This window comes from Stenotrophomonas sp. NPDC047960, assembly GCF_043204395.1.
Taxonomy (GTDB): domain Bacteria; phylum Pseudomonadota; class Gammaproteobacteria; order Xanthomonadales; family Xanthomonadaceae; genus Stenotrophomonas.
Genome location: NZ_JBIDBX010000003.1, coordinates 168,673 through 282,743, shown reverse-complemented (window position 1 = coordinate 282,743; position 114,071 = coordinate 168,673). Strand labels below are relative to the sequence as shown.

The 114,071-nt window shown below is 66.2% G+C and carries 94 protein-coding genes, 1 pseudogene and 1 riboswitch (1 of these 96 running past the window's edge); of the genes and pseudogenes, 53 read left to right on the top strand and 42 right to left on the bottom strand.

Features of this window, described 5'->3' with window-relative positions:
• Positions 1 to 280: 280 nt before the first annotated feature.
• Positions 281 to 919, bottom strand: coding sequence for an NAD(P)-dependent oxidoreductase (locus tag ACGFZ3_RS09230; RefSeq protein WP_392919546.1), 639 nt, complete (start codon positions 917 to 919; stop codon positions 281 to 283).
• A gap of 97 nt (positions 920 to 1,016) precedes the next feature.
• Between ACGFZ3_RS09230 and ACGFZ3_RS09225 the strand changes: the two genes are divergently transcribed.
• Positions 1,017 to 1,919 (top strand): LysR family transcriptional regulator, encoded by a 903-nt coding sequence (locus ACGFZ3_RS09225; protein ID WP_392919543.1) that lies wholly within the window; start codon positions 1,017 to 1,019, stop codon positions 1,917 to 1,919.
• Between the two features lie 87 nt (positions 1,920 to 2,006).
• The gene (gph, locus tag ACGFZ3_RS09220; protein WP_392919541.1) at positions 2,007 to 2,657 is read left to right on the top strand and encodes a phosphoglycolate phosphatase; all 651 of its coding nucleotides are present in this window, start codon (positions 2,007 to 2,009) and stop codon (positions 2,655 to 2,657) included.
• Between the two features lie 93 nt (positions 2,658 to 2,750).
• Here the strand turns inward: gph and btuB are convergent, their stop codons facing one another.
• A complete protein-coding gene (gene btuB / locus ACGFZ3_RS09215) occupies positions 2,751 to 4,592 on the bottom strand; it encodes a TonB-dependent vitamin B12 receptor (RefSeq protein ID WP_392919538.1) in 1,842 nt (613 codons plus the stop codon).
• 120 nt (positions 4,593 to 4,712) lie between these two features.
• A riboswitch (cobalamin riboswitch) is annotated at positions 4,713 to 4,937 on the bottom strand.
• Between the two features lie 79 nt (positions 4,938 to 5,016).
• Between btuB and ACGFZ3_RS09210 the strand changes: the two genes are divergently transcribed.
• Positions 5,017 to 5,628 carry a histidine phosphatase family protein gene (locus ACGFZ3_RS09210; protein WP_392919535.1) on the top strand — a complete coding sequence of 204 codons (612 nt, stop codon included), beginning with the start codon at positions 5,017 to 5,019 and terminating at the stop codon, positions 5,626 to 5,628.
• A 119-nt stretch (positions 5,629 to 5,747) separates the two neighbouring features.
• Here the strand turns inward: ACGFZ3_RS09210 and ACGFZ3_RS09205 are convergent, their stop codons facing one another.
• Positions 5,748 to 6,113 carry a TfoX/Sxy family protein gene (locus tag ACGFZ3_RS09205; protein WP_282248177.1) on the bottom strand — a complete coding sequence of 122 codons (366 nt, stop codon included), beginning with the start codon at positions 6,111 to 6,113 and terminating at the stop codon, positions 5,748 to 5,750.
• Positions 6,110 to 6,592: a GAF domain-containing protein gene (locus tag ACGFZ3_RS09200; RefSeq protein ID WP_392919531.1), complete on the bottom strand. Its 483-nt coding sequence runs from the start codon at positions 6,590 to 6,592 to the stop codon at positions 6,110 to 6,112. The genes ACGFZ3_RS09205 and ACGFZ3_RS09200 overlap by 4 nt, the downstream gene beginning before the upstream one ends.
• 86 nt (positions 6,593 to 6,678) lie before the next feature.
• Between ACGFZ3_RS09200 and bioD the strand changes: the two genes are divergently transcribed.
• Positions 6,679 to 7,362 (top strand): dethiobiotin synthase, encoded by a 684-nt coding sequence (gene bioD / locus ACGFZ3_RS09195; RefSeq protein ID WP_392919528.1) that lies wholly within the window; start codon positions 6,679 to 6,681, stop codon positions 7,360 to 7,362.
• A gap of 3 nt (positions 7,363 to 7,365) precedes the next feature.
• Here the strand turns inward: bioD and ACGFZ3_RS09190 are convergent, their stop codons facing one another.
• The 4 genes from ACGFZ3_RS09190 to msrB form a co-directional block, all read right to left on the bottom strand.
• The gene (locus ACGFZ3_RS09190) at positions 7,366 to 8,811 is read right to left on the bottom strand and encodes a PLP-dependent aminotransferase family protein (protein ID WP_392919526.1); all 1,446 of its coding nucleotides are present in this window, start codon (positions 8,809 to 8,811) and stop codon (positions 7,366 to 7,368) included.
• 102 nt (positions 8,812 to 8,913) lie between these two features.
• Positions 8,914 to 9,651: a peptide-methionine (S)-S-oxide reductase MsrA gene (gene msrA, locus ACGFZ3_RS09185; protein ID WP_392919524.1), complete on the bottom strand. Its 738-nt coding sequence runs from the start codon at positions 9,649 to 9,651 to the stop codon at positions 8,914 to 8,916.
• Between the two features lie 14 nt (positions 9,652 to 9,665).
• Positions 9,666 to 11,444: a cytochrome c biogenesis protein DipZ gene (locus ACGFZ3_RS09180; RefSeq protein ID WP_392919521.1), complete on the bottom strand. Its 1,779-nt coding sequence runs from the start codon at positions 11,442 to 11,444 to the stop codon at positions 9,666 to 9,668.
• A 53-nt stretch (positions 11,445 to 11,497) separates the two neighbouring features.
• Positions 11,498 to 12,037, bottom strand: a complete 540-nt coding sequence (msrB, locus tag ACGFZ3_RS09175; protein WP_392919518.1) for a peptide-methionine (R)-S-oxide reductase MsrB — start codon at positions 12,035 to 12,037, stop codon at positions 11,498 to 11,500.
• Positions 12,038 to 12,182: 145 nt separating this feature from the next.
• Here msrB and ACGFZ3_RS09170 point away from each other — a divergent pair, with 145 nt between their 5' ends.
• The 3 genes from ACGFZ3_RS09170 (at position 12,183) to ACGFZ3_RS09160 (ending at position 15,589) form a co-directional block, all read left to right on the top strand.
• Positions 12,183 to 12,905 carry a response regulator transcription factor gene (locus ACGFZ3_RS09170; protein WP_392919515.1) on the top strand — a complete coding sequence of 241 codons (723 nt, stop codon included), beginning with the start codon at positions 12,183 to 12,185 and terminating at the stop codon, positions 12,903 to 12,905.
• Positions 12,902 to 14,374 carry a sensor histidine kinase gene (locus ACGFZ3_RS09165; protein ID WP_392919512.1) on the top strand — a complete coding sequence of 491 codons (1,473 nt, stop codon included), beginning with the start codon at positions 12,902 to 12,904 and terminating at the stop codon, positions 14,372 to 14,374. Before ACGFZ3_RS09170 ends, ACGFZ3_RS09165 begins: the two co-directional genes overlap by 4 nt.
• 93 nt (positions 14,375 to 14,467) lie before the next feature.
• The gene (locus ACGFZ3_RS09160) at positions 14,468 to 15,589 is read left to right on the top strand and encodes an alpha/beta fold hydrolase (protein WP_392919509.1); all 1,122 of its coding nucleotides are present in this window, start codon (positions 14,468 to 14,470) and stop codon (positions 15,587 to 15,589) included.
• A 263-nt stretch (positions 15,590 to 15,852) separates the two neighbouring features.
• Here the strand turns inward: ACGFZ3_RS09160 and queD are convergent, their stop codons facing one another.
• Complete coding sequence (queD, locus tag ACGFZ3_RS09155) at positions 15,853 to 16,206, bottom strand: 6-carboxytetrahydropterin synthase QueD (RefSeq protein WP_068849013.1); 354 nt, start codon at positions 16,204 to 16,206, stop codon at positions 15,853 to 15,855.
• 152 nt (positions 16,207 to 16,358) lie between these two features.
• Here queD and ACGFZ3_RS09150 point away from each other — a divergent pair, with 152 nt between their 5' ends.
• Positions 16,359 to 19,025, top strand: coding sequence for a TonB-dependent receptor (locus ACGFZ3_RS09150; RefSeq protein WP_392919505.1), 2,667 nt, complete (start codon positions 16,359 to 16,361; stop codon positions 19,023 to 19,025).
• Between the two features lie 30 nt (positions 19,026 to 19,055).
• Positions 19,056 to 21,620: a M14 family zinc carboxypeptidase gene (locus tag ACGFZ3_RS09145; protein WP_392919942.1), complete on the top strand. Its 2,565-nt coding sequence runs from the start codon at positions 19,056 to 19,058 to the stop codon at positions 21,618 to 21,620.
• An 84-nt stretch (positions 21,621 to 21,704) separates the two neighbouring features.
• On the opposite strand, the gene ACGFZ3_RS09140 is transcribed toward ACGFZ3_RS09145, so the two are convergent.
• Positions 21,705 to 23,108: a DEAD/DEAH box helicase gene (locus ACGFZ3_RS09140; RefSeq protein WP_392919502.1), complete on the bottom strand. Its 1,404-nt coding sequence runs from the start codon at positions 23,106 to 23,108 to the stop codon at positions 21,705 to 21,707.
• A gap of 524 nt (positions 23,109 to 23,632) precedes the next feature.
• Here ACGFZ3_RS09140 and ACGFZ3_RS09135 point away from each other — a divergent pair.
• Together ACGFZ3_RS09135 and maiA are read left to right on the top strand one after the other, a co-directional pair.
• On the top strand, positions 23,633 to 24,622 hold the full coding sequence (locus ACGFZ3_RS09135; protein ID WP_392919499.1) for a fumarylacetoacetate hydrolase family protein: 990 nt from the start codon (positions 23,633 to 23,635) through the stop codon (positions 24,620 to 24,622).
• On the top strand, positions 24,619 to 25,287 hold the full coding sequence (maiA, locus tag ACGFZ3_RS09130; RefSeq protein WP_392919939.1) for a maleylacetoacetate isomerase: 669 nt from the start codon (positions 24,619 to 24,621) through the stop codon (positions 25,285 to 25,287). The genes ACGFZ3_RS09135 and maiA overlap by 4 nt, the downstream gene beginning before the upstream one ends.
• A 155-nt stretch (positions 25,288 to 25,442) precedes the next feature.
• Here the strand turns inward: maiA and ACGFZ3_RS09125 are convergent, their stop codons facing one another.
• On the bottom strand, positions 25,443 to 26,573 hold the full coding sequence (locus tag ACGFZ3_RS09125; RefSeq protein ID WP_068849022.1) for a PilT/PilU family type 4a pilus ATPase: 1,131 nt from the start codon (positions 26,571 to 26,573) through the stop codon (positions 25,443 to 25,445).
• Positions 26,574 to 26,670: 97 nt separating this feature from the next.
• Between ACGFZ3_RS09125 and ACGFZ3_RS09120 the strand changes: the two genes are divergently transcribed.
• The 11 genes from ACGFZ3_RS09120 to ACGFZ3_RS09070 all read left to right on the top strand — a co-directional run bounded on the left by ACGFZ3_RS09120 (position 26,671) and on the right by ACGFZ3_RS09070 (position 39,289).
• The gene (locus ACGFZ3_RS09120; RefSeq protein WP_392919495.1) at positions 26,671 to 27,075 is read left to right on the top strand and encodes a DUF4398 domain-containing protein; all 405 of its coding nucleotides are present in this window, start codon (positions 26,671 to 26,673) and stop codon (positions 27,073 to 27,075) included.
• Positions 27,072 to 27,968, top strand: a complete 897-nt coding sequence (locus ACGFZ3_RS09115; RefSeq protein WP_392919492.1) for a hypothetical protein — start codon at positions 27,072 to 27,074, stop codon at positions 27,966 to 27,968. The genes ACGFZ3_RS09120 and ACGFZ3_RS09115 overlap by 4 nt, the downstream gene beginning before the upstream one ends.
• Before the next feature lie 462 nt (positions 27,969 to 28,430).
• Positions 28,431 to 28,649, top strand: coding sequence for a YdcH family protein (locus ACGFZ3_RS09110; protein WP_282245428.1), 219 nt, complete (start codon positions 28,431 to 28,433; stop codon positions 28,647 to 28,649).
• A gap of 210 nt (positions 28,650 to 28,859) precedes the next feature.
• Positions 28,860 to 30,230, top strand: a complete 1,371-nt coding sequence (locus ACGFZ3_RS09105) for a pyridoxal-phosphate dependent enzyme (RefSeq protein WP_392919489.1) — start codon at positions 28,860 to 28,862, stop codon at positions 30,228 to 30,230.
• Positions 30,231 to 30,360: 130 nt separating this feature from the next.
• On the top strand, positions 30,361 to 31,551 hold the full coding sequence (locus ACGFZ3_RS09100; protein WP_392919486.1) for a cystathionine gamma-synthase: 1,191 nt from the start codon (positions 30,361 to 30,363) through the stop codon (positions 31,549 to 31,551).
• Positions 31,551 to 32,381, top strand: a complete 831-nt coding sequence (locus ACGFZ3_RS09095) for an ABC transporter permease (RefSeq protein WP_392919483.1) — start codon at positions 31,551 to 31,553, stop codon at positions 32,379 to 32,381. Before ACGFZ3_RS09100 ends, ACGFZ3_RS09095 begins: the two co-directional genes overlap by 1 nt.
• Positions 32,371 to 33,726, top strand: coding sequence for an ABC transporter ATP-binding protein (locus ACGFZ3_RS09090; RefSeq protein WP_392919480.1), 1,356 nt, complete (start codon positions 32,371 to 32,373; stop codon positions 33,724 to 33,726). The genes ACGFZ3_RS09095 and ACGFZ3_RS09090 overlap by 11 nt, the downstream gene beginning before the upstream one ends.
• Positions 33,723 to 34,304, top strand: coding sequence for a CatB-related O-acetyltransferase (locus ACGFZ3_RS09085; protein ID WP_392919478.1), 582 nt, complete (start codon positions 33,723 to 33,725; stop codon positions 34,302 to 34,304). Before ACGFZ3_RS09090 ends, ACGFZ3_RS09085 begins: the two co-directional genes overlap by 4 nt.
• Positions 34,305 to 34,315: 11 nt before the next feature.
• Positions 34,316 to 35,440 carry a class I SAM-dependent methyltransferase gene (locus ACGFZ3_RS09080; RefSeq protein ID WP_392919475.1) on the top strand — a complete coding sequence of 375 codons (1,125 nt, stop codon included), beginning with the start codon at positions 34,316 to 34,318 and terminating at the stop codon, positions 35,438 to 35,440.
• Between the two features lie 25 nt (positions 35,441 to 35,465).
• Positions 35,466 to 38,225 carry a glycosyltransferase gene (locus ACGFZ3_RS09075; RefSeq protein WP_392919472.1) on the top strand — a complete coding sequence of 920 codons (2,760 nt, stop codon included), beginning with the start codon at positions 35,466 to 35,468 and terminating at the stop codon, positions 38,223 to 38,225.
• Entirely contained in the window at positions 38,222 to 39,289 is a 1,068-nt protein-coding gene (locus ACGFZ3_RS09070; protein WP_392919469.1) for a hypothetical protein, read from the top strand. Before ACGFZ3_RS09075 ends, ACGFZ3_RS09070 begins: the two co-directional genes overlap by 4 nt.
• 224 nt (positions 39,290 to 39,513) lie before the next feature.
• Here ACGFZ3_RS09070 and ACGFZ3_RS09065 read toward each other — a convergent pair whose 3' ends face one another.
• The 11 genes from ACGFZ3_RS09065 to ACGFZ3_RS09015 all read right to left on the bottom strand — a co-directional run bounded on the left by ACGFZ3_RS09065 (position 39,514) and on the right by ACGFZ3_RS09015 (position 50,976).
• Complete coding sequence (locus tag ACGFZ3_RS09065; RefSeq protein WP_392919466.1) at positions 39,514 to 41,271, bottom strand: hypothetical protein; 1,758 nt, start codon at positions 41,269 to 41,271, stop codon at positions 39,514 to 39,516.
• 65 nt (positions 41,272 to 41,336) lie between these two features.
• The gene (locus ACGFZ3_RS09060) at positions 41,337 to 41,732 is read right to left on the bottom strand and encodes a GtrA family protein (RefSeq protein ID WP_392919463.1); all 396 of its coding nucleotides are present in this window, start codon (positions 41,730 to 41,732) and stop codon (positions 41,337 to 41,339) included.
• Positions 41,733 to 41,736: 4 nt separating this feature from the next.
• Positions 41,737 to 43,044, bottom strand: coding sequence for an NAD(P)/FAD-dependent oxidoreductase (locus tag ACGFZ3_RS09055; RefSeq protein WP_392919461.1), 1,308 nt, complete (start codon positions 43,042 to 43,044; stop codon positions 41,737 to 41,739).
• Positions 43,045 to 43,072: 28 nt separating this feature from the next.
• Positions 43,073 to 44,017, bottom strand: coding sequence for an NAD-dependent epimerase/dehydratase family protein (locus ACGFZ3_RS09050; RefSeq protein ID WP_392919458.1), 945 nt, complete (start codon positions 44,015 to 44,017; stop codon positions 43,073 to 43,075).
• 27 nt (positions 44,018 to 44,044) lie between these two features.
• Positions 44,045 to 44,716, bottom strand: coding sequence for a class I SAM-dependent methyltransferase (locus tag ACGFZ3_RS09045; RefSeq protein WP_392919455.1), 672 nt, complete (start codon positions 44,714 to 44,716; stop codon positions 44,045 to 44,047).
• 27 nt (positions 44,717 to 44,743) lie between these two features.
• Complete coding sequence (locus ACGFZ3_RS09040; RefSeq protein ID WP_392919452.1) at positions 44,744 to 45,475, bottom strand: SDR family oxidoreductase; 732 nt, start codon at positions 45,473 to 45,475, stop codon at positions 44,744 to 44,746.
• A 2-nt stretch (positions 45,476 to 45,477) separates the two neighbouring features.
• Positions 45,478 to 46,785, bottom strand: a complete 1,308-nt coding sequence (locus ACGFZ3_RS09035) for an FAD-dependent oxidoreductase (protein WP_392919449.1) — start codon at positions 46,783 to 46,785, stop codon at positions 45,478 to 45,480.
• On the bottom strand, positions 46,782 to 48,200 hold the full coding sequence (locus ACGFZ3_RS09030; RefSeq protein ID WP_392919446.1) for a UbiA family prenyltransferase: 1,419 nt from the start codon (positions 48,198 to 48,200) through the stop codon (positions 46,782 to 46,784). Before ACGFZ3_RS09030 ends, ACGFZ3_RS09035 begins: the two co-directional genes overlap by 4 nt.
• 120 nt (positions 48,201 to 48,320) lie before the next feature.
• Positions 48,321 to 49,289 (bottom strand): YbhN family protein, encoded by a 969-nt coding sequence (locus ACGFZ3_RS09025; protein ID WP_392919443.1) that lies wholly within the window; start codon positions 49,287 to 49,289, stop codon positions 48,321 to 48,323.
• Positions 49,290 to 49,291: 2 nt separating this feature from the next.
• On the bottom strand, positions 49,292 to 50,230 hold the full coding sequence (locus ACGFZ3_RS09020; RefSeq protein WP_392919440.1) for an electron transfer flavoprotein subunit alpha/FixB family protein: 939 nt from the start codon (positions 50,228 to 50,230) through the stop codon (positions 49,292 to 49,294).
• The gene (locus ACGFZ3_RS09015; protein WP_282245401.1) at positions 50,230 to 50,976 is read right to left on the bottom strand and encodes an electron transfer flavoprotein subunit beta/FixA family protein; all 747 of its coding nucleotides are present in this window, start codon (positions 50,974 to 50,976) and stop codon (positions 50,230 to 50,232) included. Before ACGFZ3_RS09015 ends, ACGFZ3_RS09020 begins: the two co-directional genes overlap by 1 nt.
• 265 nt (positions 50,977 to 51,241) lie before the next feature.
• Between ACGFZ3_RS09015 and rfbB the strand changes: the two genes are divergently transcribed.
• The 4 genes from rfbB to rfbD are packed head-to-tail and all read left to right on the top strand — an operon-like array spanning position 51,242 to position 54,641.
• Positions 51,242 to 52,297 carry a dTDP-glucose 4,6-dehydratase gene (rfbB, locus tag ACGFZ3_RS09010; RefSeq protein WP_392919436.1) on the top strand — a complete coding sequence of 352 codons (1,056 nt, stop codon included), beginning with the start codon at positions 51,242 to 51,244 and terminating at the stop codon, positions 52,295 to 52,297.
• Positions 52,298 to 52,312: 15 nt separating this feature from the next.
• Positions 52,313 to 53,200, top strand: coding sequence for a glucose-1-phosphate thymidylyltransferase RfbA (gene rfbA, locus ACGFZ3_RS09005; RefSeq protein WP_392919434.1), 888 nt, complete (start codon positions 52,313 to 52,315; stop codon positions 53,198 to 53,200).
• Complete coding sequence (gene rfbC, locus ACGFZ3_RS09000; RefSeq protein ID WP_392919430.1) at positions 53,197 to 53,754, top strand: dTDP-4-dehydrorhamnose 3,5-epimerase; 558 nt, start codon at positions 53,197 to 53,199, stop codon at positions 53,752 to 53,754. The genes rfbA and rfbC overlap by 4 nt, the downstream gene beginning before the upstream one ends.
• The gene (rfbD, locus tag ACGFZ3_RS08995) at positions 53,751 to 54,641 is read left to right on the top strand and encodes a dTDP-4-dehydrorhamnose reductase (protein WP_392919427.1); all 891 of its coding nucleotides are present in this window, start codon (positions 53,751 to 53,753) and stop codon (positions 54,639 to 54,641) included. The genes rfbC and rfbD overlap by 4 nt, the downstream gene beginning before the upstream one ends.
• Before the next feature lie 84 nt (positions 54,642 to 54,725).
• Here rfbD and ACGFZ3_RS08990 read toward each other — a convergent pair whose 3' ends face one another.
• On the bottom strand, positions 54,726 to 56,129 hold the full coding sequence (locus ACGFZ3_RS08990) for a mannose-1-phosphate guanylyltransferase/mannose-6-phosphate isomerase (protein ID WP_392919425.1): 1,404 nt from the start codon (positions 56,127 to 56,129) through the stop codon (positions 54,726 to 54,728).
• An 11-nt stretch (positions 56,130 to 56,140) separates the two neighbouring features.
• Positions 56,141 to 57,490 carry a phosphomannomutase gene (locus ACGFZ3_RS08985; protein WP_392919422.1) on the bottom strand — a complete coding sequence of 450 codons (1,350 nt, stop codon included), beginning with the start codon at positions 57,488 to 57,490 and terminating at the stop codon, positions 56,141 to 56,143.
• A gap of 144 nt (positions 57,491 to 57,634) precedes the next feature.
• Here ACGFZ3_RS08985 and ACGFZ3_RS08980 point away from each other — a divergent pair, with 144 nt between their 5' ends.
• Positions 57,635 to 58,369 (top strand): CoA transferase subunit A, encoded by a 735-nt coding sequence (locus ACGFZ3_RS08980; protein ID WP_392919419.1) that lies wholly within the window; start codon positions 57,635 to 57,637, stop codon positions 58,367 to 58,369.
• A gap of 1 nt (position 58,370) precedes the next feature.
• Positions 58,371 to 58,997 carry a CoA transferase subunit B gene (locus ACGFZ3_RS08975; protein ID WP_392919416.1) on the top strand — a complete coding sequence of 209 codons (627 nt, stop codon included), beginning with the start codon at positions 58,371 to 58,373 and terminating at the stop codon, positions 58,995 to 58,997.
• Positions 58,998 to 59,009: 12 nt separating this feature from the next.
• Here the strand turns inward: ACGFZ3_RS08975 and ACGFZ3_RS08970 are convergent, their stop codons facing one another.
• A complete protein-coding gene (locus ACGFZ3_RS08970) occupies positions 59,010 to 61,082 on the bottom strand; it encodes a glycoside hydrolase family 99-like domain-containing protein (RefSeq protein ID WP_392919414.1) in 2,073 nt (690 codons plus the stop codon).
• Positions 61,083 to 61,265: 183 nt separating this feature from the next.
• Positions 61,266 to 61,574: a SymE family type I addiction module toxin gene (locus ACGFZ3_RS08965; RefSeq protein WP_392919411.1), complete on the bottom strand. Its 309-nt coding sequence runs from the start codon at positions 61,572 to 61,574 to the stop codon at positions 61,266 to 61,268.
• Positions 61,575 to 62,252: 678 nt separating this feature from the next.
• On the opposite strand from ACGFZ3_RS08965, the gene ACGFZ3_RS08960 reads away from it, so the two are divergent.
• The 7 genes from ACGFZ3_RS08960 (at position 62,253) to ACGFZ3_RS08930 (ending at position 67,406) form a co-directional block, all read left to right on the top strand.
• Positions 62,253 to 62,555, top strand: a complete 303-nt coding sequence (locus ACGFZ3_RS08960; RefSeq protein WP_392919408.1) for a helix-turn-helix transcriptional regulator — start codon at positions 62,253 to 62,255, stop codon at positions 62,553 to 62,555.
• On the top strand, positions 62,545 to 63,804 hold the full coding sequence (locus ACGFZ3_RS08955; RefSeq protein ID WP_392919405.1) for a type II toxin-antitoxin system HipA family toxin: 1,260 nt from the start codon (positions 62,545 to 62,547) through the stop codon (positions 63,802 to 63,804). Before ACGFZ3_RS08960 ends, ACGFZ3_RS08955 begins: the two co-directional genes overlap by 11 nt.
• A gap of 72 nt (positions 63,805 to 63,876) precedes the next feature.
• Positions 63,877 to 64,290: a hypothetical protein gene (locus ACGFZ3_RS08950; RefSeq protein WP_392919402.1), complete on the top strand. Its 414-nt coding sequence runs from the start codon at positions 63,877 to 63,879 to the stop codon at positions 64,288 to 64,290.
• A complete protein-coding gene (locus tag ACGFZ3_RS08945) occupies positions 64,268 to 65,482 on the top strand; it encodes a hypothetical protein (protein ID WP_392919399.1) in 1,215 nt (404 codons plus the stop codon). The genes ACGFZ3_RS08950 and ACGFZ3_RS08945 overlap by 23 nt, the downstream gene beginning before the upstream one ends.
• On the top strand, positions 65,475 to 66,437 hold the full coding sequence (locus ACGFZ3_RS08940) for a glycosyltransferase (RefSeq protein ID WP_392919396.1): 963 nt from the start codon (positions 65,475 to 65,477) through the stop codon (positions 66,435 to 66,437). The genes ACGFZ3_RS08945 and ACGFZ3_RS08940 overlap by 8 nt, the downstream gene beginning before the upstream one ends.
• Positions 66,421 to 66,813, top strand: coding sequence for a GtrA family protein (locus ACGFZ3_RS08935; protein WP_392919393.1), 393 nt, complete (start codon positions 66,421 to 66,423; stop codon positions 66,811 to 66,813). The genes ACGFZ3_RS08940 and ACGFZ3_RS08935 overlap by 17 nt, the downstream gene beginning before the upstream one ends.
• Positions 66,810 to 67,406, top strand: a complete 597-nt coding sequence (locus ACGFZ3_RS08930; protein WP_392919390.1) for a hypothetical protein — start codon at positions 66,810 to 66,812, stop codon at positions 67,404 to 67,406. Before ACGFZ3_RS08935 ends, ACGFZ3_RS08930 begins: the two co-directional genes overlap by 4 nt.
• A gap of 89 nt (positions 67,407 to 67,495) precedes the next feature.
• Here the strand turns inward: ACGFZ3_RS08930 and ACGFZ3_RS08925 are convergent, their stop codons facing one another.
• Positions 67,496 to 68,455 (bottom strand): UDP-glucuronic acid decarboxylase family protein, encoded by a 960-nt coding sequence (locus ACGFZ3_RS08925; RefSeq protein ID WP_392919387.1) that lies wholly within the window; start codon positions 68,453 to 68,455, stop codon positions 67,496 to 67,498.
• Between the two features lie 333 nt (positions 68,456 to 68,788).
• Here ACGFZ3_RS08925 and ACGFZ3_RS08920 point away from each other — a divergent pair, with 333 nt between their 5' ends.
• Entirely contained in the window at positions 68,789 to 69,379 is a 591-nt protein-coding gene (locus ACGFZ3_RS08920; RefSeq protein WP_392919383.1) for an alpha-ketoglutarate-dependent dioxygenase AlkB family protein, read from the top strand.
• On the opposite strand, the gene ACGFZ3_RS08915 is transcribed toward ACGFZ3_RS08920, so the two are convergent.
• From ACGFZ3_RS08915 to ACGFZ3_RS08900, 4 genes are read right to left on the bottom strand one after another with little or no spacing between them, the layout of a single operon-like run.
• On the bottom strand, positions 69,357 to 70,034 hold the full coding sequence (locus ACGFZ3_RS08915; protein ID WP_392919380.1) for an ABC-type transport auxiliary lipoprotein family protein: 678 nt from the start codon (positions 70,032 to 70,034) through the stop codon (positions 69,357 to 69,359). The genes ACGFZ3_RS08920 and ACGFZ3_RS08915 overlap by 23 nt on opposite strands.
• Positions 70,031 to 70,957, bottom strand: coding sequence for an MlaD family protein (locus ACGFZ3_RS08910; RefSeq protein WP_392919377.1), 927 nt, complete (start codon positions 70,955 to 70,957; stop codon positions 70,031 to 70,033). The genes ACGFZ3_RS08915 and ACGFZ3_RS08910 overlap by 4 nt, the downstream gene beginning before the upstream one ends.
• A 3-nt stretch (positions 70,958 to 70,960) precedes the next feature.
• Positions 70,961 to 71,791 (bottom strand): ABC transporter ATP-binding protein, encoded by an 831-nt coding sequence (locus ACGFZ3_RS08905; protein ID WP_392919374.1) that lies wholly within the window; start codon positions 71,789 to 71,791, stop codon positions 70,961 to 70,963.
• A complete protein-coding gene (locus ACGFZ3_RS08900) occupies positions 71,791 to 72,903 on the bottom strand; it encodes an MlaE family lipid ABC transporter permease subunit (RefSeq protein ID WP_392919371.1) in 1,113 nt (370 codons plus the stop codon). Before ACGFZ3_RS08900 ends, ACGFZ3_RS08905 begins: the two co-directional genes overlap by 1 nt.
• Positions 72,904 to 72,984: 81 nt before the next feature.
• Here ACGFZ3_RS08900 and ACGFZ3_RS08895 point away from each other — a divergent pair, with 81 nt between their 5' ends.
• Positions 72,985 to 74,244, top strand: coding sequence for a threonine/serine exporter ThrE family protein (locus tag ACGFZ3_RS08895; protein WP_392919368.1), 1,260 nt, complete (start codon positions 72,985 to 72,987; stop codon positions 74,242 to 74,244).
• Between the two features lie 108 nt (positions 74,245 to 74,352).
• Here the strand turns inward: ACGFZ3_RS08895 and ACGFZ3_RS08890 are convergent.
• From ACGFZ3_RS08890 to ACGFZ3_RS08880, 3 genes and pseudogenes are all read right to left on the bottom strand, one after another.
• A pseudogene (locus ACGFZ3_RS08890) lies at positions 74,353 to 74,724 on the bottom strand (H-NS family nucleoid-associated regulatory protein); the annotation flags it as partial.
• Positions 74,725 to 74,878: 154 nt separating this feature from the next.
• On the bottom strand, positions 74,879 to 76,570 hold the full coding sequence (locus tag ACGFZ3_RS08885; protein ID WP_392919365.1) for a proline--tRNA ligase: 1,692 nt from the start codon (positions 76,568 to 76,570) through the stop codon (positions 74,879 to 74,881).
• A gap of 306 nt (positions 76,571 to 76,876) precedes the next feature.
• Positions 76,877 to 77,257 carry a DUF4124 domain-containing protein gene (locus ACGFZ3_RS08880; RefSeq protein WP_392919362.1) on the bottom strand — a complete coding sequence of 127 codons (381 nt, stop codon included), beginning with the start codon at positions 77,255 to 77,257 and terminating at the stop codon, positions 76,877 to 76,879.
• A 100-nt stretch (positions 77,258 to 77,357) separates the two neighbouring features.
• On the opposite strand from ACGFZ3_RS08880, the gene pssA reads away from it, so the two are divergent.
• The 3 genes from pssA to rimI are packed head-to-tail and all read left to right on the top strand — an operon-like array spanning position 77,358 to position 79,071.
• A complete protein-coding gene (gene pssA / locus ACGFZ3_RS08875) occupies positions 77,358 to 78,137 on the top strand; it encodes a CDP-diacylglycerol--serine O-phosphatidyltransferase (RefSeq protein ID WP_392919359.1) in 780 nt (259 codons plus the stop codon).
• The gene (locus ACGFZ3_RS08870) at positions 78,134 to 78,577 is read left to right on the top strand and encodes a hypothetical protein (RefSeq protein ID WP_392919356.1); all 444 of its coding nucleotides are present in this window, start codon (positions 78,134 to 78,136) and stop codon (positions 78,575 to 78,577) included. The genes pssA and ACGFZ3_RS08870 overlap by 4 nt, the downstream gene beginning before the upstream one ends.
• The gene (rimI, locus tag ACGFZ3_RS08865; protein ID WP_392919354.1) at positions 78,574 to 79,071 is read left to right on the top strand and encodes a ribosomal protein S18-alanine N-acetyltransferase; all 498 of its coding nucleotides are present in this window, start codon (positions 78,574 to 78,576) and stop codon (positions 79,069 to 79,071) included. The genes ACGFZ3_RS08870 and rimI overlap by 4 nt, the downstream gene beginning before the upstream one ends.
• 283 nt (positions 79,072 to 79,354) lie before the next feature.
• Here the strand turns inward: rimI and ACGFZ3_RS08860 are convergent, their stop codons facing one another.
• The 3 genes from ACGFZ3_RS08860 to ACGFZ3_RS08850 form a co-directional block, all read right to left on the bottom strand.
• Positions 79,355 to 82,123, bottom strand: a complete 2,769-nt coding sequence (locus ACGFZ3_RS08860) for a valine--tRNA ligase (RefSeq protein WP_392919351.1) — start codon at positions 82,121 to 82,123, stop codon at positions 79,355 to 79,357.
• A gap of 73 nt (positions 82,124 to 82,196) precedes the next feature.
• Entirely contained in the window at positions 82,197 to 82,622 is a 426-nt protein-coding gene (locus tag ACGFZ3_RS08855; protein ID WP_392919348.1) for a DNA polymerase III subunit chi, read from the bottom strand.
• On the bottom strand, positions 82,609 to 84,099 hold the full coding sequence (locus tag ACGFZ3_RS08850; protein ID WP_392919346.1) for a leucyl aminopeptidase: 1,491 nt from the start codon (positions 84,097 to 84,099) through the stop codon (positions 82,609 to 82,611). The genes ACGFZ3_RS08855 and ACGFZ3_RS08850 overlap by 14 nt, the downstream gene beginning before the upstream one ends.
• Before the next feature lie 104 nt (positions 84,100 to 84,203).
• On the opposite strand from ACGFZ3_RS08850, the gene lptF reads away from it, so the two are divergent.
• Positions 84,204 to 85,283 (top strand): LPS export ABC transporter permease LptF, encoded by a 1,080-nt coding sequence (lptF, locus tag ACGFZ3_RS08845; RefSeq protein ID WP_392919343.1) that lies wholly within the window; start codon positions 84,204 to 84,206, stop codon positions 85,281 to 85,283.
• A complete protein-coding gene (lptG, locus tag ACGFZ3_RS08840; protein ID WP_392919340.1) occupies positions 85,280 to 86,386 on the top strand; it encodes an LPS export ABC transporter permease LptG in 1,107 nt (368 codons plus the stop codon). The genes lptF and lptG overlap by 4 nt, the downstream gene beginning before the upstream one ends.
• A 96-nt stretch (positions 86,387 to 86,482) precedes the next feature.
• Here lptG and ACGFZ3_RS08835 read toward each other — a convergent pair whose 3' ends face one another.
• Positions 86,483 to 86,956, bottom strand: a complete 474-nt coding sequence (locus tag ACGFZ3_RS08835; RefSeq protein ID WP_392919337.1) for an RDD family protein — start codon at positions 86,954 to 86,956, stop codon at positions 86,483 to 86,485.
• 68 nt (positions 86,957 to 87,024) lie between these two features.
• On the opposite strand from ACGFZ3_RS08835, the gene xerD reads away from it, so the two are divergent.
• Entirely contained in the window at positions 87,025 to 88,002 is a 978-nt protein-coding gene (xerD, locus tag ACGFZ3_RS08830) for a site-specific tyrosine recombinase XerD (RefSeq protein ID WP_392919334.1), read from the top strand.
• Positions 88,003 to 88,016: 14 nt separating this feature from the next.
• Here the strand turns inward: xerD and ACGFZ3_RS08825 are convergent, their stop codons facing one another.
• Positions 88,017 to 88,907: a hypothetical protein gene (locus ACGFZ3_RS08825; RefSeq protein ID WP_392919330.1), complete on the bottom strand. Its 891-nt coding sequence runs from the start codon at positions 88,905 to 88,907 to the stop codon at positions 88,017 to 88,019.
• Between the two features lie 168 nt (positions 88,908 to 89,075).
• Here ACGFZ3_RS08825 and ACGFZ3_RS08820 point away from each other — a divergent pair, with 168 nt between their 5' ends.
• Positions 89,076 to 89,852, top strand: a complete 777-nt coding sequence (locus ACGFZ3_RS08820) for a DsbC family protein (protein WP_392919327.1) — start codon at positions 89,076 to 89,078, stop codon at positions 89,850 to 89,852.
• Between the two features lie 86 nt (positions 89,853 to 89,938).
• On the opposite strand, the gene ACGFZ3_RS08815 is transcribed toward ACGFZ3_RS08820, so the two are convergent.
• The 3 genes from ACGFZ3_RS08815 to ACGFZ3_RS08805 all read right to left on the bottom strand — a co-directional run bounded on the left by ACGFZ3_RS08815 (position 89,939) and on the right by ACGFZ3_RS08805 (position 94,154).
• On the bottom strand, positions 89,939 to 91,339 hold the full coding sequence (locus tag ACGFZ3_RS08815) for a hypothetical protein (RefSeq protein WP_392919324.1): 1,401 nt from the start codon (positions 91,337 to 91,339) through the stop codon (positions 89,939 to 89,941).
• Between the two features lie 213 nt (positions 91,340 to 91,552).
• On the bottom strand, positions 91,553 to 91,924 hold the full coding sequence (locus tag ACGFZ3_RS08810) for a hypothetical protein (RefSeq protein ID WP_392919321.1): 372 nt from the start codon (positions 91,922 to 91,924) through the stop codon (positions 91,553 to 91,555).
• Between the two features lie 127 nt (positions 91,925 to 92,051).
• Positions 92,052 to 94,154 (bottom strand): glycosyl hydrolase family 18 protein, encoded by a 2,103-nt coding sequence (locus tag ACGFZ3_RS08805; RefSeq protein WP_392919318.1) that lies wholly within the window; start codon positions 94,152 to 94,154, stop codon positions 92,052 to 92,054.
• A gap of 300 nt (positions 94,155 to 94,454) precedes the next feature.
• Here ACGFZ3_RS08805 and purL point away from each other — a divergent pair, with 300 nt between their 5' ends.
• From purL to ACGFZ3_RS08760, 9 genes are all read left to right on the top strand, one after another.
• Complete coding sequence (gene purL / locus ACGFZ3_RS08800; RefSeq protein WP_392919315.1) at positions 94,455 to 98,339, top strand: phosphoribosylformylglycinamidine synthase; 3,885 nt, start codon at positions 94,455 to 94,457, stop codon at positions 98,337 to 98,339.
• 448 nt (positions 98,340 to 98,787) lie between these two features.
• Positions 98,788 to 107,436, top strand: a complete 8,649-nt coding sequence (locus tag ACGFZ3_RS08795) for an ESPR-type extended signal peptide-containing protein (protein WP_392919312.1) — start codon at positions 98,788 to 98,790, stop codon at positions 107,434 to 107,436.
• A gap of 123 nt (positions 107,437 to 107,559) precedes the next feature.
• Complete coding sequence (locus tag ACGFZ3_RS08790) at positions 107,560 to 109,413, top strand: S8 family peptidase (RefSeq protein WP_392919309.1); 1,854 nt, start codon at positions 107,560 to 107,562, stop codon at positions 109,411 to 109,413.
• Positions 109,414 to 109,529: 116 nt separating this feature from the next.
• Positions 109,530 to 111,263, top strand: coding sequence for a type II secretion system ATPase GspE (gspE, locus tag ACGFZ3_RS08785; protein WP_392919306.1), 1,734 nt, complete (start codon positions 109,530 to 109,532; stop codon positions 111,261 to 111,263).
• A gap of 2 nt (positions 111,264 to 111,265) precedes the next feature.
• Positions 111,266 to 112,486: a type II secretion system F family protein gene (locus ACGFZ3_RS08780; RefSeq protein WP_392919303.1), complete on the top strand. Its 1,221-nt coding sequence runs from the start codon at positions 111,266 to 111,268 to the stop codon at positions 112,484 to 112,486.
• Positions 112,487 to 112,529: 43 nt separating this feature from the next.
• Positions 112,530 to 112,964 carry a type II secretion system major pseudopilin GspG gene (gene gspG, locus ACGFZ3_RS08775; protein WP_392919300.1) on the top strand — a complete coding sequence of 145 codons (435 nt, stop codon included), beginning with the start codon at positions 112,530 to 112,532 and terminating at the stop codon, positions 112,962 to 112,964.
• Positions 112,965 to 113,057: 93 nt separating this feature from the next.
• Positions 113,058 to 113,480 (top strand): GspH/FimT family pseudopilin, encoded by a 423-nt coding sequence (locus tag ACGFZ3_RS08770; protein ID WP_392919936.1) that lies wholly within the window; start codon positions 113,058 to 113,060, stop codon positions 113,478 to 113,480.
• Complete coding sequence (locus ACGFZ3_RS08765; protein WP_392919297.1) at positions 113,477 to 113,899, top strand: prepilin-type N-terminal cleavage/methylation domain-containing protein; 423 nt, start codon at positions 113,477 to 113,479, stop codon at positions 113,897 to 113,899. The genes ACGFZ3_RS08770 and ACGFZ3_RS08765 overlap by 4 nt, the downstream gene beginning before the upstream one ends.
• A protein-coding gene (locus ACGFZ3_RS08760) for a type II secretion system protein J (RefSeq protein ID WP_392919294.1) crosses the window boundary here: on the top strand, positions 113,896 to 114,071 show its start. The gene runs 457 nt beyond the window's last position; the window shows 176 of its 633 coding nt (coding positions 1-176); the start codon lies at positions 113,896 to 113,898; the stop codon falls past the right edge of the window. The genes ACGFZ3_RS08765 and ACGFZ3_RS08760 overlap by 4 nt, the downstream gene beginning before the upstream one ends.

Here is a 114,071-nt window from a genome sequence, read left to right as displayed (position 1 = left end):
GCGGGACACGCCGTGAACCCATCCTTGGGGGCTTGTAGAAAACATCCATGTTTTCTACAGTCCCGCCAACCCACCCCCGCCGGCCCGCCCAAGCAGGGCTGGCACTCAGTGAAACAGCGGCAGCAACTGCACATCGCAATCGACTGCGGGCGGCGCTCGAACGCTCTGGTTTCACGTCGCGGGGACCACGGTAGGGTCGCATCCCAATCGACTGCCGATGGCAATGCAACGCGCGGTGGGGCATGAACTAACCCCCGCGGCCGCGTGCCACCGCCCTTGATCAATACGCCACGGTCGCAATCGTCCGCACGTACTGCGGCTTCTCGATCTCGCTCACGAACGCATCGGCGTAATCGGCGTAACTGATCCGGCTGTGGCCATCGGCACCGACCAGGAACTGCCTGGCCTGCGTGCGGAAACCACGCTTCTGCGGCCCCGGGCCAATCTCGGCCGCCGGCGAATAGAACGTCCAGTCCAGGTCATCCACCTTCTGCAGCAGGTTGAACGCCTCACGTGCAGCCAGGGCGACCGGCTTGTACGCATCCGGGAAGCCGTCGGTATCGACCAGCTGCACGCCGGGGGCGACTTCCAGGGTGCCGGCACCGCCGACCATCAGGAAGCGCGGCACGCCGGCCTGGCGGGCGGCTTTGACCAGTTCGGCGGTGACGGTGGTGACGGTGGCCGGGTCATCACCGGGGCGCGGGCCGAAGGCGCTGGCGAGGACGTCGTGGCCGGCGATCACCGCGGCCAGGGCGTCGGTGTCGTCGAGGGCGGCGATGGCGAGCTGGGCGCCGTCGAGTTCGGCGGGCAGGTCGCTGTCGCGGCGGACGATGGCGGTGACCTGGTGGCCGCGGGCCAGGGCCTGGCGGGTGATTTCACGGCCGATGTTGCCGGTGGCACCGACGAGGGCGATCTTCATGGGGCGGGGTCCGTTGTGGGAGGAAGGCCAGCATATGCGCCTGAAAGCGGACGAAAAACCGCGTATAACGGCCTAATTTGTTGCGCGGATCGATCAAATGGACCGGCTGACGGCGATGCATGTGTTCGTGGAGGTGGCCGAGCGTGGCAGCCTGACTGCCGCGGCGGAGGCCTTGGACATGTCGCGGGCGATGGTGACGCGCTATCTGGCAGAGGTGGAAACGTGGCTGAGGGCGCGGCTGCTGCACCGGACCACGCGGCGGATCAGCCTGACCGGGCCGGGGGAGGCGGCGCTGCTGCGGTTCCGGCAGATGCTGGCCATTGGTGATGAGCTGCAGGGCGAGGTGGCCAGTGACAATCCGGAGCCGCATGGGCTGTTGCGGGTCACGGCGAGTGTGTCGTTCGGGCAGCTGCACCTGGCGGCGGCGGTGGCCGAATTCGTGCGGCGGCATCCGCTGACGCGGGTGGAGCTGCTGCTGGTGGACCGGGTGGTGAACCTGGTGGAGGAGCGGGTGGATGTGGCGGTGCGGATTTCGCGGGCGATCGATCCTGGCCTGATCGCGCGGTGGCTGGCGCCGTGCCGGTCGGTGCTGTGCGCGGCGCCTTCGTATCTGGCGGAGCGGGGCACGCCGGCAAGTGCCGATGCGTTGGCCGGGCACAACTGTCTTACCCATCATTACGTGGGGAAGAGCGTGTGGCAGCTGCAGCGGCAGGGGCGTGCGATTTCGGTGGCGGTGGGGGGCAACATCAGTGCCAACGAGGCGTCGCTGCTGCTGGAGGCGGTGCGGGCGGGGGCAGGCATTGCGATGTTGCCGACGTACCAGATCGCGCCGTTGCTGCGCTCGGGTGAACTGGTGGAGGTGTTGCCGGAGTATCAGGTGGAGGAGATGGGCATCCATGCGGTGTATGCGTCGCGGCGGCAGTTGCCGGCGGTGATGCGCAGCTTCCTGGATTTCCTGGTGGAGCGGTTTGCGGGGGAGGAGTTCCTGGCGCGGATCTGATCCCGCGTGGTGCCGGGCTGCGCGCAGCCATGCAGGGCATGGCTCTACAATCAGCAGCCCCACATGTTGTAGAAGCGATCCTTTCCCTTGACGTATCCCTACCCGCTGGTGATCTTTGATCTGGACGGCACGCTGGTCGACAGCGCGGCCGATATCGCCGAGGCGCTCAATCGCACGCTGGAAGACTGGCAGCTGTCGCGCGTGCCCGAAGCGACCGTGCTGACCTGGATCGGCGATGGCGTGCGCCGGCTGGTGGAGCAGGCCTTCGCCGCTGCACGCAGTGACATCGACCTGGATCGGGTCATGCCCGGTTTCATGCGCCATTACGAGGAATGCCTGCTGCGCAGCCCGCGATTGTTCGATGGGGTGGTGCCGGCGCTGCAGATGCTGCGCGAGCGCGAGGTGGTGATGGCGATCTGCACCAACAAGCCGTCGGCGCTGGTGGCGCCGCTGCTGGCGCACCTGGGAGTGCAGGACTTCTTCGCGATGGTGCTGGGCGGTGATTCACTGCCCGAGCGCAAGCCCAGCGGCGTGCCGCTGCGGCATATCGCCGAGGCGTTCAAGGTCGCGCCGGGTGCGGCGTTGATGGTGGGGGATTCGATCACCGATTACCGCGCCGCGGTGGATGCGGGCATGCCGGTCGCGCTGGTGCGTTATGGGTATCCGCGCGGGTTGGATCTGGAGACGGTGGAGGCAGTGGCAGTTGTTGATGATCTGCGGGCGTTGCCGGGGTTATAGGGCGACCGGAGGGAAGTGCCGACCAACGGTCGACACCTACCACCAGACACTCCACGCGGTAGGGCACGACCGTTGGTCGTGCCCCACGCCATCTCATTTCGGCTGGTAACGCACGCTCAGGCGGTACTCGCGGCCCGGCTGGTTGTACCAGGCCACCGTTTCGTAGTCGCGGTCGAATACGTTGCTGACCCGGCCCAGCAACGACCAGTCGCGGCCGAGTGCGTATTCCAGGCGCAGGTCCAGGGTGCCGTAGCCGGCCAGGCGCACGCTGTTGTCGGCGTTGTCGTAGCGCTTGCCGGCGCCGAACGCGGTGATACCGGCGCGGAAGGCACCGAAGCGCCGGTCGATGTCCAGGCGTGCGGTGTCCTGCGCGCGGCGGGCCAGCCAGTTGTCGAACTGGGTGCTGCCTTCGGTGCGGTTGCGCGGGTCGGTGTGGCTCAGCTGTGCGCTCAGGTCAAACCCGGCCACGGTGAGCGAACCGGTCAGCTCGGCGCCGCGGATGCGCGCTTTTTCCACCTGCGACATCATGAAGGTGGTGGCGTCGTAGGTGATCAGGTCGTCGATGCGGGTTTCATACACATCCAGGCCCCAGCGCCAGCTTTCGCCCTGCTGGGCGATGCCAACGTTGGCACTTCTGGACTTCTCCGGGTCCAGCCCCGGCACGCCGCTCCACGGGTCGTACAGGTCGCTGAAGGTCGGTGCCTTGAACGCGGTGCCATAGCTGGCGTTGAGGCGGAAGCCGCGGCCCAGTTCCATGCCCCAGCCGAGGCTGCCGGTGGTGTGGTTGCCGAACTGTTCGTTGTCGTCATTGCGCACGCTGGCCTGCAGGTGCTGCGCGCCGAAGCGGCCCTGGTACTGCACGAACACGCCGGTGTTGTCGCGGCTGTCCACCAGGTAACCCGCGCTGCTGCCGTCGAGGTTGTCCTGGCTCCAGTCCACGCCGGCACTGAGCAGCTGGCCCTCAGCCAGGCCGACGTCGGCCTGCACCGAGGCGCTGTCGCGGTGGGTCTGCGCGGCGCCCAGCCAGGTGTCGCCGTTGTAGTTGTCCGACTCGTTGTCGGCACGGCCGACGTTCGCGGTCAGGGTGAAGCGCTCGCCCGGCGTGTAGCGGACCTTGCCGCCCAGCACCTGCTGCAGCGTTTCGGAGTAGTTGTAGTAACCGTCGTAGTGGTTCTCGCCTTCGGCGCGCAACGCGGTGCCTTCCACGTTCAGCGTGTCGGTGAGCGTGTAGCCGCCGCGCAGGCTCATCGACAGGTTGCGGTAGCCGTCGCGGTCGGGCTCGTTGGCGCCGCAGCCGGCGAACGTGACCGGGTCACCGTTGCAGGAATTGATGCCGTCGGTGTGCTGGTAGGCGATATCCGTACCGAACCAGCCGCGCGCGCCGGTGCCACCGAAGCCGCCGCTGGCTTCACGCAGGCCGTTGCTGCCGCCGCCCAGCTGCAGGTGCGGTGCGAAGTCGCCGGCATTGCGGCGGGTGAAGATCTGGATCACGCCGCCGATTGCATCCGCGCCGTACAGGCTGGATTGCGGCCCGCGCACGATTTCCACGCGCTCGATCTGCGCCAGCGGCAGGTCCTGCAGCATGGCCAGGCCGAGGTCGCCGGTGTTGATGCGCACGCCATCGACCAGCACCAGGGTGTGGGCCGAATTGGTGCCGCGCAGGAACAGCGAGCTCTGCTTGCCCAGCCCGCCGCTGTTGTTGAGGTTGATGCCGGCGCGCCCGCGCAGCAGGTCCTGCAGCGACGGCGCCTGGCTGCGCTCGATCTCCGCGCGGTCGATTACCTGCGCCGGCGAGATGCTGTCCTGCAGGGCGATCGGGGTACGGGTGGCGGTGACCAGCACCTGGTCCAGCGCGGTGGCGTCGTCCTGTGCGGCGGCCACACCGGGCAGCGCCGACAGCACGGCAAGGGAAAGAAGGCGGAACTGCAGTTTCATCGTTGACTCCAGGCACCGCGCACGCCCGCGCGGCAAGGGGGTGGGAGGCGGTCAACGGAGGCAGGGACGGTGGGCAGGCGCAGGCACGGCGCCGCTTGCCGCCGCCATGCCCGCCGCATCGCAACCAGTCGTCTTCCAGGCCGGTCTCCGGGCTCGCGGGCCGATGGCGGACCATCGCGCCAGGCGCCTTCCCATGCTTGCGCACAGTGGCATGTTGCCTGGCTTCCACGCTTACCGTTGCGGGGGCAGCGCCGGAATGGCAGCAGGCAGGACCTGTTGCGTCACCGGCTTCCCGTTTCAACCTGCCGGCTTGCGCCGCAGGCCACCTGAAAGTGGGCGCAGTGTAGAGCAAAGCCCGGCAGCCGGCGCAGTGCGGCCAGGGCCGTGGCGGTGCCAGCGGTTAGAATGCGCCTCGCTTTTTGACGTGGTTGCAGCACCTATGATCCTGGACCTGATCCGGCACGCGGCCACTGGCCGCGACGCCTACCTGGATGGGCGTACCGATCCGCCGCTGAACGTGCAGGGCACTGATCTGATCTGCGCGCGCTACGCCGACCTGCAGTGGCAGCGCGTGCTCAGTTCACCGCGCCAGCGTGCGCTGGATACCGCCGATGCGCTGGCGCTGCCGCGCGGACTGGAGGTGATCGCGGACGAGGAGTGGGAAGAGCTGGATTTCGGCGACTGGGACGGCCAGCCGCTGGATGCACTGCCAATGCAGGCGCTGCAGGCGTTCCACCTGGACCCGCATGCGAACCCGCCACCGCATGGCGAAAGCTGGGCGCACTTCGAGCGCCGCATCGCACGCGCGTTGCACCGCCTGCTGGATGAGGCCGACCCGGTGCCCACGCTGGTGGTCAGTCATGGTGGCCCGCTGCGGATGGTGCTGTCGCAGGTGTGCGGCCTGCCGATGGCGATGTGCTGGGCGCTGCGGATCGACCACGGTACGCGGCTGCAGCTGCGGGTGGAGCGGGAAGATGGAGAATTGTGGGGCGAGCTGCTGGAGTTGCGTAGAGCCACGCCCTGCGTGGCTGCGTGAACCTGGCACCGCGCGCAGCCACGCAACCAGGCGTGTTCCGTGCCGATGCGGCCAGCCACGGTCGCGTGGCGACGCGTTGGACGAAATGGCGCCCGACGTTCACTCGGCGCGGCGTGGCTCTACGTCCGGTCCTCGTTGTCCAACTCGAAGGGTGCTTCGTCGCCTTCGTCATCGTTGGCCACGGTGCGGTCATACACCGGGCCCGAGGCCGGCGGCGCCTTCTTCAGCGGCTTGTCGGCGATGATCGCATCGTATTCGGCCACCAGTTCGGCGCGGCGCGCTTCGGGCAGTTCCTGCCAGTGGCAGTCCTGCAGCGCACCCTCCAGCGAATAGAGCAGGTTGAGGCTGGGTTTGAAGCCGGCGCGGCGGACCTTCACGAACGCGCCTACCGAACCGGCCGCGGCCAGGTCTTCGGCGGTGCGCAGACCGACCTGGCGCAGCCAGGCGGCGCTCTTGGGGCCGATGTTGCGCAGCTTGGTGCTCATCCCAGCGCCTCGACGAACACGGCGGCAATGGCTTCCAGGCCAGCCTGGTCGTCGGCATCGAAGCGGGCCAGCACCGGGCTGTCCAGGTCGAATACCCCGATCAGGGTGTCGCCCTGCACCAGCGGCACCACCAGTTCCGAGCGCGAGGCCGAATCGCAGGCGATGTGGCCCGGGAACGCATCCACGTCCTCGATGCGCTGGGTCACCCGCTGCGAGGCGGCCGCGCCGCACACGCCCTTGTCCAGCGGAATGCGCACGCAGGCGGGCAGGCCCTGGAACGGCCCGACGACCAGCTCGGTGCCATCGAAGAAGTAGAAGCCCACCCAGTTCAGCTGCGGCAGGGCGTGGTAGACCAGCGCCGACAGGTTGGCGGCATTGGCGATGCGGTCGCGTTCACCGTGCACCAGGGCGCGGGCCTGGGCCAGCAGCTGGCCGTACTGTTCCGGCTTGCTGCCGGTAAGCGTGGAAGTATCGAACATTGCCGCAGTCTAGCAAGCGCGGCCGCCGGCCGGACCCACCGTCGGCGGAACGCTGATAATGGAAGCCCCTGTCCATCGGTGCGGCCATGTCATCCCTTTCCTCCTCGCCTGCCGCCTTCTACGTCACCGGTACCGATACCGGCATCGGCAAGACCTTCAGCAGCTGCGCCCTGCTGCATGCGCTGCGCCAGCGCGGGCGCAGCGCGGTGGGCATGAAGCCGGTGGCCAGCGGCTGCGAACAGACCGCCCAAGGGCTGCGCAACGAAGACGCCATCGCCCTGCTGGCCGCCAGCGACCCGGCCCCGGCATATGCCGACCTCAATCCCTACGCGCTGCCGCTGCCGCTGGCCCCGGAGCTGGCCGCCGCCGCGGCCGGGGTGACCCTGTCGCTGGCGCCGATCGAAGCGGCGTTCGAGCGCCTGCGCGCGCAGGCCGACACCGTGGTGGTGGAAGGCGTGGGCGGCTGGCTGGCGCCGTTGTCGACCACGCTCGACCAGTCCCACCTGGTGCAGGCCCTGCAGTTGCCAGTGGTGATGGTGGTCGGGCTGCGGCTGGGCTGTCTCAACCATGCGCGGCTGACCGCGCAGGCGATCACCGCCAGCGGTGCGACCTGCATCGGCTGGATCGCCAACGACGTGGACCCCCGCATGGAGCGCATCGACGACAACGTGGCGCTGCTGCGCGCGCGCCTGCCGTTGCCGTTCTGGGGCCGGCTGCCGTACGCACCGGGCGGCGATCCTGCACTGCTGGCCCGGCACCTGCTGGGCTGAGCGTCAGCCGCGTGACTGCGCCAGCAGGGCGGTGGCCAGCCGGCCGACGCTGGCAATGGCATCCACGTAGCGTGTATCCAGGTCCTGGCAGCACGACAGCCGCAGGCAGTGCCGGTAGCGTGCGCCGCGCGAGTACACCTGGCCGGGCATGAACACCACGCCCTCGGCCAGCGCCTGTTCGAACAGCTCGCTGCTGTCCACGCCCGCCGGCAGTTCGATCCACAGCAGGAAGCCGCCGCTGGGCTGGGTTGCCAGAGTGCCCGGCGGGAAGTGCTGGGCGACGAGGGCGCGCACGCGGCTGACCTGCTCGCGGTAGAGCCGGCGCAGCCCGCGCAGGTGGTGTTCGTAACTGCCCGCTTCCAGGAATGCGGCGACCGCCTCGCCCAGCAGTTGCGATTCGGCGCCGGTGGACTGGAACTTGAGCAGCTGGATGTCGGCGGCGAAACGCCCGCCATCGAGCCAGCCAATCCGGTAATCCGGGGCGAGCGTCTTGGAGAAGCCGTTGACCACGATCACCCAGCCGTCTTCGTCGAACGCTTTCAGCAGCGGCGCCAGCGGTTCCTGGTACTGCAGTTCGGCATACACCGCATCTTCGATCAGCGGCACCTGGTACTGGTGCACCAGCGCGGCCAGGCGCTGCTTGGCCGCTACCGGCATGGTGCAGCCCAGCGGGTTGTGCACGCTGGGCATCGCGACGATGGCGGCCAGCGCACCGGCCTGCAGCTGGGCGTCCACCGCATCCACGTCCAACCCCTCGCGCGGGTCGGTGGGCAGTTCGATCGCCTTCAGGCCCAGGTTGGCCAGCAACGGGTACAGGTTGAAGTAGGACGGCGCCTCGATGCCGACCGCGTCGCCCGGCCGGGTCACCGCGCGCAGCGCCAGCTGCAGCGCTTCCATCGCGCCATGGGTGAGCACCAGCCGCTCCACGCTGGTGTGCAGGCCCAGCCGCGGGCCGCGCCGCACGATCTGCTCCAGCAGCCGCCTGGCCCCATTCGGGCGCGCGTAGGTGCGCACCATGGCCGGCGTGCGCCGCAGCACCTGCGCGGTGGCGCGGGCCAGGCGGACGGCGGGGTAGAAGCGCTCGCCGCGCGGGCCGGCAAACGCCAGGTCGACGATGCCCGGTTGCCGCTGCGCGTCCAGCACGCGCGCCATCATCAGCTGCTGGGCCTGGGTGGTGGCCAGGGCTGGGGCGTGGCGCAGCGAACGGGTGGGTTCGGGCAGGCGCGCGCTGACCACGAAGCCGGCCTTGGGCCGCGGCATCACCAGGCCGGCGTCCTCAAGCTGCCGGTAGGCGGCGATCACCGTGTTCAAGCTGAGCTGGCGCTGCGCCGCCAGCCCGCGCAGCGACGGCAGCCGCGCACCGGCCGGCAGGCGGCCGCTGTGGATGGCATCGGCCATTTCGTCGGCCAGCGATTGGTAGAGGTTGGCGGCCATGCAATCTGTAACCATGAGGGTCGCCAGTATGGTGCGCTGTACCCTGGATGCCCTGCAACCTGGCGTTCCTATGGCGAAGACCGGCCAACGGTCGGCCTCCACCGCCGTCCCCAACGGCTACCTCGCTGACAACGTCGACACCAATCGCGGCTTCTCGCGGTACAGCTGCGGGTACATGCGTTGCAGCGCCGCCACCTTGGGCTGGTCGTTGATGCGGATATACAGCGACTCCGGGTGCAGCGTCAGGTAGTTCTGGTGGTAACCCTCGGCCGCCACGAACGGCTTGCCGCCGTCGACCGTGGTCACCACCGGTGCCGCATAGGCGCGCGCCTTCTGCAGCTGCGCGATGTAGGCGCGGGTGGCATCCCGCTGCGCCGCGTCGTCGGCATACACCGCCGAGCGGTACTGCGTGCCCCGGTCCGGTCCCTGGCGGTTGAGCTGGGTGGGATCATGCACGACCGAGAAGAACACCTGCATCAACTGGCCGTAGCTCACCTGGCTGGGATCGTAGGTGACCTGCACCGCTTCGGCATGGCCGGTACCGCCGCCACTCACGCGCGCGTAGTTCGCATCGGCCCGCTGCCCACCGATGTAGCCCGACACTGCGTTGTCCACGCCCTTGATGTGCTGGAACACGCCCTGCACGCCCCAGAAGCAGCCGCCGGCGAACACCACCTGCGCGCGCTTGCCCGGCAGCCTGGGATCGGCCGCGCCGGTCGGCGCCGGTACCGCCACCACTGTTTCGGCCGGCGCGGCATACGCGGGCCGGTCCAGGCTGACCACGGCGCTGATGGTCAGCGCGGCAATGGCCGCGGCGATGCCGCCGGCCACCAGTTTGTCGAGGGAAACCCGCATGGTCGTCTCCTGGTTCAACCAAAGGTGAAGGCATAGGCGTGCACACCGGGATCAAGGAACTCGATCTCGAAGGTCCGCTCGCCCACATCGCCGGATTGGCGGATCAACTGGTACAGGCGGTGTTCGCTGACCGTGCCGGTGCCATCGGCGCCGACGTCGCCACCGGCGGAGGCACCGGGTGGCTGGCCATCGATGCGCACGCGGTACCGCACCGGCTTTCCATCCGCGCCCGGCGCCAGCACCAGGTGCAGGTCTCGCGCATGGAAGCGGAACGCGATGCGGCCGCCGGCGCGCTGCAGCTGCGCGTCTTCGTCGCCCACCGTCCAGCGTCCGTCCAGCGCCCACTGGTTCAGCGCAAAGGTCGGCGGCAGCGCGTAATCGGCGGGCTGGTCGCGGCGCTGCCCGCCGGGCGAGGCGAAGTTCTCCGCCCTTGCGTACCCGAGGTAGGTCTCCGGCGATTTGAGGTTGGACATGTCGGCCTGCAGCTCCACCCCGGCGCGCGGCGCGCTGGCGGCCATCGCCATGGCCTGGGCCGGTTCGTCGGGCAGATTGGCGCCGGCTTCGCGCAGCAGCTGGCGGATGATCCGTTCGGACTGCGCGTAGTTGCCTTCACCGAAGTGATGCGCACGGATGCGGCCCTGCGCGTCTATGAAGTAGTGCGCTGGCCAGTAGCGGTTGTTGAAGCCGCGCCAGATCGCGAACTCGTTGTCGATCGCCACCGGGTAGTCGATCTTCAGTTCCTTCACCGCGCGCTGCACGTTGCCCAGGTTGCGCTCGAAGGCGAACTCCGGGGCATGCACGCCGATCACCACCAGGCCCTGGTCGCGGTAGCGCTGTTCCCACTCACGCACGTAGGGAAGGGCGCGCAGGCAGTTGATGCAGGAATAGGTCCAGAAGTCGACCAGCACCACCTTGCCACGCAGGCCTTCGGCGGTCAGTGGCGGGCTGTTGAGCCAACCGGTGGCGCCGTCCAGCGGGGGCAGGGTGCCTTCCACCGGAAGCTCGGCACCGGCGGGCGCATCGGCAGCGCGCATCATCATCGCCGGGCCGGTCCCGGGCGCCTGTCCCGGCAGGGCATCCAACAGGCCCTGTTCCAGCCGCGCAGTGCTGACCGACGACAAGCGGGTGAGCACACCGGTGTCCCAGCCCATCGCAATGGCCACCACCGCCAACAGCGCGGCCACGCCCAGTGCACGGCGGATCCACTCACCGGCGCCCAGGCGCTGCTTGAGCGCGGTGAACACGCGCCCACCAATCCAGATCGCCAAGGCCAGCGATGTGGCCGCGCCCAGCGCATAGGCCAGCAGCAGCCCGCTGGTGCCTGCGCTGGCACCCTGCAATGCCGCGCCGGTGAGGATCAGCCCAAGGATCGGGCCGGCGCACGGCGCCCACAGCAGGCCGGTGGCCACGCCGATCAACAGCGAAGTGCCCACGCCACCGCGCCCGGCGTCGGCGGCCCTGTCGGCAGACGCACTGAGCCGCGCGCCCAGCCGCTGGAACGGCGACAACAGGCGGTCGGCCAGCGCCGGCCACAACAGCGCCAGCGCGAACAGCGCCATCACCACCAGTGCGATCCAGCGCCCGATCTGGTTGGCCTGCGCCACCCACTGGCTGCCCACCGCCGCCAGGCTGGCCACCACCGCGAACATCAGCGCCATGCCGATCAACAGCGGCAGGCCACTGCGCAGGAATGGGCGGTCGGAGCGGGCGAACACGAACGGCAGCACCGGCAGGATGCACGGGCTGAGAATGGTCAACACGCCGCCCAGGTAGGCAAGGACAAGCAGAATCATCGAACGTTCCTTATCGGGGTAGGGCCGGGCCCCGCCCGGCTGCTTCATCGGCGTTACGTGCGGTTGGGTATCCGCACGCGTGTCTCTTCGTCAGCGGCGACGAAATTCATCGCCACCCCGTTCATGCAGTAACGCAGCCCGGTCGGCCGCGGGCCGTCATCGAACACATGGCCCAGGTGCCCACCACAGCGCCGGCAGTGCGCTTCCACGCGCAGCATGCCCAGCGTGGTATCGCGGTCCTCGCCAACGGCGTCGTGCAGCGGCGCCCAGAAACTGGGCCAGCCGGTGCCGCTGTCGAACTTGGTGGAGGAGGAGAACAACGGCAGCGCGCAGCCGGCGCAGGTGAACGTGCCGCGCCGGTGTTCCTTGTTGAGCGGGCTGCTGAAAGGGCGCTCGGTGCTTTGCCGGCGCAGCACCGCGTATTGCGCGGGGGTCAGTTGTTCACGCCACTGCGCATCGGTGCGCATCACCTCGAAGCGGCGCGTGGGGGCAGTGGCGGCAGGGGCCGGACCACTGCAGGCGGTCAAACCGAACAGGCCGGCCGCGGCGCCGATGGCGCCCATGCCGAGCAGTCTGCGACGGGTACAACGCATGGCGATCTCCCGGTCTGGAAACGATGGGGCCATGCTGCGCCCACGCCGGTCAACGAATCCTCACGCAGGGTTAAATTTTCCGTGACACATTCAGGCCCGGATCTGGCCACAATGCGTTCATCTTCCCGCCGCCCGTCCCGTGCCAATGAGCAGTGCCAAGCGCGTCCTGATCGTCGAAGACGATGTCCACATCGCCAACCTGCTGCGCATGCACCTGCGTGACGAAGGCTATGAGGTCACCCACGCGGCCACCGGCGACGAAGGCCTGGCGCTGCTGGAGGCGCAGCCGTGGAGCGCGCTGGTGCTGGACCTGATGCTGCCCGGCGTGGACGGGCTGGAAATCTGCCGGCGTGCGCGTGGCATGGCGCGCTACACCCCGATCATCATCACCAGTGCCCGCGCCAGCGAAGTGCACCGTATCCTGGGGCTGGAACTGGGCGCAGACGATTACCTGGCCAAACCATTCTCCATGCTGGAGCTGGTGGCGCGGGTCAAGGCGCTGCTGCGCCGGGTGGAAGCAATGGCGCAGAACGCGCGCATCGATGCCGGCGAACTGGCCGTGGCCGGGCTGCGCATCGACCCGGTGGCGCGCACCGCGCAGGTGGACGGGCGCGCACTGGAACTGACCCCGCGCGAGTTCGACCTGCTGTACTTCTTCGCCCGCCACCCCGGCCAGGTGTATTCGCGCATGGACCTGCTCAACCAGGTGTGGGGCTATCAGCACGATGGCTACGAGCACACGGTGAATACCCACATCAACCGGCTGCGCAACAAGATCGAGCGCGATCCGGCCTCGCCGCAGCGCATCCAGACCGTGTGGGGCCGTGGCTACAAGCTGGTCGATGGCAGCGAAGGCGCAGCGGCATGATCCGGTTATCGTTGTCGCAGCGCTTGTCCGTGGCGTTCTTCGCGCTGCTGCTGGTGTGCTGCGGCGCGCTCATGGCGATCCAGATGCGCAGCACCAGCCTGCACGAACAGGAAACCGTGCAGCGGCTGTCGCGCGGGCTGGCCGAACACATCGCGCGCAGTGGCGAGCTGATGGACGGAGGCGGCATGCGCACAGGCGAGGTGCGCGCGCTGTTCGGCAAGCTGATGGCAGTCAATCCCAGCGTGGAGGTGTACCTGCTGGACGACCAGGGCCGCATCCTTGGTCACGATGCGCCCACCGGCCACCTCAAGCGCGACCGCGTGGACCTGGCACCGGTGCAGGCGCTGCTGCGCGATGAGCCGCTGCCGATCCTCGGTGACGACCCGCGCAGCGAACGCGGGCGCAAGGTGTTCAATGCCGCGCCGCTGTTCGTGCAGGGGCGCCAGGCGGGCTACATCTATGTGGTGCTGGTGGGCGAACAGCGCGAGGCGCTGGCGGCCAACACCGCGGCCAACGCCACGCTGCGCACCACGCTGTGGTCATTGGCGATCGTGGCCGGCATCGGCCTGCTGGCCGGCGCGGTGGCATTCCGCTGGGTGACCCGGCCGCTGCGCCAGCTGACCCGCCGCGTGCAGTCGTTCGACGTGGACGCCGCGGCGCCGGCCCAGGCCCTGCCACCCACGCCGCTGCGCGCCGGTGAGCGCGATGAGCTGGCAATCCTGCAGCACAGTTTCGGGCACATGGGCCAGCGCCTGGGCGAACAGTGGCAGCAGCTGCGCCAGCAGGACCTGCAGCGGCGTGAGCTGGTGGCCAACATCTCGCATGATCTGCGCACGCCGTTGTCGTCGCTGCACGGCTATCTGGAAACGCTGGCGTTGAAAGACGCCACGCTCAGCGCGGAAGAGCGGCAGCGTTACCTCGGCATCGCGCTGTCCCAGAGCCACAAGGTCGGCCGGCTGGCCCAGGCGCTGTTCGAACTGGCGCGGCTGGAACATGGTGGGGTGGTGCTGGACCGCCAGGCGTTTTCGCTGCCGGACCTGGTGCAGGATGTGTTCCAGAAATTCGAGCTGGCCGCGCAGGCCCGCCGGCAGACGCTGGCGGCGGACATTCCGCCCGGCCTACCCGCGGTGGACGCGGACCTGGCGTTGATCGAGCGGGTGCTGACCAACCTGCTGGACAATGCCATCCGGCACACCCCCGAAGGCGGCCGCATCACGGTGACGCTGCAGGCCGCGCAGGGCGAGGTGCAGGTCAGCGTGGCCGACACCGGCCCTGGCATTCCGGCGGCGCGGCGCGAGGACCTGTTCCACACGCCCCCGGCGTTTGGCAGCCAGCGCCCCGACAGCGGTGGGCTGGGCCTGCTGATCGTGCACCGCATCCTGCAGCTGCACCAGCGTGACATCCAGTTGCTGGACAGCCGCGAGGGCGCGCTGTTCGTGTTCTCGCTGCCGGCGGCGCGGGTGGTCTGACCCTGCCCTGCCCAAGGTCATGGCGACCACCGGCACTGGGGCGCCCGTTGCTGGCAGGATGCAATGCATTCAACACCCGCCAGGAGCAAGTACATGGCCACCGCACAGGAGTCCCGCCACCGCCGGTCTGCGCTGATCCTGCTGATGCTCGCGTTCGGCATCGCAGGCCATGTATCGGCCGCCAACGAATGCCCGGACACCTCGGCGCTGGAACCGGCCCGCGCGGTGGTCCGCGATCTGCAGCGGATCACCACGCCAAACGGCATCCAGGCGCAGTACGCTACCCCGATCGGCGGGGTGAAGCAGTGGCTGACGATCCGTGGTGAGGACCGCGACAACCCGGTGATCCTGTTCGTGCACGGTGGCCCGGCCAGCCCGGTGACACCCAGCATGTGGCAGTTCCAGCGGCCGCTGGAGGAATACTTCACGGTGGTGGACTGGGACCAGCGCGGTGCGGGCAAGACCTACGCGGAGGCGTCGCCGGACGTGATCGCGCCGACGCTGACTATCGAACGCTACGTGGACGATGCCATCGAAGTGGCTGAACATCTGCGCACGCACCTGGGCCAGCGCAAGGTGATCCTGATGGCGCACAGCTGGGGCACGATCGTGGCGATGCAGGCGGCGCTGAAGCGGCCGGACCTGTTCCACGCGTACGTGGGGATCGGGCAGATCATCAACCAGGTGGAAAACGAGAAGATCAGTTTCGATTACGGCCTGGCGCAGGCGAAGGCACACGGCAATGCCAAGGCGGTGGCCGAACTGGAAGCGATCGCGCCCTACCCGGGCAACACGCCGATCACGCGCGAGCGGATCATCACCGCACGCACGTGGCCGCAGTACTACGGCGGGCTGACGGCGTATCGGGACGATTCGAAGTACTACTTCGGCGCGGCCAGGCTCTCACCGGACTACACGGACGCGGACCGCTGCAGCATCGACAAGGGCAGCGTGCTGTCGCTGGGCCCGCTGCTGCCGCAGATGCTGAAGGTGGATTTCAACCCGATCACCCGCTTCCCGATCCCGGTGGTGATGTTCATGGGCCGCCACGACTACACCACGCCCACCGCGCCGACCGAGCGCTGGCTGAACACCGTGCAGGCGCCCTACAAGCAGGGCGTATGGTTCGAACATTCGGCGCACATGGTGCCGTGGGAAGAGCCCGGCAAAACCCTGTTGAGCCTCGTCCAGATCGTCCGCCCCTTGGCGCGATAATGGGCTCTGGTAGCTTCGGTTCCCAAACGAACGCACGCGCCGCATATCGGCGCGGTAACGCATGACCCATGCCGAAGACAAAAAAAAGACCCGACAGAGGGAGGGTTCTGTCGGGTCTTGGGATTGCGTGGGGGGAGGGACCCACGCAAATTCTGCTTGATGCAATGCAGCATACGCCGATCGTGGTGCATTGCAACAATAAATTGCCGAAGCGGTCCTGGTTAGACTAAATCCGTTCAGGAACAATGGGTTGGGGCCAGATCTCAGCCGCGGTAACGGCAGCCCGAGGTGCAGGTTTCATGCACCGTCACCTCGCTCAGCGCCGGCAGGGCGGGCTTGAGCTCGTTCCAGATCCAGATCGCCAGGCGTTCGCTGGTCGGGTTTTCCAGGCCGGGGATGTCGTTGAGGTAATGGTGGTCCAGGCGGTCGTAGATCGGCTGGAAGGCCGCTTTGACGTCGCCGAAATCCATGATCCAGCCGGTGTGTTCGCCCGGCTCGCCCTCGACCTTCAGCTCCACCCGGAACGAATGGCCGTGCAGGCGCGCGCACTTGTGGCCCGCCGGCACGTTGGGCAGGTGGTGGGCCGCTTCGAGGGTAAAGACTTTGAAGATTTCCATGGGTCCATTGTACGGCCATCCAACAAAAACATATCCATCCGGATGAAGAGATGTTACTTTTCGTTATATCCGCATGAAGCGATGTTATTGGCTCGTCAAGCCCTTGGCATGGACTACTGCGGAACTCGTCGTCCACCACCCCCATAGAGTTCATGCCCAAGCACACCCTTCTTGTGGCGGCCCTTTCCGCCGCCCTGGCTACGCCTTTGCCTGCGTTTGCCCTCGACGCCGCCGCTGGCACCGATGCCAGGCCCGAAGCCGCCGCCAGCGGCGAAAGCACCACCCTTGCCGCGGTGCGCGTTACCGGCTCCAACATCAAGCGCACTGACACCGAGACGGCCAACCCGGTGCAGGTGATCGGCCGCCAGGAAATTGAAGCGACCGGCAAGGCCACCGTGGCCGACCTGCTGCGCTCCATCTCGGCCAACACCGGCAACGCCAACAACGAAACCACCAACAACGGCTGGGCCTCGGGTTCGGCCGGCATCGGCCTGCGTGGCCTGTCGCAGAAGAACACCCTGGTGCTGCTCAACGGCCGCCGCCTGGCCAACTACGGCTTCCCGGCCGGTGGCTTGTCCGACACCTTCGTCAACCTCAACGCACTGCCGATGGTCGCCGTGGAGCGTATCGAAGTGCTCAAGGACGGCGCCTCGGCCGTGTACGGCTCCGACGCCGTGGCCGGCGTGGTCAACATCATCACCCGGCAGGGCTTCGAGGGGGCCGAACTGGGCGGCAGCGTCGGCACCGCCGACCAGGGCGGCCTGGACGAGCAGAACCTGAAGTTCATCGGCGGCATCGGCGACCTGGAGGCCGATGGCTACAACATCCTGGTCAGCCTGGAAGGCTACAACCGCGAGCGCCTGGACCAGGACCAGCGCGACCTCACCAGGTCCGGCATCTACACCGACAAGCCCGGCGGCCGCTGGAACGGCTGGTCGGCCAAGGGCGCGCGCTTCCTGGTCAACGGCACGTCCGTGCCCATGCTCGACGCCAACGGCCAGTGCCCGGAAAACACCACGCTGGTACCCAGTGCGCCGATCGACGGCCTGCCTGGAAACACCTGCGGCTTCAACCTTGCCCCGTACACCACGCTGATTCCCTCGACCAAGCGCTACCAGGCCTACGTCAACGGCACCTTCAAGGTGAACGACAACGTCGAAGCGTTCGGCGAAGTGATCTACAGCGAGATCAAGGGCGTGTCCTGGTTCGGCAGCAGCCCGTTCTTCACCCTGGAAAGCGGCCGCTTCGCGCTCAACGCCGATACCGGGCTGGCCGAGCCGGTGTCGTCCAACCTGCCGGCAAGCAGCCCGTTCAATCCGTACGGCCGCGCGATCCCGATCGAGTACACCTTCTTCAACCTCGGCCCGACCATCAAGACCAACCGGTCCACTGCATACCGCGGCGTGTTCGGCCTGCGCGGCAGCCTGCAGGACTGGGACTGGGAAGTGGGCGCGTTCGGCGCACGCAGCAGCGAGCGCGAAACCGTCTCCGGCGGCTTCGCCAACCGCTGGACCCTGGCCGATGCGCTGGCCACCGGCAGCTACAACCTGCTTGATCCGTCGGCCACCCCGCAGTCGGTCATCGATGGCATCAACCTGAGCACGCTGCGCCCGGCCGAGTCGGTGCTGCAGGGCGTGGACGCCAAGATCTCCGGCGGCCTGGGCAGCACCTGGGCCGGCCCGATCGGCTTCGCCGCCGGGCTGGAATGGCGCCGCGAAAAGCTGGATTCGGAAAACCCGTGGCAGATCGACGCGGGCCTGCAGATCCGCCCGGCCATCGCCGAAGTGCATGGCGAGCGCAAGGTCACCGCCGCCTACGCCGAAGTGAACGTGCCGCTGGCCGAGCGCCTGGAGGTGCAGGCCGCCGCGCGTGCCGACCATTACAGTGACTTCGGCGATGCGTTCTCGCCCAAGTTGAGCCTGCGCTGGCAGCCGTTTGACATCCTGCTGGTGCGCGCCGCCGCATCGAAGGGCTTCCGCGCGCCGTCGCTGTCGGAGAATTCCAACAGCACCAGCATCGCCTACGGCAGCGTGATCGACCCGCGCGACCCCGACGTGCCCGGTTCGCGGCAGAACCCGACCTTCTTCACCGTCGGCAACAGCGACCTGAAGCCGGAGCGCACCAAAAGCTACAACCTGGGCGTGGTGCTGTCGCCGTGGTCCAACACCAGCCTGAGCGTGGATTACTACCGCATCGAACTGGAAAACCTGGTCGGCACCAACAACACGCAGACCCTGGTCACCAACGATGTGCCCGGCGCGGTCACCCGCGATGAGCGCGGCAAGCTGCTGGCGGTGTTCAACCGCTACCAGAACCTGAGCGAGCTCAAGACCTCCGGCTTCGACGTGGAACTGCGCCAGCGCTTCCCGACCGAAGCGGCCGGTGACTTCTCGCTGTCCACCGCCTTCACCCACGTGCGCGACTACAGCCGCCCCACCGTGGTCGGCGGCCCGCTGGTGGATTACGCCGGCAGCAACCTGGGCGCCACCCTGCCCAAGAACAAGGCCACCACCACGCTGGACTGGAGCTACGCCGACTTCCGCACCGCGCTGACCTGGTACTACACCAGCGGCTACGACCAGAAGGCCAGCGCCGCCGCCACGGCGGTGCAGGACCGGGTTGATTCCTACAGCCAGTTCGATCTGTACCTGGCCTACACCGGGCTGGAGAAGCTGACCCTGTACGCGAAGATCCAGAACCTGGCCGATGAGGAACCGCCGTACGACGCCTCCTTCCCGGGCATCCGCGCGCCGTACGACTTCAGCCAGTACGACCTGCGCGGCCGCTACTTCACCGTCGGCTTCGATTACCGCTTCTAAGAGGGGTTTGCTGTGTCCTTGTTCCAAGGTTTGTCGCGCCCCATCACCTGGCTGGTGGGGTCGCTGTGGCTGCTGGCCGCGCCGGCGTTCGCACAGAGCGCCTATTTCTTCCCGCAGGGCGGTGATTTCGATCCGGCCATTCCCACCCCGCAGCAGTTCCTGGGCTACGAGATCGGCAGCCGCTACACCCGGCACGACCAGCTGGTGGCGTACTTCAACGAACTGGCCAGACACTCGGACAAGATCAAGGTCGAGCAGATCGGCACCAGTTACGAAGGCCGCCCGCTGCTGATCGCCACCGTCACCTCGGCGCAGAACCAGCAGCAGCTGGAAACCCTGCGCCGCCAGCACGTCACCCTGGCCGACCCGGCGCAGCCGCTGTCGGCCGCCGGCAACAGCCCGGTGGTGGTGTGGCTGGGCTACAGCGTGCACGGCAATGAAACCTCCAGTGGCGAAGCGGCGCTGCTCACCGCGTACTACCTGGTGGCCAACCGGAATGCCGATACGGCCAAGTGGCTGCAGCAGGCGGTGGTGCTGTTCGACCCGGCGCAGAATCCGGACGGCCGCGACCGCGCGGCCAGCTGGCACAACGCCTATGCCTCCTCGCCGGCCTCGCCCGATCCGGCGGACAAGGAGCACGTGGAGCCGTTCCCGCAGGGACGCACCAACCACTACTTCACCGACCTCAACCGCGATTGGCTGGCCCTGACCCAGCAGGACACGCGCCCGAAGATCGCCTACTTCCATCAGTGGTACCCCAACGTCCAGATCGATTTCCACGAGATGGGCAAGGACAGCACCTACTACTTCGAACCGTCGCCGGCGAGCATGCACAGCCCGCTGCTGCCGGCCTCGTCATACGAATTCAACAAGACCCTGGCCAGGTACCACGCGCAGGCGCTGGATGCGCTGGGCTCGCTGTACTACACCGGTGAGAACTTCGACAACTTCTCGCCGGTGTACGGCTCGACCTATCCGGATTTCCACGGCGCGGTCGGCGTCACGGTGGAACAGGCCAGTTCGCGCGGCCGGGTGCAGGAATCGGCCAACGGCCTGCTGACCTTCCCGTTCACCATCCGCAACCAGGTCGCCACCGGTCTGGGCACCGTGCGCGGTGCGGTGGCCGAGCGTGACGGGCTGCTCAAGCTGCAGAAGGAATTCTTCCAGTCCGCGCTCAAGCAGGCCAACCAGCAGCCGGTAAAGGCCTTCGTGTTTGGCGATGCCAAAGACCCGGGCCTGACCCGGCGCCTGCTCGACCTGCTGCTGCAGCACAAGATCACCGTGCAGGCGTTGCCCAAGCCGCTTACCGTGGACGGCCAGCGTTTCGAGCCGGCCAGCGCCTACGTGGTACCCACCGCGCAGCCACAGTTCCGCCTGGTGCATTCGATCTTTGCCGAGACCCCGCCAATCAAGGGCGACGTGTTCTACGGCAGCACCTCCTATGCGATCGCACCGGCCTACGGCGTGGCGTTCGCCGGCAGCCGCAGCCGGGTCGACGCGGGCGAGCGCATCGCCAGCCTGCCGGCCACGCAGGGCGGGGTGAGTGGTGGCCGGGCCGGCTATGCCTACGTGTTCGATTGGCGCGACTACAACGCCAGCCGCGCGCTGTACGCGCTGCAGGCCAAGGGCGTGCTGACCCGCGCCGCGTTCCAGTCCTTCACCGCAGACGCCGCGTCCGGTGAGCAGGCGTTCGCGCGCGGCAGCGTGGTGATTCCGGTAGCCGGGCAGACACTGGCGGGTGACGCGCTGCTGGCCGCCGTGGAGGAAGCGGCGCGCAGCAGTGGCGTGCAGGTGCATGCAGTGGCCAGTGGGCAGAGTCGCAGCGGCATCGACCTCGGCAGTGACAGCGTCAAAGCGCTGCGCAGGCCGGCGGTGGCGCTGGTGATGGGCGAGGGCGTGAGCGCCACCGAGATCGGGTCGGCGTGGTTCCTGCTCGACCAGCAGGTGCACCTGCCGGCCAGCAAGCTCGACCCGGCGCAGCTGGGCAAGGTCAACCTGGACCGCTACACCACCATCGTGCTGTCCGGCGGTACCTACACGGGCGTGGATGCCGCGGCGGTGGCCGCACTCAAACGCTGGATCAACGCCGGCGGTTCGCTGGTGACCTACGGTACGGCGGCCAAGTGGGCGATCGAGCAGAAACTTGCCGATGAAGCGCTGGGCGCCGAAGAGAAGGAGCCCGACAGCGCCCGCCGTGCGTTCGGCGACCAGCGCGACATCGCCGCCATCGAGCGGGTCAGCGGCAACATCCTCAGTGCCGATGTGGATACCAGCCATCCGCTGGGCTTTGGCCTGCCGCGCACGCAGCTGTCGATCAACAAGGAAAACGGGATCAGCTTCAAGCCCAGCCGCAACGCGTTCTCCACCGTGGTGCGCATCGATGAAACGCCGCGGGTGAATGGTTATCTGTCCGAGAGCAACCGCAGCCGCGTGGCCGGTGCCGCGTGGCTGCTGGTGTCGCCGCAGGGGCAGGGCAACGTGGTGCTGTTCGCCGACGACCCGGCGCACCGCAAGTACTGGCACGGCACCGAGCGGCTGCTGTTGAACGCGGTGTTCTTCGGCAACCTGTTGAACCCGACCAAGCCTAGAGGCTGACCCATCGTAGAGCCACGGCAAACCGGCAACAAAAAAGGGCGACGCAATGCGTCGCCCTTTTTCATTCTGCGATCCGCGAACGGATCAGGCCGGCCGGCCACCGCCGCCCTGGCTGCGGCCGCCACCGCCACGGCGCTGGCCCGACGGCGCACCACCGCGCGGCGCGCCATTGCCGGCACCGCGGCTTGCACCGCGGCCGGCACCGTCACGCTGGCCGCCGGTCTTGGCACCGGCGTGGGCGTGGCGCGGGGCCTCGCCATGCGGACGGCGTGCGTGCTTGCGCGGCGAACGATCGCCACCCGGCACTTCGGCCTTGCCCGGCGCGCTGTTGCCCCAGCGGATCGGGGTCTGCGGCTCGAAGCCGGGCACGTCGCGGATGTCCATGTCCTTGTCCAGCAGGCGCACGATCTGGCGCAGCAGCTTGGCCTCGTCCTGCGCCACCAGCGAAATCGCCTGGCCGGTCGAGCCGTTGCGGCCGGTACGGCCGATGCGGTGCACGTAATCCTCGGCCACCATCGGCAGGTCATAGTTGATGACCTTCGGCAGCTCGTTGATGTCGATACCGCGCGCGGCGATGTCGGTGGCCACCAGCACGGTCACGCGGCCGGCCTTGAAGTCGCCCAGCGCACGCAGGCGCTGGCCCTGGCTCTTGTTGCCGTGGATCGCGGCGGTCTTGATGCCCGACTTCTCCAGGAACGTGGCCAGCTTGTCGCAGCCGTGCTTGGTACGGCCGAACACCAGGGTCTGCTCGCGGCTGTCCTGGGCCAGCAGGTGCAGCAGCAGCTCGCGCTTGCGCGCGCCATCGACCGGGTGCACGCGATGGGTGATGGTTTCCGCCACGGTGTTCTTCGGGGTGACCTGGATCTGCGCCGGATCGCGCATGAACTCCAGCGCCAGCTGCTTGATGCTCTCTTCGAAGGTCGCCGAGAACAGCAGGGTCTGGCGGTTCTGGCGCGGCAGCTTGGCCAGGATCTTCTTGATCGACGGCAGGAAGCCCATGTCCAGCATGCGGTCGGCTTCGTCCAGCACCAGGATCTCGATGCCCGACAGGTCGACGCTGCGACGCTCCAGGTGGTCGATCAGGCGGCCCGGGCAGGCCACCAGCAGGTCCACGCCACGGCGCAGCACGTCGAACTGGTTGCCCATGCCAACGCCACCGTAGATGCAGGCGCTGGGAATGCGCAGATACTTGCTGTAGCCGCGCAGGCTGTCATGCACCTGGGTGGCCAGCTCGCGGGTCGGCGCCAGCACCAGCGCACGCGGCTTGCGCGGGCCGTTCACGGCCTGCGGGTTGGTACCCAGGTGCTGCAGCAGCGGCAGGCCGAACGCGGCGGTCTTGCCGGTACCGGTCTGCGCGCCGGCCAGCAGGTCGCGGCCTTCCAGTGCCAGCGGAATCGCCTGCTCCTGGATCGGGGTCGGGTTTTCATAGCCCTGCTCGGACAACGCGCGCAGCAGGAACGGGGCAAGGCCCAGGTTTTCAAAAGACATCGGGTGGAAGCTCCAAAGACAAAGTAACGCCAGGCCGAATGGCCGGACGCGAGGCAGATCGTTGTGATCGGCTGACTCGGAGCGTTCCCGTGAACCGCGCTGCGAGAATTGGGTGCAGCCCACGCGGTGCGCAGACTGGAATGCATGACGAATGGCGTCGGAGTGGGGGCGGGCGAGGGACGGTAATCCCGATCGCCGGCGATCCCGAAGGGAAACGGACGGCCGCTGCAGACCCCGACAGTGTAGCGGAACCGCGCGACCAAGGCCAAATCCCCCGTTCAGGTTGGACAAGCGACCCCGGAAGTATCCACGACTCCCCGGAGCCCGTAGCAATTCGTGGCGGCCGGCCCCAGCCGGACGACCTTAGCGCTCTTCGCGGCCGGCCCCAGCCGGACGACCTCAGCGAGCGACCACATCAGCATCATTCGAATGGTTTATGTTCGTTCTGCGGCACTGCGACTTGGCACGCCCGCGCATTTGGTTACACTCGAAACCTATTTCCTGCGATCCCGGATATTCCACCCATGAAGCTTGGTTCTTTGAAGGAAGGCGGCCGCGACGGCACCCTGATCGTGGTCTCGCGCGACCTGCGCCACGGCGTGCGCGCCACCGGGATCGCCGCCACCCTGCAGCAGGCGCTGGAAGACTGGAGCCACCTGGCGCCGCGCCTGAACGCCCTGTCCGAATCGCTCAATGACGGCAGCGCCGACGGCGTGTTCGACATCGACCTGCAGGCGCTGGCCGCACCGCTGCCGCGTGCCTACGAATTCGTCGACGGCAGCGCCTACCTGCCGCATGTCGAGCGCGTGCGCCGCGCGCGTGGCGCCGAGGTGCCGGACAGCTTCTACACCGACCCGCTGATGTACCAGGCCACCAGCGCCGGCTTCCATGGCCCGCGCGATGCGGTCAAGGTGATCAGCGAGGACTACGGCATCGACCTGGAAGCCGAGCTGGTAGTGATCACCGATGACGTGCCGATGGCGGTTACCCCGGAGCAGGCCGCCGGTCACATCCAGCTGGTCGGTCTTGTCAACGACGTCTCGCTGCGCAACCTGATCCCGGGCGAGCTGGCCAAGGGCTTTGGCTTCCTGCAGTCCAAGCCGCGCTCGGCGCTGTCGCCGGTGTTCGTCACCCCCGACGAGCTGGGCGACGCCTGGCAGGACAGCAAGGTGCACCTGCCGCTGGTCACCCACGTCAACGGCGCCTGGTTCGGGGCGCCCGAGGCCGGCGTGGACATGCAGTTCAACTTCGCCCAGCTGATCGCGCACGCAGCCAAGACCCGCCCGCTGGGCGCCGGGGCCATCGTGGGCTCGGGCACGATTGCCAACGAGGACACCAGCAAGGGCGCCTCCTGCTTTGCCGAACAGCGGACCGTGGAAACCCTGCGCGACGGCAAGCCGAGCACGCCGTTCATGTCCTTCGGCGACGTGGTCCGCATCGAGATGTTCAACGCGGCCGGCGAAAGCATCTTCGGCGCCATCGAACAGCGCATCGAACAGGCGACACGGCCCTGAACACCACGGCCGACCGCATCGAGCTGTTCAGCTACTGGCGCTCCAGCGCGGCCTACCGCGTGCGCATCGGTCTGAACCTCAAGGGCCTGGAGCACCAGATCACCCCGGTGCACCTGGTCCGCGACGGTGGCCAGCAGCACAGCGAAGGCTACGCCGCGCTCAACCCGCAGGAACTGGTGCCCACCCTGTGCCACGGTGAACGGGTGCTGCACCAGTCGATGGCGATCCTGGAATACCTCGACGAGGTGTTCCCGGAGCCGCCGCTGCTGCCCGACGATGCGCCGGGCCGCGCCCGCGTGCGCGCGCTGGCGCAGCTGGTGGCCTGCGACCTGCACCCGCTCAACAACCTGCGCGTGATGCAGTTCTTCAGCGATACCTGGCACGTGCCGCAGACCGAGCGTGAGGACTGGACCAAGCACTGGATGCAGGTCAGCTTCGACGCGATGGAACGGCTGCTGGTCGAATCGGTGGATACCGGCCGCTTCTGCCACGGCGATACACCGACCCTGGCCGACTGCTGCCTGGTGCCGCAGCTGTACAACGCCCGCCGCTTCAACGTGGATCTGGGCCCGTACCCGACCCTGGTGCGGATCGACCAGGCGTGCCTGGCGTTGCCAGCGTTCGATGCGGCGCGGCCGGAGGTTCAGGCCGACGCATCACCCTGAAACCGGGTACCGACCAACGGTCGGTACCTACCCCGCGGGCGACCAACGGTCGGTATGAACCCGGGTGGGACGACCAATGGTCGGTATGAACCCGGGTGGGACGACCCGCGATCCCCGATCGGTAGGTATCGACCGTTGGTCGATACCCCCGTCAATCAAAACCCGTGCGTGATCGCCGCCGGGGTTGCCGCCGAATAATCGGCGTACGGATCGTGCTCGCCGCTGCCGCCTTCGGACAGGCGGAACTTCAGGGCCAGGCCGTCGCGCGAATCGGCCGCACGCAGCGCCTCTTCCTGCTCGATGATGCCGCCCTTGGCCATGCGGAACAGGCACTGGTCGAAGCTCTCCATGCCTTCTTCCAGCGAAGCCTCCATCGCCGGCTTGATCTCGTGCACCTGGCCGCGGCGCAGCAGGTCGCGGATCATCGGCGTGTTGATCAACACTTCCGTGGCCGGCAGCCGGCGCCCGTCCTGGCCCTTGACCAGGCGCTGGGAAATCACCGCGCGCAGGTTCAGCGAGAGGTTCATCAGCACGTTGCGGTGCGCGCTCTCGGGGAAGAAGTTCAGGATGCGCTCGATGGTCTGGTCGGCGTTGTTGGAGTGCAGCGTGGCCAGGCACAGGTGGCCGGTCTCGGCGAAGGCGATGGCCGCCTCCATCGTTTCCGAGTCCAGGATTTCGCCGATCAGGATCACGTCCGGCGCTTCACGCATCGCGTTCTTCAGCGCGTTGTGGAAGGCATGGGTATCCAGCCCGACCTCGCGCTGGTTGACGATCGACATCTTGTGCTTGTGCAGGTACTCGATCGGGTCCTCGATGGTGAGGATGTGCCCGGTCGTGGTGCTGTTGCGGTGGTCGATCATCGATGCCAGCGAGGTCGACTTGCCCGAACCGGTCGAGCCCACCACCAGCACCAGCCCGCGCGGGGTCATGATGACGTCCTTCAGGACCTGGGGCAGGTTGAGCTCTTCGATGCTGGGAATCTTGCTGCGGATGGCACGGATCACCATGCCCACCTCACCGCGCTGCTTGAACACGTTGACGCGGAAGCGCCCCGCATCCGGCAGGGCGATGGCCATGTTGAGCTCAAGGTCGCGCTCGAACTGGGGCACCTGGCCCTCGTCCATCAGCGAATAGGCGATCTTCTTGACCATCCCGGGCGGCAGCCCGGTATTCCCCAGCGGGTACAGCTTGCCCTCGATCTTGATGTACACCGGGGCACCGGTGGTCAAGAACATGTCCGAAGCGTTCTTTTCGGTCATCAGCTTCAGGAAATAGCCGATATCCATGCGAAATGTTTCCCCAACAATCGGCGACATGCCATTGCAAGCACGCCGCAGGCTTCCGACAATGGCCGCGCACCTTCTTCAGGCGAACGGCACCCCAATGAATCCTAGCTTCGCACAAATGCGGCGTACCCCGTATGTAGTTTTGACGAGTTGCGTGATGGCGTGCGCATTCGCACTGGCCGGGCCGGCCCTGGCCCAGGACGGCGCGCTCGAACTCATGCAGGCCCGCCAGGCCGTGGACAAGGCCACCCAGGCCGACGCCGACCAGTACGCCCCGGACCTGATCGCCGTGGCCCGCCAGGGCCTGGAACAGGCCCAGGCCGCTGCCAGCGACCGCCGCGAGCGAAAGAACGCCCCGGCCCTGGCCGCGCGCGCCACCGCCGATGCCGACCTGGCCCGCGCCCGCAGCGAGGAGGCCACCGCCACCGCCCAGCTGCAGCTGCGCCGCAACGAGGTGACCCAGCTCGAACGCCAGCTCGCCGCCGGGGAGGACCGCCGATGAAGGCTGCCGCCCTGCGCATGTCGCCCCTGCTGCTCGCCATCGGCCTGGCCGTTTCGCCGCTGGCCGGTGCCGCCGAAGACCCGGCCGTGGCCCAGCTCACCCAGCGCCTGATGGCGATCCAGGCCAACCCGGACACCGCCGAACTGGCCGCCTATGAGCGCCTGCAGGCCCAGCAGGCCATCGCCGCGCTGGCGGATGCCAAGCGCCGCGACCTCGACCAGGCCCGCTACCTGGCCGACCGCCGGGTCGAAATTGCCGAAACCAGCGTGCGTGCCGCCCTGGCCAAGCGTGAAGTGAGCCAGCTCGAACGCACCCGCAGCGACCTGCTGATCGAAGCCAGCCGCCGCGATGCCCAGCGTGCCCGCCAGGAAAGCGAGCGGCTGCGCGTGCAGGCCCAGATCCAGGCCGAAGAAGCCGAACGCCTGCGCCTGGCCGCCGAAACCGAAGCGCTGGCCCGCCAGGACGCCGAAACCGCCCTGACCAGCGTGGCCGGCAAGCAGACCGCCCGCCTCAGCGCGGCCCAGCAGAACGCGGCCAAGCTGGCCCGCGAAGAAGCCGAGCTGGTCTCGGGCAACAAGCTGCCCGGCTCGAAGTTCGACAGCCGTGGTGAAGTGTTCACCTTCGCCGGCGACGCCTTCGCCAGTGGCAAGGGCACGCTCTCGGGCGGCGCGAAGGGCCAGGCCAAGGCGCTGGCCGAGTACCTGAACATCGGCAAGAAGGGTCGGGTCCGCATCGAGGCCTACGACGCCGCCGCCGGAGTAGGGCAGCAGCGCGCCGAAGCCCTGCGCGATGCCCTGGTGGGGGCCGGCGTCAGCGCCAGCCGCCTGCAGGTCAGCGGCAAGAAGGCGGCGGCCACCAAGGCCCGCTCGGCCGAGGTCATCATCGCCCCGTGATCGAAGGTGTCATGACCAACGGTCATGACCTGCCTGGTTGCCTCTGCCATGACCAACGGTCATGACCTACCTGGTTGCATCTATCGGTAGGTCACGACCGTTGGCCGTGACTGCGTCAGAATGACGCAACCTGCTGTTTTTGTTTAAATTTCGTTGAAGTGCGTGTTCAGCCTGAACCCCGACTGGCGTGCACCGGTGATTTCAAACGAAACCCTTGAACCCGTCCCTGGGCAGGCGTAGGGTCGATTGTCCGGGTAGCCTTCCGCGACCCGGACGATTGGAGGGCCGGGCCGATGCATCGAGGGCACGAACCAGAGCAGTCTGCAGGCCGGGCAACCCCGGTCGTGCGCCTGGGTTCTGCCGTGATCGCGGTGGATGCCGGCGCTCCTCCCGAAGCAACGCCCCGTGCCTTACCGGCCGGGGCGTTCTTGTTTGTGCTGTACACGCAATAGGAGGTTCATCATGTTTGAAGGTCAGCCCCAGAGTGAAATCGACGCACGCCGCCAGCGTGATCCGGAATTCAAGGCGCTTTACGAACGGCACCAGAAGTTGAACAAGAAGTGTATGGATGCCGAATTGGGCGTACTTCCGATAGATGGTGTAACTCTGGGCCAGATGAAGCGTGAGAAGCTGTATGCCAAGCAGAAGCTGGAACGGCTGTACTCCTCCCCCCTGAATTGACGTTCCCCCTGTGCCGGCCAACGGTCGGCACCTGCCGCTGAACCTGCCGGCCCTGGCCGGCACCGCCAAACGCCGCGGGCGGCGTCCGTCTCCTCGTCGACGGGCGCCGTCCGCGTCGCTCTTTTGGGGCCAGACACGCATGGCGTGTCTGTACCATCTGTCGGATAATCGGGGGTCCGGCCGCCCTGCGGCGCGAATCGATGTGACCCGATGGCAATCCACTCCTCCGTACTCGAACTCATTGGCAAGACCCCGATCGTCAAGGCCCAGCGCCTGGACACCGGTGTCTGCGAGCTGTACCTGAAGCTCGAAAGCGCCAATCCCGGAGGATCCATCAAGGACCGCATCGGCCTGTCGATGATCGAAGCCGCTGAAAAGCGTGGCGATCTCAAGCCAGGTGCGACGCTGGTGGAAGGCACTGCCGGCAATACCGGCCTGGGCCTGGCCCTGGTCGCCCAGCAGAAGGGCTACAAGCTCATCCTGGTGGTGCCGGACAAGATGAGCCGCGAGAAGATCTTCAACCTCAAGGCGATGGGCGCCGAAGTGCGCCTGACCCGTTCGGATGTGGCCAAGGGCCACCCGGAGTACTACCAGGACATGGCCAAGCGCGTGGCCGAGGAAACCCCCGGCGCGTACTTCATCAACCAGTTCGGCAACCCGGACAACCCGGCCGCTCATGAATTCGGCACCGGCCCGGAGATCCTCGAGCAGATGGGGGGCGACCTGGACGCCATCGTGTTCGGCTGCGGCAGCTCCGGCACCATGACCGGCTTGTCGCGCGCCTTCGCCACCCTGTCGCCGAAGACCGAGCTGGTACTGGCCGACCCGGTCGGCTCGATCCTGGCCGAATACATCAATGACGGCGTGCTCAACGACAAGTCGGGCAGCTGGCTGGTGGAAGGCATCGGCGAGGACTTCCTGCCCTCGATCGCCGATTTCAGCCGGGTCACCAAGGCCTATGCCATCACCGACGCAGAAAGCTTCCACACCGCCCGCGAGCTGCTGGGCAAGGAAGGCGTGCTCGGCGGGTCGTCCACCGGCACCCTGCTGGCAGCTGCCCTGAAGTACTGCAAGGAGCAGACCACCCCCAAGAAGGTGCTGGTGCTGGTCTGCGACACCGGTAACAAGTACCTCTCCAAGATGTACAACGACTACTGGATGCTGGACAACGGCTTCCTGGAGCGCCCGCAGACCGGCGACCTGCGCGACCTGATCCTGCGCCCGTATGGCCAGCGCGACACTGTCGTGATCGGCCCGAACGACCTGCTGACCACCGCTTACCAGCGCATGAAGCTGTATGACGTGTCGCAGTTGCCGGTGATGGATGGCGACCAGCTGGTCGGCATCGTCGACGAAAGCGACGTGCTGCTGCACGTGTATGGGGACGAGTCGAGGTTCCGGGACAAGGTCTCCACCGCCATGGTCAGCAAGCTGGACCGGCTGGACGTGAAATCGCCGATTGAAGCGCTGCTGCCGGTGTTTGACCGCGGCCAGGTGGCCATCATCATGGATGGTGGCAGCTTCCTGGGGTTGATTACGCGGATCGATCTGCTGAATTACCTGCGTCGTCGCGTTCAATAACGGCGCGATCGCCGATTTTGGCGCTGAATCCATGTTTATCAGCGTCAACGGCTGATTAAGCCCCCGCTGATAGACTTCCGCTCCATCTAAAGTGGGCCCCGATTGGGGCTCTCAATCGCTGGGAACCCCCATGTCCGATTCTGCAGCCTCCGGGCACTCCAAGCGCCAGCTCGCCCTGGCCACGCTGGCCATCCATGGCGGCCAGTCGCCCGACCCGAGCACCGGCGCGGTGATGCCGCCGATCTATGCGACCTCCACCTACGCCCAGTCCAGCCCGGGCGAACACCAGGGCTTCGAGTACTCGCGCACCCACAACCCGACCCGCTTCGCCTATGAGCGCTGCGTGGCCTCGCTGGAGGGCGGCAGCCGCGGCTACGCCTTCGCCTCGGGCATGGCCGCCACCTCCACCGTGATGGAACTGCTGGACGCCGGCAGCCACGTGGTGGCAATGGATGACATCTATGGCGGCACCTTCCGCCTGTTCGAGCGCGTGCGCAAGCGCACGGCCGGGCTGCAGTTCGGCTTTGTGGACCTGACCGACCTGGCCGCCTTCGAAGCGGCGATCACCCCGCAGACGAAGATGGTCTGGATCGAAACCCCGACCAACCCGATGCTGAAGATCGTGGACATCGCCGCGGTCGCCGCCATCGCCAAGCGCCACGGCCTGATCGTGGTGGTGGACAACACGTTTGCCTCGCCGATGCTGCAGCGCCCGCTGGAGCTGGGTGCGGACCTGGTCCTGCATTCGGCCACCAAGTACCTCAACGGGCACTCGGACATGGTGGGCGGCATGGTGGTGGTGGGCGACAACGCTGAGCTGGCCGAGCAGATGGCCTTCCTGCAGAACTCCATCGGGGGCGTGCAGGGGCCGTTCGACAGTTTCCTGGCCCTGCGTGGCCTGAAGACCCTGCCGCTGCGCATGAAGGCGCACTGCGCCAACGCACTGGCCCTGGCCCAGTGGCTGGAAAAGCATCCGGCCGTGGAAAAGGTGATCTACCCGGGGCTGCCGAGCCACCCGCAGCATGAGCTGGCTACGCGCCAGATGAATGGCTATGGCGGCATCGTGTCGATCGTGCTCAAGGGCGGGTTCGAGGCGGCCAAGCGGTTCTGCGAGAAGACCGAGCTGTTCACCCTGGCGGAGTCGTTGGGTGGCGTGGAAAGCCTGGTCAACCATCCTGCGGTGATGACCCATGCGTCCATTCCTGTGGAGCGCCGTGACCAGCTGGGCATCAGTGACGCGCTGGTGCGGCTGAGTGTGGGCGTTGAGGAACTGGGGGATCTGCAGGTGGATCTGGACTGCGCATTGGGGGCCTGCGCCTGATGAGTACCATTTACGCCGAATTTGGAACTTCGCCGGCGGCGATGATTCGCAGCCTTGCTTCAAATCGCCTTCTTATCTGGGAACTCACCAAGCGCGAAGTGATCAGCCGCTATCGCGGCTCGGTGCTCGGATTGGCGTGGTCATTCTTCAATCCGCTTTTGATGCTGGCCGTCTACACATTCGTGTTCTCGGTGGTGTTCAAAGCCCGGTGGGGGCAGGAAACCAGCAGCCATGGCGATTTCGCCGTGATCCTGTTCGTAGGGATCATCGTGCATGGGGTCTTTGCGGAGTGCGTGAATCGTGCCCCAGGCTTGGTCCTCAACAACGCCAGTTATGTCAAACGAGTCATCTTTCCACTCGAAACCCTGCCATGGGTCGCCATGGGTGCAACCATCTTCCACTCCGCCGTCTCACTGGTCGTGCTGCTGATTGCACAGTTGCTGCTGCGCGGTTCCATACCCTTGACCGCGCTCTGGCTGCCGGTGGTGATCCTGCCGCTGGTAGTAGGCACTATGGGCGTATCCTGGCTGCTTGCCTCGCTTGGCGTGTATCTGCGCGACATCGGCCAAGTCACTGGAATTCTCACGACGGTGATGCTGTTCATGGCCCCCGTGCTCTACCCGGTGCAGGCGCTTCCTGAGTCGTTGCGTTCGTACATCTATCTCAATCCGCTTACCTTCATCATCGAACAGTCGCGAGCCGTGCTTCTCTGGGGCGTTTCGCCCAACTTCGTTGACCTGGGAAAGTACTCCATAGGTGCGCTGCTCGTGGCTTGGCTTGGATTTGCTACGTTCCAGAAAATGCGGAGGGGCTTCGCCGATGTCCTCTGAATCCTCGCGCGACGTTGCCATCCGGGTGACCGGCGTAACCAAATGCTTCCAGATCTATGAGCAGCCTCACCTGCGACTGAAGCAGGCCGTTATGCCGCGTCTGTTCCGGGCTGCGGGCATGACGCCTCACAACTACTTCCAGGAGTTCTGGGCGCTCAAGGGGGTCGACTTCGAAGTCCGTCGTGGCGATACCGTGGGTATCATCGGGCGCAACGGGTCGGGAAAATCCACCCTTCTTCAGATCATCTGCGGAACGCTCCAGGCAACTTCAGGATCCGTTGAAGTCAACGGTCGTGTTGCTGCATTGCTTGAGCTTGGTGCGGGCTTCAACCCCGAATTCAGCGGTCGCGAGAACGTCTATCTAAGTGCCTCGATTCTCGGCCTGACCCGGGACCAGATTGATGCGCGCTTCGACGACATTGTTGCCTTTGCGGATATCGGCGATTTCGTAGAACGACCGGTGAAGACCTACTCGAGCGGCATGTATGTGCGACTCGCGTTCGCCGTCATCGCCCACGTCGATGCGGATATCCTCATCATCGATGAAGCCCTTGCCGTAGGCGACGCAATCTTCGTGCAGAAATGCATGCGGTTCCTGCGTAAGTTCCGTGAGAACGGAACCTTGCTTTTCGTCAGTCACGACACCGGGTCGGTTCTGAACTTCTGCCAGAGTGCGGTTTGGCTGAATCGCGGTGAGATGGTCATGCATGCCTCTGCCGAGGATGCATGCAACGCCTACATTGAATATTGTTCCCAGGAAGTCTATGGCGACGCGGTGAAGCTCAAGTCGCGACAGGCGGCGCGTGAGCAGGGTGTGACCGCCAAACCAAAGTCGCATGTCGAAGTGGAGACGCGCCTGGAGCTGTTTGACAACGTGGCCAACTCAGCCGGTTGGCATTCGGGCAGCGCCGCAATCGATTCCGTAGTGCTCAGCAACGCAGAAGGTGAGCCGCTTACGTCGTTTGCGGGTGGCGAAGAGGTGTTGCTGCGTGTGCGCGCGACGGCCCATGTGGCGCTGTCCAGTCCGCTGATTGGCTTCTTCGTCAAGGATAGGCTTGGCCAGTCGCTCTTTGGCGAGCACACCTATACCTACATCCAACCGCCGATGGAAGTTGAGGCTGGAACCCGGCTGGAGGCCAGTTTCCGGTTCACCCTGCCGATGCTTCCCAATGGTGACTATTCCATGACGGTGTCCATTGCTGAAGGGGATCCCTATGCCAACACGCAGCATGCTTGGTTGCATGATGCGGTACTGATCAAGGTGGCATCGCCCAAGTTGCGCTATGGCTTGGTGGGAATTCCCTTTGACGAGGTCACCATGCGCCGGATGGGGAGTGGGGAATGAATCACGGATTTATTCCACCGCTCACCAGTGACGATCCCCGCATCAGCATCGGCCGATTTACTTACGGCGGCGCCGGGTTCCGACTGTGGAGCGCAGGCGAGCGCGTCGAAGTAGGCGCGTTCTGCTCCTTTGCTGAGAACGTACTTATTTTTGGCGGCGGCGAGCATCGCGTTGACTGGGTCACGACGCATCCCTTGCGAATTGCATTCAATTCGCCGGGGGCCGGTCAGGACGGGCACCCGCATAGCAAAGGTCCTACACGGATCGGCAATGACGTCTGGATCGGGCACGGAGCAATGGTGTTGTCTGGCGTGACCGTTGGTGACGGTGCATGCATTGGTGCCGGCGCGGTGGTGAGCAAGGACGTGCCGCCATACTCCATCGTCGTCGGCAATCCAGCCCGTGTGCTGCGTCTCCGATTCAGCGAAGAGCAGATTGCCCAGCTGTTGCAGATCGCCTGGTGGAACTGGCCCGTCGATAGCATCAAACGATACGAATCCCTGCTTTGCGCCAATGATATCGATGCATTCATAGCGGCCGCTCAGGCTGACCCTAACGTTTCCGCATCAACTCCGTAAGGGAGACTTCGATGATCGATTTTTCGTTTTCGCCTGCCATGCTGATGATGCCCCGCAAGCTCCCGCACAGTGCATGGCTTGGGCATATTCCATTTGCAAGCTGGCTGCTTGAGGTCCAGCGCCCTGAGCTGATCGTTGAGCTCGGAACGCATAATGGTGCGTCGTTCCTTGCGCTCTGCCAGGCAGTCGAGGCGCAGCAACTGGGCGCGCGCGTGTTTGCTATCGACACCTGGGAAGGTGACGAACATGCCGGGTTCTACGGAAACGAGATCTACGCGGAGCTTCGCGACTACCAGCAGCGTCATTACGCGGGTATCTCCGAAATGATGCGACTGAGGTTCGACCAGGCGCTGGAGTACTTCGCGGACGGATCTGTCGACCTGCTCCATGTGGACGGCCTGCATACCTATGATGCGGTTCGGGAAGATTTCGAAAGCTGGCGCGTCAAGCTGTCCCCACGTGCGGTAGTAATCTTTCACGACAGCTGCGTGCGCGAGCGCGGGTTCGGTGTTTGGCAGTACTGGAGCGAGATATCCAAGCAGTTCCCTTCCTTCGAGTTCACTCACACCCATGGGCTGGGCGTGCTGCTGGTTGGCGAGCAGCAACCGGAGAAGCTTCTTCACCTCGCCGCGGCCGCGTCTCGCGGTGAGTTCGCGGGCATCAACCAGCTGTTCGATTCGCTTGGTCGCAATATCAAGAATGTGGAGGAGATCGAGCGCGTGAACGGTGGGCTGGTGGCGGCGCACCATGAGATCAGGCGTCTGAACGTGGAAGAGGCGCGGCTTCGCGAGGAACTGGACAGGAGCGCCGTGCAAGCGAGCGAACAGATCGCGCGTTTGAGTCTTGAGGAAGCGCGACTTCGCGCGCTGTTGGAGAGCGACGCCAAGGAAGCACATGAACGCTATGCCGCAGTAGAATCGCAGCTCCCCGCCCTCGCGCAAGGATTGTCCTTGCTCGAGCGACGCGTGCTTGACGGTTTGGAAGGGTCGCGAGGCCTGCTGAACGAAGCGATGCACACAGAGCGGGAAGCGTCGGTTGCAAGCGTTATCGAATCCGTAATTCCACGCCTGGAAGAGCAGGACCGCAAGTTGAATCACCTGATGCGCCCTTGGTGGCGTCGCCTCTCCGGCCGTTGATCAGTAAGGACACAAGGGTAAGAGTATGTTCAACGGCAATAGCGGTCTGAAGCGCGATCTCAAAAGGGTCGCGGCGAAAGTCCTGTCCATCAATTGGTTCCGTCTTGTTCCCAACCGGATAAAGTTGCACCTGGTGCGTCGAGCAGGGGTTTGCGACTGGCACTGGTATGCGCGACACGCGCTGGGTCGTCGCACCGCGTTTCTGGAAGGCCCCAGCCATTTCATTTCCTTTGGCAATGCCGAGGGGCGCTCTCCCAGCCCTCTGTTTGATCCGGCCTGGTACTGTGCTCGATTCGGATTGCGCGCGAGCCCACTCGATGCGCTTACCCAGTACGTCCTGATTGGCGATTGGATTGGCCTGTCTCCCAGTCCTTGGTTCGACACGCGTTACTCCCGGGCGGGCGCCAAGAAGGCGGCTGGCATAGCGGTCGTGAGGCCGCAGCTTGGGCGTTATCTTGCTGATTATCGGGAAACAGCAGGCCCACATCCGCTGTTCGACCAGGATTGGTATCTGGACGAGTACCCCGATGTTCGCGCGAGCGGCGCCAATCCCCTAGTGCACTTCCTCTACGACGGGCTGTCGGAGGGCCGCCTCCCCAACCCCTACTTCGACCCAGAATGGTACCGAGAGGCCCATCCGGATATTGGCGAGGGAAATGCCTTTTCGCACTTTGTCCTGTACGGTGCGGCCGAGGGGCGGAGTCCAGGCCCAGAGTTCAATTCGCGTCAGTATCTGGATGCAAATCCGGACGTGGCTGCCACAGGTATGAATGCGCTCGCGCACTACCTGGCGATCGGCCGCCAGAACGGAAGGGAGCTCGGCAAGCGGCCGCTTTCCCTCACCGATCTTCTGGTCAAGCGAATCCCGGAAGCGCCATTGTTGCCGCCGGGAGTGGTTGACATCATCTTGCCCGTGTATCGGGATCTGGTGGTTACGCGGAACTGCGTCGAGTCGGTGTTGCGCTCGAAGAACCAGACCGCAACTCGTCTCCACATCTATAACGACCGCTCGCCTGAGCCGGAAGTCACGGCATACCTTCGCGACGTAGCAGCGGCCAATCCATCGGTCCATCTGGTTGAGAACGTAGAGAACCTTGGATTCGTACGAACCGTCAATGCTGGCATGGCGCATGTCCTGGAGCATCGCGACAGCTTGGGCGCGCTCCTGCTCAACAGCGACACCATCGTCAGCGCAGATTGGGTTGACCGGATGGTTGCACACATGCGTCCATCGGTGGGGTCGATCACGGCGCTATCCAACAATGCGACGATCTGCAGCTACCCCAATCTTGGCGCCAATCCCCTGCCAGAAGGCATGGACGCCGGCACGCTGGATGCGTTGGCGCGCGAGACCAACGCCGGCGTATCTGTCGAGATCCCCACGGGTGTCGGATTCTGCATGCTCATCTCTCGCTCGGCGCTGGAGACTGCGGGTCTTTTCGATGCCGAGGCTTTTGGGAAAGGCTATGGCGAAGAGAATGACTTCTGCATGCGCTCTGCGAAGTTTGGCTTCCGTCACCGTCTGGCCATGGATGTCTTCGTGGAGCATGTGGGCGAGGTAAGCTTCGCGGATGACAGCAAACCCGGCAAGGTGATTGCACAGCGTGTGATTGATGAGCGCTACCCTGACTACGGTGCTCAGGTGGCGCGCTTCTGCTCGATGGACCCTGGCTTCGCTGCGCGGATGAGGCTGACCCTGGCCGTGTGGAAGAAGCGCGCCAAGCCAGCGGCGGTGCTGCTCACCCACTCCTGGGGCGGCGGGACGGAGCGAGCAGTGCAGGCTATGGCAGTCTCATTGGGGCAGACCCATGAAGTCGTAGTGATCCGGCCTATCGAAGACCGCAGTGGCGTAGGTGAGGTAAGGGTCAGCAGGGTATCGGAGTTCGACGGCTTCGATTTCCTGTTCCGCTACCACTCGCCTGATGAACTTGCATCGCTGCTCCACCTTCTGGAGGCCACCACCCTGCAGATCCACCATCTGGTCGGATTCGGTGCATCCGTCCGGCGCGCTGTGTCGCTGTCGAAGATTCCGTTCAGTTTCCATGTCCACGACAACTACGCAATCTGTCCCCAGATCATGCTGACGAATGCGGAAGGCAATTACTGTGGCGAGCCAGATGCGGCCGGATGCGATGCGTGCATCGCTCAACGCCCTTCCAACGGCGCCTCTGACATTCGCAACTGGCGCGTACAGCATGAGTGGGCGTTGCTCGGCGCGCAGCAGGTCATCGCACCCAGCAAGGATGCAGCGGCCCGAATGCAGCGCTACACAGGCGTGCCGGTGATCGCGCAGTACCACGAAGTTGACGTTGGCGACCATCCGGTCACCTTCGGCGCCGGTGCCAAACCTTACCGCGTGCTGCTACTGGGGGTGATGGCCCCCCATAAGGGCTTGAACCAGCTCAATGCCATCGTTGAAGAATCGCGACGAGTGGGAAATCCGATGCAGTTCCATCTTATCGGCTATCCCCAGGTCAACCCCGTGAAAGATGTCGGCTTTACCTGGAGCGGAGCGTATGAGGAAGAAGAGTTGGATGATCTGATCGCCCGCTACAATCCGGATGCTTTCCTGTTCATTTCGCAGGCGCCCGAGACCTATTCGTACACCCTGTCCCACGCGCTTCGCACCGGGCGTCCGATAGCTGGCAACCGGTTGGGTGCCTTTACCGAAAGGCTGGTGGACGTACCGAACGCGTTGTTGCTCGCCCATGATGCCTCCGCGCGTGATGTGGTGCGCTCGCTGTCGAACTGGCTTGATGGCTTGTATTCCCGGGAGCTCGTATGAGCAGTCTGGGCCTGCTGCGGGAACCTGGCCAGAGATCCGGGTTCGCCACTCGAATTGCTGTCATTCCGGAACGATACGGCTCCGTCATGTCGCCATGCGCAAGCATCCGACTGCATGCGTTTGCCGAACGTTTCCCTGCGGATGTTAGATACCTCATCCCCGAAGAGCTAGAGGCATTCTCGCCACATGTGGTGATCTGGAACCGTGGCGCTGTCACAGAGGCTGAGCACTTCGAATGTATCGCCGATGTAGGTCGGCGGGGTGCACGTTTGATCTACGACCTCGACGACAACCTCCTTGCCATGGAAGAGCACCCTGAGCGTGAGGCGTATGCGGGAATCATCGCAGCGGTTCGTCGTTCGATTTCTCTATCCGATGTCACCTGGTGCTCGACTCCGCTGCTTGCAGACGCGATTGAGGCGGAAGGTGGGGCCGTGGAGTGGATGCCCAACGCACTGGATAATGTGCTTTGGAAGGCCGCTGACCCTAACCAGGCGGAGATGAGGGGCGCCGGGAAGCTTCGTCTCCTGTATATGGGTACACGGACCCATGACGAGGATTTCCGCCTGCTGGACCAAGCATTGGAGATCGCGTGGTCGCAGCGGGAAGGAGGATTCTCACTGACCCTGATAGGCGTAAACGCGAACGTGTCCCGGCCCCGGCCCTGGCTCAGCGTCGAGAGTCCGCCGTCGCATGTCGGCGCATCGTATCCTGCGTTCGTACATTGGTTTTCGCAGTTGCGCGGGTTCCATGTCGGCCTGGCACCCCTTCTGGACTCGACCTTCAATCGCTGCAAGAGCTCGATCAAAGTCCTCGACTATGCACAGCTCGGCCTGGTCACGGTTGCGTCGAACGTAGCCGCCTATCGGGATGACGCAATGGATGATCGCATCCTGGTCGACAACACTCCTCAGGACTGGGCGCGCTGCATTACCCAGCTTGTCGATCAGGCGCTACCGTTGGAAGCGTTGGCCATGAATGCCCGTCAACGGGTGAGCGCCGCGGCCTTCGACATCGCGGTCGCACGTCGCTGGTCAAGCTGCGTGGATTGGTCTGCCGGCTGAAGAGTGACTGATATCGCCTCAACCAAGCAACGCCCCGCAAGGGGCGTTGTTTGTTTCCAGCCTGCCTGGCGCAGCCTGGGATGCAACACGATGAAAAAAAGAATGCCCTCAACGACGTTGCGGGCATTCCTGTCTTTACTTCATGCCGAAGTTCTCAGTTCCTGCATGGATTGAGCCTCCGGCGCTGATTCCATGCTGCAAGTGCAGCAGGCGGCCGCGCTGACTCAATCTTCAATCCTTATGCTGGACTGGAGGTCACAGGCTTTATCTGCCTCTCCCGTGCCTGTGGCAAGCCAAAGGGCGTATTCACCTGCGGCGACGCTCGAGATGTCCACCACGGTGGTAAAGCCTGCATTAGCTTGCTCCGGTCCGAAGGCACTTGCTACGTCCGGACGCGCAGCGCCGCCCTTCACCTTTGCGAGATACGAGCCGGCGGTCCCCTGGAAAACAAGCTGTGCGTCTGCCAACGCGGCTTGGCCGGGTTCGAAGGCCCATCCCTCAAACGAGGCGCCTTCACGCCGGTGGACAACCACGCTTCCGGTAGCCGGTGATCCAGAGGCAAGATCCAGGCGGCACTTGATGGTGTCGCGATCAGCCGCCTTGAGGTCCCCATCCAGCTTCTGGGCCTGGTTATCGGTGATGGCCGGCGTCGGTGCAGGTGCTGGGGTCGGCGGTGCCGCCGGGGTAGCTGCAGCATCCGTCACGCCGCCCTCGGAAGCCTTGGAGTCGATGATCACTCCCCAGCCCTGAGGATTGAGCGGGACGGTGTGGGAGCCGGGCGTGCCCAGCAGCGACGCGTGATGACGCCAGTCGAACTCGACGAACGTCGGGCGTCGCAGGTACTGCTGGTTGGTCACGGCCACCATGCACAGAAGTGCAGTGGTCGCGATGGTCGCATTGAGTCGGCTGCGGCGGGTGACGCTGCTCAACGACAACCAGACCATCCACCACAGGACAACTTTGATCAGGTAGAAGTAACGGTCCGCCAGAAGAAACTGATACAGGGGGCTGAAGTCTCTGAGCCTCACTGGCGCGAACGTTTCCGCCGCTGCGAAGGCGAAGAAGCCCAGCACAATGAGTCGTGAGCGTCCTTCGATCTTGTTGGAGAAGGTCAGGGTTCCGACGATGACAGCGAACATCAGCAGCCACAACGTTGGACTCAGGAAGCTGCCGCCGAATGCATGGATGGGTACCAGTTCGCCGAACGTGATCTTGAGCAGGATCAGAAGATTCTGATGCTCGACCGCTTCGCCTGCAGGATGGGTAACAACAACGGCGGCCTGCACGATCGCACCAACACACAGCGCTGCCAGCGCAGTCCAATCGCGCGTTGCAGCGAAGTTGCCCAGAGCGCCATTGAAAGGGTCACGCTTGGTCGTACGCGCCACGTACGAGGCTGAAAGCAAACCGGCGATGACCAAGGCAAGAACAACAGAGAATGGACCGGTGAGAGAGATGGCAAGAACAGTCAACGGTCGCAGCCAGACCATCCAGCCACGCGCCGGTTGGTACGGCGTCAGGCACAAGGCTGCCAGCGGAAACTGGAGAAACCACTGCGCATTGGTGATGGTGCCCAGGATCTCGCCACTGGTAGGGACCGCGAGGAAGGAAAGCGCAACGATCCACACGGGCACAAATGGACGCATGCGCCTGCAGGTCACGACAATGGCAGCAGTCGTCAACAGAATCGCGGATGCATTGTAGATCAGCGGAGCTTTCACGACGGGAAGCCATGAAGCGAACCATGCGACCAGTCTGGGAATGAAGTGCAGATACCCAGCGTATGGAGTGAACACTTGAGGAAGCGACGTTCCAAACTGTTCCTTGAAGAAGACCGTTGCGTCTTCAGCCCAGAACTGAGGATTACTCAGCGCATCGTTGCTCTTGTAGGCCATCGCAAGCAGGATGACCAGGAAGAACGCGACTCTTTCTCCTGATATCAAGCTGGTCCTGCTGTTTGGCATGGCGGGTTGGTTGATCATTATTTGACTTTCCGTAGTTCTGTGCAGAATCGACGTCTAGTAGATGGGGTGGGGCGGCGGGCAGGCTACTTCGTCGAGAACGACAGGTACTTGTGCCCGAAGTAGCTTGTGACCACCGGCACGGCGACGCCGACCGCGTGGGCAATCGTCTCTGCGTACTGCTGGACACCCAGGCCGGGCAAGACCCAGCGCGCGAGTGCCAAGCTCACGAGCACGGTCTGGATCATCGCCAGGCCATTGATCGCGACGAACCACGCCGCCTGATGATGGATGGCGTTGCTTGCGGACTTGAACACAAGTGCGCGATTGAGCACAAACGCAGTCACCATCCCAAGGCAGAATGCAACAACGATCGAGGGTACGTAGTTGAGTACGGTGCCGAGTGCGATCCGTGATCCAAAATTGACGGCCGCGGCGAAGCCGCCAACCAGAAGAAACATTGTGAACTGTCGGGTCAGCATGTACTCAAGCTCTCGATGCCTGCGCGGCTGCTACTGCGGCCAGCTTTGAACCCACGTCGATGCTCTCATTGATGGAGCGGTCTTCTGGATAGTAATAAGCCGTATCCGCCATGAAGAACCCAGGCAGTGGAGTCTTCATCGGCGGCAACATGTCCTGGAAGCCTGGCGGGCAGATGGTCTGCGCGTACTCATAGCGGTGGCAATGTGTTGCAAGAATCCACTCCGGCTTGAACGCCGGATTGATCATCGGCAGGTAGCTGATCACTTCATCGATCAGCTGTTGATTGCTCCACTGCCACTTTGGGTGAGTCTTGGGCATGTAGTAAGGCGCGTAGACGATGTGCTCGCCCGGCCCGTTGCCCGGATTGAGGTTGCTGTATTCAATCAGGCCCGGAATGGATATCCGCTCATCGCTGATGTTCATCCAGAAGTTCTCGCTGACGGGCTGCGAGAGCTTGAGGATCACGCACGCCACGGGAATGTTCTCGATCGCGGCGACCTGGCGCGAGAACTCCTCCGGCAGCGCCGGAACCATCGCCGGGACGTATTGGATCGGTGCAGTCGAGACCACCCCATCGTAGGGCTGGTCGCCGCCGGCGGTGCGAACACCGGTGGCGCGTGCGCCATCCGAGGTGACCTGCTCGATCGGCTGGCCGAGCAGGATGTTGCCGCCGAGGCGTCGAACTTCGGCGGCCATCTTCTCAAGCAGCACCGCTGAACCGCCTTCCAGATAACCCATGCTCTCGTTGAACAGGTTGCGCCGTGACAGCGCAACGCGTTTGATGCGGGTGCCGATCCATGAGGCGGACAGGGCGTTCTGGTACTCGAAGAATTTCAGCGCGAAGGCCTTCTCCCACATCACTTTGTAGGCCTTGGGGCCGATCCATCGGGTGATCCAGTCACGCGCGTTCTCCTTGTCCAGCGCGGTCCAGTCCTTGATGCCCTTGGTGTGCATCACGTGCAGCGCGTAGCGGACCTTGTCGATCAGTCCCAGGTGCGGGAACCCCAGCAGGGCGAATGGCGTGCCCCACTTGTGCAGCTTGCCCTGGTAGTAATACCCCATCTTGGTATCGGTCCAGTGCAGGCGATCGGATAGCTTGAGATCATCCAGCAGCTTGAACAGCGGGTAGTCGGTCTTGCAGATGAAATGGTAGTAGCGCTCGATGCGCAGGCCATCGAAGTCGAAGTCGGCCGACATTCCGCCGATGCGGTCATCGCGCTCGTAAATGTCGACCTTGTGGCCCTGCTTGAGGAGTTCCAAGGCTGCCATGAGGCCCATGGGGCCGCTGCCGATAATGGCGAAGTTGCTCATACTGGTAGTGTTCCGTCCATTCGGGTGGTCAGCGCTTCAGCACGATGTGGCTGTAGCGCGGGTCGGTATAGCTCTCGCGGATCGCGTCTTCAAACGGCGTCTGCCGCACGCCGAACACCGCCTCGGTGTCCACGCCCTTGAAATCGTCGCCGGCGCTGAGCGCCTTGAGCTGATCGGCAGTAAATGGGGGCTTGCTGCTGAACAGCGCGAACGTACGCAGAAGGAATGCGAAGAATCCAATGGGAATGTGCACGATCAGCGTATGCAGCTTCTTCACTCGCTTGATGGTGCGGATGATGTCCACGTAATCAACGCGCGTGTGGCCCACGATGTCGAAGACCTCTCCATCCGGTTCGGTTTCCACGCATTTGGCGATACAGCGGCAGAAGTCGCGCTCGTACAAAGGCTGGCGCATGAACCTGCCATCTCCAGGAATCGGGAACACCGGTGTGCGCGCCATGAAGCGGGACAGCCAACCCAGGTGTTTGGGGTCGAACCAGCCAAACATCAGCGTTGGACGGAGCACACAGTGGCGCTGGCCGCTGGCGACGACCATCGCTTCCTGTTCGCGCTTGGTTTCGGTGTAGTCATCCTTGGCCACTGAGTTCACTACCGAAGAGCTGATGTGGACCATGTAGGGAACACCTGCGGCCTTGCACGCAGCGAGGACATGCTCGGTTGCAGTGAGGTTGTTGCGCACGAACAGGTCCGTGGTCTTTCCGGTAATCTGGGCGTGCAGTTGCACGACCAGCTTGGCCCCCTCGAAGTTCTCGCTCCATCTGCCGGGTTCAGCCAGATCAGCCAGAACCGTCTTCACATCCGGATGAAGTTTGCGGAGGATCTCGAGGTTATGCTCATGCTTGTCGATGGCTACCAGTTGGGTGTAGCCCTGCTGCTTCATTTCGACAATGAGGTTTTGACCTACCAGGCCTGCCGCGCCGGTGAGGACGATCTTTTCATTCTTCTGTGCCATGGACGAACTCGGGTACGAAAGTTGGGGTCAGCTGGACTTGTAAGCCACGACCAAGGCCTGCTTGCCAAGCATGTGCCATGCCAGCGGTATGCGCAGGTACAACGAAACCAGCCACGGCGCCTGGGGGAGTCGACTCTTGGTGGTGTACGGAAGGAACTTGGGAATCACTACGCGTGGTTCCAGCCCCGCCATCAAAACGCCTTCCACCAGGCTGCGGTCGCTCAGGGCGGTATGGTGATCGAAATAGTCCCAGTACTCGTCGTACAGGAATCGGATGTTCGGCTGAAGGATGATGGCCCGGCCACCCGCTTTCAGCATTCGCGAAGTTTCCCGCAACGTCTGCAGGACCAGGTCCTTGGTTGGCAGGTGCTCAAGGAAATTACTCATGAAAACGGCGTCAACGCTGCCGCTGGGGATCGAACTGACCGATGTACACGATTCGTTGATGATTTCGATCCCCTCTGCGGCGAATCTGCGAACGTCGGGGTTCAGATCAACGGCAATTTTTCGGCGGGCGGGAATGTTGTTGATGAATTCGCAGTAGCCAGCCCCGATGTCCACGACGGTGTCGCCGCTGTTGACGAAACGGTTGAAGTACTGGGTGCACAACACTTTCCAGATGCGGTTTTTGTTCGCCAGTTCCTCTTTCGGGAACCGGTGCTGATACAGAACGTCGAGGTCTTTATCAATATCCGGCATCGCAAAGTGTCCTTCTCTATCAGGGATTTAGAGGGAGATACGGCGGAAGACGAACTCGGGGATATTCTTGATCACCATCATGATTGCCCACCAGAAGCCTGGCAGGTAGGCGACCGCGCGGCGACGGTCGGACGCGTGCACGATGCCTTGTGCGACTTTATCAGCCGATGCCCACAGGGCGCCCTTTTTGAACGCCTGGGTCATGGGGGTATCCACGAAACCGGGCTTGATGGTCAGCACGTTGATGCCCTGCTTGCGTAGGCGCTGGCCCAAGCCACTCAGGTAGGCGGTCACGGCCGCTTTTGCGCTTCCATACAGGTAATTGCTGGCACGGCCGCGATCGCCGGCGACTGATGAAATGACCGCCAGGGTGGAACCGGCCTGCAGCCGCTGCGCAAGGGCGGCCGCCAATGCGATGGTCGAGGTACCGTTGGTTGCGAACTCTCGCAGCGAAACTTCCACCGAAGCATCGCAGGCCGCTTGGTTGGGCAGGGTGCCATGGGCGATCAGCACGGTGTCGATCCCACCAAGCGCCGCCCATGCGGTGTCCAGCACGGCGGAGTGAGCGTTGAGATCATTGACGTCCAATACGGCCGAATCCACTTGGCGGGCACCACGTACGCGCAGATCGGCGGCGATGACGTCGAGCCGGGCCGCATTGCGCGCCACCAGGAACACCGCCGCAGCACGCGCGGCGTAAACGCGGGCGACGGCTTCGGCGATAGCCGATGTCGCACCAATGATCAGGATCTTCTGCATGCTCACTCCATGACCCGGCGCCAGAAGCCGGATGAGAATCGGGGGTCGATGAATCGGGAAAAATGTTGCCACTGCGGGTAGGCCTGGCGGAACAGCGCGCCGCTCATGCGGGCGTCCTTGGCGGCATATACGGCACCGCCCGCCTCCGCGACGATGGCATCCAGCCGATCCAGCATACGGAACAGGTCCGGGCCGTCGTTGGGAAAGTCCAGGGCAAGCGTGGTGCCGGGGCGCGGGAAGGAAAGCAGCCCTGGCGAGGGCCGGTTGCCAAACTCCTTGAGTACGGCCAGGAACGAGCCGCGGCCGCTGCGCGAGATCTCCGACAGCAACGCCGCCGTGGCATCACGGGCATGCTCCGGCGGCAGGACGCACTGATGCTGCAGGAAGCCCCGTGGGCCATACATGCGGTTCCAGTGACTGATGCCATCAAGAGGGTAGAAGTAGCTCTGGTAGTGGCTGACATGGCGGTTGCGCCGCGCTGGTTGCCGCCAGTAGTACATCGTATTGAACGGCCGCAGGCTCAGCCGGTTGACCAGCGACAACGGCGGCACGACCGGCATGCTGCGGCGTGGAGCGGTCGAGGGAGTGCCTGCCTTGGGATTGCTCGCAGCGTGGTCGCCGCGCAGGAAATGGCCGCGGCCCAGCTGCCGGCCCTTCGCAAGGCAGTCGATCCATGCGACCGTGTATTCGAAGTCTGCAGCGGACTCGCGCGACAACGCGAAGAAGTCATCCAGACCATCGAAGCGGATGGATTCGGTCTCGATCCACGGACCTGGCACACGTCGCAGCTGCAGCTCGGCCCACGTGATCAAGCCGGTGAGACCCAAACCGCCGACGGTGGCAGCAAACAGCCCGCTTCCGTCCTGCGGGTCAAGCTCCTGTCGCGAACCATCACTGCGGAGCAATTCCAGGCAACGCACGTGATGGCCGAAGCTGCCTGCACGATGATGGTTCTTGCCATGTACGTCGTTGCCGATCGCGCCTCCCACCGTTGCGTAGCGGGTACCCGGCGTCACCGGTAGGAACCAGCCGGCGGGCAGCGCCAGTTCGATGATCTCGGCCAAGGTCGTGCCTGCTTCGCAGCGCAGTACGCCGCATGCAGGGTCGAAAGCAATGAAGCGGTCCAGCGACCGCGTCATGAGCAGCGTGTTTCCCGGGTTCAGGCAACTGTCGCCGTAGCTTCGGCCATTGCCGTGGGGAAGCAGCGATCCCGCTGCCGCTGGGAGGTCCGCTTCACGGTCGCTGAGCGCGACCAGCATCTGCTGCGCGCGCGGATAGCGCCCCCACGACTGGCCGCGCGCCGAACTCATATTGCGGCAAGCACGATGATCACGCACAGGGCGATGACCACCTGACTCACGCGGTCCATTGCAGCAAACACAATCGGGTCATCCTCCATGTCACCCCGGTGGGAGACGATCCACATCCGGCTGATCCAATACAGCAGCATCGGGCACAGCAGCCACAGGACCTTCGGATTGCTGTACAGCTCCAGGCTTTCCGGGCTGTTGATGTACAACGCGAACACCAGCACGCCGATGTAGCCGGCGGCGGCACCCAGCGACTGTACCAGCGGCAGGTCGGCGACGGCGTAGCCACGGCCAATTGCCATTTCCTTGCCACTGGCCAGTGCAGCGGCCAGCTCTGTGTAGCGCTTGAGCATGGCCAGGCTGAGGAACACGAACATCGAGAACGCCAGCAACCAGAAGGATAGTTCCGAGCCAATGGCCACGGTTCCGCCGATGATGCGCACTGTATACAGCGCCGCCAGCAGGACCACGTCGATCATTACAATGCGTTTGAGCTTGAGCGAATAACCCAGCGTCATCACGTAGTAGCACAGCAGCACGCCGGCGAAGGCGGGGCTGCACAGCCAAGCCAGCGCAAAGCCCATCAGGGTCAGCAGCGGCGCCATCAGCAGGCCATGCAGCAGCGGCAGGGTTCCGGCTGCGAAGGGGCGCTTGCGTTTGCGCGGGTGCATGCGATCGGGGGTCAGATCGAGCAGGTCGTTGAGCAGGTACACACCCGACGCGCACAAACCGAATGCCAGGAAGGCGATGCCGGCATCGAGCACCGCAGTCGGTTCGAGGAAGCGGTGGGCGGTAAGCAGCGGCACCAGCACGAGCAGGTTCTTCAGCCACTGGTAGATGCGCAGGGCCTTGATCCAGGTCAGTAGGCCGCCATTGTGCGCGGGCAGATGACCCAGTACTTCGGTGTGGCGGGCGGCATCACGGGCCAGGCGTTCACCGTTGTTGACCACGATGGCGCCGCCGGCGTGTGCCCACACCTGCAGGTCGACCCGGCCATTGCCCATGTAGTCGAAGCCACGTTCACCGAAGCGCTCGGCCAACGCCTTTCCCTTGTTGTGGCCGGACAGATTGGTGCGGCCATCGCTGGCGATCACTTCCTCGAACAGGCCCAAGTGATCGGCGATGGGCTGCACCAGAAGATGGTCCGAGGCAGTGCAGAGCACGCGCGGTCGCTGCGTGGTGGTACGCAGCATCTCCAGTACGCGCTCGTCGTATGGCAGGGTTTCGGCCGGCAACTGAACGCGCGACGCAAGCTGGCGCTTCACTGCAGCCTTGCCCCCAAGCAGCCAGAAGGGCAGTAGGAACACGTATAGGGGGTTTCGCGCCAGCAAGGCCAGCAGCGACTCATACAAGATGTCGGAACGAAGCAGCGTGCCGTCCAGGTCGACACAGAGCGCGCGGTTCTGGGAATTCAAAACGGGGTAACTCCTGCGTACATGCCGGGGCGGTACATGGCGTTGGGTGTCTCGTCCGTGAAAATGACCCCGCAGTATACCGTTGCACGTTACACGGGTAAGAGAAAACCCGCGGATTCTTCAGTGGGATGGCCGTGCTTCCAAGCCTGCCATGGCGACCATTCCGACCAGAACTGCCAGCCACAGGCTGGCAAGACGGATGCCGATGGCTGCTGCAAGCGCCACGTCCAGGGCCCCGCCAACGCTTACCAGCATCATCACGATCGCCGCTTCCGTGGTCCCTACGCCCCCGGGAACGAAGGAAAGGGCGCCGACCAGCATCGCCAAGGGGTAAATGGCCAGCGCATGCGGCCAGCTCAACACGATTCCCAGCGATTGGCAGAGCCAGGCGAACGCGACGGCCGTCAGCAGCCACGCTGCGGTGCCGTAGGCAGCGCTTGCAATGGTCAGGCGGAGGCGCAGCAAGGGCCGCAGCGCACAGACCCCATCCAGCAGGAAGCCGCACAGCTGGTGCAGCCGCTGACCGGGAAGCCGGGCGATCAGGGCCCGTGCGACCTGCTGCAGACCCGGCCAACAGGCCACCAGGCAAAGCCCGGTGACCACGGCAAGGACGACCCCGATCAGTGCTCCAAACATCGGGACCAGCCCTGCGGCCCCCGTTGCCAGCAGCGCGATCACGATCAGGTCGAGGGCGCGCTCGTAAACGAAGGTCGCCAGCGTCGTCCTTGGCGGCACGCCCATGCGGGAGAAATAGCGGATTCGCAGCAGTTCACCGGCCTTGCCGGGAGAAGCGGTAAACGCGAACCCGGCGAGGTAGGCGACCAGGCCAGACCGCCATGGCGAAACCGGATAACCCTGAGCGCGCAGCAGCATGTGCCAGCGCTGATAGCGGAATGCATAACTGGCCAGCACCGCCAGTGCGCAGAGCATCAGCGGGCCGGCCAAGTCGCCCAGCCGCGACAAGACGTTCTTGTCGCGGTCCAGGTACCACAGGACCACCAGGTAGACGGTTGCGACGCCTGCCAGCCATCCCAGTGCCCGGCCCCGGCGAGGCTGGGCCGGCGGTATGGAGGAGGCGCCTTCGGTCACGCTTACAGCGCCGCTTCCAGCTCGGGCAGAAGGGTGAACAGATCCCCCACCAGCCCGATATCGGCGATCTCGAAGATCGGCGAATCCGGATCCTTGTTGATCGCCACGATGGTGCCGGCGTCCTTGATCCCGGTCAGGTGCTGGATGGCGCCGCTGATTCCCACCGCCACGTACAGCTCAGGGGCGATGATCTTGCCGGTCTGGCCGACCTGCAGGTCGCTGGGCACATAGCCGGCGTCCACGGCGGCGCGCGAGGCACCCACGGCGGCACCCAGCTTGTCGGCCAGCTGGAAGATCACCTTGAAGTTCTCTTCCGAGCCCACGCCACGGCCGCCGGAGACCACGCGCTTGGCGCTCTGGAGGTCCGGGCGGTCGGTCGCGCCGGCGGCCAGGCCGACGAAGCGGGTGTGGGTCGGCAGGGCCGCGTCCACATTGGCGGCTTCAACCGGGGCGCTGCCACCCTTGGCCGCTTCCGGCCAGGAGGCCGCACGCACGGTGGCCACCACGATCTGGTCGGCCGGCACGTCCACGGTGATGATCGCGTTGCCCGCGTAGATCGGTCGCTTGAAGCTGTGGCTGCCTTCCACGGTCATCAGGTCCGACACCTGATTCACGCCCAGCAGGGCGGCCACGCACGGCATCAGGTCCTTGCCGAAGGTGGTCGAGGGGCCGAACACATGGGTGTAGCCCTTGGCCAGCTGCGCGATCTGCGGGGCCAGCACCTGGGCCAGCGCCTGTGCGTTGGCCGGGTTGGCCACGGTCAGGACCTTGGTCACGCCGTCCAGTTCTGCGGCCTGGGCGGCCACGGCTGCCGGGTCGGCGGCCAGCACCAGCACGTCGATGCTGGCGCCGCTGATGGCGGCGGCCGCGCTCACGGTCTTGGCGGTGGCGGCGTTGAGCTTGCCGTCGTGGTGCTCGGCAACAACGAGGATCTTGGTCATTACAGCAACCCCTTCTGCTTGAGTGCGGCAACCAGTTCGGCCGCGTCCTTGACCATCACGCCCTTGCTGCGCTTGGACGGCGCGGCGTACTGGGTGGTCTTGAAGGTATCGGCGGCTTCAACGCCGAGGTCGGCCAGCTGGAGGGTCTCCAGCGGCTTGGCCTTGGCCTTCATGATGTCGGGCAGCTTGATGAAGCGCGGCTCGTTCAGGCGCAGGTCGGTGGTGACCACGGCCGGCAGGTCCACTTCCAGCGTTTCCAGGCCGGCGTCGACCTCGCGGGTGACCGTAGCCTTGCCGTCGGCGATATCCAGCTTGCTGGCGAAGGTCGCCTGCGGGCGGCCCCACAGCGTGGCCAGCATCTGGCCGGTCTGGTTGGCATCGTCGTCGATGGCCTGCTTGCCCAGGATCACCAGGTCCGGCTGTTCCTTCTCGACCAGCTTGAGCAGGGTGCGCGCGGCGGTCAGCGGCTGGATGGCCTGGTCGGTGACCACGTGGATGGCACGGTTGGCGCCCATGGCCAGACCGTTGCGCAGGTGGGCCTGGGCATCAGCCGGGGCGATGGTGGCGACGATCACCTCGGTGGCGATGCCCTTGTCGCGCAGGCGCAGGGCTTCTTCCAGGGCGATTTCATCAAAGGGGTTGGGGGACAGCTTGACGCCGTCGGTGACCACGCCGGAACCGTCCGGCTTGACCTGAATGCGGACGTTGTAGTCCACCACGCGCTTGTACGCGACGAGGATTTTCATCTGGTGCGGGATCCTTCAATTACGGGGAACGTCCGGCGCCAGGGAGCGGCAGCCGGTTCGGGGGTGGGACCGCGATTCTAACTGGCTCGGAGCCACCATGCTAATGCGTATGGTCGTGCTGCTTTGCGACAAAGAATGGCGTAAATTTTCCCGTTCACATTGGGCAAGAGGTCGTATACGGCGCCCCGATGTATGCTGTAAGGCTGTACAGCCGGCCCTACGGGGGCGGCGTTCCCAGGATTAGTACCAAACAGGAGAACGGGTAGTGCCCACATGGCTTGTCACCGGCGGTGCCGGATTCATTGGCGGAAACTTTGTACTGGAAGCCGTCGCCAAGGGCGTGCGGGTCATCAATCTGGATGCGCTGACTTACGCGGGTAACCTGAAGACGCTGGCCCCGCTGGAGGGCAACTCCGACCATGTGTTTGTGCAGGGCGACATCGGCGACCGCGCGCTCGTCGCCCGCCTGCTGGCCGAACACAAGCCCGACGCGGTGCTGAACTTCGCCGCCGAAAGCCATGTGGACCGCTCGATCGACGGCCCCGGCGCCTTCATCCAGACCAACGTGGTGGGCACCCTGGGTCTGCTCGAGGCCGTGCGCGACTATTGGAAGGCGCTGCCGGCAGACAAGGGCGAGGCCTTCCGCTTCCTGCACGTCTCCACCGATGAGGTGTACGGCACCCTCGGCGAGACCGGCAAGTTCAGCGAAACCACCCCGTATGCGCCCAACTCGCCGTACTCGGCGTCCAAGGCGGCCTCGGACCATCTGGTGCGTGCGTTCCACCACACCTACGGGCTGCCGGTGCTGACCACCAACTGCTCCAACAACTACGGCCCGTACCACTTCCCGGAAAAGCTTATTCCGCTGGTGATCGCCAAGGCGCTGGCCGGCGAGCCGCTGCCGGTGTACGGCGACGGCAAGCAGGTCCGCGACTGGCTGTTCGTGTCCGACCACTGCGAAGCGATCCGTACCGTGCTGGCCAAGGGCAAAGTTGGCGAAACCTACAACGTGGGCGGCAATTCCGAGAAGGAAAACATTGAAGTGGTGCACGCCATCTGCGCGCTGCTCGATGCCCGTCGACCGCGCGAGGATGGCCAGCCGCGCAGCAGCCAGATCACCTACGTGGCCGACCGCCCGGGGCATGACCGCCGTTACGCCATCGACGCATCCAAACTGAAGGACCAGCTGGGCTGGGAGCCCAAACACACCTTCGACCAGGGCATTGCCTTTACTGTCGACTGGTACCTCGACAACCAGGAATGGGTCAACGGCGTGCTGGACGGCAGCTATCGTCTGCAGCGCATCGGCACCGCGGCCTGAATCAGGAAACCACACATGACCCAGCGTAAAGGCATCATCCTCGCCGGCGGTTCGGGCACGCGCCTGTACCCGATCACCAAGGGTGTCAGCAAGCAGCTGCTGCCGGTGTACGACAAGCCGATGATCTATTACCCGCTCAGCGTGCTGATGCTGGCCGGAATCCGCGACGTGCTGATCATCAACACCCCGCACGAGCAGGCGTTGTTCCAGACCCTGCTGGGCGATGGTTCGCAGTGGGGCATGAACATCGAGTATGCCGTGCAGCCAAGCCCGGACGGGCTTGCGCAGGCTTACCTCATCGGCAAGGACTTTGTCGATGGCAAGCCAAGCTGCCTGGTGCTGGGAGACAACATCTTCCATGGCCATGGTCTGAGCGAAATGCTGCGCAATGCTGACCACCGCGAAACCGGCGCTACTGTCTTCGGTTACTGGGTGAATGATCCGGAACGTTACGGAGTCGCGGAGTTCGACAAGGCTGGCAAGGTGATCGATCTGGTCGAAAAGCCGGCCAATCCGCGCTCAAATTATGCGGTCACCGGCCTGTACTTCTACGATGGCAACGCCAGCCACCATGCGGCGGAACTGAAGCCGTCGCCGCGTGGCGAGCTGGAGATCACCGACCTCAACCAGCGTTACCTGCGCGAGGGCAACCTGCACCTGGAAGCGCTGGGTCGTGGCTACGCGTGGCTCGATACCGGTACCCACCAGTCGCTGCTGGAGGCATCCAACTTCATCGAAACCATCCAGACCCGCCAGGGCCTGCAGGTCTGCTGCCCCGAGGAAATCGCGTTCGGTCAGGGTTGGATCAACGCCGAACAGCTGGAAGCGCTGGCTGCCCCCCTCATCAAGAATGGTTATGGTCAGTACCTGCATGCACTGGCCGTGCGTGGAGTCGTTCCGTGAAAGTGATTGAAACCAAGCTGCCTGGCTGCGTCGTGATCGAGCCGGCGGTGTTCGGCGACGAGCGCGGCTTCTTCTTTGAAACCTGGAACGCTGAGCGCTTCGGCCAGCACGGCCTGCCGACCAAGTTCGTGCAGAGCAACGTGTCCACCTCCGCCAAGGGCGTGCTGCGTGGCCTGCATTACCAGTGGCCGCGCCCGCAGGGCAAGCTGGTCAGCGTGCTGGAAGGCGAGGTGTATGACGTCGCCGTAGATATCCGCCGTGGCTCGCCGACCTTCGGCCAGTGGGAAGCGGTGGTGCTGAGCGCGGAAAACAAGAAGCAGTTCTGGATTCCCGAAGGGTTCGCCCACGGCTTTGCCGTGCTCTCCGAGCGTGCGGTGTTCAGCTATCTCTGCACGGAGGTCTACCTGAAGGATTTCGATGCCGGCGTGCGCTGGAACGACGCCGATATCGCAGTGGACTGGCCGATCAGTGGACCGACCCTGTCGGCCAAGGACGAAGCCGCGCCGTTCCTTAAGGACATCGCCGAAGACCGCCTGCCGGTGTTCACCGCATGAAGGTGCTGGTGTTCGGGGGTAACGGTCAGCTTGGCCAAGAACTGCTGCGCGCGTTGGCACCGCTGGGCGAGGTCGTGGCGACCACCCGCAGCGGCCTGCTGGCCGATGACAGCCCGTGCGAGATCGCGGACTTCAACGCGCCCGACGCGCTGGCTGCGGTGCTCGACCGGATCCAGCCGACGGTGGTGGTCAATGCCGCTGCTTATACCGCCGTCGACCGTGCCGAGAGCGAGCGTGACGCGGCGTGGCGCGCCAATGCCGAGGCCCCGGGCGTGATCGCGCGCCGGTGTGCCGCGGCAGGCGTGCCGCTGGTGCATTACTCCACCGACTACGTGTTCGATGGTCAGGGCAGCCGTCCGTATCGCGAGGACGATGCCACCGCACCGCTGGGCGTGTACGGTGAAAGCAAGCTGGCAGGCGAGGATGCCGTGCGGGGCGCCGCTGGCCGCCACATGATCTTCCGCACCGCCTGGGTGTACGCCTCGCACAGCGCCAACTTCCTGCGCACCATGCTGCGTGTGGGTGCCGAGCGCGATGTGCTTCGCGTGGTGGCCGACCAGGTGGGAACGCCCACGCCGGCCGCGCTGATTGCCGACGTGACCGCGCAGGCGCTGCAGCACCCGGGCGCTTTGTCAGGCACTTGGCACCTTACTGCGGAGGGCGAAACCAGCTGGCATGGTTTTGCCGAGGCAATTTTTGCCGAGGCGGTTGCCGCAGGGAAACTGGCGCGTGCGCCGGCGGTAGAAGCGATCACCACCGCCGAGTATCCGACCCCGGCCAAGCGACCTGCGTATTCGCACCTGGACGTGTCCAAGATCCAGTCGGATTTCGGTATTGCGCTGCCCAGTTGGCAGGACGGGTTGAAGCGTGTGATTGCTGAGATTTGAGTGGCCGCAGCCACGCAGGGCGTGGCTCTACGCATACAAAAAACCCGGCATCGCCGGGTTTTTTGTTGGGCGTGCACCAGTGGCTCAGCTGCGGCCGTAGGTGTCCTCGAACCGCACAATGTCATCCTCGCCAAGGTAGCTCCCCGACTGCACTTCAATCAGTTCCAGCGGCAGCTTGCCCGGATTGCGCAGCCGATGGGTCACCCCCAGCGGAATGTAGGTGCTCTGGTTTTCACCCAGCAGGATCACCTCATCACCACGGGTAACCTCGGCGGTGCCACTGACCACCACCCAGTGCTCGGCGCGATGGTGGTGCATCTGCAGGCTCAGCGTGCCGCCGGGCTTTACCGTGATGCGCTTGACCTGGAACCGCTCGCCGTTGTCGATCGAATCGTACGCGCCCCACGGCCGGTACACCTTGCGGTGCCAGGTGGCTTCCGGGCGTTGGTCTGCCTTGAGCCGTGCCACCACCTGCTTGATCTCCTGCATGCGGTCGCTGCGGCCCACCATCACCGCGTCATCGGTCTCCACCACGATCACGTCATCCAGCCCCACCAGTGCGATCAGGCGCTCGCCGTAGGCATAGGTGTTGCGGCAATCGATGGCGATGACATCGCCATGGTGGGCGTTGCCATCGGCGTCCTGTTCCGATACATCGCGCAGCGCGGTCCACGAACCGACGTCGTTCCAGCCCGCGTCCAGCGGCACCACCACGGCATCGGCGGTCTTCTCCATCACGGCGTAGTCGATGGAATCGGCCGGCACGGCCGCGAAGGCCTCCTTGTCCAGGCGGGTGAAGTCAGTATCGCGTCGCGCCAGCTGCCACGCATTGCGGCTGGCAGCCAGCATGGCCGGCTGCAAGCGTTCCAGCTCGGCCAGGTAGCGCGACGCCTTGAACAGGAACATGCCGCTGTTCCAGAAATATTCGCCGGATTGCACGTACTGCAGGGCGGTATCGGCATCGGGCTTTTCGACAAAGCGATCCACCGCGCGCACCGCATCGCCGGACGAAGCCTTGATGTAGCCGTAGCCGGTCTCCGGCCCGGTGGGCACGATGCCGAAGGTGACCAGCTTGCCGTCGCGGGCGGCAGGCAGTGCACGCAGCACCGCGGCACGGAAGGCGGCTTCGTCGGCGATCACATGGTCAGACGGCAGCACCAGCAGGATCGGGTCGCCCTCTTCCAGCGTGGCTTCCAGCGCGGCCACCGCGATCGCCGGCGCCGTGTTGCGCCCAACCGGTTCCAGCAGGATCGCCTGCGGCTGCACACCCAGCTGTTGAAGCTGCTCGGCCGCTACGAAGCGGTGCTCCTCGTTGGCCACCACCAGCGGCGCGCGCCCGGCAATGGGTGCCACCCGCTGCCAGGTGGCCTGCAGCATGGTCTGCTCACCGGCCAGCGCCAGGAACTGCTTGGGATAGGCCTCGCGCGAAAGCGGCCACAGCCGGGTACCGGAGCCGCCGGACAGGATCACCGGAAGGATGTCGTTCATCGGGCCGGGCCTCAGGATGCCTTGAGCAGCTGGGAAATCTCGTCGGTGCGCTGCTGCAGCAGGGCCGCATCGCCGCGCGCTTCCACGTTCAGCCGCAGCAGCGGCTCGGTGTTGGAGCTGCGCAGGTTGAAGCGCCACTGGCCGAAGTCGGCGCTGATGCCGTCGGTGTGGTCAAGCGTGGGCCCGTGCGAAGCGAAGTGCTCCATCACCCGTGCCACAGCCGTTTTGGCATCACTGACCTTGAAGTTGATCTCGCCGCTGCACGGGAACTTCTGCATGCGCTCTTCTACCAGTTCGGCCAGCGAAAGCTTGGTCTCGGACACCAGCGCGGCGATCAGCAGCCACGGGATCATGCCGGAGTCGGCGTAGGCGAATTCGCGGAAATAATGGTGCGCGCTCATCTCGCCGCCGTACACGGCGTCTTCTGCCCGCATCTTTTCCTTGATGAAGGCGTGCCCGCTCTTGCACAGCACGGCCTGGCCACCGGCTTCCTCCACCATTTCAATGGTGTTCCACAGCAGGCGAGGATCGTGGACGACCTTGCCGCCCGGCTGGCGGGCGAGGATGGCCTTGGCCAGCAGGCCGACCAGGTAATAGCCTTCGATGAAACGGCCGGTATGGTCGAAGAAGAAGCAGCGGTCGAAGTCGCCGTCCCAGGCGATACCGAAGTCCGCACCGTGTTCGAGTACGGCCTGCGCGGTGAGCTCGCGGTTCTCGATCAGCAGCGGATTGGGAATGCCGTTGGGGAAGCTGCCATCGGGCTCATGGGCAATGCGCACGAACTCGAAGGGGAGGTGCGGGGCCAGCAGGTCCACGATGGTGCCGGCGCCGCCATTGCCGGCGTTGACCACCAGCTTCAGCGGCTTGAGCGCGGCGCGGTCAACGTAGCTGAGCAGGTGCTCGATGTAGGCGCTCTTGTCCGTATGCGACTGGATACCCGCCTTGGGCGCCACGGCAGTGGCGGTGTCCGCCTCGACCGCGTCGGAGATTGCGAACAGGCCGGTGTCCGAGCTGATCGGCCGGGCCTGCTGCTTGACCAGCTTCATCCCGTTGTAATCCATCGGGTTGTGGCTGGCGGTGACCATGACCCCGCCGGCGGCATTCAGGTGGTCGACCTGGAAGTACACCTCTTCGGTACCGCACAGGCCGATGTCCAGCACCTCGCGCCCGGCGCCGCGCAGGCCAGCGGCCAGGGCGTCCTGCAGGGCCGGGCTGGTAAGGCGGACATCGTGGCCCACCACCACCGTGCCGGGCTCCAGCTGGGCCGCCAGCGCCACGCCGATCTTCCGCGCCATATCTTCATTCAGCTCGTCCGGCACGCGGCCGCGGATGTCATACGCCTTGAATGCGGGGAGGGTCATTGAAAGTCCTATCCATAAGTCAGTGGGCAAGTTTAGCTGCTGTCATGTATGGGAAGCGTTTTCAACCCCGATGACCGTTTAGCGGGGGGGCGGCGACCTGCAATGGCTACAATGGCGGCTTACATCAACGAGGTGAGGGCGTAGATGAGCAAGTCCCCAGACAACGGCGGCCGGCGCGGCAAGCGCTACGCCAGCGCCGCCGAGGCGCTGCAGGGCGCGGTGGCCGATGGCCAGACCCTGGCGGTCGGCGGCTTCGGCCTGTGCGGCATTCCCGAAGCGCTGATCGCCGCGCTGCGTGATACCGGGGTGAAAGGCCTGACCGTGATCTCCAACAACGCCGGCGTGGACGGCTTTGGCCTGGGCCAGCTGCTGGAAACCCGGCAGATCAAGAAGATGATTTCGTCCTACGTGGGCGAGAACAAGGAATTCGAACGCCAGTACCTGGCCGGCGAGCTGGAGCTGGAATTCAACCCGCAGGGCACCCTGGCCGAGCGGCTGCGCGCCGGCGGTGCGGGCATTCCCGCCTTCTTCACCGCCACCGGCTACGGCACGGTGGTGGCCGAGGGCAAGGAAACCCGCGAATTCGACGGCAAGCATTACGTGATGGAAACCGCGCTGCGCGCCGACGTGGCGCTGGTCAAGGCGTGGAAGGCCGACGAGGCCGGCAACCTGGTGTTCCGCAAGACCGCACGCAACTTCAACCCGGCCTGCGCAATGGCCGGCAAGCTGTGCGTGGTGGAAGTGGAAGAAGTGGTGCCGGTGGGCAGCATCGACCCGGACCAGGTGCACCTGCCGGGCATCTACGTGCACCGCATCGTGCATAACCCCACCCCTGAAAAACGCATCGAACAGCGCACCGTGCGTGCGGAGGGCAACTGACATGGCATGGACCCGCGATGAAATGGCGCAGCGCGCCGCCCGCGAACTGACCGACGGTGCCTACGTGAACCTGGGCATCGGCCTGCCGACCCTGGTCGCCAACCACATTCCGGAGGGCGTGGATGTGTGGCTGCAGTCCGAAAACGGCCTGCTCGGCATCGGCCCGTTCCCGACCGAAGCCGAGGTGGATGCGGACCTGATCAACGCCGGCAAGCAGACCGTGACCGCGCGTGCCGGTGCCAGCTACTTCGGCAGTCATGACAGCTTCGCGATGATCCGCGGCGGCCACGTCAACCTGGCCATCCTCGGCGCGATGCAGGTCACCGACAAGGGCGACCTGGCCAACTGGATGGTGCCGGGCAAGATGGTCAAGGGCATGGGCGGCGCCATGGACCTGGTGGCCGGGGTGCAGCGCGTGGTGGTGCTGATGGAGCACACCGCCAAGAACGGCGAGCACAAGATCCTGCCCGAGTGCACGCTGCCGTTGACCGGCGTGGGCGTGGTGGACCGCATCATCACCGACCTGGCGGTGTTCGACGTGACCGACGCTGGCTTGAAGCTGGTCGAAGCCGCGCAGGGCGTGAGCAGCGAGGAGCTGAAGGAAAAGACCGGCGTCAGCTTCAGCTGAGCCGGTTCCGATTCACCCCTTGCGGGCGTATGCGTAGGGCTGCCCGTCAGTGAACGGCAGCCCGAGCACCGCCGCAGCGGTCTGTTCGTCTGCGCCGGCATGGCGCACCACCAATGAGACGATGCGCTCGATCGCGTGGGCCTGCGTGCCATCCACCTGGCCAGCTTCATGCTCGAACAGCGAACGGTACAGGTGCGCGTCCAGCAGCGGACGCAGCGCGGACAGCCGCACCCAGAACATGCTGCCGGCCACGAACGTATCGTGGTCGATATCGGGGGCGGGCAGCCCGATCCGCGCCAGCAGTGCGCCGACATTGCGTTCGTTCGCACCCCAGTAGTAGTCCAACCGCTGCACGTGCCCTTCGGGCGCGACCAGGCCGAGCGACGGGTCCTGTACGAACGCATCGAATATCCGGCTGGCGCGGTCCGCAGCCAGCAGCCGCCCGGTCAGCTCACGGCGCCAGTCCTCGCCGTCGCGGCGATGGGTGGAGCGTTTGGTGTGCAGTTTCAAAACCACCTGCTCGCCTTCCTGGTACAGCCGTTCGGCAACCTGCAGGAAGGGCAGGATGTCGCGCCCGTGGTTGGGGTAGACCACGACCTCCCCCCGCAGCCCGGCTGACGCCAACGCTTGTTCCACGGCGTCCTGCCGATCGGGCGTGGTGGTGATGACGATGCGCCAGGGCAGCGCGGCCGCGCGCAGGTCCACGAGCAGCTCCCCGAGGACATCCAGGTACCACGCGTGGATCACCACGCAGGGGCGTGCCGGGGCGCTGTGCGCCAAAGGTGCATGCAACGCCTGCCGCGTGGCATCCAGGTAGGCATGGCCCAGCCGCACGTCCGGTTCCAGTACCGCGCCTTCGGCCCACTCATTCCAGGCATTGATGAACACAAGGCGCCGTTCTGGCTGCACGGGTGCAAGGCGTTGGTGGATCGTGGTCGACAGCCAGTCGCGGTAACCGCGCGGTGACGCATGCAGGTACACCCGGCCGCGACCTGAGCGGCGTGCCTCGTTGTCCCAGCCTGGGTTGACCCCGGGATACAACGGGTACTCCGGTAGCGGGCGTGCGGCGATCTCGCTGGCCAGTTCTCGCCAGTCGCGCACGTCACCGTGGAAATCCGGGTTGATCAGGTACTGGTCGGCGGTCAGCGACCGCGGATTGCTCATGTTCGGCGGGAACTCGACCGCCGCGTCGAAATCGATATCGCGCGGATCCGGACGTTCAAAGCCCTGTACGTACGCCAAGTGGATTTCGCCGATGTCGTGCTCACGGCACCACTGGCGCCAGCGCTGCGCGGTGGCGCGCGCGTCGGGCAGCAGATGCGGCCGGTAAACCAGCAGCATCGGCTTGCCCTCCACCTTCAGCGCACGGCGGTCGCGCAGGTAATCGGCCACGTGCGCGATGAAGGCAATATCGTCCTCAGCGCTGTGCTGCTGGCCGATCAGGATGTCATCGCCGCGCCCGTCCCAGCGCCGGGCCCAGTTCTCATTGGCCCAGCACAGGCAGAACGGCATCTCGATGCTGTCGTCCGCCAGCCACTGGCGCAGTGGCGACTCCAGTAGCGTAGTGCCGCTGAACCAGTAGTAGTAGAAGCAGAACGCGCCAATGCCGTACTCCTGCGCCAGGCTGGCCTGCTCGCGCATGATCTGCGGGTTGCGCAGGTCGTAGAAGCCCAGGTCGGCCGGCAGACGCGGTTGCACGTGGCCCTCGAACTGGGGCAGGGCGCGGGTGACGTTGCGCCATTCGGTGAAGCCCTTGCCCCACCACGCATCGTTCTGTTCGATGGGGTGGAACTGGGGTAGGTAGAACGCGACCAGCGTGGCAGGCAGTACCTGCGGCAGCGCCTCTGATCGATAGGGAACATGGCCGATGGCCGGCTCGTCGGCGCGGACCAGCGGGCGCCGGGCATTGTCGCCACCCGTGGCCTCAATCCTGCCGCGCGGCGGAGGCGGTACCCAGTCCGAGTGCCGGTCCAGGAAGCGGCTGCGCAGGCGGTCGCGCTGCCCTTCTGACAGGGGCAGCGCCCGGAAGCCGGTACGCAGGGCGAGATAGACCGCTGCGCGCAGCCTGTCCTTCAGGGTGGTCATGAACGGCAGACCCCGGTCAGGGCGAACGCGGGAACGGGCATGAGGGCTCCAAGACAACGGCAATGGCCGTCATTCTGGGCGTTGGACGGTGCAGCGGCAATGCAGGGCCACGCCCTTGAGTCGCCCAGCGTCAATGCCGCGCCCCTTGCGGGGGTAGGGCGACGCCGGACGTCGCTGCTCCCGTCAGCGCCCGGAATATATTCGCCGGTGCGTGCGCCTGACCGGCCGAAGCTGGACAGATACCGCCGGCTCCGCAGCACGCAGCAGAATGGCGCCGTCATACACCTCCACCGTCAATCGGGTTCCGGGCGCAATGCCCGCCTCGCACATCCACATCCCGCGCAGCTTGATACAGGGGATGATGGAGTCGCCGCGCTGGGGCGTCTCGTCGTTGTAGATCAGCGAACCAACCAGCACCCGCTTGGGCTTGTGCCAGCCGAGGTGTGTGCGAGGGGTGGGGCGGATGGGCGCATCGTTGTCATGAGAATGCATGGTGGCTCTCCAGAGTATTTCCCCGCCGGGACGGCGAGGGGAGTCGGGAGGTTGAAAGCCGTGCTACAGCAGACGGTGCGACGTATTCCCCTGAAGGGTTTTTTATTCCGTCGCCCTCCCGACATAGGAGGACCGATATGCTGTAGCGGAGCTTTCAAACTCTTGGGCACACCATGCGGACGCGCTGACGATAGCGGAAGTTGATTGTTTCTGTTGATTTGCGCCGGTTCGATGACGGCGTCAATAGTGATGACGCGATCGGGTCGTGCGGCGTTGGGATGCGTTGCGTGGCAACGTTTCTGCAATGTGGGACGTGGTTGACATTGCGGCGGATGGCCGGGTTTCGCGGTACTCCCCGGTGCAGTATTTGATGGCGTTTATGGCATTGGTTGCGCCATTTCGCGCGCGGCCGGCGTGGTGTCGATTGGAGGTCATGCGTTACCGGGCGGCGATTGGATACCGGCGGTTGTTTGGGAACCAGCCCTACCGCCGAGCGGACGTATGCGCGCGCCGGATTCTCTTTCTCGTTTTAGTACTGGGTGTCGATTGGGAGGCCAAGCCGCTCAATAGCGCCTTGCCCACATGTTCGCCAAAACGAACATTGTGCGGCGTTCTAAAGTAAGTGTTCGATATAACGAACATTCATTGTTCGTGAAGTGTGCGTCATAACGAACATTTATGGACAAGCGTTCGAAAATGTTCTATATAGCGAACATGAACGTACTTGCCAGCCTCAGTCCGCTCGATTTCGGCCGCGCCTACCGCGCGGAACGTCGGGCGTTGGGCAGAACCCAGCAGGAGGTGGCCGAGGCCGCCGGATGCCGTCGCCAGACCATCGCGGATCTGGAGGCGGGTCGGAATGTGTCGCTGCATACGTTGTTCGCAGCGCTTGCCGTGCTGGGGAAAGCCGTGCTGATCACTGACGCGCGCCCGGATCTGGATCACCTCCATCTGCTCGCGGATCCTGAAGATGAAAATTAAGCGTCTACAGGTCTCCACGGTGACAGGTGAAGCGGGCGATCTGCTTCGCGAGTCACAGTACGTGTTCAATTACAGCGCAACCGAACGGACCAATGAAGTTTCCCTGACCATGCCGATCCGGGCGCAGAGCTACGTTTCGTCGTTGCTGATGCCAGTGTTCTCGATGAACCTGCCGGAAGGCTATCTGTTCGACCTGATTGCCAGGCGCATCGCCAAACACGAACGCATCGACGAGATGCGCCTGCTTGCCATCACCGGGCGACGGCAGATCGGACGATTGCAGTATGTCGAGCCGGGCGGGGATTGGCGTGAACCGCCCGCACAGGTCGGTCTTGCGCAGCTGCTGCACGAGCCTGCGTCGCAAGGTCTTTTCAACTTCCTGGTCGATACCTATTTCAGCTCTGGAATATCGGGCGTACAGCCCAAGGTGTTGATCCCGGACGCCGACATCGCACTGGCCAAGCGGCTCACGGTTCCCGACGCCGACCTCATCGTCAAGAGCGGTGGGGCCGACTACCCGTGGCTGGCGCAGAACGAATTTCTGTGCATGGACGCGGCGCGGCGCGCAGGTCTGGACGTTCCAGAGTTCTGGTTGTCCGACGACGCCAATCTCTTCATCCTGCGCCGCTTCGACCTGCTTCCAGAACGCCTGGGGTTCGAAGACATGGCGGTGCTCATGGGCAAGGTGCGCGATGCGCAGGGCAACTACAAATACCAGGGAAGCTATGAAGCTGTTGCCCGTGTAATCAAGGCATTCAGTGGTTCGGCGGTACTTGCCAACCTGGAAGCCTTCTTCGCCTCGATTGCCTTGTCAATGATGGTGCGCAATGGCGATGCCCACTTGAAGAACTTTGGGCTGTTGTACCGCCATCCTGCAGCGGGTGAGGCCAGGTTGGCGCCCGTCTTCGATGTGGTGACCACGACCATCTACCCCTACTACAATCAGCGGACAGGCGCCGAACTGGTCGATCGAACCACCGCGCTCAAGCTTTTCTCTGGTGCAAAGACGCGCCATTACCCCTCACGCGAAGACCTGCTTCGGTTCGGTCGAGCGGTCTGCCTGGTCAGTCATCCGGAAGAAATCATCGATCGCATAGCCACTGCGGTGACTGAAACACTGGGGGAACACGCATCTCGCCTCACGGGCGAATACGGAAAGCGACTCGCCATCGAATGGAATGAGGGATGTCTTTCCCTGGCTTCGCGGCGGTTGCATGCGGTGCAACCTAGCGAGAAGGCACGCAGCTAGCCAGCGGCAGCACACGGTCCGGCGCTGGCCCAATGCTAGACTTTCGGGCTTGGCTGAACCTGGAACGCTGCCGTGATCAAACCCGGGAAGGGAACCCCCTCCGCTTTACAACGCTGGCTGGCCGGTCTGGTGATCGGCGCGGCGCTGGTGGTGGGCTTGCGCGGCATCGCCAAGGATGTCCATTTCGATAGCACCCTGCTGCGCCAGGCCTTTGTTGCTGACGCCGGCTGGGTCGAATCGGTACCGCCCGAGGTGGTCGAAGCCCGCGAGCTGCTCCGCCACGAGCACAGTGGTGCGCCGATCGCGCTGGCGCCGGGCCTCTGGGAAGACCCGCTGGTCCGCGAGCGCCTGTGGGACGGGCTGTACCCCCGCCGTATCCACTGGGCCGACAAGGGCCTGATGCTCTGGCGTACCCCCGGCCCGCAGCAGCCGAACTGCACTGAAATCTCAAGGAGTGAGCGCATTGTTCTCGTTGACTGCCACTGACGGTGGCGCACGCCCCGCGCTGGGCATGCTGGCCGGCGTGCTGCTCTGCTATGCCTTCGCCGCGTTCGGCTGGGTAGGGCTGCCGGCGCAGCTTGCCTTCATTGCGGTGCTGGCCTGCGCGGTATGGTCGCTGCTGGCCCTGCGCGACGGCCGCGCGGCCTGGATGCTGGGCATCGTGGCGGTGCTGCTGGTGCTGGCGCTGGGCAGCCCCACCGACGAATGGGACCCGCGCTCGATCTGGATGCTGCATGCCAAGCGGATCTACCTGGAGAATTCGCTGTACGCCCAGCTGGACGGCTATGCGAACTTCAGCCACAACGACTACCCGTCACTGATGCCGCTGTGGTCGGCCACCGCCGCCAGGGTGGTGGGGCACTGGAACGAGATATTCCCCAAGGCCGCCGCGACGCTCCTGCTGCTGCCGCCGCTGCTGTTGATCGCGCGCAGCCTGCGCACGTGGTGGGCCGCCGGGCTGCTGGGGGTAGCGGTGCTGGAGGTGGGTGGGCGCTATCTGGTCGATGGCTATATGGATGCGTTCCTGGCGGTCTACGCGGTCGCGGCGCTTGCCGTGGCGATCCAGCCGCGCAGGGACGCGGCTGAGGCGGCCTGGTTCAACCTCGCCGCCTACGCGGCGCTGTCAGCGGTGCTGACCCTGATCAAGAACGAAGGCGCGGTGCTGGCCATCCTGGTGGGCGTGGTCGCGGTGGGGACCGTCCTGCTGCGCGACCGCCGCATGCCCTGGGGCCTGCTGGCCGCGTTTGCCGTGTCGATGCTGCCGCTGCTGGCGTGGAAGCTGGCCGTGGCCGGCGCCGACCTGGGCAATGACCTGGCCCAAAGCGACCTGAAGGGGCAGCTGCTGGCGCGCCTGCCCGATCTGGCACCCAGCGTGCTGATCCTGAAGGCGCTGCTGCGCAGTGCCGTGTGGGTGCCGCTGGTGCTGCTGCTGGTACTGTGGGCGCGCACTTGGCGCGTATCTGCGGCCCGGGCCGGGCTGGCCGTCGCCGCGGCCTATTTTGGCGTGCTGTTCGCGGTGTACCTGAGCACCCCGCACGATCTGGCCTGGCACTTGGCCACCAGTGCCAAGCGCGTGGCGCTGCCGGTGCAGCTGCTGTTGATGTATGCGCTGCTGGTGGTAATGGACCAGTGGAGAAGGGCGGGCCCGCCGCACGCCGCAGGAGAACGGAATGCTTGAGTCCAACGAGTCGTTCGTGGTGGTGACTCCGGTCTACGAGGACCACCTGGCCTCGACCCGGTTGTTTACCGAGCTGGCACGCTTGTACGGCGACCGCGTGTTCGTGGTGGCCGTGGACGACGGCTCGATCCGCGAACCGGTGCAGCCGTTCCAGCTGTCCAGTTCCGGGGTCAGTGGCGTGGTGCTGAAGCTGCGTCGCAATGTGGGCCACCAGAAGGCGATCGCGATCGGGCTGGGTTACGTCGAAGAGAACCTGCCAGACGCAACACGCGTTGTAGTGATGGATTCCGACGGCGAGGACCTGCCCGACACCATCGCCACCCTGCTGGAGGCGGTGCGCGACGAGAACGTGGACGTAGCGGTGGCACGGCGCAGGAGCCGGGTGGAAACACTGCGCTTCCGCGCGTTCTACGTGGTCTACAAATTCATCTTCCAGCTGCTGACCGGGCGCACCATCAGCTTCGGCAACTTCATGGCGATCAAGGTCAGTGCGCTGCACCGGCTCAACGCGATGCACGAGGTCTGGACCCATGTGGCGGCCGGACTGATCGCCAGCAAGCTGCGCCTGGCGGTGTGCCCGATCGACCGTGGGCCGCGCTACGCCGGGCAGAGCAAGATGAACTTCGTGGGGCTCACCCTGCATGGCTTCCGCGCGCTGATGGTGTTTGCCGAGGACGTGCTGGTCCGCGTGGGCCTGATGTGCGTGCTGGTTTCTTCGGCCTCCATCGTGCTGGCCGTGGTGGCCACCCTGCTCAAGCTGGCTGGCTATGCCACCCCGGGCTGGTTCTCGATGGCGCTGGGCGTGCTGTTCCTGGTGTTCCTGCAGACCGGTACGCTGACCCTGATGACGCTGATGCTCAGTGGCATCGTGCGCGGCACCATCCAGAAGCCGGGGGCCTACCGCGAGTACCTGGCGGGTGTCGTCGAAGTGTCGGCCGATGTCGCGCGGCGCTGAACTCCGCCAGCTGCTGCGGTACGTCATCAACGGGCTGGTGGCCACCGGCGTGCACTTCGCGGTGCTGACCCTGCTGGTGGAAGTGGTGCACGTGCCCTCCAAGGGCGTGGCCAACCTGCTGGCCGCGGCAGTGGCCATCGTGGCTTCCTTCCTGGGCAACCGCTACTTCGTGTTTGCCGCCACCCAGGCCCGCGCCAGCGGCCAGTTGTGGCGGTTCGTGCTGCTGTATGCGGCCATTGCGCTGCTGAACGGCGGGCTGATGGCGCTATGGTCGGATCTGCTGAAGTTCGACTACCGCGTGGGCTTCGTGCTGATCAGCATCATCCAGTTCATCCTTTCATTCCTGGGCAACCGCCTGCTGGTATTCAAGCCATGAAAACCCTGCGCAACGCACTGCTGCTGACCATCGTCTACGTGGTGCTGCTGCTGGGCATCCATTTCCTGCACGTGCGCTTCTTCGCCGTGGACGTGGTGTTCTACGCGGCGATCGGCGATGCGCTGCTGACGGCGGTGCTGACCGGTCTGTTGCTGCTGCTGCCTGCGCTGCGGCGCTTCACCGTTACCGAGAAAGTACTGCTGATCGCGGTATGGTTGCTGGGCGGTTATTCCTTCGCGATTTCAGTGCCCACCGTGATCGACCGTTCACTGTCGTTCTACATCCTTGAAAAGCTGGACCAGCGTGGCGGCGGCATCCGCCAGGATGCCTTCCAGGACGTGTTCACCAGGGAATACATGGTGGAACATCGGCTGGTGGACGTGCGGCTGACCGAACAGGAAAGCTCGGGCACGATCCAGATCGCCAACGGCTGCGTGCTGCTCACCGACAAGGGCCGCCGTGTAGCGGCCATGAGCCGCTTCTATCGCCAGCATTTCCTGCCAAAGCAGCGCCTGTTGCTTGGCAAATACTCCGACGACCTGACCGACCCGTTCCGCCACAGCCGCCAGGACGTCACCTACCAATGCCACTGATCAGGCGGCTGCGGTAGGGTCGGTTCCCAAACGACCGCACGTAACGGCTCATCGCCCGGGAACGCATGACGCCAGATCGGAGCGATCTCTCAGCCGCTCAACAATCCATCAAAATAGGCAATCGTCCGCCGAAGACCGTCTTCGAGCTTCACCTGCGGCTCCCAGCCGCCCAACCGGCTCTTGGCCAACGTGATATCCGGCTGGCGCTGCATCGGGTCATCCTGCGGCAGCGGCTTGAACACCAGCTTGGAGCCTGAGTTGGTCAACGCGATCACCGCCTCGGCCAGCTCGCGGATGGTCATCTCTGCCGGATTGCCCAGGTTGCAGGGCCCGGTGAAATCCTTGTCGGTGTCCATCAGCCGGATGAACCCTTCAATCAGATCATCCACATAGCAGAACGAACGCGTCTGCTGGCCCTCGCCGTAAATGGTGATGTTCTCGCCGCGCAGCGCCTGCACGATGAAATTGGACACCACGCGCCCATCATTGGGGTGCATGCGCGGGCCATAGGTGTTGAAGATGCGCGCCACCTTGATGTCCAGCCCATGCTGGCGGTGGTAGTCGAAGAACAGGGTCTCGGCGCAGCGCTTGCCTTCGTCGTAGCAGGAGCGCGGCCCGATCGGGTTGACGTTGCCCCAGTACTCTTCGCGCTGCGGGTGCACGCTCGGGTCGCCGTAGACTTCGCTGGTGGACGCCTGGAAGATCCGGCAGTCCAGCCGCTTGGCCAGGCCCAGCAGGTTGATCGCCCCGTGCACCGAGGTCTTGGTGGTCTGCACCGGGTCGTGGCTGTAGTGGATCGGCGAGGCCGGGCAGGCCAGGTTCCAGATCTGGTCGACCTCGATGTACAGCGGGAAGGTCACGTCGTGGCGCAGGAACTCGAAGTTCGGGTTGCCCAGCAGGTGCGCGATGTTGCGCTTGGTGCCGGTGAACAGGTTGTCGGCGCAGACCACTTCGTGGCCCTGGTCGAGCAGGCGCTCGATCAGGTGCGAGCCGAGGAACCCGGCACCACCGGTGACCAGGATGCGCTTGCTGCTGTCATGACTTCTCATTGCGGGTTCTCTGCCGGTAGGCGGCGGGGTGCTTGCCGCCGGTCACGCTGGGGGAACGCCGATTGTAGGCGGCTGGGTGCGTGTGGCATAGCGAGAGTTCGGCTGCGGAGCAGCGGATGTCGGTCTGGGGTCATGCGTTACCGGATGTGGAGCCGCCGCGTGCGGTCGTTCGGGAACCGACCCTACATCGCCGTGCAAGCTGGTGCCCGCGGTAGGGTCGCATCCCAATCGACCGCCATTTCACTGCCCGCGCCCGGTAACGGCATGAAAATCAGGGGAAAAGGCGCCCACCGGGCGCATGCGGGCCGTTCAGCGCCATGCTAGCGTTCCACCATGGACCTCCACCTTCCCGATGCCCAGGTGCACTGGCACCGCCACTGGCTGCCCACCGACGCGGCCGATGCGCTGCAGCGGCAGCTGCGCGGCGAGGTGCCGTGGGAGGTGCACAGAATCAAGATGTTCGGCCGGCAGGTGGATTCGCCGCGGCTGAGCTGCTGGATGGGTGATCCTGCAGCGCGCTACCGCTATTCGGGTACCGACTTCGTGCCACATGCCTGGCACCCGGCATTGGTTCCGCTGCGCGATGCGTTGTCGGATTTCTGCGGGCAGCCGTTCAACAGCGTGCTGCTCAACTGCTACCGCGACAATGACGATGGCATGGGCTGGCACAGCGACAACGAGCCCGAGCTTGGGCCTACGCCCCTGATTGCGTCATTGAGCCTGGGTGCAGCGCGGCGGTTCCTGCTGCGGCGTCGCGATGATCATGCACGCAAGGCGGAAGTCACCCTCGGCCATGGCGATCTGCTGGTGATGGGCGGACGCACCCAGACCTTCTATCAGCACGCATTACCGAAAAGCGCCCGGCCATTGGCCGAACGCATCAACCTGACCTTCCGTTGGATCAACGCAGCCGCGTCGGAATAACCGCAGCCGTCCTGCTGTCGGCCTGGCCGGTCACCAGCGTCCAGCCCACCAGCTCGGTGGTCACTGCCTGCAGGCCCTTCTCGAATGCCTGCGCCACATCGGCGGTGCTGGTGCTGGGCACCGGTTGTTCCTGGCGGAAGGTGCGGTCGGCCACCACGCGCTGGTCGATGACATGGATCAGCTTGGCGTTGATCTCGATCAGCGCGGTCGGCGTGGCCTGGCCGCGGTAATCGGATTCAAAGCGACGCACATCCAGCGCCAGCTTGTAGTCGGCACGGATGCCGGTGGTGGCGCGGGCCACGCCGGCAATGCGGCCGGAATCCTCGAAGGCGCGCACCAGCGCATCGTCCACCATGTCGGTGGCCGGCTGCGCCCAGCTCACGCCCTTGTAGACCTCCAGCTCGCCGGGGTTGGGGCGAACGTTGATGCGCGGGCTGTCGACCACGCGCGCGGCGGTCGGCTTGACCAGCACCAGCTGCCAGTCGACCTTCGGCCACGACGGATCCGGCTGGATGCGCACCACCGGCGAATAGATGGTGACCTGGCTGCGTTCGCCGCCGCCAAGCAACGAAGAGCAGGCGCCCAGCGCGATCATCAGGGCCGCCGGAAGCAGCAGGCGGGGCAGGGAGGCGGGCAGGAGAGGGAAGCGGCTCATTTGGGTTCGAACTCCTTCGGCGCGTCGCGGCCGAGCAGATAGCGGGCCGGGTTGTTGTCCAGTTTGTCGCTGACCCGGCGCAGGTCGCGGATCAGCCCGCGCAGTTCGGTCAGGGTCGGGCCCAGCTGGGCCAGGCCGTCGTTGGCGAAGCTGTTGATGGCCGCGCGGTTCTCGCCCAGGATCGAATCGGCACTTCCGGCGGCCGAATCGAGCTTGGTCAGGGTGGTTTCCAGCTTGTCCAGGATCGGCGGCAGCTGCTGCACGAGGTTCGTGTCCAGGCGCTGGATGGTGCCGTTGGTGGTCTTGAGGGTGTCGTCCAGGCTGCGCGCGGCATCGCGCGCGCTGAGCAGCAGCGCCTGGGTGCCCTGGTCACGGTCGGCCAGGCCGCCGCTGATGGTTTCCAGGTTGGCCAGGGTGGCGTTGATGCTGGCCACGTTGCGGTCGCTCAATACCTGGTCCATGCGCTCGACGATGCGGTTGGCCACGTCGGTGATGTTCTGCAGTGCCGACGGGGTGGTCGGAATGATCGGCGCCGGGTCCTTGTTCACCGCAGTCAGCGCCTGCGCCTGGGGCGTGCCGCCGCTGAGCTGGATGATCGACGGCCCGGTCAGGCTGGTGATGGCCAGCTTGGCGCGGGTGTCGGTCTTGACCGGGGTGTTGGAGTTCAGGCGGATCCGCGCGACCACCTGGCGCGGGTCATCCGGCACCAGGTTCAGTTCGGTGATCGAACCGACCGCGATGCCGTTGTACTGCACCGGGCTGCCCACCGACAGGCCGGTCACGGCCTCGCGGAACACCACGCGGTATTCGGTCCAGGTGCGGTCGGAGGAGTACTTGGCCGCCCACAACCCGAAGGCCAGCAATGCCAGCCCCACGATCAGGGTGAACGCGCCGATCAGTACGTAATTGGCTTTGGTTTCCATGGCTTACTCGCTCTTCTGCTTGGCAGCGCGTGCAGCACGCGCGCGCGGTCCGTGGAAATATTCCTGGATCCACGGATGCTCCAGTTGTTCGATCTCAGGCAACGGCGCGTTGGCGATCACCTTGTGGTCGGCCAGCACGGCCACTCTGTCGCAGATGGCATACAGCGTGTCCAGGTCGTGGGTGATCAGCAGCACGGTCAGGCCGAGTGCTTCCTGCAGGGTCTTGATCAGGCGGTCGAATGCGGCCGCGCCGATCGGGTCCAGCCCGGCGGTGGGCTCGTCCAGGAACAGCAGCGGCGGGTCCAGCGCCAACGCGCGGGCCAGGCCGGCGCGCTTGCGCATGCCGCCAGACAGCTGCGAGGGCAGCTTGTTGATCGCATCGGCCGGCAGGCCGGCCAGCTTCACCTTCAACAGCGCCAGTTCGTAATGCCAGCGCTCGGGCAGTTCGCCGTGGTGTTCCTTCAGCGGCACCTGCACGTTCTCGCCCACGGTCATGGACGAGAACAGTGCGCCATCCTGGAACAGCACGCCGGTGTTGCGCTCGATGTGCAGGCGGTCGGCGCGATTGTCCGAACGTGCATCCACGCCCAGCACTTCGATCTGTCCTTCATCGGGCCGGCGCAGCCCGAGGATGCTGCGCATCAGCACCGATTTGCCGGTGCCCGAGCCGCCGACCACGCCCAGGATCTCGCCGCGGCGCACGTCCAGGTCCAGGCCGTCGTGCACGGTCTGGGTGCCGAAGCGGTTGGTCAACCCGCGTACGCGGATGGCCAGCCCGGACGCGTCGTCCAGGTCGGGGCGGGTATCTTCTTCGGGGGCGGCCGTGGTCATCATCACCAATCCATGTGCATGAACCACAACGCGGCAAACGCGTCGATGATGATCACCAGCGAGATGGTCTGCACCACGCTGGAGGTGGTGCGCTCGCCCACCGACTGCGCGGTGCCTTCCACCTTCAGCCCTTCCAGGCAGCCGATCAGGCCGATCACGGCGGCAAACACCGGCGCCTTGGACAGGCCCACCAGCATGTGCCGCACTTCGATGGTCTCGTGCAGGCGCGCCAGGTACATCTGCGGCGGAATATCCAGATCGAATGCGCCCACGGTGACGCCGCCGGCCAGGCCGGCGATCATCGCCACGAAGGTCAGCAGCGGCAGGGTGATCAGCAGCGCGATCAGCCGCGGCAGCACCAGCAGGTCGACCGGGTCCAGGCCCAGGGTCTGGATGGCGTCGATTTCCTCGCGCGCCTTCATCGAGCCGATCTGCGCGGTGAAGGCGCTGGCGGTGCGGCCGGCCAGCACGATGGCGGTAAGCAGCACGGCGAACTCGCGCAGGAACGCGATGCTGACCAGTTCCACCACGTAGATCTCGGCGCCGAAGTCGCGCAGGATCGTCGAGCCGAGGAAGGCGATGACCGCGCCCACCAGGTAGGACAGCAGGGCCACCAGCGGCACCGCGTCCAGCCCGACCTGCTCCATATGGTGCACGGTCGCGGTCAGTCGGAAACGACGCGGCTCGCGCAGCAGGCGGCTGCCTTTGACCAGGTTCTCGCCCAGGAAGCTGGCCAGCGCCACGATGTTGTGGCCGGTGGCGTGCACGCTGCGGCCCAGCCGCTCCAGCGCGGCCAGCACGCCGAAGTCGCGCTTGGCCTTGGGGCGGTCGTCGGCCACTTCTTCGATGGTGCAGACCAGCGCGCGGTGGTCTTCGCGGAACGTCAGTGCATCCTCGGCCAGGTCGGCACGATGGGCCACGCGCAGCACCTGCAGCACGCCGGCCGAATCCAGCTGGGTGATGCCGCTGGCATCGATGCCGGTGACCTTCTCCGGCGCCGCGCGCAGCACTTCGGCCGCGTCCAGCGCGGTGCGCAACGTCCACTGGCCGGACAACCGGATGAGACCGGGGTCCTGTGGATCCTGTTCAAGTTTGGGGGTCTGGTCTGGCGTCATGGGGCGTCCTCCACGCAGCATAACCTGTCTGCGTGGACGGCAAGTGTGTGCGCGCCCCGACATCAGGTAATACTACGCCGCATGTCTGCAGACGCACCCGCCATTGCCACCCCTCCCGCCACCTACGCACAGCGGGTGGCCTTCGTGTCCGAGATCGCCGGACGGCTGCACAGCTACGGCACTACGGCCCAGCGGCTGGAGGCGGCGGTGGTTGCACTGTCGCAGCGGCTGGACCTGGACTGCGAGCCCTGGTCGAACCCGACCGGGCTGATCCTGAGCTTCAGCGACCCGACCAAGGCCATCGGTTCGTCGGACATCACGCGCGTGATCCGGCTGGCACCGGGCGAAAACGACCTGCACAAGCTCAGCATCGCCGACCAGATCACCGAGGCGGTGTCCAACGGCACGATGAGCATCGCGCAGGGGCATACCGCGCTGCGACAACTGGACAAGGACCCGGGCCGGCGCGGCAAGATCCGCATGATCCTGTCCTACAGCCTGGGCGCGGCCGGCGTGGCCGGGCTGTGGAAGCTGCCGTGGCTGGATATCGCCACGGCCGGGGTGATCGGGTTGCTGATCGGGCTGATGACGCTCATCACCGACCGCCGTCCGGCCAGCCGCGAGGCCAGCGAGGCCCTGGCCGCGCTGCTGGCGGGCACCGTGGCGGCGCTGGTGGCGTCGTTCGTGGGCGCGCTCAACCTCAACACGGTAATCATCGCCTCGCTGGTGGTCATGCTGCCCGGCATGTCGCTGACCAACGCGGTCAACGAGCTGGCCAGCCAGCACTGGGTATCGGGGACGGCACGCTTCGCCGGCGCGATCACCACCATCCTGAAGTTGACGGTGGGCGCGGTGATCGCCGTGACGCTCTCGGGCATTGTCGGGCTGGATCCGCTGGTGCGCGCGTCGCGGCCACAGGCGGACTGGGTGGAATGGAGTGCGCTGCTGGTGGCGGCGTTTGCGTTCGCGATGCTGTTCAAGGCCAACCGCCGCGATTACCCGTGGGTGATCGCCGCCTCGGTGGCCGGTTACGCGATCTCCAAGTTTGCCGGCCAGGCCTGGGGCCTGCCAGCCGGCATTTTCATGTCGGCCATGATCATGACCGCGGCGGGCAACCTGTTCGGCCGCATCGTGCAGCGCCCCGGCGCGATCATCCGCCTGCCCGGCATCATCATGCTGGTGCCGGGCAGTACCAGCCTGCGCGGCGTGCTCACCCTGGTGCAGCAGCAGGACATGAGCGCCGGCCAGACCGTGCTGATGACCGTGCTCAACGTGGTCATGGCACTGGTGGCGGGATTGTTGTTCGGCAACCTGCTGGTACCGGCACGAAAGAATCTGTGAGTTTCTGAGAGATTCGAAACGATCAAAGACGTCGCACGATGCATGGCAAAAAAAAACGCCGGCATCCAAGCCGGCGTTTCGAAACGAGCGCGATCAGCGGTTCGCTTATTTCTTGATCAGGAACTCTTCCAGCTTCTTGCCCTTGGTGGTGTGGGCTGCCAGCCAGCGCGGCTGCTTGCCGCGGCCGGTCCAGGTTTCCTTGGGGTTGGCTGGGTTGCGGTATTTCGGGGCGACCTTGCCGAGCTTGCGCACGGCCTTGGCGGGTGCGGCTTTGGCGACCTTGCCGGCGCGGCCGCGGGTGGGGGCCGCAACGCCTGCTACTTCTTCCAGGGTGTATCCGTTTGCCTTGGCCAACTTGGTCAGCTGTGCGCGGACCTTGGTGATGGCCGGGCGCTTGGCGACGATCGTCTGCTGCTTCTTGGCGTTCTTGATCAGTGCGCCCAGCTCTTTGGCGGACAAGCCACTCAGGTCAATACTCATCAACTGCTCCGGAATCTAAAAATAGAAGGACGGGGTTGAGCCAGTCCTTGGCGCGGCAACAGCATACATTCTCATTTCTGGAATGCACAGCGCGAAGAATTAATCAATGGAAACGGGACAATAAAATGCCGGGATGTTTCACCCGGCACCGTCATCACTTCGCCAGCCTGGCCATCAACGCGTCGCGATCAAGGCTTTCGGCTTCACTGGCGCTGCGCGCGCGGTACTCGAACGTGCCGGCGGCCAGGCCACGTTCGGACACCACCACCCGGTGCGGCACGCCGATCAGCTCCATGTCGGCGAACATCGACCCGGGGCGCAGCCCACGGTCATCCAGTGCCGCGTCCAGGCCAGCCGCCTGCAGCTGGCCCAGCAGTTCGACCGCGGCGTTGGCCACGCCCTCGTCCTGCTTGGGATTGATCACGCACACCACCACCTGCCACGGCGCCATCGCGTCGGGCCAGATAATGCCGGCGTCGTCATGGTTCTGTTCGATGGCCGCGGCAACGATGCGCGAGATACCGATGCCGTAGCAGCCCATCGCCATCACCGCGGCCTTGCCGTTTTCGTCCAGCACGGTGGCATTCAGCGCCTGGGCATACTGGCGGCCAAGCTGGAACACGTGGCCCACTTCGATGCCGCGTGCCACGCGCAGCTCGCCACCATCGGCGGCGCGGTCGCCTTCCTTTGCATTGCGGATGTCGGCCACTTCCGGCTCGGGCAGGTCACGGCCCCAGTTGACACCGGCAATATGGAAGCCGGCTTCGTTGGCACCGATGACGAAATCGGCCATCGCGGCGACGTCTCGATCGGCCACGATGCGGATCGGTCTGGCCGGGTTGAGCGGGCCCAGGAAGCCCGGTTCGCTGCCCAGGTGCGTGGCGATTTCCGCCTCGCCGGCCATGCGGTAGCCCTGCAGGCCGTCGACCTTGCCCAGCTTGATCTCGTTGACCTCGTGGTCGCCACGCACCAGCGCCAGCACGAAGCCGGCCTCGGTCATGATCGCGATCGACTTGACGGTACGCTCCAGGCCCAGGCCGAGCAGGGCGGCCACCGCCTCGCAGGTCTTCTGGGTGGGCGTTTCCACCTTGCGCAACGTTTCGCTGGCGGCCGGGCGCGGGCCCGGGGCAGCGGCGACGGCTGCTTCCATGTTGGCCGCGTAATCGGACCCGGTGGAGAACACCAGTGCGTCTTCGCCGGAGTCGGCGATGACGTGGAACTCCTGCGAGGCATCGCCGCCGATCGCGCCGGAATCGGCCTGCACCATGCGGAAGTCCAGGCCCAGGCGGGTGAACACGCGGGCGTAGGCGGCCTTCATGTTCTCGTACTCACGCACCAGGCACGCATCGTCGAGGTGGAAGGAATAGGCATCCTTCATCAGGAACTCGCGCGCGCGCATCACGCCGAAGCGCGGGCGGATCTCGTCGCGAAACTTGGTCTGGATCTGGAAGAAGTTCACCGGCAGCTGCTTGTAGCTGTTGAGTTCCTGGCGCGCGAAATCGGCGGCGGCCTCTTCAGCGGTGGGGCTGTAGCAGAACACCTGCTCCTTGCGGTCCTTGATCTTGAGCAGCTGCGGGCCGAATTTTTCCCAGCGCCCGGTGGCCTCCCACAGGTCCTTGGGCTGGAGGGTCGGCACCTGGAATTCAATGGCGCCGGCACGCTCCATTTCCTCGCGCACGATGCGCTCGACCTTGCGCAGCACGCGCAGGCCCAGCGGCGACCAGATATAGAGTCCCGAGGCCAGCTTGCGGATCATGCCCGCACGCAGCATCAGCCGGTGGCTGGTGAGCTCGGCGTCGCCGGGGGTTTCCTTGGTGGTGTGCAGGTGGAACTGGGAGAGGCGCATCGTCGGCTTCGCTGAACGGCGGAAAGCCTACATTTTGCCAGCACGGCTGGCAAAATGTAGGCGGGCATTCACGTCGTTGCCAGCCCGACCGCCAACGTGCCCAATTCGGGCCCGGGGGGCGTATCGACCAACGGTCGATAGCTGCCGACGCCGGGGTCGACCAACGGTCGATACCTGCCGACGCCGTGGTCGACCAACGGTCGATACCTGCCGACGCCGTGGTCGACCAACGGTCGATACCTGCCGACGCCGTGGTCGACCGACGGTCGATACCTGCCGGGTAGCACACGACCGTTGGTCGTGTGGTCAGGCCGCCGGCTTGCAGTAGGCCTTGATGCCCGCTTCGGCCAGCCCCTTCTGGCTCTGGCGCTGGGTGTCGTCCAGCGGGGAATCGGGCTTGCCGTCGCCATCGGTGTCCTGCAGCACCGCGCCCTTGCCGTTGAGCAGGGCCAGGTTGTTGCGGGCGGTGGTGCAGTCGGCCGATTCGGCCGGTGCGGCCTTTGCCTGCGGCGTGCCGCCGACCGGGTCCCGGTTCTGGATCTGGCGCTGTTCGGCGGTCCGGCCGGCGGGCGGCTTCTCCGAATACTGGGTCACGCCGTTGGCGTCCTTCCACTTGTAGACGGTTCCAGCGCTGGCCGGGGCGCTGGCGAGCAGCAGCAGGCAGCACACGAGGGGCAGGGCACGCATGGCAACTCCGGGCAGCGGGGACAGAGGCGCGATTGCAGCATTCCCGCTCCATGCTGGCAAGCCTCCCCCCAAACCGGGCCGCAGCCACTAAACTGGCGGCATGGATCAGATGAAACCCCCGCCGCGCTCGCGCAGCATCTATTTGCTGCCCAACCTGTTCACCACTGCGGGCCTGTTCGCCGGGTTCTACGCGATCATCGCGGCGGCCAACGGCGATTTCGTCAATGCCGCCATCGCCGTGTTCGTGGCAGCGGTCATGGACGGCCTGGATGGGCGGGTGGCGCGCCTGACCGGCACCAGCAGCGAGTTCGGCGTGCAGTACGACTCGCTGGCCGACCTGGTCAGCTTCGGCATGGCCCCGGCGCTGGTGATGTACCACTGGTCGCTGTCGTGGCTGAAATTCGACGACCCCATCCTCGGCCGGGTCGGCTGGGCGGTGGCGTTCCTGTATGCCGCCTGCGCGGCGCTGCGCCTGGCCCGCTTCAACACCCAGGTCAGCGTGGTCGACAAGCGCTGGTTCATCGGCCTGGCCAGCCCGGCCGCGGCCGGGCTGATGATGTCGTTCGTGTGGGCGTTCGCCGATGGCACGCTGGGCTGGGACGGCAATGAACTGCGCTACGTGGCGCTGGGCGTGACCCTGGTGGCGGCGCTGTTGATGGTCAGCCGGATCCGATTCTGGAGCTTCAAGGGCAGCGGCGAGAAAGGCCCGCGGGCCGACCGGGTGCCCTTCCTGGCCCTGGCGCTGGTGCCGATCGCCATTGCCATCATGGTCATCGACCTGCCGCGCGTACTGTTTGCGGTCGGGGTGATCTATGCCCTGTCCGGTCCGGTCAGCTGGCTGTGGCAGCGTACCCGCAAGCCGGTCGAGCCCGCCGCGTGAGCAGCCCGGCCGACCCGTCCCTGTGGACCCCGGCGCAGCAGTCCTGGCTGCAGGCGATGGGCTACACGGTGTTCGTGGACGGCAACGTGGAGATGGCCGGTCCGGAGACGGGGATCGACCTGGGCATGGCCGAGGCTGCCGTGGCACCGCCCCCGCAGACCCAGCCGGCACCTGCGCGTCGCTCCGCGCCAACCCGCATTGACGAGCCGGCACCTGCCGTCGCGCCCCGCGAACGCGCCAGCGGCGCGCGCCGCGCGGCAGTGCGCATGCCCGACCGCCTGCAGATCGCACTGCTGCGCGCGTCCGGTTGCAACCCGGCCGAGCCGGAAACGCAGGCGCTGATGGCCGGCTGGAAGCTGGATGAACTGCGTGGCAATGCCGCGGCCAAGCGCGCGCTGTGGCCGCAGCTGAGGGCACTGCGCAAGCGGGGCCGCGGGTGAGCGCGGTCAGTTCGGCGCGCCCGATGTCGCTGCGCGCGCTGCGCGAGGCCGACCTGGATGCGGTGATGGAAATCGAACTGCGCGGCTACCCGTTCCCGTGGACGCGCGGCATCTTCGTCGATTGCCTGCGTGCCGGTTACCCCGCGCTGGCGCTGGACGATGATGGCGTGCTGGTCGGCTATGGCGTGCTCAGCATCGCCGCCGACGAAGCGCACGTGCTCAATGTCTGTATCGATCCGGCGTGCCAGGCCCGTGGCCTGGGCCGGCGGCTGTTCCGCGCGCTGGTGAAGCTGGCGCGCGAGCATGGCGCGCAGCGGGTATTCCTGGAAGTGCGCCCGTCCAACACGCCGGCGGTGGCGCTGTACCACAGCGAGGGCTTCAACGAGATCGGCCGCCGCCCGCGCTATTACCCGGCCCGTGATGGGCGCGAAGACGCGCTGGTGATGGCGATCGAACTGGTCGACGACGACATCCAGACGATGCCGCCGTTGTAACAACGTCGGGTGTGGTGGGAATCCGTTTTTCCGATCGGGGTCCATGCGTCAATGGGCCGATCACCCATATCGGCAGTCGTTTGGGAACCGACTCTACCGTCCGGCTCGCTGGTAGGGTCGCACGCCTATCGACCGCCGTTGCACTGCCCGCGTTCGGTTGCGGCATGAACATTGGCGGGGAAGGCGTTTCGCCGGTCAGCGCCCATGCGTCAAAGGGCCGATCCCGGCACCCCGCGGTAGCAGGCGACCGTTGGTCGCCTGTCCGGAAGCCGATTGACAGGCTCTACAGCTTCGCGCGCTGCGCGACCAGGCCTTCCAGCTGCGCGGTCCAGTCGACCAGGCGCACGCGCTCCTGCTCGATCACCGCCGCCGGCACCTTGTCGGTGAACTTGGACAGCTTGGTGGCGCTCTTTTCCTTCTCCGCCTCCACCCGCGCGATTTCCTTGTCCAGGCGCGCGCGTTCGGCGCCCAGGTCGACCAGGCCTTCCAGCGGCACCAGCAGCTTCAGCTCGCCCACGATCGCGGTAGCGGCCGGCGGCGTTTCCGCATCGGCAGCCAACCACTCGATGCGCTCCAGCTTGAGCAGGAACGACAGCGACGAAGTGAAGCGGGCCACGCGGTTGCGGTCATCCCCGCTGCCCCCCTGCAGCAGCAGGCCGACCTGCTTGGCCGGCGGCACGTTCAGTTCGCTGCGCACGCGGCGCAGCGCACTGACCATCGACTTCAGCCACTCCACATCGGCCTCGGCCTGCACGAAATCACCCGCGAACTCCGCAGCGGTCGGGTAGGCGCGCAGCGAAATGGTGTCCTCGTCGATGCCCAGGCGTGGCGCAACCTGGCGCCACAGCTGTTCGGTCACGAACGGGGTGAGCGGGTGCAGCAGGCGCAGCAGCGCTTCCAGCACATACAGCAGGGTGTGGCGGGTGCTGGCCGCGTCCTCGGCGTTGTCGCCATTGAGGGCCGGCTTGGTCAGTTCCAGGAACCAGTCGCAGAATTCGTTCCAGGCGAACTCGTACAGTGCCTGCGCCAGCAGGTCGAAGCGGTAGTTAGCGAAGTGCGCCTGCGCCTCGGCCGACACCGCTGCCAGCCGCGCCAGGATCCAGCGCTCGGCATCGGTGCGCGGCTGCGGCACGCCGCTGAACTGCGCGCCTTCGGTGTTCATGAGGGTGAAACGGCTGGCATTCCACAGCTTGTTGCAGAAGTTCTTGTAGCCCTCGGCGCGGCTCATGTCGAACTTGATGTCACGGCCATGGGTGGCCAGCGCGGCGATGGTGAAGCGCAGCGCGTCGGCACCGTGGGCGATGATGCCGTCGGGGAAGTCCTTGCGGGTGGCCTTCTCGATCTTCGGCGCGTCCTTGGGCTTCATCAGCCCGGTGGTGCGCTTGGCGACCAGGTCGTCGATGGAGATGCCGTCGATGATGTCCAGCGGGTCGAGCACGTTGCCCTTGGACTTGGACATCTTCTGGCCCTGCGCATCGCGGATCAGACCGGTGATGTAGACGTCCTTGAACGGGATCTTCCCGGTGAAGCTGTCGGTGGCCATGATCATGCGGGCCACCCAGAAGAAGATGATGTCAAAGCCGGTGATCAGCACCGACGACGGCAGGTAGCGCTCGAAACCGCGCTCGGCCATCGCCTGCGCGTTCGGCCAGCCCAGGGTGGAGAACGGCCACAGCTGCGAGGAGAACCAGGTTTCCAGCACGTCGCTGTCCTGGCGCAGCACCACGTCAGCGCCCAGCTGGGCGCGCGCACGCGCGTCGGCTTCATCGCGGCCGACGTAGCAGGTGCCGGCGTCGTCGAACCACGCCGGAATGCGGTGGCCCCACCACAGCTGGCGGCTGATGCACCAGTCCTGGATGTTCTCCATCCAGTGGCGGTAGGTGTTGATCCAGTTGGCCGGGACGAACTGGATGGAACCGTTCTCGACCAGCTCCAGGCCGCGCTTGGCCAGCACGTCCATCTTCACGAACCACTGGTCGGTCAGGTACGGCTCGATCACCTGGCCGGTACGGTCGCCGCGCGGCACCTGCAGCTTGTGCGCCTTGGTTTCAACCAGGATGCCCAGTTCTTCCAGCTCAGCCAGCACCACCCTGCGCGCTTCGTAGCGATCCAGCCCGCGGTACCTTTCCGGGGCGTTGTCGTTGATCGCCGCCACCGGGGTGAACAGGTTGATCATCGGCAGGTCGTGGCGCAGGCCTACCTGGTAATCGTTGAAATCGTGCGCCGGGGTGACCTTGACCACGCCGGTGCCGAACTCGCGGTCGACGTAATCGTCGGCGATCACCGGGATCTCGCGGTCGGTCAGTGGCAGCTTCACCATCCTGCCGATCAGGTGCGCATAGCGTTCGTCCTCCGGGTGCACCATCACGGCGGTGTCGCCGAGCATGGTCTCCGGGCGGGTGGTGGCGACGGTGAGGCTGCCGCTGCCATCGGCCAGCGGATAGCTGATCGACCACAGGAAGCCGTCTTCCTCCACGCTTTCCACTTCCAGGTCGGAAATGGCGGTCTTCAGCACCGGGTCCCAGTTGACCAGCCGCTGGCCACGATAGATCAGGCCCTGCTCATGCCAGCGCAGGAACGCTTCGACCACCGCTTCGGATGGCTGCGGGTCCATGGTGAAGGTGCTGCGCGACCAGTCCGCCGAGGTGCCCATGCGGCGCATCTGGCGCTCGATGATGTCGCCCGACTGCGCCTTCCATTCCCACACCTTTTCGATGAAACCGTCGCGGCCCAGCGAATCGCGGCTCTCGCCATTGCCGGCCAGCGCCAGGTTGCGCGACACCACCATTTCGGTGGCGATGCCGGCGTGGTCGGTGCCCACCTGCCACAACGTGTCGTAGCCGCGCATGCGGTGGTAGCGCACCAGCGCATCCATCAGGGTCTGCTGGAAGGCATGGCCCATGTGCAGCGTGCCGGTCACGTTCGGCGGCGGCAGCAGGATGGTGTACGGCTCGCCCTTGCCGGACGGCTTGAAGTGCCCGGCCTTCTCCCAGAAGTCGTACAGCTCCGTTTCGAAGGTCTTGGGGTCGTAGCTGGAGGCAAGTTGGGTCATGCGGGGGCAACCAGGAGGCAATCAGTAAAGGATCAGGGCGCCGGCCGGCCCGATCAAGGGCGCCGGCACGGGCTTACATGTCGTACTTGTTCAGCTCGAAATCCAGCGCCTTGTACTGGCGCCAGCGCTCGCGCAGCGGCTCGCGGGCTTCCGGGTCGGCCGGCACTACTTCCAACACCCGGTCGCAGGCGCCGAGGTAGGGGTCGTCGCGCAGGTTGATCACCAGCGGGCGCGATGGGGCGTCGGTACCGGGCGCGGCGATCAGCACCAGCGCCTCTTCCTCATCCACGTCTTCACCGGCAATCTGGTGCGGAATATAGGCATCGTCGTCGAACGACCACAGCAGCTCGTCCAGCTCCTCGGCCTGGGCGGTGTCGCGCGCCAGCACCAGGGTAAAAAGCCCCGCATCGTTGGCCTTGCGGGCCAGCTCGCAGACCAGGCGCAGCGGCTCGGTCAGGAAGCGGGGCTTGGCGATCAGGTAGAAGTCAGCCCGCGACATGGGCGCGGCCGACCTGGTCGAGCAGCCACTGGGTCAGCAGGCCGACCGGACGGCCGGTGGCCATGCCGCGCTTGCCTTCATCGCTGGCCACGCCGGCGATGTCCAGGTGCGCCCAGCGCTGGCCTTCGGTGAAGCGCGACAGGAAGCAGCCGGCGGTGATGGCGCCGGCCCAGCGGCCGCCGATGTTGTAGACGTCGGCAAAGCTGGAATCCAGCATCGGCTGGTACTCGTCCCACAGCGGCAGGCGCCAGGCGCGGTCGAACACGTGCTCGCCGGCGGCCAGCAGTTCGTTGGCCAGGTCGTCATGCTTGGTCATCAGGCCGGCGGTCTGGTGGCCCAGGGCGACCAGGCAGGCACCGGTCAGGGTGGCCACGTCGACCAGCGCGGCCGGCTCGAAGCGCTGCGCGTAGGTCAGCGCGTCGCACAGGATCAGGCGGCCTTCGGCGTCGGTGTTGCCCACTTCGATGGTCTTGCCCGACATCGAGGTGATCACATCCGACGGGCGGTAGGCATTGCCGTCGATGGCGTTTTCCACCGCCGGGACCACCACCACCAGGTTCAGCGGCAGCTTCGCGGTGACGGCCGCGACAAAGGTGCCGATGACGTTGGCGCCACCGCACATGTCGTACTTCATCTCTTCGATGCCGCCCTGGGTCTTCAGGTTCACGCCGCCGGTGTCGAAGGTGATGCCCTTGCCCACCAGCACGTACGGCTTGGCGTCGCCGCCATTGTTCCACTTCAGCACCACCAGGCGCGGGCGGTTGGCCGAGCCACGGGCCACCGCCAGCAGCGAGCCCATGCCGAGCGCTTCCATCTGCGTCTCGTCCAGGATCTCCGCTTCGGCACCGGCATGGGCCTTGGCGAAGGCCACCGAGGATTCAGCCAGGTAGGCCGGGGTGCACAGGTTCGGCGGCAGGTTGCCCAGCTCGCGGGCGTGCTGCACGCCGGCGGCGATCGCCCGGCCCTGGGTCAGAGCCTGCTCGTCGGTACCGGTGATGGCCAGCGTGGCCAGGCCCGGGGCCTCGGCCTTCTTCGTGCCCAGGGTGGCCGTGTAGCGGTAGGCGGCGTGATCGGCGCTGATCACGGCCTGGCGGATGTTCCAGGCGGCATCGCGGCCCTTGACCTCGATCTCGGCGAGGGTGAACAGCGCGTGGCGGATGGCCCCGCTCTTCAATGCGCGGCTGGCGTCGCCCACCGCCTTGAGGTACTGGGGCACGCCGAACTTGGCCGGCTCACCCAGCCCGACCACCAGCACGCGCGCGGCCTTCACGCCGGCGACGTCATGCAGCAGGGTGGTGGCGCCGGTCTTGCCGCTGACATCGCCGCGGGCGACCAGGGCGGTCAGACGGCCGCCCGAGGCGGCGTCCAGGGCCTGTGCCGCCGGGCTCAGGGTCTGGTCGGCGTAGGCGCCAACGATGACGCAGTCGACCTCGGCCGAGGCCGGGGCAGCGTGGTTCAGGGTGAATTCCAGGGCCATTGATCAGATTCCGTTGGCAAATACGTACAATCGCGAGCTGTTTACGTCCCGTCAGTAGACTGGGCAACCACGCGAACGAATCCGAGAGTTTAAACCACCGCCCCATGTCGAAGCTCGATCGCTATCTCCTGCGTGATTTCGTCCAGAGTTTTCTGGCCACCCTGATCGTATTGCTGGTGGTAAGCGTGGGCGGCGTGCTGGTGGACATCCTCGGCAACATCGCCGATGGCCGCCTGCCTGCCCGCCTGCTGTTCTCCCAGCTCGGCCTGCAGTTCATCGTCTACATGCCGCTGATCCTGCCGCTGGCGCTGATGCTGGGCCTGCTGCTGGCCACGGCGCGGCTGTACCGGGACTCGGAAATGGCGGTCCTGACCGCCATCGGGGTCGGGCCCCGGCGGCTGCTGCGCCCGGTGCTGATGATGGTGCTGCCGGTGGTGGGGCTGATCGCGCTGTGCTCGCTGTGGCTGGGCCCCTGGGCGGACCGGACCAGCGAGCAGATGATCGAAGACGCCAACAAGAGCCTGGTCATGGCCGGGCTGGAGTCGGGCAAGTTCACCATGCTGCCCAATGGCGGGGTGGTCTACCTGTCCTCGGTCTCGGCCGACGGCAGCGGGCTGGGGCGGATCTTCGTCCAGCGCAGCCGGGGCGACCGGATCGAGGTGGTGTCGGCCGCAAGCGGCAAGATGTTCTTCGAGGGCGACCGCCAGCGCTATCTGCAGCTCGATGACGGCCACCAGATCGAGGGCCCGGCCAACGGCGCGCTGGATTACCGGCTGATGACCTTCGTCCGCAACGATGTTGCGCTGCCTGATGGGGCCATCACCCGCGATGACAATGATCCCGAGCTGCTGCCGACCAGCCGCCTGTTCGGCGATGCCCGGCCGGAGGCCCAGGCGCAGCTGCACTCGCGCATCACGCCTCCGCTCATCGCCCTGGCGTTTGCGTTGATGACCCTGCCACTGGCGCGCAGTTCGCCGCGCCAGCAGCGGTACGGAAGGATGATGTTTGCCTTCCTTGCCTACATGGTCGGCATGAACCTGATGTTCATTGGTACCCGATGGATCGCTGACGGCAAGATACCGGCGACCTTCGGCCTGTGGTGGTTGAGCCTGCCGTTGCTGGCGCTGGCCATCTGGATGTATCTGCGCGACGGCAGACTCTCGCGCCCGCGGAGGACCGCATGAAGCTTCATCCGATGCGGTTTGATTTCTACCTGGGCCGGGCGGTGTTCGGCACGGTTCTGCTGACCTGGGCCGTGCTGGTGGGCCTGGACGTGGTCATGGCCTTCTCCGGCGAGTTCAAGGACGTTGGCAAGGGCGGCTATACGCTCGGCCACGCGGCGGCCTGGGTGCTGTACACGGTGCCGCGCCGCGCCTACACCTTCTTCCCCACTGCGGCCGTGATCGGTTCGCTGATGGGTCTGGGCCAGCTGGCGGCCACCTCCGAGCTCACCGCGCTGCGCGCGCTGGGACTGTCGCGCAAGCGGCTCAGCGCCTCGGTCGCAATCGCGTTGTCCCTGATGACGGCGGTGATGGTGTTGAGCGGCGAGACGCTGGCGCCCTGGGCGCAGAATCGTGCCGACAACATCAAGGCCAGTGCGAAGTCGGGGCAGAGCCTGTCTGCATCGCGATACTCGGGGGTATGGGTGCGCGAAGGCGACACGTTCCTCACCGCGACCAGTGGCGAAGAGCAGCTGCTGCCCGGTGGCGGGACCCGGCTGGTGCTCAGCGACGTGAGCCTGTATCAGATCGCACCTGACGGAAAAATCGCGTCGGTGACCCATGCCGGCACCGTCGAACACACGGCCGATGGGTGGACCCTGAACAAGGTTCGCCGCGATACCTTCGGCGAGCGTTCGGCCACCCGTACCACTGCGGAAACCGAAAAGTGGGATTCCAAGCTGGATGCGGGCGCGCTGGCCTCGGGCTTCTCCAAGCCGCGCAACCTGGCCGCGCGCGACCTGCGCACCAGCATCGAGTACCGCAAGCGCAACGGGCTGGACGCGCGCGATTACGAGGACATCTACTGGAGCCGCTGGTTCTATCCCCTGAACGTACTGGCGCTGTGCCTGGCCGCCGTCCCGTTCGCGTTCGGTTCACTGCGCAGCGGCGGCATGGGCAAGCGCCTGTTCCTGGGCATCCTGTTCGCGCTGGGCTTCTGGCTGCTGCAGCTGTTCTTCGGGCGCATGGCCGGTGCGTTGAAGTTCGATTACCGCATCGCCTACGCGTTGCCACCGATCGTGATGCTGGTGGTGTCGGGAATGCTGTTCCGGCGCAAATCCGGGTAACCCCGGCGGCGGGCGACGGGTAGGGTCGGTTCCCAAACGACTGCCGATAACGGTGATCGGCCCTTTGACGCAGGGCTTGTGATCGAAGAAGCGCGGTTACCGCTTGGGCAGCCGCTGCATACGCGTATCGGACATCCGGTCATGCCACGTCAGTCGCTGGCGGTCGATCAACGCCCACCACAGTCCCAGGCCGCCCAGCAGCACCGACACCGTACCCACCGCATAACGCAGCCACAGCTGCCGCCGCGTGGGCGCGGTGCCGTCGGCGCCCACCACCTGCAACCGCCACGGCCGCATCCCCAGCGTCTGCCCACCGCGCCGCCAGCTTTCGACGGCATACACCCCGGTCACCACCCAGCAGCACCCCCACAACACCCACTGCAGCGGGCTGAACGGCGCGATGTTCTCGCGCGCAGCGTGGCCGGTGGCGTAGCCGGCGGTAAACAGCGCGCCGACCAGCATCCACAGTGCCAGCGCCGGGAAGAAGTCGTAGAGCAGTGCGAGCAGCCGCCACAACAGCTGTGAGGCAGGCCGGGTAGTGTCGGTGGTGACGGCGGTAGGTGCGCTCATGGGCCGAGCATACCTGCGCCTGACGTCCGTTTGGCGGGTCGCCACCGGCCCGCCTGTATCCTGTGCGCATGGCCGATACTTCCACCCCCGCCGCGCGCCGCCAGCTGGTGCAGCACCTGCCCGAGCTGCGCGAGGACGACAATGCGCTGATCCAGCGCTTCCTGGATGCGGTCTGGGCCGAACAGGGCCTGGCCCGCGCCAGCCTGGACAGCTACCGGCGTGACCTGGAGGGACTGGCGCGCTGGCGCAACGGAACTGGCGGCGGGCTGGCCGGGATCGACCGCGCCGGCCTGTTCGAGTTCCTCGCATGGCGCGCGCGCCACGGCTGGTCGCCGCGCAGCAACGCGCGGCTGCTGTCGGCGCTGCGCGCGTTCTTTGCCGATGCGCTGCGGCGCGGCCAGCGCAGCGAAGACCCCAGCGCGCTGCTGGATCCGCCGCGGCTGCCGCGGCTGCTGCCCAAGGCGCTGGCCGAAAGCCAGATCGACGCGCTGCTGGCAGCGCCGGAGGTGGCACAACCGCTGGGCCTGCGCGACCGCGCCATGCTGGAATTGATGTACGCCGCGGGCCTGCGCGTGAGCGAGCTGGTGGAGCTGCCGGCCAATGCGGTGAACCTGCGCCAGGGCGTGCTGCGGGTCACCGGCAAGGGCAGCAAGGAACGGCTGGTGCCGCTGGGCGAGGAGTCCCAGCACTGGCTGGAGCGCTACCTGCGCGAAGCACGCCCGCAGCTGGCTGGCACGCGTTCCGTGCCCGCCGCGCGCGACGGCGAGGTGCCGCTGTTCCTTGAGCCGTCACTGCACCCGCTGAGCCGCCAGCAGTTCTGGGGTCTGGTGAAGAAATACGCCGTGCTGGCCGGGATCGATCCGGTGCGGATCAGCCCGCACGGGTTGCGCCATAGTTTCGCCACCCACCTGCTCAACCGCGGCGCCGACCTGCGCGCGCTGCAGATGCTGCTGGGGCACAGTTCGCTGTCCACCACCCAGATCTACACGCTCGTGGCGCGCGAACACCTGCAGAAGCTGCATGCCAGACATCACCCGCGCGGCTAGGCGCGCAGGGTGATTCAGGCATGGCTTTCAGAGGGGTCGGCAAGCTCCCACCCCGCTGTCGATGTCGTGCAGCAGCTGACGTCGTCCGATTCTGCCCCGCAGTCGCTGTCGCAGTCGCTGTCGCAGTCGCTCTCCGAGCTGGACCCCGCATCGGCCAGCATCGCCCGCTCCCACCATGCGTCCCGGGCATCCTGGCGTGACACGCGGCTTGGCGACGAAGAAGCGACGCTGAAGCGGCGCGCGGGATTCTCGATGCCGGCCACCCAGCCCTCGGGGTGCAGCGGCGGCGTTGGCGTGGGCGCCGGCGCCACTAATGCCTCGAACACCTTCAGCAACGCGGCTTGGCGGCCGTGTCCTACCGCAGGTGCCTGTGCATGCAGATGCTCCAACGCGGCGCGCTGCAGGTGTGCGGCGCGCTCCGGGTCGTTCTTGCCGGCGGCGGTCGCGAGCCGGAACGCGGCAGCAAAGTCGGCGATGTTGTCCAGCTCGCCGTTCCAGAACAGGGTGGCCAGTGCTGCGCGAGCGCGGGCAGTCACCGCGTCCGGGCAGAGCAATGCCTGCAACGACTTCGCACGCGCGCCCGTGTTGGATACCCAGCGAGGCCGCAGGCCGCCGCAGCTCTGCAGTATGTGTTCAAGACGACGGCTGCGATCGGCCACGCGCTGGGACGGCATGAGTTTTTCGCGCAACCCGGCCAGGCGCGACGCGCGCTGGACCAGCTGGGACGTGGTGAGCTGACCGTTCCAGAAGCGGCGGCATAGTCGCGTCTCGCTGTTCTGGAGGCTTTCCATGGCGCGGATGAAGTGGGTGCCGCTCTCGCTGCCGGCCGCCAGTGCCACGCGTGCGGAGGTGCGGCCCAGGAGGTGGGCCTTGATCGAAAGCGAGATCGAAGGGGGAACGTGCACGTGGAGAGAACAGGGGGGAGGAGGGTCCACCAGCGTGCATTGGCTGACCGGCGGACACTTTCACGATTCGCTCTGCTGATCCGGCCTGGGCCCGCGCTGCCGCCGCCGCGACATCGCAATCGGAGGCGCTGTGCGAGAATCAGCGGATCTTCTCTCGTGGAACTGCAGATGCTTCGAGTCCTCACCGTGGCCCTGTTCGGGGCGCTCAGCCTGACCGCCTGCGCCCAGCCGGCCCCGCCGGCCGCCAAGCCTGGCGCCAAGCCGGCGAGCAACGCCGCGCCGGCCAACGCCAATGCCGACCAGACCGTGCGCAGCGCGCTGGCCGGCCTGGACCCGAAGTTCAAGCCCGACTACATCGGCGAGGCGCCGTTCCCGGGCTTCCGCGAAGTGCTGGTGGGCGGGCAGGTGTTGTACGTGTCCGACGACGGTCGCTACCTGATGCAGTCCCAGCCGTATGACATCCAGAACCGCGCCCCGGCCAGCAGCGCCGGGCTGCTGGCGTACCGCAGGCAACTGCTGGACAAGGTGCCGCGGGGTGAGCGCATCGTGTTCGCCGCGGCCAACCCCAAGCACACCCTCACCGTGTTCACCGACATCGAATGTGGGTACTGCCGCAAGCTGCACCAGGACCTTCCCGAGCTGAACCGCATGGGCATCACCGTGGAGTATCTGGCCTTCCCGCGCATGGGCCCGGGCAGCAAGGACTTCACCGACATGATTTCGGTCTGGTGCGCGAGCGACCGCCGCAAGGCGCTGACCAGCGCCAAGCAGGGCCAGCCGGTGACGCCGAAGAACTGCACCAGCCCGGTGGCCATGCAGTACAACCTGGGCCAACAGGTGGGCGTCAGCGGCACCCCGGCGGTCTTCGCCGCCGACGGTACCCAGCTGGGCGGCTACGTGCCGCCGGCGCAGCTGCTCAAGGCGCTGGAGCGTCAGGCGCGCTGACCACCCGATGCCCCGGATCGAACCATCCGGGGCATCTGCGCTGCTTCAACGGGCCTCGATGTCCGGGATTCAGGAACGCTTTGCGATCACCGCCAGTCGTGTCCCAGGTCGGTGTCGCTATCGTTGCCGGAATCCTCCCCGCCCGAGCCCCCCTTGAAGGAATGGATCTTTTCCAGCGAGGTCAAACTCTCCCGGAGAATTGCTTCTGCGGGAGTCAGATACACGGCACCGGACTTGTCCGGCACCTCGATAACCGTACCCTGCCGCCTCGTCCCTTCCTTCTGGATAGCTTGGAACAGGCTGGCAACGTTCGCATCGACGGAGTGACTGACAACCGCATGCCCGTAGACGGGAGCGGGCGGAACTGCCGGTATGCCAGGCACCTCAGCAGCCGCGTGTGGTCTCTCGAACAGGCGCGCGAACTGCGCCATCTGCTCATCCTCATCCCGGAAGCGCTTGTCAGCGGCCTCCAGTTCTTCCGCAGTCAGCTCATCCCATTCGTCCTCGGATCCGCTGTCGCTGAATGACGCGATGGAAGCGTGGTCACTGATGTTGCCACTGTCGTCGTGCTCGGAAAGGCTGCAACCGTCACTTTCATAGTCCGCGGCGGCAATGGTGGGCAGGGTGACATCCGGGACGGCGCGGCTGTTCTGATGCTGGATCCCAGCGGGTCGATCCGACGTCGGTTCAGCAGGCTCCATTTCGGCAGGCCCGCTTGCGTTGGCGAACGCCATCGACTGCAGAAGATCGCCGTTCAACGCTTCAGGAGCATCGCGCTGCGTGACGGCGTCGGATTCCCCAAACAGGTCCAGCGCGTCGCCCATGAAGTCCACGGACTCGCGATCATAAACCGGGGAATGGAAGGCATGGCGCTGGGCGATGGATATCACTTCGCTGCCTCCGTTGTGTCCAGAGTTGACGAATGAGCCACGGGCCGATGCCACCGATACCCCTTCGCTTGGCTCCCGCTCGCCGAACATGGTGTTGCTGTCCAGTTCCGCATTGATCAACGCGCTTGCCTGGCGATTGAGGTCGGTCATTGCGTCAAAAGGGCCGTGAACGGCCTTTGGCTGCATCACCATCTTGGGATGCAGTTCTCTGCCATCGTGGGGAACGCGGATTCGAGGGCTGTCGGGCGCTGGCGGGCGTCCGCTCCGGGGAGGTGCGCCGAAGCCGTGGTGCAGCCAACTGGTGTTGGATCTCAGTCCGGCACGTTTCGCCAGCACCGGTGCCATGCTCGGCTCACGGCGCGCCATCGGGTTGGAAACTGATACGGGAACGCAGTGTCGACGTTGCGTCTGGCCGCGACCTCCATCGGACACGCGCAGGGCATCCGCTGTACTGGCGGGGTGCGCCCCTGCCCAGGTGCCGGTGTTCCTCAACGATTGAATGTCCTCGCGCGAAATTCGCTTCAACTTGAGCTGGTCTTTCGCAGCCTGGTTGCCGAGTGCAGCGCCAACGCGCAGTAGTGCGGTGGGAATACGCATGGGTGCAATGCGCCGTCAAGAATGGATGGCCATTATTTGGCGGCTGGCGCGGGGTACTTTCATAAAATACTCACGCGCACTTCGCCGGGCGATTCCCGTTCAGCCGGCAAGGCTCTTCTTGAGCGAACCCAGGCGCGCGCGAGTGCCTGCCGAGGAATTGACGTGCTCGGTTCTGAGGTAGTGGAGGGAATGGACATCAGGCAATCAACACGCTCAAGGGAGCGCTGCGTCGTCATGAGCTTGGGGCGGGGCGCCCGTGCGGGTGTGCCAGTTGCGTTGCGCATTCGCGATCTGGATCTCTTCGCGTGCGAAGCGTTCGTCGTACTCTCTCTGCTCCTCCGGCGTGTACTGGACATCGTCCAGGTCGCTGCCCCAGACATCCTCGTCGGATTCGCAGGCTGCCGGTGGAGGAACTGGCCGCCCGGGCGACGGTGCGGGGGCGGAAGACAATGTGGGCGACACGGTCCCCCGTCCGTTCTCGATCGTGGTCAACACGATATCGGGGCCAGGTGTGAAACGCGTCATTCGCGGCGGCACCGGCGGCGGTGTGCGGTAGGGCGGTGAGGATTGGATTCGTCCGGACATGTGCATCCCGTGTCGGTAGTGAGCCGTTGCCGGGAGGAGTGTGTGGACTGCCTGCATCTGCCGCTTTCAGATTGCGCTCATCCGCCATGAAGCACGCCCGGGGCCAGCGGCCCCGGGCGCGCATGACTTACTTCAACCCATTGCTGATGGTGTTCACCAGCGTGCCCTGGGTGTCATCGCCGCTGAACTCCCAGAAGAACGCGCCGCCCAGTCCCTGGGTTTTCACGTACCCCATCTTCTCGGTCACCATGGCCGGCGTGTCGAAACTCCAGAACGTGGTGCCGTTATAGCTCCAGGTGGCCCGCGCATTTGCATCGGTGTAGATCGGATGGTTCAGGTTCTTCAACACCTTCCAGTCTTCAATGCCGGCTTCGTAAGTGCCGGGCGCCGCGCTTCCGCTCTGGTACAGGCCATTGTTGACGTTGGGCACGTTGGTCCAGCCACGGCCGTAGAAGCCGATGCCCAGGTTGAGCTTGCTGGCCGGCACGCCGCGGGCGAGGAAGGCTTCCATCGCGTCGTTGCTGTTGTACAGCTTCGTGTCACCGGTGGAGGGGTCGGCCGGCGAGTCGAACAGCGCCGAATGGTGGCCGGTGATCGGATCGAACGCGCCGTGGAAGTCGTACGTCATGACGTTGATGAAATCCAGGTACGGGTGATACGCCGCAGGATCGGTCACGCGGATCTTGTCGATGCCCGCGCCTACCGCCACGGTCAGCAGCAGGCCCGGGCGCACCGCATCAAGCTGGCGGCGGAATTCGGCCATCAGCGCGGTGAAGTTGGCGTTGTCGGCCGGGGTCCCGCAGGCGATGCCGCACGCCACCGGGTACTCCCAGTCGATGTCGATGCCGTCGAAGACGCCCGCCGCCGCGCCGACACCACCGGCACCATCGGTCACCGGCAGGTTGCCCTTGATGTAGGCGTCGATGCACGAGGCCACGAAGGCCTGGCGATTGGCCGGCTGCGCCGCGCTGGAGAAACCGCGCGACCAGGTCCAGCCCCCCAGCGAGATCAGCACTTTGACGTTCGGGTGCTTGGCTTTGAGCTGCTTGAGCTGGTTCCAGTTGCCACGCAGCGGCTGGTCCCAGGTATCGGCACTGCCGCTGACGCTTTCACCCGCCTGGAAGGCCTTGGTGTAGTCGGCGAACGCATCCCCGCCGGCACCGGTGTTCGGGTCCGAAGGTTGGGTGATGCCCACTTCGCAGCGGTTGTTCCGCACGTTGCCGAAGGCGTAGTTGATGTGGGTCAGCTTGCTGGCCGAGCCGCTGGTGTCGATGTTCTTGACCCGGTAGTTGCGCCCATAGATGCCCCACTGGGTGAAGTAGCCGATGACGCGCTTGTTGCCGCCACCGCCGCCGCCAGCGGACGTGGTCACGCTGATCGACGCGCTGCGGGCCGAGGCGTTGCCGGCGTTGTCGCGGGCGCGCACGGCGTAGGTGTAGCTGGTGCTGGCGGTGAGGCCGCCATCGGTGTACTGCGTGGCGCTGGGTGAGCCCACCAGGCTGCCATTGCGGTAGATGTCGTAACCGGCCACGCCGCTGCCACCGCTGTTGTCGCTGGCGGCGTTCCAGGCCAGGTTGACCGTGGTGGCGGTCTTCGAGGGCGAGGCCAGGCCGCCGGGCACGCTGGGCGGGGTGGTGTCGTTGCTGGCCGCATTGACCGTGACGCTGACCGTGGCCGACGAGGTCACGGCATTGTTGTTGTCGGTGGCCACTGCCTTGAAGGTGTGGGCGCCGGCCGACGCATTGGTCCAGCTGACGCTGTAGGGCGCGCTGGTGTCGATGCCCAGCGAAGTGCCGCCGCGGAAGAATTCGACCTTGCTCACGCTGCCGTCGGCATCGCTGGCGTTGGCGCTGACGGTGATGGTGCTGCCGGCGCTGAAGCTGGCGCCGTTGGCCGGCGAGGTCAGACTGACGCTGGGCGGCTGGTTGCTGCCGCCGCTGTCGCAGGCGCCCAGGTTGGTGTAGTACGGCGCGCCGGCCGGATGGTCGGGCGGGGCGTTCCAGATGTCCTGGTTGGCCCGGTACAGCACCCCACCCTTCTGCAGGGTGCTGCCGGCCAGATAGATCACATTGCCGTTCCACTCCGGCACGCCGGTACAGCTGGCGGCCAGTGCCAGGCCGGGGCTCAGGGCCGCCGAACCCAGCGCCAGGGCCAGCAGCCAGCGGCGGTGGCGGGCGGAGGAGCGGGGAGATAACGATGTCACCGTACTGCGCGCAATCGGGTCAGCCATGTCGTACTCCGATCAGGTGGTGGGCGCTGGGCGGCAGGGTGCCGACCAGCGTTGCAGCAGGTCCGGGGCCGGTGAGAGAGGCCGGCAACAGCAGAGGGGGCGGACGCGGGCCCGCCCAGCGGCGCGCCGGGCGAGTGGTGGCAACGTTGTCATGGATTGCCCGTCCATTCCGTGCGCCAGTGCACCGTTCGAGGCGTCCGCGGTTTTGCCCGGACCGGCGGCAGGCGGGGCCGGACCGGGCAGCGGGCCGTCGGGATCGGTACAATAGTGGGCCCCGTCTCCAACCACGGTTCCCCGGACATGATGGTCCTCGAGGGCGCATCCGCCCTGTCGCCGTTCCGCCGCGAACGTCTTGAATCCCGCCTGCAGTCCCTGGCCGCCGACCTGCGCATCACCGGCGCCTGGCACGTGTACTTCATCCAGACCGAGGGCGATGCCGCTCCGGATCCGGCGATCCTGAGCCGGATCCTGGAAGCCCAGCCCGCGCTGGCGCCGCAGCAGGCCGGGGCGATCACCCGCTTCGTGGTGCCGCGCCTGGGCACGCTGTCGCCGTGGTCGAGCAAGGCCACCGAACTGGTGCGTGGCGCCGGGCAGCCGATCCGCCGGGTGGAACGTGGCCTGCGTATCGACCTGGCCGGCTGGCCGGCCGATGCGACCGCCCGCGAGGCAGTAATCCGCGCCCTGCACGACCCGATGACCCAGTCGGTGCTGGATGAGGCCAGCCAGGCCCAGGCGCTGTTCACCGCGCCGGCCCGTGGCGAGCTGGAGCGGGTGGCGCTGGAAGACCTGGAAGCGGCCAACCGCCGGCTCGGCCTGGCCATGGCCCAGGACGAGATCGACTACCTGCGCCAGCGCTTCGGCGACCTCGGCCGCAAGCCGTCGGACGTGGAACTGATGATGTTCGCGCAGGCCAATTCCGAGCACTGCCGGCACAAGATCTTCAATGCCACCTGGACCATCGATGGTGCCGACCAGGCCCATTCGCTGTTCCGCATGATCAAGAACACCCACCAGCACACCCCGCAGCACACGCTCAGCGCATACAGCGACAACGCGGCAGTGGTGGCCGGCTTCCCGGCGGCGCGTTACCGCCCGGACCCGGCTACCGGTGAGTACCGCAGCGAAGCGGTGGTCGATTCGGCGTTCTGCATCAAGGTGGAAACCCACAACCACCCGACCGCGATTGCCCCGTTCCCGGGCGCGTCCACCGGCGCCGGCGGCGAGATCCGCGATGAAGGTGCCACCGGCCGCGGCGGCAAGCCCAAGGCCGGGCTGACCGGTTTCTCGGTCTCGCACCTGCGCATCCCGACCCTGCCGCAGCCGTGGGAAGCGCCGCGCGCGCTGAACCCGCGCATGGCGCCGGCGCTGGACATCATGCTGGAGGGCCCGCTCGGCGGCGCCGCGTTCAACAACGAGTTCGGCCGTCCCAACCTGCTGGGCTACTTCCGCAGCTTCGAGCTGCCCGAAGGCGACGGCCTGACCCGTGCCTACGACAAGCCGATCATGCTGGCCGGTGGCCTGGGTGCGATCGACCAGGTCCAGGTCGAAAAGCTGAAGCTGCAGCCGGGCGATGCGGTGATCGTGCTCGGCGGCCCGGCCATGCTGATCGGCCTGGGCGGCGGTGCGGCCAGTTCGGTGGCCTCCGGCGAAAGCGCCGAGGACCTGGATTTCGCCAGCGTGCAGCGCGACAACCCGGAAATGGAGCGTCGTTGCCAGGAAGTGATCGACCGCTGCGTCGCGCTCGGCCTGGACAACCCGATCCGCTGGTTCCATGACGTCGGCGCCGGTGGCCTGTCCAACGCGATTCCGGAACTGCTGCACGACTCCGGCGTGGGCGGCGTGATCGACCTGGGCAAGGTGCCCACCGATGACCCGTCGCTGTCGCCGATGCAGTTGTGGTGCAACGAGTCGCAGGAGCGCTACGTGCTCGGCGTGCCGCAGGCGCGCCTGGCCGAGTTTGCCGCGCTGTGCGCACGCGAACGCTGCCCGTTCGCCGCGGTCGGCGTGGCCACGGCCGAGGAACGCCTGGTGGTCGCCTACGGTGCCACCGTTGGCAACATCCCGGCCGATGCCCCGATCGATCTGCCGATGGACGTGCTGTTCGGCAAGCCGCCGAAGATGCACCGCGACACCGCGCACCCGCCGGCGCCGCGTTGGCCGGCGCTGAAGACCGGTGGCCTGGACCTGCACGAGGCCGGCCTGCGTGTGCTGGCGCACCCGTCGGTGGCCTCGAAGAACTTCCTGGTCACCATCGGCGACCGCAGCGTGGGTGGGCTGACCGCGCGCGAACAGATGATCGGCCCGTGGCAGCTGCCGCTGGCCGACGTCGCCATCACCCTGGCCGGCTTCGATACGCTGGCCGGTGAAGCGATGGCGATCGGCGAACGCACGCCGTTGGCGCTGCTGGATGCGGCCGCCTCTGCGCGCATGGCGGTGGGCGAAGCGATCACCAATCTGTGCGCCGCTCCGGTCGATGCGCTGGACACGGTGAAGCTGTCGGCGAACTGGATGGCCGCAGCCGGCCACAACGGCGAAGACGCGCTGCTGTACGACGCGGTGCGTGCAGTGGGCATGGAACTGTGCCCGCAGCTGGAGCTGAGCATCCCGGTCGGCAAGGACTCGCTCTCCATGCAGGCGCAGTGGCACGATGCCGGCACGGCGCACAAATCGGTGTCGCCGGTGTCGTTGGTGATCAGTGCGTTCGCGCCGGTGGCCGATGTCAGCACCCAGCTGACCCCGTTGCTGGACCGCGACGCTGACAGCGAGCTGTGGCTGATCGGCCTGGGCGCCGGCAAGCAGCGCCTGGGCGGTTCGATCCTGGCCCAGGTGCACGCCGACCACAGCGCGCTGCCGGCGTTTGCCGGGGCCGTGCCCGACCTGGATGACCCGCAGCGCCTGCGCGCGTTCTTCGAACTGATCCGCGATGCACGCCAGTCCGGCCTGCTGCTGGCGTACCACGACCGCAGCGATGGCGGCGCGTTTGCCGCGCTGTGCGAAATGGCCTTTGCCTCGCGCCAGGGCCTGGACATCACCCTGGACGCGTGGGGCGATGACCCGTTCCGCAGCCTGTTCAACGAAGAGCTGGGCGCGGTGGTGCAGATCGCGCGCGAAGATCGCGCGGCATTCGCCGACCTGGTCGAGCGCCATGCACTGACCGAATGTGCACAGCGCATCGCGCGCCCGACCACCGCGCCGGTGGTGCGCGTCTCGCTTCAGGGCGAAAGCCTGGTGGAGTGGCGCTGGGAAGCGCTGTTCGATGCCTGGTGGTCGGTCACCCACGCCATGCAGAAGCTGCGCGACAACCCGGAGAATGCCGACCAGGAGCACGCCATCGCGCGCAGCTTCACCGCGCCGGGCCTGAAGCCGAAGCTCAGCTTCGATCTGAATGACGACGTGGCAGCGCCGTTCATCAACACCGGCGCGCGTCCGCGGGTGGCGGTGCTGCGCGAGCAGGGCGTCAATGGCCAGATCGAGATGGCCAACATCTTCGAACGTGCCGGCTTCCGCAGCGTGGACGTGCACATGAGCGACCTCATTGCCGGCCGCGTGGACCTGGCCGACTTCACCGGCCTGGCCGCCTGTGGCGGGTTCAGCTACGGCGACGTGCTTGGCGCAGGCCGCGGGTGGGCCACCTCGGTACTGGAGCGCAGCGCGCTGCGTGATGCCTTCGCCGCGTTCTTCGCCCGCCAGGACAGCTTCGCGCTGGGTGTGTGCAACGGGTGCCAGATGATGAGCCAGCTCAAGGACATCATCCCGGGCGCAGAGCACTGGCCGCAGTTCCGCCGCAACCGCAGCGAGCAGTTCGAAGCCCGTACCGCACTGCTGGAGGTGGTCGAATCGCCGTCGATCCTGTTGCGTGGGATGGCCGGTTCGCGCCTGCCAGTGGCAGTGGCGCACGGCGAAGGCCAGGCAGTGTTCGCCAACGCCGTTGACCAGGCCGCCGCCCGGGTTTCGCTGCGTTACATCGATGGCGACGGCAACGTCGCCACCCAGTATCCGCTGAACCCGAACGGGTCGCCCGACGGCATCACCGGCCTGACCACCACCGATGGCCGCGTTACGATCATGATGCCGCACCCGGAGCGGACCCCGCGTGCGGTGAACCTCAGCTGGCGCCCGACCGATTGGAACGGCGACTCGCCGTGGCTGCGGATGTTCCGCAACGCAAGAGTATGGTGCGGCTGACGCAATGTGATGAAGTAGTGAAAGCTGCGTGAAAGAACCGCCGGATAACCGGCGGTTTTTTTTTGCGTGCCGACTCAACCTGTGATGAAGCAACAAGTTACATCGCGTTACAGGAGTGAATTTGCGTGATGACGATCGCTCACATTGAACTAACAAAACGCGCTCATGAAGCGTCGAATCTGTGACGGATCTCGCGTTCGAACAATTTCTGACGTCAAAGTCTTGACGTTAACAAAACCCTGCGTTAACACTGAGTTCTCAGTTTGCAATCGTTCAGTTCGGAATCAACCGCAAGGATGGCGAGTTCTCTGTTCGTTGATCGCGCCGTAAGCGCGCCATCCGGCACAACGCAGTAAATCAAGCGGAAAACGCCCTCAGGGGACGTTGGGCCACGCGGCCTGGCGTTGGCGTCGCTTTGCCCAAAACCAGCCAACCAGGAGTCGCATCGATGAATCGGATTTATCGCAAGGTCTGGAACAAAGCATTGGGGCAGATGGTCGTTGCCTCCGAACTCGCCAGCAGCCAGACCCCGGGCGTGGTCATCGACCGGCGGCGATCTTCCGACACGCGAGGTGGCGCGGTGCTCTCGGCCGCCATCGCGTTGACGCTTGGATTGGGCATGACCGGTGCCATCTCCGACGCGCATGCGCAGTCGGTGGAAGTGGGCGGCAACGCCAACTGTGTGGTGCTCAACAGCAATGTGATCGACAGCTGCGTGGTGGACGGCAACGCGACCGCCTCGGGCGCCAACGCCGTGGCCATCGGCAGCAACAGCACCGCCTCTGCAGCCAACAGCGTGGCGCTCGGCGCCGGCTCACGCGCCGCACGCGCCAACACCGTTTCAGTCGGTGATGCCGGCAAAGAGCGCCAGGTCACCAACGTTGCGGCGGGGACGGCGGCCACCGATGCAGTGAACAAGGCGCAGCTGGATACCGTCGCCGCCACGGCTGCCAGCGCGACGCGCTACTTCAAGGCCGATGGCGAAAACAACGACAGTGACGCCGCCCGCATCGACGGTGAAGGCGCACTGGCGGCCGGCGCCGCGGCCAACGCTGATGGCGACGGCGCCACCGCGCTGGGCCGCAACAGCCAGGCACTGGCCAACGCTACGACGGCGGTCGGCAGCGACGCCGTTGCCGCCGGCCTGGGTGGCAGCGCGTTCGGGCAGAACAGTCTGGCCATCGGCGATGCGACGGTGGCGGTAGGGCAGAGCGCGATGGCATTCGGGCTGGGTGATGTAGCGCTCGGTGCCTCCGCCTTCGCCGCCAGCGAGAACGGCGCGGCAACGGCCATTGGCGGCCTGGCCGAAGCTAGTGCCGATGGTGCGACTGCCATTGGCGGTGGCGCATTGGCGATCGGCGCGGGCAGCACCTCGCTCGGCCGCGGCGCTGGCAGTGGCGGCGAAGCCTCGATTGCGGTGGGGGCGTTCAGCACGGCGGTTGCCGATTTCAGCGCCGCGCTCGGCTCCAACTCCGCAGCCGTGGCGGTCGGCAGCGTCGCACTGGGTGCCGGCTCCTACGCCGATCGCGTGGATACGGTCTCGGTCGGCAACAACAACGGCCTGGAGCGGCAGATCACCCACGTCGCCGCCGGCACCGAAGCCGGTGATGCGGTAAACAAGGCCCAGCTGGACGAAGTGGGCGAGGTGGCAGGCACCACGGCGAAGTACGTGCAGGTCACCGGGAGCGCCGACAGCGACGCGGGTGCGTTTGCCGACGGCGACAACGCCACCGCCGTGGGCGAAGCCACCAATGCACTTGGCACCGGCACCACCGCGCTCGGCAGCGGCGCGAACGCGGTGGCGCAGAATGCGACCGCCGTGGGCTACAACGCGCTGGCCAGCGGCCAGAACAGCGCGGCCTTCGGCACCAACGCGCAGGCCAACGGCCCGGGCAGCGTTGCCGTCGGCGGCGCCGCCGTCGATGAAGAGGGCAACCCGCTGATCACCAACGGTGGCGTGCCGGTCGATACCGGCGCTACCAGTGCCGGCGTCGGAGGTACCGCCGTTGGTGCGAGCGCTGAAGCGTCCGGTTTCGCGGCGTCGTCGTACGGCGTCGGCGCGTACGCAGCCGGTGCACAGTCCTCCGCCTTCGGTGCGGTGGCCAACGCCACCGGCGATTACGCCACCGCCGTGGGCACCCAGAGCGTGGCCGCCGGCACCAGCAGCACCGCCGTCGGCGGCCCGGCCGACCTGATTCCAGGACTGGGCTTCTTCGTGCAGACCCAGGCCAGTGGCGAGGCGGCCACGGCCGTTGGTGCCGGCGCGATCGCCAGCGGCGATTACGCAGTGGCCAACGGCACGCTCAGCGAAGCGTCCGGCACCGAAGCCACTGCCGTGGGCTACTTCGCCTACGCCCCGGGCGAAGGCGCCTCCGCACTCGGCGCGGAAAGCTGGGCCAGCGGTGAACTGAGCACGGCCGTCGGCTTCTACAGCACCGCACGCGGTGCCAACAGCGTTGCCCTCGGTGCCAACTCCACGGCCGTGCGCGACAACACGGTGTCGGTCGGCGATGTCGGCAACGAACGCCAGATCACCCACGTTGCCGCCGGCAGCGAGGACACCGACGCGGTCAACAAGGCGCAGCTGGACGCGGTCGCCGCGACGGCCGACGCGACCGCCTACCGGTTCAAGGCCAATTCCTCGCAGGACAGCGACGTGGGCGCCTTCGCCGATGGCGATGGCGCGCTGGCCGCAGGCGAGGCCAGCAATGCCATCGGGTCCGGTGCCACCTCGGTGGGCAACGGTGCCTCCGCAGTGGGCGATGACACGGTGGCCGTGGGCCGCAACGTCGCCGCCACCGGCAACGGCAGCGTCGCCATCGGTGGCGTGGGCCAGGCCTATGACCAGTACAACTCGCCGATCGTCGATGCCGACGGCAATGCGGTGACGGTCGGTACCACCGCCGCGCAGGATGCCGTCGCCGTCGGTGCGGGCGCGCAGGCCACCGGCGCGCTCAGCAACGCCTACGGCAGCGGCGCACAGGCCACGGGCGACAACAGCCTGGCGCAGGGCTACAAGTCGCGCGCCACCGGCGAGTACAGCGTTGCGCAGGGCGACAACGCCTTCGCCAGCGGCAGCGAAAGTACCGCCACCGGCGCCTATGCATGGGCTACCAGCGACGGCGCCACCGCGTTCGGTTCCAGCGCGTGGGCCACCGACGCCAATGCCACTGCGGTGGGCTATGCGGCGTGGGCCGATGGCAGCGGTGCCACGTCGGTCGGCTACAACAGCTGGGCGCGTGGCAACAGCGCCACCGCACTCGGCCGTGGCGCGTTCGGGTACGGCGACAACAGCGTCGCTGTGGGTTACCAGGCACTGGGCAACAGCATCAACACCATCGCCATCGGCACCAACGTGGTGGCCGGCGGTGAAAGCGCGATCGGCGTCGGTGCCGGCAGCAACGCCAGTGCCGCCAACGCGGTGGCGCTGGGCGCCGGCGCACGCGCCGACCGTGCCTACACGGTGTCGGTCGGCAACGACGACCAGCAGCGCCAGATCACCCAGGTCGCCGCCGGTACCGAAGGCACCGATGCCGTGAACGTGGATCAGCTCACGGCCGCCACGGAGAGGTTCCAGGCCACGGGTGATGGCGTTGCCGTGGCCGGTGGCGAGGAAAGCGTGGCCGCCGGTTCCAACGCGGCCACCGATGGCGATTACGCCACGGCAGTGGGTTCCAGCAGCTTCGCCAGCGGCACCGGCGCTTCTGCAGTCGGTAGTGGTGCGTTCGCGCTCGCCGATGGAGCCACCGCTGTTGGTTTGAATGCGCTGGCCAGCGCAGGCAATGCCACGGCCACCGGCGCAGATGCGCAGGCCACCGCCGAATACGCTACCGCCACTGGTGCCGAAAGCCTGGCGTCGGGCGAGCAGAGCACCGCCAACGGTGCGGCCAGCATCGCCTCCGGCGCAGGCAGCCTCGCCAGCGGCGCGCTGTCCGAAGCCGCCGGTGAAGAATCGGTGGCGCTCGGCTACTACAGCACCGCCAGCGGCTCGGGCGCCACGGCGGTCGGCGCGGAAAGCGTGGTCAGCGGCACGCTGTCGGCGGGCTACGGCTTCGCCTCGGAAGCCACCGCCGGCTACACCACCGCGATCGGCGGTTACGCGGCAGCCACCGCCTTCAACGCCACCGCGCTGGGCAGCTTTGCCCAGGCCACCGGCTCCAACAGCGTGGCGCTCGGCGGGGACGCCGAAGCCAGCGGCGCGTACAGCACCGCCACCGGCCAGGGCAGCCTGGCCAGCGGCACCAACAGCGTGGCCATCGGTGGGGCGCTGTTCGGCCTGCTGCCGACCGAAGCCTCCGGCAACTACTCCACCGCCGTGGGCGGTGGTGCATGGTCGCCCGGCTTGAACAGCACCGCACTGGGCAATGCCGCCACCTCCGAAGGCGAGAACAGCGTAGCGCTCGGTGCGGATTCCATCGCTGACCGGGATGACAGCGTGTCGGTCGGCAGTGCCGGCAGCGAACGCCAGATCACCAACGTGGCCGCCGGTACCGAAGGCACCGATGCGGTGAACCTTGATCAGCTCAACGCGGTCGCCGATACCGCGACCACCACCAGCAAGTACTTCCAGGCCAGCGGCAGCGATGCCAGCGATGCCGGTGCGTTCGTCGACGGCGACGACGCGCTGGCGGCCGGTGAAGCCAGCAATGCCATCGGCAATGGTGCCACCGCGCTGGGTGCAGGCAGCACGGTGGTGGCCAACGAAGCCACCGCCGTCGGCTTCAACGCCACTGCCACCGCAGACAATGCCGTGGCGGTGGGCAGCAATGCCGCCAGCTCCGGCGCAGGTGCGGTTGCAGTGGGTGACCTGAGCACCGCCAGTGGCGGCGCGGCCATCGCCATTGGCGGCGGTGCGCTGTCGCAGGGCTTCGGGGCGGTCGCCATCGGCGCCGGTTCGGAAGCCAGTGGCCTGGCCTCCACCGCCGTCGGGTACGGCGCGTGGGCGCTGGGCCGCGAAGCCACCGCCATCGGCAACTTCGCCACCGCCGACGGCTGGGCGGCCAGTGCGTTTGGTGCAGGCGCCACGGCTGCCTTCTTCGGCACCGCGATCGGTACCTACAGCTATGCGGACGAAGTAGCCACCGCAGTGGGCCAGGGCACGCGCGCCAACGTAGCCGGTGCCGCGTTCGGCGTGCAGGCCAATGCCGGCGAGTACGGCGTGGCGCTGGGCAACAACGCGGCCACCGCACAGAACGGCGTGGCGGTGGGCTTCAACGCCTTGGCCGGTGCCGACGCCAACAGCGCAAGCCAGGGCATCCAGACCACGGCCATCGGCAGCGAAGCCTGGGCCACCGAAGACGGTGCCACCGTGGTCGGCTATAACAGCTACGGGCAGGCGCTGAACTCGACCGTCGTGGGCAGCAACACCTGGACCACCAAGGACGCCGAAAACAGTGTCGCGCTCGGCGCCGGCACGCTGGCCGACCGTGCCAACACGGTATCGGTGGGCGCGGCCGAAGCCTGGACCGATGCGGCCGGCGTGGTGCATGACGCCATCGATCGCCAGATCACCAACGTGGGGGCCGGTACCGAAGACACCGATGCAGTGAACGTGGCACAGCTGAAGGAAGTGGCTGCGGTGGCTGAAACCACCAGCAAATACTTCCAGGCCAGCGGCAGCGACGACAGCGATGCCGGTGCCTATGTCGAAGGCGACAACGCACTGGCGGCGGGTGAAGCGTCCAACGCGATCGGCGATGGCGCCAGTGCACTCGGCAGCGGTGCCAACGCGCTCGCCAACAACGCCACCGCCATCGGCTTCAACGCGCTCGCCAGCGGAGAAGGTGCGGCGGCGCTGGGCAGCGAGGCCCAGGCGACCGGCGAAAACAGCGTGGCCATCGGCAACGGTGCCGCCGCCACCGAGATCGGTGCCAGCGCTGTGGGCGCCGGTGCGCAGGCCTCTGGTGCGTACAGCACGGCCGGCGGCAGTGAAGCCATCGCGTCGGGCCAGCAGGCCACCGCCAACGGTTTCCGTTCCACGGCGTCTGAAGCCGGTGCGTCGGCGTTCGGTGGCTACAGTGAAGCCACGGGCGAATGGTCGTCGGCACTGGGTTACGGCGCGGTTGCGTCCAATGCCTACGCCACCGCCGTCGGCGCAGCGGCTACCGCCTCCGGTGCCAGCGCGGTTGCGGTGGGTGAGTTCAGTGAAGCCACCGGCGACGAAAGTGTCGCCGTTGGCGGCAGCACGTTCTTCGGCTTCATCCCCGCGCGCGCGTCGGGCACCGGGGCCTCGGCCTTTGGTGCGGGTGCCTGGGCCACCGACGACTACGCCACCGCCGTCGGCTGGAATGCGTGGGCCGATGCGGCCAGCGCCACCGCGCTGGGTGAAAGCGCAACGGCCACCGGCGTGAACAGCGTCGCCCTGGGCGCAGGCTCCAGCGCGGACCGCGATAACAGCGTCTCGGTAGGCACCGCCACCGCGCAGCGGCAGATCACCAACGTGGCCGAAGGCACCGAAGGCACCGACGCGGTCAATCTCGACCAGCTCAACGCCGTGGCCGACACTGCCGAGGAAACCAACCGCTACTTCAAGGCCTCCGGCAGCGGCAACGGCGATGACGTGGGCAGCTACGTCGATGGCACCTACGCCACCGCCGCAGGCGAAGCGTCCAACGCGTTCGGCACCGGTGCGTCGGCCTACGGCAGCGGTTCGCTGGCGTCGGGTCGCTATGCGTCGGCGTCGGGCTACAACGCGTCGGCCACCGCCGATTCGGCCACCGCCATCGGTGGTTCGCTGTACTACGAAGATGCCAACGGCAACGTGCTGCTGGACAAGGCAACTGCTGCCAGCGGCACCGGCGCCACTGCACTGGGTGCCGGCGCGCAGGCCGCCGGCGCGTTCAGCACCGCCAGCGGTGCCGGCGCTTCCTCGGCCGGGGTGCAGTCGTCGGCCTTCGGCTACAGCGCCGAAGCCGGCAGCGACTACAGCACCGCTGTCGGCGCGTTCAGTGCCGCCAGCGGGGTGCGTACCACCGCGCTGGGCTACGGCGCCGAAGCCAGCGGCGATTACGCCTCTGCGTTCGGCTGGGGCAGTACCGCCTCGGGCGCGTACGGTATCGCCATCGGCAACAGCGCCCAGGCCAGCGGGGCCAACAGCTTCGCCGGCGGCGCCAGTGCCTGGGCAACGGCCGCACAGACCACCGCCGTGGGGCAGCTGGCCTGGGCCACTTCGGCGGGCTCCACTGCCATCGGCCAGGACAGCTACGCCTACAGCGGCATCAACGCCACCGCGCTGGGCAAGAGCGCCTGGGCCAGCGGCACCGGCAGCGTGGCGCTGGGCGCGGGCTCGCGTGCCACGGAAGCCAATGTGGTGTCGGTCGGTGGCGGCAACGGCACCACCGGTCCGGCGACGCGCCGCATCACCAACGTCGGTGCGGCGGTAAACGCCAATGACGCGGTCAACAAGGCACAGCTGGACAGCGTGGCTGCCACCGCAGATGCGGTTGGCCAGCGCTTCCAGGCCAGCGGCAGCGGCGTTGCCACAGCAAGCGGTACCGATGCGCTGGCGGCCGGTTCCGGCGCCACCGCCAGTGGCACCCGCAGCAGCGCGCTGGGCAGCGCGGCAACCGCCTCGGCCACCGGCGCGACGGCCGTGGGCGCCGATGCCTCGGCACGCGGCGACAACAGCACGGTGCTCGGCCGTCTGGCCTCGACCAATGCGACCAATGGCGTGGCCATCGGCAACGGTGCGTTCGTCAGCAATGGCGCCAACGGCATCGCCATCGGCGCCAGTGCCGGCGCATCCGGAGCCAATTCGGTGGCACTGGGCGCGGGCTCGCGTGCGGTGGAAGCCAACGTGGTTTCAGTTGGCGGCGGCAACGGCACCGATTCGCCGGCCACCCGCCGCATCGTCAACGTCGCGGCCGGGCGTGTCGCGGCCGGCAGTACCGATGCAGTCACCGGCGGCCAGCTCAACACCACCAACCAGCGCGTGGGCGCAGTGGAAACCCGGGTGGGTGACATCGACGACCGCATCGGCTCGGTGGAGAACGTCACCGCCAATGCGCTGACCTACGACAACAGCAGCCGCGATACGCTCACGCTGTCCGGTCTGGACGGCACCACGCTGGACAACGTCGCCACCGGTTCGATCGCCAGCGGCAGCCGCCAGGCCGTCAACGGCGGCCAGCTGTTCCAGGCGCTGACCGATACCGCCAGTTTCCTCGGCGGCGGCGCCAGCGTCGGCATGCAGGGCGTGTTCGTCGCGCCCAACTACGTGATCCAGGGCACCACCTACAACAACGTGGGTGATGCGCTGGGCGCGCTGGATGCCAAGGTCAGCGACCTCGACCAGCGTGTGGCCGGTGGCGGCAGCACCGTGGCGCGCGCGCGCACCGCGTCGGCGTCCACCGCGCGCGTTGCCGACGCTCCCGAAGCGGCCGAGACGGCAGCGACCACGGCCGCCAGCACCGACAGCACCGCCAGCGCTGATACCGCGCGCGTGGCCAGCGCCGATGCGCCGGTCGTGCAGGGCACGCCGACCGCCGCCAGTGTCGGCGCCCCGCAGCCGGTGGCGGCGGTGGCGCCGGTCACGTCGGTGGCGATGGGTGAGGGGGCCGTTGCCAGCGGGGCCTCGGCCACCGCGATCGGGCAGGGGGCCAGCGCCACGGCCGCCAACTCGGTCGCGCTGGGCCAGGGCTCGGTGGCAGACCGCGCCGACACGGTTTCGGTGGGTGCCGTCGGTGCCGAACGCCAAGTGACCAACGTTGCCGCCGGCAGTGCCGCCACCGATGCGGTCAACAAGGGCCAGCTCGATGGTGGTGTCGCTGCGGCCAACAGCTACACCGATCAGCGCTACAGCGCGATGGCCGACACCTTCGACATCTACAAGGGGGAAATCGATGAACGCCTGCGCCATCAGGATCGCCGCATTGATCGCCAGGGCGCGATGAACGCCGCGATGCTCAACATGGCCACCAGTGCCGCCGGCATCCGCACGCAGAACCGCGTCGGCGTCGGTGTCGGCTTCCAGAGCGGCGAATCGGCGTTGTCGCTGGGTTACCAGCGGGCGCTCAGCGAACGCGCCACCGTCACCGTCGGCGGTGCGTTCAGCAGCGATGACAGCTCGGTCGGCGTCGGCGCCGGCTTCGGCTGGTAAGCAAAGCAATGCAAGGCCTGAGGGGGCGGGTCACGGGAACCCTGGCCAGGGCCGGCCGGGGTTTCCGCATGGAGTGTTGGCCTGAACAGTCGTTTGATCCATGACCTTGAAGAGGATTACACCGTGACCAAGAAGCAGAACCTTCGCATCAACGTGCTGGCAGCCGCCGTGCTGTCGCTGTCTGTGGGCGCCAGCGCCTATGCCGCCGGTTTGCCGGTCAAGGAGCCCGCGCGCCAGGCCAGCACCGCCCAACAGGGTTCCGAACGCATCATCGTCAAGTACCGCACCGGCACCGCTGCTGCCTCCGACCGCTCGGCCAAGCTGGCCGCAGTGACCTCGGCGGTCTCGCGCGCCAGCCTCGGCGCCACCACTGCGCGTGCCGCGGCAGCCAGCCCGCAGGTGCTGCGTCGGCTCGGCACCGGTGCCGATGTGATCCGCCTGCAGGGCAAGCTCAGCCAGGCCGACCTGCAGAAAGTGCTGAAGGAAATCCAGGCCGATCCGTCGGTCCAGTACGCCGCAGCCGACGTCAAGCTGCAGCGCGCGGACGTACGCGTCAAGGAAACCCCGCAGCTGGTGCCCAATGACCAGTACTACGCGCAGTACCAGTGGCACCTCCACAGCGCCACCGGCGGTGTCAATGCGCCGGCTGCGTGGGACGTGGCCCAGGGCGAGGGCATCGTGGTGGCCGTGCTCGATACCGGCATCCTGCCGCAGCACCCGGACTTCGCCGCTGGCACCCTGCTGGAAGGCTACGACTTCATCAGCGATGCCGAAACCTCGCGCCGTCCCACCGATGAACGCGTGCCCGGCGCGCTGGATTACGGCGACTGGGTAGAGAACGACAACGAGTGCTACGCCGGCTCGCTCGCTGAAGACAGCTCCTGGCACGGTACCCACGTGTCGGGTACGGTCGCCGAGGCGACCAACAACACGGTCGGCATGGCTGGCCTGGCCTACAAGGCCAAGGTGCTGCCGGTGCGCGTGCTCGGCAAGTGCGGTGGCTACCTGTCCGACATCGCCGATGCGATCACCTGGGCGTCCGGTGGCACCGTTGCCGGCGTGCCGGCCAACCCGAACCCGGCCGAAGTGATCAACATGAGCCTGGGCGGCGGCGGCGCATGCGACCCGGCCTACCAGGACGCGATCAACGGCGCCGTGTCGCGCGGCACCACGGTGGTGGTGGCGGCCGGCAACCAGGCCTCCAATGCCTCCGGCTACCGTCCGGCCAGCTGCGCCAACGTGATCGCCGTGGGTGCCACCCGCATCACCGGCGGCATCGCGTCGTATTCCAACTTCGGTGCGGCGGTGGACCTGTCCGGTCCGGGCGGCGGCGGCGGCGTGGATGGCAACCCGGGCGGCTACGTCTGGCAGGCCGGCTACAACGGCCTGACCACCCCGACCTCCGGTGCCTACAGCTACATGGGCATGGGCGGCACCTCGATGGCGTCGCCGCACGTGGCCGCCGTGGCCGCGCTGGTGCAGGGCGCGCTGGCCTCGGCCGGCAAGGACCCGCTGACCCCGGCGCAGCTGGAGACCCTGCTCAAGCAGAGCGCACGCAACTTCCCGGTGACCATCCCGGCGGCTACCCCGATCGGCAGCGGCATCGTCGATGCCAAGGCCGCGCTGGACAAGGCCCTGGAAGAACCGTGCACGGTCGACTGCGCGCCGGAAGCGACGCCGCTCACCAACCGCGTGGCGGTCAGCGGCCTGACCGGTGCCGGCGGCAGCGAAACGCTGTACAGCTTTGAAGCGGCCGCGGGCAAGACGCTGAGCTTCCTCACCTACGGTGGCAGCGGCAACGTATCGTTGTACGTCAGCGCCGGCGCCGAGCCGACCGCGACCGACTTCGATGCCAAGTCCGCGCGTCCGGGCAACAGCGAAACCGTGCGCTTCACCGCGCCGGTGGCGGGTACCTACTACATCAAGCTGGTGGGTGAATCGGCTTACAGCAACGTGAGCATCCAGGCCGTCCAGTAACGGTCGGCACTGCCTGCGGGAGCCCGTCATGTGACGGGCTCCCGTTTTTATTGGCCACCACCGCATGTGGCATCACGGCGAACTGCTAAAGTCTGCGGGTCGCCAGGAGAGCTTTCGTGAATGCGGTAACCCACGATCTTGCTGAAGAGTCAGCCATGGATGCGGAAGGCCGCATCGTGGCGCTGTTGCTGCGCAACGGCCGGCTGAAGGAGGCCGACCTGGCGCGCGCCCGGCCGCTGCAGCGCGAAGCCGGTGGCAGCCTGCTGCCGCTGCTGGTGCGGCTGGGCCTGGTGTCCGAACGCGACCATGCACAGGCCTGTGCCGAGGTGCTGGCGCTGCCGCTGCTGGAGGGCAAGGGCGTGCCCGAAGCGCCCCCCGAATCCCTGATCGACGCGCTGCCGCTGTCGCTGCGCTTCCTCAAACAATTCCACGCCTGCCCGCTGGCGCTGCACGACGGCGTGCTCGACCTGTGGCTGAGCGATCCGCAGGAGTCGTACACCGCCGATGCGGTGCGGCTGGCAATGGCGGTGCCGGTGCGCCTGCACGTGGGCCTGCGTTCGGAGATCGATGACGTCATCGAACGCTGGTTCGGCCAGGGCCGCAGCGCGATGGGCGCGATCATCGAAACCGCCGACGGCGAAGGCAGTGTGGTCGACGATATCGAGCATCTGCGCGACCTGGCGTCGGAAGCCCCGGTGATCCGCCTGGTCAACCTGGTGATCCAGCGTGCGGTGGAACTGCGCGCGTCGGACATCCACATCGAACCGTTCGAAAACCGGTTGAAGGTGCGCTATCGCGTCGATGGCGTGCTGATCGAAGGCGAAAGTCCGCCGGCCAACCTCACCGCAGCGGTGATCAGCCGCATCAAGATCATGGCGCGGTTGAACATCGCCGAGCGCCGGTTGCCGCAGGATGGCCGCATCATGCTGCGGGTGCAGGGCAAGGAACTGGACCTGCGCGTGAGTACCGTGCCGACCGCGCACGGCGAGAGCGTGGTGATGCGCCTGCTCGATCGCGACACCGTGGTGTTCGATTTCCACCGGCTCGGCTTTACCGATGCATTCCTGCCGCAGTTCCGGAAGGTGCTCGAGCAGCCGCACGGCATCCTGCTGGTCACCGGCCCCACCGGCTCGGGCAAGACCACCACCCTGTACACGGCACTGAGCCAGCTCAATACCGCCGATGTAAAGATCATCACGGTCGAGGATCCGGTCGAATACCAGATCGAAGGCATCAACCAGATCCAGGCCAAGCCGCAGATCGGGCTGGACTTCGCCAACGCGCTGCGCAGCATCGTCCGCCAGGACCCGGACATCATCATGATCGGTGAAATGCGCGACCTGGAAACCGCGCGCATCGCGATCCAGTCCGCGCTGACCGGCCACCTGGTGCTGTCCACGCTGCACACCAACAACGCCGCCGGTGGCATCACCCGCCTGCTTGACATGGGCGTGGAAGATTACCTGCTTACCTCCACCATCAACGGCATCCTGGCCCAGCGCCTGGTGCGCCGGCTGGAGCCCCAGCACGCGCTGCGCTACCTGGCCTCGCCGGAGGAGATCGAGAAGTTCGGGCTGCGCCGCCTGCAGCCGGAAGGCGACATCTACCTGTACCGCGCGCAGCCCTCGGCGATCGCGCCGACCGGTTATCTGGGGCGCACCACCATCATGGAATTCCTGGTGATGAACGATGAGCTGCGGCGCGCGGTGATGCGCCGCGCCGGCATGGGTGAAGTGGAACAGATTGCCCGTGCCGCCGGCATGCGCACCATGTACGAGGATGGCCTGGCCAAGGCATTGATGGGCCATACCACGCTTGAGGAAGTGCTGCGCGTGACCGAGGAAAGCTGAGCATGCCGCAGTACCGCTACAAGGCCCTCAACGCGCACGGCGAGCTGTTCGACGGCCAGATGGACGCCGCCAGCGAAGCCGATGTGGCCGCGAAGCTGCAGGACCAGGGCCATCTGCCGATGGAAGCGCGGCTCGCCAGCGAGGGCGGTGCGGGCGGGACCGCATGGACGGCACTGTTGCGGCGCAAGCCGTTTGACGGGGCCGCGCTGGTGCAGTTCACCCAGCAGCTGGCCACGCTGCTCGGTGCCGGCCAGCCGCTGGACCGCGCGCTGACCATTCTGCTCGAGCTGCCTGAAGACGAACGCAGCCGGCGGGTGATCACCGACATCCGCGACGTGGTTCGCGGCGGTGCCGCGCTCTCCACCGCGCTGGAGCGCCAGCACGGGCTGTTTTCACGGCTGTACGTCAACATGGTGCGCGCCGGTGAAGCCGGTGGCAGCCTGCACGACACGCTGCAGCGGCTCGCCGATTACCTGGAGCGCAGCCAGGAGCTGAAGGGCAGGGTGATCAACGCGCTGATCTACCCGGCGATCCTGCTGGCGGTGGTTGGCGGGGCGCTGCTGTTCCTGCTGGGCTATGTGGTACCGCAGTTCGCGCAGATGTATGAGAGCCTGGATGTGGCCCTGCCCTGGTTTACCCAGTGGGTGCTCAGCGCCGGACTGCTGGTGCGCGAGGGCTGGCTGGCGATGATCGTGGTGCCGGCGCTGGCGCTGCTGGTGATCGAACGCAAGCTGCGCCAGCCCGCGGCGCGGTTGGCGCTGGATGGCTGGCTGCTGCAGCGCAGGGCCATCGGCGGGCTGGTGGCCAAACTGGAAACCGCGCGGTTGGCACGCACGCTGGGCACCCTGCTGCGCAACGGCGTGCCGTTGCTGGCCGGCCTGGGCATCGCGCGCAATGTACTGGGCAACCGCGCGCTGGCCGCCGATGTGGACGCGGCCAGCGACGAGGTCAAGAACGGCAATGGCCTGTCCGCGTCGCTGGCCAAGGGCAAGCGCTTCCCACGCCTGGCGCTGCAGATGATCCAGGTCGGCGAGGAATCCGGCGCGCTGGATGTCATGCTGCTCAAGACCGCCGATACCTTCGAACAGGAAACCGCACGCGCGATCGATCGGCTGTTGTCGGCACTGGTGCCGGTGATCACCCTGGTGCTGGCCTCGGTGGTCGGCCTGGTGATCGTGGCCGTGCTGGTGCCGCTGTACGACCTCACCAATGCCATCGGCTGACCGCCATGGCGCATTCCGTTCCGACATGCTGCAAGGAGCTTCCATGATCCACCGTCGCAAACAGGTCCGCATTTCTTCGCCACGCAACCAGTCGGGCATGAGCCTGCTGGAAATCATCATCGTCATCGTGTTGATCGGCGCGGTGCTTACCCTGGTCGGCAGCCGCGTGCTCGGCGGCGCCGATCGTGGCAAGGCCAACATTGCCAAGTCGCAGGTCCAGACCATGGCCGGGAAGATCGAGAACTACCAGCTTGATACCGGCAAGCTGCCGGCCAAGCTGGACGATCTGGTCACCCAGCCGGGCGGCAGCAACGGCTGGCTGGGTCCGTATGCCAAGGCCAGCGAGCTGAACGATCCGTGGGGCAACGCACTGGAATACCGCGCACCAGGCGAAGGCCAGCCCTTCGACCTGATCAGCCTGGGCAAGGATGGCAAGGTCGGCGGCAGCAGCTACGACGCGGACATCAAGTACGAGTAAGCGCGCGTGCGTACGCCCACCGCGACGTGCCGCACCCGCCCCTCTCGCGCCCTGTCGCGACGGCACGCCGTGCATGGCGTTTCGCTGCTGGAAATGCTGCTGGTGGTGGCCCTGATCGCGATCATCGGGGTGATCACCGCCACCGCCATGAACGGCGGCATCGACGGCATGCGGCTGCGCAATGCCGGCAAGGAAGTGGCCAGCCAACTGCGCTACACGCGCACCCAGGCCATCGCCACCGGTGAACGCCAGCGCTTCCTGATCGATCCGCAGGCACGCACCTGGGAAGCCGCCAATGGCCGCCACGGCAGCCTGCCTGATGCACTCGACGTCCATTTCCGCGGTGCCGGCCAGGTGGCCGGAGTGGCCAGTGGCAAGGGCGGCATCGCGTTCCATCCCGACGGCGGTTCCAGCGGCGGCACGATCGAACTGGGCGTGCGTGATGCACTGTGGCGCATCGACGTGAGCTGGATCACCGGCGAGGTGCGCTCCGGCCCGGTGCGGGGCACACCATGAAACGCCAGCGCGGCTATTCGCTGCTGGAAGTGATCGTCGCCTTCGCGCTGCTGGCGCTGGCGCTGACGCTGCTGCTGGGCAGTCTTTCCGGGGCCGCACGCCAGGTGCACAACGCCGACCTGCGCACCCGCGCGATGCTGCACGCGCAGTCGCTGCTGGCGGCGAGCGGTATCGAGCAGCCGTTGCAGGAAGGGCGGTCGCAGGGCGACTGGGAAGACGGCAGCTACCGCTGGGAGCTGCAGGTGGAACCGTATGTCGATGCACGCGCGAGTGCGCTGCCGCAGGGCGCCATGAACGCCGTCAGCGGGCCGACGCTGGCGCAGCTGACCCTGCAGGTGCGCTGGGGCGAAGGCGATGGTGAACGCCTGCAGTGGCGTTCGCTGCGGTTGTTGCCGGACACGCCGGAGGCGGCGAGATGAGCCGGCGCGGCGCCCGCGGCTTCACCCTGATCGAAGTACTGCTGGCCACCGTGCTGCTGGTCGGTGGGCTGGCGCTGGCCTTCGCCACCGTGCGCTCGGCGATGAACATCGCCCAGCGTGGCGAACGCGTGGCCGCGCAGAACGAGCGCATGCGCGCGGTGGAAGGCTTCCT

Excerpts from the sequence above, each read along its gene's own strand:
- ACGFZ3_RS09230 (WP_392919546.1), bottom strand. The coding sequence starts at position 919 with ATGAAGATCGCCCTCGTCGGTGCCACCGGCAACATCGGCCGTGAAATC.
- ACGFZ3_RS09225 (WP_392919543.1), top strand. The coding sequence starts at position 1,017 with ATGGACCGGCTGACGGCGATGCATGTGTTCGTGGAGGTGGCCGAGCGT.
- btuB (WP_392919538.1), bottom strand. The coding sequence starts at position 4,592 with ATGAAACTGCAGTTCCGCCTTCTTTCCCTTGCCGTGCTGTCGGCGCTG.
- ACGFZ3_RS09205 (WP_282248177.1), bottom strand. The coding sequence starts at position 6,113 with ATGAGCACCAAGCTGCGCAACATCGGCCCCAAGAGCGCCGCCTGGCTG.
- ACGFZ3_RS09200 (WP_392919531.1), bottom strand. The coding sequence starts at position 6,592 with ATGTTCGATACTTCCACGCTTACCGGCAGCAAGCCGGAACAGTACGGC.
- bioD (WP_392919528.1), top strand. The coding sequence starts at position 6,679 with ATGTCATCCCTTTCCTCCTCGCCTGCCGCCTTCTACGTCACCGGTACC.
- ACGFZ3_RS09190 (WP_392919526.1), bottom strand. The coding sequence starts at position 8,811 with ATGGTTACAGATTGCATGGCCGCCAACCTCTACCAATCGCTGGCCGAC.
- msrA (WP_392919524.1), bottom strand. The coding sequence starts at position 9,651 with ATGCGGGTTTCCCTCGACAAACTGGTGGCCGGCGGCATCGCCGCGGCC.
- ACGFZ3_RS09180 (WP_392919521.1), bottom strand. The coding sequence starts at position 11,444 with ATGATTCTGCTTGTCCTTGCCTACCTGGGCGGCGTGTTGACCATTCTC.
- msrB (WP_392919518.1), bottom strand. The coding sequence starts at position 12,037 with ATGCGTTGTACCCGTCGCAGACTGCTCGGCATGGGCGCCATCGGCGCC.
- ACGFZ3_RS09170 (WP_392919515.1), top strand. The coding sequence starts at position 12,183 with ATGAGCAGTGCCAAGCGCGTCCTGATCGTCGAAGACGATGTCCACATC.
- ACGFZ3_RS09165 (WP_392919512.1), top strand. The coding sequence starts at position 12,902 with ATGATCCGGTTATCGTTGTCGCAGCGCTTGTCCGTGGCGTTCTTCGCG.
- ACGFZ3_RS09160 (WP_392919509.1), top strand. The coding sequence starts at position 14,468 with ATGGCCACCGCACAGGAGTCCCGCCACCGCCGGTCTGCGCTGATCCTG.
- queD (WP_068849013.1), bottom strand. The coding sequence starts at position 16,206 with ATGGAAATCTTCAAAGTCTTTACCCTCGAAGCGGCCCACCACCTGCCC.
- ACGFZ3_RS09150 (WP_392919505.1), top strand. The coding sequence starts at position 16,359 with ATGCCCAAGCACACCCTTCTTGTGGCGGCCCTTTCCGCCGCCCTGGCT.
- ACGFZ3_RS09140 (WP_392919502.1), bottom strand. The coding sequence starts at position 23,108 with ATGTCTTTTGAAAACCTGGGCCTTGCCCCGTTCCTGCTGCGCGCGTTG.
- ACGFZ3_RS09135 (WP_392919499.1), top strand. The coding sequence starts at position 23,633 with ATGAAGCTTGGTTCTTTGAAGGAAGGCGGCCGCGACGGCACCCTGATC.
- ACGFZ3_RS09125 (WP_068849022.1), bottom strand. The coding sequence starts at position 26,573 with ATGGATATCGGCTATTTCCTGAAGCTGATGACCGAAAAGAACGCTTCG.
- ACGFZ3_RS09120 (WP_392919495.1), top strand. The coding sequence starts at position 26,671 with ATGAATCCTAGCTTCGCACAAATGCGGCGTACCCCGTATGTAGTTTTG.
- ACGFZ3_RS09115 (WP_392919492.1), top strand. The coding sequence starts at position 27,072 with ATGAAGGCTGCCGCCCTGCGCATGTCGCCCCTGCTGCTCGCCATCGGC.
- ACGFZ3_RS09110 (WP_282245428.1), top strand. The coding sequence starts at position 28,431 with ATGTTTGAAGGTCAGCCCCAGAGTGAAATCGACGCACGCCGCCAGCGT.
- ACGFZ3_RS09105 (WP_392919489.1), top strand. The coding sequence starts at position 28,860 with ATGGCAATCCACTCCTCCGTACTCGAACTCATTGGCAAGACCCCGATC.
- ACGFZ3_RS09100 (WP_392919486.1), top strand. The coding sequence starts at position 30,361 with ATGTCCGATTCTGCAGCCTCCGGGCACTCCAAGCGCCAGCTCGCCCTG.
- ACGFZ3_RS09095 (WP_392919483.1), top strand. The coding sequence starts at position 31,551 with ATGAGTACCATTTACGCCGAATTTGGAACTTCGCCGGCGGCGATGATT.
- ACGFZ3_RS09090 (WP_392919480.1), top strand. The coding sequence starts at position 32,371 with ATGTCCTCTGAATCCTCGCGCGACGTTGCCATCCGGGTGACCGGCGTA.
- ACGFZ3_RS09085 (WP_392919478.1), top strand. The coding sequence starts at position 33,723 with ATGAATCACGGATTTATTCCACCGCTCACCAGTGACGATCCCCGCATC.
- ACGFZ3_RS09080 (WP_392919475.1), top strand. The coding sequence starts at position 34,316 with ATGATCGATTTTTCGTTTTCGCCTGCCATGCTGATGATGCCCCGCAAG.
- ACGFZ3_RS09075 (WP_392919472.1), top strand. The coding sequence starts at position 35,466 with ATGTTCAACGGCAATAGCGGTCTGAAGCGCGATCTCAAAAGGGTCGCG.
- ACGFZ3_RS09070 (WP_392919469.1), top strand. The coding sequence starts at position 38,222 with ATGAGCAGTCTGGGCCTGCTGCGGGAACCTGGCCAGAGATCCGGGTTC.
- ACGFZ3_RS09065 (WP_392919466.1), bottom strand. The coding sequence starts at position 41,271 with ATGATCAACCAACCCGCCATGCCAAACAGCAGGACCAGCTTGATATCA.
- ACGFZ3_RS09060 (WP_392919463.1), bottom strand. The coding sequence starts at position 41,732 with ATGCTGACCCGACAGTTCACAATGTTTCTTCTGGTTGGCGGCTTCGCC.
- ACGFZ3_RS09055 (WP_392919461.1), bottom strand. The coding sequence starts at position 43,044 with ATGAGCAACTTCGCCATTATCGGCAGCGGCCCCATGGGCCTCATGGCA.
- ACGFZ3_RS09050 (WP_392919458.1), bottom strand. The coding sequence starts at position 44,017 with ATGGCACAGAAGAATGAAAAGATCGTCCTCACCGGCGCGGCAGGCCTG.
- ACGFZ3_RS09045 (WP_392919455.1), bottom strand. The coding sequence starts at position 44,716 with ATGCCGGATATTGATAAAGACCTCGACGTTCTGTATCAGCACCGGTTC.
- ACGFZ3_RS09040 (WP_392919452.1), bottom strand. The coding sequence starts at position 45,475 with ATGCAGAAGATCCTGATCATTGGTGCGACATCGGCTATCGCCGAAGCC.
- ACGFZ3_RS09035 (WP_392919449.1), bottom strand. The coding sequence starts at position 46,785 with ATGAGTTCGGCGCGCGGCCAGTCGTGGGGGCGCTATCCGCGCGCGCAG.
- ACGFZ3_RS09020 (WP_392919440.1), bottom strand. The coding sequence starts at position 50,230 with ATGACCAAGATCCTCGTTGTTGCCGAGCACCACGACGGCAAGCTCAAC.
- ACGFZ3_RS09015 (WP_282245401.1), bottom strand. The coding sequence starts at position 50,976 with ATGAAAATCCTCGTCGCGTACAAGCGCGTGGTGGACTACAACGTCCGC.
- rfbA (WP_392919434.1), top strand. The coding sequence starts at position 52,313 with ATGACCCAGCGTAAAGGCATCATCCTCGCCGGCGGTTCGGGCACGCGC.
- rfbD (WP_392919427.1), top strand. The coding sequence starts at position 53,751 with ATGAAGGTGCTGGTGTTCGGGGGTAACGGTCAGCTTGGCCAAGAACTG.
- ACGFZ3_RS08990 (WP_392919425.1), bottom strand. The coding sequence starts at position 56,129 with ATGAACGACATCCTTCCGGTGATCCTGTCCGGCGGCTCCGGTACCCGG.
- ACGFZ3_RS08985 (WP_392919422.1), bottom strand. The coding sequence starts at position 57,490 with ATGACCCTCCCCGCATTCAAGGCGTATGACATCCGCGGCCGCGTGCCG.
- ACGFZ3_RS08980 (WP_392919419.1), top strand. The coding sequence starts at position 57,635 with ATGAGCAAGTCCCCAGACAACGGCGGCCGGCGCGGCAAGCGCTACGCC.
- ACGFZ3_RS08975 (WP_392919416.1), top strand. The coding sequence starts at position 58,371 with ATGGCATGGACCCGCGATGAAATGGCGCAGCGCGCCGCCCGCGAACTG.
- ACGFZ3_RS08970 (WP_392919414.1), bottom strand. The coding sequence starts at position 61,082 with ATGACCACCCTGAAGGACAGGCTGCGCGCAGCGGTCTATCTCGCCCTG.
- ACGFZ3_RS08965 (WP_392919411.1), bottom strand. The coding sequence starts at position 61,574 with ATGCATTCTCATGACAACGATGCGCCCATCCGCCCCACCCCTCGCACA.
- ACGFZ3_RS08960 (WP_392919408.1), top strand. The coding sequence starts at position 62,253 with ATGGACAAGCGTTCGAAAATGTTCTATATAGCGAACATGAACGTACTT.
- ACGFZ3_RS08955 (WP_392919405.1), top strand. The coding sequence starts at position 62,545 with ATGAAAATTAAGCGTCTACAGGTCTCCACGGTGACAGGTGAAGCGGGC.
- ACGFZ3_RS08940 (WP_392919396.1), top strand. The coding sequence starts at position 65,475 with ATGCTTGAGTCCAACGAGTCGTTCGTGGTGGTGACTCCGGTCTACGAG.
- ACGFZ3_RS08935 (WP_392919393.1), top strand. The coding sequence starts at position 66,421 with ATGTCGCGCGGCGCTGAACTCCGCCAGCTGCTGCGGTACGTCATCAAC.
- ACGFZ3_RS08930 (WP_392919390.1), top strand. The coding sequence starts at position 66,810 with ATGAAAACCCTGCGCAACGCACTGCTGCTGACCATCGTCTACGTGGTG.
- ACGFZ3_RS08925 (WP_392919387.1), bottom strand. The coding sequence starts at position 68,455 with ATGAGAAGTCATGACAGCAGCAAGCGCATCCTGGTCACCGGTGGTGCC.
- ACGFZ3_RS08920 (WP_392919383.1), top strand. The coding sequence starts at position 68,789 with ATGGACCTCCACCTTCCCGATGCCCAGGTGCACTGGCACCGCCACTGG.
- ACGFZ3_RS08915 (WP_392919380.1), bottom strand. The coding sequence starts at position 70,034 with ATGAGCCGCTTCCCTCTCCTGCCCGCCTCCCTGCCCCGCCTGCTGCTT.
- ACGFZ3_RS08910 (WP_392919377.1), bottom strand. The coding sequence starts at position 70,957 with ATGGAAACCAAAGCCAATTACGTACTGATCGGCGCGTTCACCCTGATC.
- ACGFZ3_RS08905 (WP_392919374.1), bottom strand. The coding sequence starts at position 71,791 with ATGATGACCACGGCCGCCCCCGAAGAAGATACCCGCCCCGACCTGGAC.
- ACGFZ3_RS08900 (WP_392919371.1), bottom strand. The coding sequence starts at position 72,903 with ATGACGCCAGACCAGACCCCCAAACTTGAACAGGATCCACAGGACCCC.
- ACGFZ3_RS08895 (WP_392919368.1), top strand. The coding sequence starts at position 72,985 with ATGTCTGCAGACGCACCCGCCATTGCCACCCCTCCCGCCACCTACGCA.
- ACGFZ3_RS08885 (WP_392919365.1), bottom strand. The coding sequence starts at position 76,570 with ATGCGCCTCTCCCAGTTCCACCTGCACACCACCAAGGAAACCCCCGGC.
- ACGFZ3_RS08880 (WP_392919362.1), bottom strand. The coding sequence starts at position 77,257 with ATGCGTGCCCTGCCCCTCGTGTGCTGCCTGCTGCTGCTCGCCAGCGCC.
- pssA (WP_392919359.1), top strand. The coding sequence starts at position 77,358 with ATGGATCAGATGAAACCCCCGCCGCGCTCGCGCAGCATCTATTTGCTG.
- ACGFZ3_RS08860 (WP_392919351.1), bottom strand. The coding sequence starts at position 82,123 with ATGACCCAACTTGCCTCCAGCTACGACCCCAAGACCTTCGAAACGGAG.
- ACGFZ3_RS08855 (WP_392919348.1), bottom strand. The coding sequence starts at position 82,622 with ATGTCGCGGGCTGACTTCTACCTGATCGCCAAGCCCCGCTTCCTGACC.
- ACGFZ3_RS08850 (WP_392919346.1), bottom strand. The coding sequence starts at position 84,099 with ATGGCCCTGGAATTCACCCTGAACCACGCTGCCCCGGCCTCGGCCGAG.
- lptF (WP_392919343.1), top strand. The coding sequence starts at position 84,204 with ATGTCGAAGCTCGATCGCTATCTCCTGCGTGATTTCGTCCAGAGTTTT.
- lptG (WP_392919340.1), top strand. The coding sequence starts at position 85,280 with ATGAAGCTTCATCCGATGCGGTTTGATTTCTACCTGGGCCGGGCGGTG.
- ACGFZ3_RS08835 (WP_392919337.1), bottom strand. The coding sequence starts at position 86,956 with ATGAGCGCACCTACCGCCGTCACCACCGACACTACCCGGCCTGCCTCA.
- xerD (WP_392919334.1), top strand. The coding sequence starts at position 87,025 with ATGGCCGATACTTCCACCCCCGCCGCGCGCCGCCAGCTGGTGCAGCAC.
- ACGFZ3_RS08820 (WP_392919327.1), top strand. The coding sequence starts at position 89,076 with ATGCTTCGAGTCCTCACCGTGGCCCTGTTCGGGGCGCTCAGCCTGACC.
- ACGFZ3_RS08815 (WP_392919324.1), bottom strand. The coding sequence starts at position 91,339 with ATGCGTATTCCCACCGCACTACTGCGCGTTGGCGCTGCACTCGGCAAC.
- ACGFZ3_RS08810 (WP_392919321.1), bottom strand. The coding sequence starts at position 91,924 with ATGTCCGGACGAATCCAATCCTCACCGCCCTACCGCACACCGCCGCCG.
- ACGFZ3_RS08805 (WP_392919318.1), bottom strand. The coding sequence starts at position 94,154 with ATGGCTGACCCGATTGCGCGCAGTACGGTGACATCGTTATCTCCCCGC.
- purL (WP_392919315.1), top strand. The coding sequence starts at position 94,455 with ATGATGGTCCTCGAGGGCGCATCCGCCCTGTCGCCGTTCCGCCGCGAA.
- ACGFZ3_RS08795 (WP_392919312.1), top strand. The coding sequence starts at position 98,788 with ATGAATCGGATTTATCGCAAGGTCTGGAACAAAGCATTGGGGCAGATG.
- ACGFZ3_RS08780 (WP_392919303.1), top strand. The coding sequence starts at position 111,266 with ATGCCGCAGTACCGCTACAAGGCCCTCAACGCGCACGGCGAGCTGTTC.
- gspG (WP_392919300.1), top strand. The coding sequence starts at position 112,530 with ATGATCCACCGTCGCAAACAGGTCCGCATTTCTTCGCCACGCAACCAG.
- ACGFZ3_RS08770 (WP_392919936.1), top strand. The coding sequence starts at position 113,058 with ATGCTGCTGGTGGTGGCCCTGATCGCGATCATCGGGGTGATCACCGCC.
- ACGFZ3_RS08765 (WP_392919297.1), top strand. The coding sequence starts at position 113,477 with ATGAAACGCCAGCGCGGCTATTCGCTGCTGGAAGTGATCGTCGCCTTC.